Source organism: Methylobacterium oryzae, assembly GCF_036441375.1.
Classification (GTDB): Bacteria; Pseudomonadota; Alphaproteobacteria; order Rhizobiales; family Beijerinckiaceae; genus Methylobacterium; species Methylobacterium oryzae_A.
Window position 1 is genome coordinate 57008 of the sequence record NZ_MLCA01000008.1, and the last position, 112731, is coordinate 169738.

A 112731-nucleotide genomic window follows, 5' to 3' on the forward strand; every position below is an offset into this window, starting at 1 on the left:
GGCCGACCGCGACCACGCCGACGAAGACGTTGGCGCGGGTGACCGAGCCGACCGTGTCGGCGCCCGGCACGTGGATCGCGAGCGCGCCGACATTCACGACGAGCAGCCCGAGGCCGAGCGCCGCGAGCCGGTACGCGGGGCTGGCGAGAAGCCGGGTCATGCCGGCACGGCCTCCGACGTCTCCGCGAGCCGCGCCAGGACCGCGCGCGTCGCCGGGGCGGCGTAGCCGGTCCCGTCGGCGGAGAGCCGGGCGAGCGAGGCCGCGTCGTCGACGTCGTACCAGGGCTCCAGCGCGACGAGATCGAGGCCGATCTCGCGCGCCCGGGCGCGGGTGGCGGCCGCGACGGTGTCGGTACTCCAGGCGATGTCGGCGAACAGGCGGGCATGGGCCCGCTTGAGGCCGAGGATGTAGTAGCCGCCGTCGTCGCAGGCGCCGAGCACGGCCCGGTCCCCCGGCGCGAGCAGGATCCGGGCGGCCTGGACGAGGCGGCGCGTCGGCAGCGTCGGGATGTCGGCGCTGAGCACGCAGGCCGCCGCATGGCCCCGCCCGAGCATGCCCCCGACGGCCTGCAGCAGGCAGCGGCCGAAACCCTCGACCGCCGCCGGGGCCGGAATGTCGCCGTCCGCCATGTCGCCGTCCGCCATGTCGCCGTCCGCCGGGACGAGCTGCGTTCCGCATGCGAGGTGTGGGACCACCAACGGCTCGGCGCCGCGCGGCGCGTAGGCCGCGTAGGCGGCGATCGGCGCGGCGCGCGCCGCCTCCAGGATGTTGGCGGTCGTGTCGCGCAGGAAGGCGGCGCTCAGGAGCGCGGCCTGGTCATGACTCAGCGGCGGGCACAGCCGCGTCTTGGAGCGGCCGCTGCGCGGCGCCTTGGCCATCACGCCGATCGCGCAGGTGTCGGACGATCCGGGCGTCGATCTCGGTGCCATCTCCCAGAATCCTCCGTGATCAATGGAAGGGCCGGACGATCCCGATGCGGAGCGTCTCGCCCGGCGGGATCGCGGTGGCCGAGCCGGGCGCGAAGGTCGGCAGCGCGCGCAGGCGCTCCGGGGTCATGCCCATGAGGGCGACGTACTCGCCGAGCAGCGCCACCGCCTCGACCGGCACGGCCACGAGCCGGGCCCCGACCCCGCTCCAGGCGAGCGGTTGGAGTCCGAGCCGGGTCAGCCCGAGGACGCCGTCGAGGCGCACGATCGCGTCGGCGCCGCCGTCGTCGCGGCGGACGAGCCCGGTGACGCGGCCGAGCACGGGCTGGGATTCCTCCGGCTGGAGCAGGAAGCGGCCGGGAAGATCGCCGACGCGCACGGGCTGGGGAAACCGGCCGGCGGCGCGATCCGCCATCTCGGGAGCGCTCATGCCGGGCTTCGGCATGTGGTCGGGGGTCGGCGAGGGACCGGCCGTCTGCGCCCGCCCCGGCCCGGCAAGGGCCAGGGTCAGCAGCACGGCGCCCAGGGCGCACGGAAATGCGCGGGCGGTCATAGGCCGGCGAACCAGTTGAAGCCGCGGCTCTCCCAGTAGCCGCCGGGATAGGCGTTGGTGACCTCGATGGCCGTGATCCATTTCGGGTTCTTGAAGCCGAGCTTGACCGCGGTGCGCAGGCGCAGCGGATACCCGTAGGGGTCCGGCAGGTCCTGGCCGGCGTAGCGGGTGGCGAGCAGCGTCTGCGGGTGCAGCGCGCTGGCCATGTCGATGCTGCTCGGGTAGTCGTCCGCCGTCTTGAAGGCGACGTACTTGGCGGTGAGGTCGGCGCCGACGCGCTCCAGAAAGGCGCGGAGCGGCACGCCCGACCACTGCCCGATATAGTCCCAGCCCTCCACGCAGACGTGGCGGATGATGATCTCGCGCTCGGGCAGTTCCGCGATCCGCCGACGCGTCCAGGGCCGCTTGTCGGAGATCAGGCCGGCGAGCTCGAGCCGCCAAGCCTCTCCGTCGACCGGCTTGACGTCCTCGACATCGTAGTAGGCGTTGAAGCGCGGCGGCTTCAGGACCTGGGACGCGGGATACTCGGGCGCGAGCTTCCTTGGATCGAACAGGGCGGCCTGCACGCCGTCGTTGAAGTCGGAGACGGCGCGCAGCGCCCGGCCGACCGCGGTCGTGTCGGTCACGTCGCAGCCGGTGAGCATCGTGAGCGCGCCGAGCGACAGGCCGCCGCGCAGCAGACCGCGCCGCTCGATCTGTCGGACCAGGGGCCGATGGTCGTCGAGGATGCTGGGGTCCGGCACCTTGAGGGGGCGGAAGGGCGACCTCATCGCGCCGCCTCCCGCGCCACGGCCGGGAGGGCCGGGCGGCGGACGGGGCCGCCGGTCAGCATCGCCCACAGCGTGCGCGGCACGAGCAGGGAGAGCACGACGTGAATGGCGAGGAAGCCCGTCAGCACCGCCATACCGGCGAAGTGGACGAGGCGCGCGCCCTGGAAGCCGCCGAGCAGCGCGACGAGGCTCGAGAACTGGACCGGCTTCCAGATGGCGAGGCCGCTGACCACCTGGCCGATGCCGGCCAGGATGGCGACGATGTAGAGGATCTTCTGGACGGCGTTGTAGGTCGTCAGGTCCTCGTGGGTGAGCTTGAGCCGCAGCGTGTCGCGGACCGTCTGCACGATGTCGCGCGGCCGGATCGGCAGGAGGCGCTCGCGCAGGCGTCCGGTCGCGACGCCGTAGACGAGATAGGCGCCGCCATTCGCAACCAGCAGCCACATGGCGGCGAAATGCCAGAGCAGGCTCTCGGCCGCCCAGGACCCGAGCCGGATCGCCTTGGGGAAGTACACGCCGTGGATGATGACGGAATCGTCGTAGATGCCCCAGCCGGAGCCGATCAGCACCACCATCGCCACGGCGTTCGTCCAGTGCATGACCCGCACCGCCCATGGGTGCAGGCGAGGGGCGGGGGCGATGCCGTTTATCCTCATGGTCTGGGACGTCCTCTGCGGTTTCCGTTCCGGTGCGCGCCATGTCTTCGAACGACTGCGCGCTTGGCCGCCGCCCTGGAGTCATGTTTCCCGGCGGGCCTCGGTCAACGTGACGAATATCTGTGATCGCGGACGCTAATCTTTGTGTGACGGGAAGGCCAAACGGGGGATTTATGTCCTGCGATACACTCTCAAATCTGTTCTCGACCTTGTCCGTGCAGGTTCACGCTTTCGCATTCTGCGAGATCCAGGCGGGCTGGCAGCTGGCGAAGAACGGCATGCCGGACGCGATCCTCGTTCATTACGTTCTGGCAGGATCCGGGACGATCGTCGTGGAAGGTCAAGAACCTCTGCGTTTCGGTCCGAATTGCATAATCATCCCCCCGCGCGGCATGCGGCACTCAATTGGTTTCGCCGGAGCCGCGCTGGCGGTTACAGCTGAGGACGCGCGCAGAGTACTTCCAGATGGCCTCATCGCACTGACGGCCGGCGATGGAAGCCGCGACATTCTCTTGGCCTGCGGGTCCATCTCGGCGCGCTATGCCGGCGCGCTCGGTCTCTTCGACCGCCTGCACGACGCGCTGGTCGAGGATCTGTCGGGCAGCGATCGATTGCGCCACGCCTTCGCTTTCATGGTCGAGGAACTGGTTCAACCAAGTTTCGGCACGCAGGAGGTGACGAGCGCTCTGATGAAGCAGTGTCTTGCGATCCTGCTTCGCATTCACCTGAAGGAGAAGGGCGCGCAATCGCCGATCTTCGAAGCGCTGCGCGATCCGAGGCTGGTCCCGGCGATCGCGGCGATCCTCGATGCGCCCGGCGCGTCGCACACAGTCGATAGCTTGGCTGCGCTCTGCGGGATGAGCCGCTCCGGCTTCGCCGAGCGCTTCTCCGCCACGTTCGACGAAGGGCCGATCGAATATCTGCAGCGGGCGCGCCTTCAGCGGGCGGCCAAGCTGCTGACGGCCTCGCCGATGCCCGTGAAGGTCATCGCCGAGAGTGTCGGCTACGCCAGCCGCAGCTACTTCTCGCACGCTTTCAAAGCTGCCTACGGCTGCGATCCGAGCGCCTACCGCACGCGGGCGACGCGCATGGTCCAAGCGCTGGAACCCCTGCCTTACCGCGAAGCCGGCGCCGCGGGTCAGGATACCGGAGAGCCTTGAGGGGGCGTGCAGGTAGATCGGTCTTGGGTCGGATGCGCGCATCGAAGACACTGTCACCATCAACGCGGACAGTCTCGCCAAGGCGACAGGTTAGTGGAAGCCGCTTGACGTGCTGTATCGTGCAAATCTGGTGCTTCGGTGCGATGAGGATCATCTCGGAGGCGGCGCGACCCAGAGGGGAGAGCGGGTGCGCCGCCTCGGCCCGCGCCCGGCGGTGATCCGTCCGGGAAAGGCAGGGCGGCGGAGTGAAGCCACGCCTCCATCGGGATGAGGGTTCGGTTACCCGGGGGGCGCTTGTTGAACCGGTCGACGTCTCGCGCGCTGACCGGGCTCGCCTCGATCGCGCGCGATGCCCGCATTGACGAACGGGACATCGACGCATCGCCCGCTCGAACGCTCCCGGAGGGCGCGAAGCGTGCCGACATCGCGGGCCGGTGTTGGATGCACCTGAACGTTGCGACGGCGTGGGCGTGCCGTCACGCCTCGCGGACGCCGGGCTTCTTGCCTGCCTCGAAGATGAACTCGACGCCTGCCTCCTCCAGGGCACGGCGCACGGCGAGCAGAGTGTCCGAGCGCGACCGAACCGCCGAGGTGGGGTCCTCCAGCCGATTGAGGGTCGAGACCGAGACGTTGGCCAACGCGGCCAGTTCCTCCTTCGACAGGCCGGTGATCGCGCGGGCCGAGCGGATCTGGCTCGGGATCAGGGACTCGTCGCCGGGCATCGCCTGTGCGGCACCCCGCGGCGCAGCAACTTCGGGCGGCGGCGCCCCGTAGCGGGTCCGTCCCGGCACGTTGAGGCAGACCCCGACCCACTCGCGGACGGAGCCGTCCTTGCTCAGCACCGGCGCGCCGCGCGCATTGAACCAGCGGTAGATCCCGTCCGCGCACAGGACGCGATAATCCGTGTTGTAGGGGGCCGTGTGCTCCACGGCCGTGGTCCAAGCCGCGAGCGTGCGGGATCGATCGTCCGGGTGGACGGCGTTCAGCCAGCCCAGACCCTGCATCTGTGCGTAGGACTGACCGGTCAGGGCCATCCATTGCGGCATCTCACTGGGCTCGCCGTTGGCTTTGTTGACCCAGAAGACCGCTGCCGTCGCGGCGATCAGCGCGTTCAGACGGTCGTGCCGCTGCATGAGGGCGTTCATGGTCTCGTGCTGCGCCGTGACGTCGAACACGACGCCCATGCCCTGGCTCGGGCGCCCGTCCGCGCCGAGCATGACCTCGGCGTGGTGCAGAAGCCAGCGCTGGGTCCGATCAGGGCGGATGATGCGGAATTCGCGGCTAATCGGCTGGCCGGAGCGCAGCACCGCGATCTGATCACCGTGCGCGGCTTGATCCTCCGGATGGATCATGTCGAGCCCGAAGCCGAAGGTCATCTCGGTGGTCGGGTCGAGGCCCAGGATCCGGTAGAGGCCCGGCGACGCGTCCAGCCGCTCCGAGCGCAGGTCCGCCGACCAGAAGCCGATTTTGCCCGTATCCTCGATCAACTTCAGGTAGTGGCGCGAGGAGAAGCCGCGCGGGGCGGCGCCGACCTCGGCCTTCGTCTGCGGACGCATCAGTGCACGTGTCGGCATCGCCTCAGCCCGGTCGCCAACGCTTCATGTGGTGACAGGCTGATTGCCATAACCGTATCCCTGGGGGCGTTAAGAAGACAGCATTCGCTCCATATACACTGACATTCGATAGCTTCTGTCAGTGTCGTCGGGACAAGCGACTGTTTGGGAAAGGATTCCTGTGTCGGCACTTTCCTGATTCATTGGCGGATACCAGGTTTTGACGATGAGAATTCCGGTATCTTGACGTGAATATGCTGGTTAATGGAACAAAAAATGTCACTCGGCCCGGATTTTCGGGATAGGGCGAAAGAATGACAGGAAATTCGATCCCATCATCCTCGATTGGACCCGAATTCCGCCGATCGGCTTGAGACTCTGGCAGCCCGGGAAGGTTCATCCTCGCATCGGAGACGCGGGGCGCCGTCTCCTGCCTGGGTGCGGAAATGTTGCTGCCGAATGCCGGACGCGAGGCGAAGTCGAGCGCGCGCGACAACTCGCGGGTGCCGGTCGAGTTCGACCTCGACGGCAGGGTGACCACCGCCGACGCTTCGACGTCCTTGGACGGGCGAGGCCATGAGTGAAATCATCCTGCCGGTGGGCGACGACGACGCGGGGCACCTGCCCGACGAGGATGCGCGCTTGCGCGTGGCGACGCGCGCGACGATGCTCGCAGAGACGCTGCAGCTCAGCCGATACTCGGCGGTGACGCAGGCCGCCGTCGTGCTCGTGCTGGCCGCCATCTTCTGGGGCATCGTCTCGCACGCTTACCTGTCGGGTCTCGCGGTGGCGGTGACCGCGCTCTGCGCCGCGGCCATGATCGCGATGCGGCGCTATCGCGGCCGCCTCGGCGATCGATCCGTCGCCCGAGAGGCCTTCGCCGTCCTTCACGGCCTCGCGTTCGGCCGAGGGCTCGCCTGGGCGAGCATGCCGGCGATCCTGCTGCCCTCCGTCGACAATGCCTACCGGATCGTGATCGGGGCCGTCTGCGCCGCCCTGATCTCGCACGCTTACGTCGCGGGCCCGATCTTCTCCTTGGCGCTCCTGGCCGTGGCGCCGGTGGTGGCCGGCATCTTCGTCGGGCTCGCCGGCTGCGAGAGTCCGATCGGCGAATACGTCGCCGTCCTGCTGTCGTTGTACGCGGCCTTCGTGTTCGTGAGCGCGCGCCGGATGTGCCGGCACTCGTACCAGCGCCTCCGCGACCGCGTCATGGTGCAGGCCCAGAGCGAGACCATCGGGTTCCTTCTCAAGGACTTCGCCGAGGGCACGAGCGACTGGCTCTGGGAAACCGACACGGTCGGGCGGCTCCGGCAGGCCCGCGCCGCTGTCGCCGCCCTGCTCGGCGTCGAGGCTGCCGCGCTGCGCCACCGGACCCTGTCCGAGCTTCTGCGTGCGTTCGCCGACCCAGACGGCGACGGCGCGGACGCCGAGGCGGTCGCCGCGGCGATCGCGGCGCGCGCCCCCTTCCGCGACCGAACCGTCCGGCTCCGTACCGCGGAAGGCACGCGCTGGATCACGCTCAACGGCAAGCCCGTCCTCGACGCGCAAGGGGCGTTCGCGGGCTATCGCGGCGTGGGGTCGGACGCCACCGAGAGCCGAGAGGCGCAGGCCCGCATCGCGTTCCTGGCGGGTCACGACAGCCTGACGGGGCTGCCGAACCGCAGCAGCTTCCAGGACGCGCTGGGGACGCTCTGCCGCGAGGCCCGCACGGCCGAGAGCCCGAATGCGCTGTTCTATCTCGACCTCGACGGATTCAAGGCCGTCAACGACAGCCGCGGCCACCTCGTCGGCGACCGATTGCTGCGCGCGGTCACGGCGCGCCTGCTCGCCATCGGCGACCCGCACAGCCTGTTCCGCCTCGGCGGCGACGAGTTCGCGATGGTCATCCGGAACCTCGATCGGGCCGCGGCCGAGGCCCTCGCCGCGCGCGTGGTGGCCGAGCTGCGCCACCCGTTCCAGATCGACGAGGCCCGGCTGGAAGTCGGCGTCAGCGTCGGCATCGCCTACATGCCGGACGACGCCATCGAGCCGGCGGGCCTGCTGATGCGCGCCGACCTCGCCCTCTACGCCGCCAAGGCAGACGGCAAGGGCTGCTGGCGGACCTTCGATCCGTCACTGGAGGAGCGGGTCGTCCGCCAGCGGCAGTTCGACCTGGACATGCGCGCCGCCCTCGCGGCGGACGAGATGGAACTGCACTACCAGCCCCTGGTGGACATGCGGAGCGGCCGGGTCGCCGGTTTCGAGGCGCTGCTGCGGTGGAACAAGCCCGGGCACGGCTGGGTCTCGCCGGGGGAAATCATCCCCGTCGCAGAGGCGACCGGCTTCATCGTCGAGATCGGCCGCTGGGCGCTGCGCCGCGCCTGCACCGACGCCCGCACTTGGTCCGACCTGAAGATCGCGGTGAACATCTCCTCCATCCACGTGCGCATGCCGGGCTTCCACGCGGAGGTCGCGGCCGTTCTCCGCGAGACCGGCCTCGCGCCGGACCGGCTGGAGATCGAGATCACCGAGTCGGTGCTGCTCGACCACGGCCCGGAGGTCCTGGAGAACCTGAAGCGCCTGCGCGCGACGGGCGTGCGCATCGCGCTGGACGATTTCGGCACGGGCTATTCGAGCCTGAGCTACCTGACCGAATTCCCATTCGACAAGGTGAAGGTGGACCGCTCCTTCGTGCGCGACCTGCAGGGCCGGCCCGAGAAGGTCGCCGTGGTCGAGGCCATCGCCCGGATGGCGCGGGCTCTGTCGATGAGCGTCACGGTGGAGGGCGTTGAGACCCGCCAGCAACTGGACGTCCTCCGGGACAAGCGCTGCGACATCGCGCAGGGCTTCCTCTACAGCCCCGCGCGCCCGGTCTCCGAGGTCGCGGCCCTCATCGCCCGGATCGAGGGTGCGGCGCCGCCGAGCGCGAGCGACGGCGAGCCGGATGGGAGCCCGGCCGCCGGTGCGCGCCCGGTCCTGTCGCTGGCCCGCGCCTCGTAGCCGGCGGGAGGCGCATCGCGTCACCGCCCGAAAGGCAGAAAACCTCTCTCGTCGCACTGAAAATGCCCCTGGAGCGCGCTCGCTGGGCAACGTGTCTTTAAATGCGGCCGCTCCAAAGTTCGAAAACAGTGGAGCAGCAGTACATGTCGCGTCTTTCCGACCTCAAGATTGTTACCAAGGTCACGATCCCGCTGCTGCTCGTGGCCGCCGTCGCCGGCGGGCTCGTGTACCACGCGCACGGCGTCTTCGTTGAGCTGAACGCGAAGACCCAACACATCGTCGATGTCCAGGCTGCGCGACTTGAAAATATCCTGAATGTCCGCACGAACGTACTCGAAGCGACGGTTCAGAATCGCAATATCCTCATCGAGGACCGACCGTCGGAGGTGGCCAAGTACAGATCGCGCTACGACGAGGCCGTGAGAAATGCCTACGTCTCGGTCGACAAGCTCATCGCGCTGTCGAACTCGCCCGAGCGGCGGTCGATCAACGAGAGGCTGCGCGAGACCGTCGAAGCGTATTTCCACGTCGCAGGGCGCGCGAACGCGGCGGCCCTCGCTGAGGACGCGGGCACCGCGAGGACGATCGTGCTCTCCGAAGGCCTCGCCGCTCGCAACAAGGTCCGCGACTTCGTCCAGCCGCGCATCGACAACCTGACCGCCGAGCTCGCCAAGGCGAAGAATGAGGCCCAGGCGAGCGCGCAGCGAGCGACGACCGTCCTCGTCACGGCCGCGGTTGCCGGGCTGCTCGCGGCCTTGGCCGTCGCGTTCGCCATCGTCCATTTCGGGCTGACGCGGCCCCTGACGCGGCTCGTCGCCGTCCTGCAGCGCATGGCCAAGGGCGATATCGAGGCCGACATCGCGGAGGCTGCCCGTCGCGACGAGATCGGCCAAGTCGGCAAGGCGGTCGAGGGCATCAAGGCCATGGTCGCGCGGAAGGCCGCCGAGGAAGCCGAGGCTAAGCGCGTCGCCGACGCGACGGCCGCCGCCGAGCGCCGCCGCGCCATGGTGGACCTCGCGAACGGCTTCGAGCGGACCGTCGGCGGCATCGTCGGGATGGTCTCGGCCTCCGCGACGGAGTTGCAGGCCACCGCCGCGACGATGACGGCGACGGCGACCGAGACGGCCACGCAGTCCACGACCGTGGCGGCGGCGGCCGAGGAGGCGGCGTCGAACGTCGGCACCGTGGCAGCGGCCTCCGAAGAACTGGGGAGTTCGGTCCAGGAGATCGGCCGCCAAGTGCAGGGCTCGGCCTCCCTCGCGCAGGCCGCGGTCGGGGAGGCTGACCAGACGGCGCGGCTCGTCGAGGAACTCACGACGGCGGTCGCGAAGATCGGTGACGTCGTCGCGATGATCTCGGCCATCGCCGGCCAGACCAACCTGCTGGCGCTGAACGCGACGATCGAGGCGGCCCGGGCCGGCGAGGCCGGCAAGGGCTTCGCGGTGGTCGCCGCCGAGGTCAAGGAACTCGCGTCCCAGACGGCCCGGGCGACGGACGAGATCAGCGGCCATATCGGCCGCATCCAGGGCGTGACGGGCCAGGCGGTCTCGGCCATCGGCTCGATCACGGGGCGCATCCGCGAGATCAACACCGTGGCCACCAGCATCGCCGCCGCCGTCGAGCAGCAGGGCGCGGCGACCCAGGAGATCGTGCGCAACATCGCCCAGGCGGCGACGGGCACCTCGGAAGTGACCAGCAACATCTCCGGCGTCGCGCAGGCCTCGGAGGACACCGGCGCCGCGGCGACCCAGGTGCTGGCGTCCTCCGGTGAATTGTCGCGACATGCCGAGCAGCTCTCAGCGGAGATGACGCACTTCCTCGCCACCGTGCGCGCGGCCTGAGGCGGTCCCGATGGAGCGCAGCACCGACAGCGCCCGGGGGCTCGGGACCGATCCCACGCATCGGGCGGACTGCCGGGGAAATGCCCAGGCGGGGCACCGGCGAGGCGGGTCGCACCGGGTCGGGCGGGCGTGATCGCCATGGCCGACATCGTCCCCCTCAGCATCATCCCGGGCGCCGAGAGCGCCCGCTCGATGCTGCTCGACCTGCGACGGCGCCTCAAGTCCGGCGAGGACATCGGTCCCCGGATCGCGGAGATCCGCCAAGCCGCGGCTTCGATGCGGGCACTGGCCGGCGGCCTCAGGCGGGTCCTTCAAACCCCGGACGAGAGGCTGTCCGCCGAGCCCGAGATCCTGGTCGCGGCCTGGAAGGTTCTCGACCTTGCGGAGCGCAACGTCGCGAAGGCCGAGGAATTGCTTCGGCTCGCGGACGAGCGCGATCCAGGGCAGGCTTCGCGGTAGCCTCTGCCCCGCGCTCGAACATGGACGGGCATCCCGGATCACGGTCCTGTCCGAGGTCGGGCGAGTTCCGCCTGCCGAAGGAATGCCCCCGCACGTCGGAGGCGCGCGCGGTACTCGATTGCACAGACCGCGCTCAACCACACGCACGGATCGGGACGTTTCCAGCGGCCGCGACGCCCGCTCCCGGGCGGCCTTCGCGCGGCGGCAGCCGCAGAGACGGTGCGGGCAGGAGCCGATCGAGGCGTGGTCGGTCCGGTCGCGACGTTGTGGAAAGGGGCGGCCAATCTGACACGATATAGGTCATGTTCAGACCGGGATCTGTTCCAGCCTCCGAATATTTGTATGAAATGAAACTTTGCCGGGCAAAAAACGGGCCCGATTCCGTGGTGTGGCTAAGGCTAGCTTATAGTCTCGATGCGACGATAGGGCGTCTACCGAGAGTTGCGCCATGTTCCGCAAACCCGCCTATAATGAGACCCAGGCCATCATGGACGCTCTCACGCGCTCAATGGCTATCATCGAGTTCGGCATGGATGGCACGATCCTGCGCGCCAACCCGAATTTCCTGGCCGTCGTGGGCTACGACCTGCCTTCGCTGCAGGGAAAGCACCACCGGATCCTGGTCAGCGAAGAGGTGGCCAACAGTTCGGAGTATGACGAATTCTGGTCGAAGCTGCGGGCCGGCGAATTCGCGTCCGGCGAATTCCCGCGCCGCGCGCGGTCCGGCGCGAAGGTCTGGCTCGAGGCCACCTACAACCCGATCCTGGGCGCCGACGGCAAGCCGTTCAAGGTCGTCAAGTTCGCCAGCGACATCACGGCCAAGAAGAGCGAGACCGGCCGCCTGCTGCGGATGATCGACGAGATGCCGGTCGCCGTCATGACCGCAGACCCGAAGAATGACTTCAAGATCAACTACATCAACAACACCTCGCGCAAGACCCTGGAAGCCATCGAGCGGCATCTGCCCATCAAGGTCTCGGAGATGATGGGCAAATCCTTCGACGTGTTCCACAAGAACCCGCATCACCAGCGGAACATGCTCGCCGACGCGAGCCGACTGCCGCACCGGACCAAGATCAAGGTCGGACCCGAGACCCTCGACCTGCAGGTCTCCGCCATCACGGACGCGGACGGAGCCTATGTCGGACCGATGTTGACTTGGTCGGTCATCACCGCACAGCTCGCCATGGCCGAGGACGTCGCCGGCGTCGTCGAGGCGCTCGGGACCGCGATCGGCGAGATGAAGGAGTCGGCGCAGGGTTTGAACCGCTCGGCGGACGCGGCAAGCGAGCGCGCAAACTCCGTGGCGGCCGGATCCGAGGAGATGACCAGCTCGATCCATGAGATTTCGGGCCAGGTCGGGCGGGTCTCCGAGCGCACCCAGCAGATCGCCGACCAGGCGACGGCGACGGATACCACGGTGCGCAACCTCGCTACCAATGCCGGCGAGGTCGACGCGGTGGTCGGAATGATCAAATCCATCGCCGACCAGACCAACCTTCTCGCGCTCAACGCGACCATCGAGGCGGCGCGCGCGGGTGCGGCCGGGCGCGGTTTCGCGGTGGTGGCCACGGAGGTCAAGGAGCTCGCCGGCCAGACGGCGAGAGCGACCGGCGAGATCACACACAAGGTCCACGCCATTCAGAAGGCGACCGGCGAAGCCGTGACGGCGATCCGCCTGATCACCGACGAAGTGGCCGAACTTTCGAAACTCACGCTGGCCATGGCGAGCGCTGTCGAGGAGCAGGCCGCCTCGACCCAGGAGATGTCGTCCAATATTACCGGTGTCTCGGCCGCGGCCGGAGAGACGGGGCAGCTCGCCGAGATGGTCCGGCGGATCTCCGACAGGCTCGAAACGCATTCCGCCGGACTGGGGGCTAGCATGGAGAAATACCTCAAGGCGGGATGATGAAAGGCATCAGGTCGCCCGACGCGCGGCCGGCTTCTGGCCACCCGAGGGCGGCCTGAACGGGACGTCGCCCGATCGGTCCGTCGTGGAAACGCCGGCCTGGGGCTGCCTCGCGGTGCACGAGCGACACGTCTGCATGGGATCACGCGCAGCGGAGTGCCGCATCCATCCTTGCCAAGGCCGCGAGAGCAAGCTCCCCGCATGTCGATGACATCGCGGCTCGCGGCTTTCCTTTAAAGAGAGGGTTCGAGGCGCTGTGACGGGCACTTTCACGACCTCCGCAATCATCGCCGTTGACGGCGACGCGGTGATCGGGCGCTCCGATGCGCGGAGCGTGGAGCGGTCATCGCAGGGGCCGGCATCGCGGGAGGTGCGACGATCACGTGTCGGCCTCGATCATTCCGATCCGGGCTGCCAGCGCAGGCGCACGGGTCAAGCGGTGAGCGACCTCTTGAAGAAGACGCAGGGCGAACGCCTCGCTTTGATCGGTACACGCAACCGCGAGATGGCAGCCGACGATACGAGAAATCTTCTTCTGGAACGTCTGGGCCTTATCCGGCGGATCGGCGATCCGCACCTGCATCGTCTGCGCGGTCATCCCCTGATCGAGTGGACCATCACCGAGGCAGGCAGGACTGCGCTATCGGACACCACCATCGCGAAACTTTCATTCTGAGGCATAAGGATCCGAGAGGCTCGCCCCGCACATGTGCGGCAGCAAGATCCGTGTGCAGCCGGGTGGATTGGTAGGATTCGTTCGGTCGGACCGGGAGGACGCGGCTCTCGACTGACCTGACCGTTATTTTGGACCGAGCCGAGTGGGAGGCTACTGCATGGCCGCTGCCATGGGTAGCCGGAAGGCCAGATCCGGGTAGCTGACAGGCGCAGGTGGCCGATAGCCCAAGGACGAGTGCGGCCGGACGCGGTTGTAGGTAGTTTGCCAAAGACCGATCACGATCTGTGCCTCCTTCAGCGAGTAGAAGATCTCCTGTCTCAGGCACTCATCCTGAATCTTGCCATTGAAGCTCTCGCAGTACCCGTTCTCCCACGGCGAGCCCGGCGCGATGTACTGGATCTGTGCTCCGGCTTTGGCGATCCATTTGCGCAGCGCCTTCGAGATCATCTCAGGGCCATTATCGCAGCGGATGTACTTCGGGATGCCGTGCAGGCACATGGCGTCGGCCAGCGTCTCGATCACGCCGACGCTGTTGATGCGTCGCGCCACCTTCAGCGCCAGACAAGCCCGGCTATGCTCGTCGATCAGCGTCAGGACCCGGAGCGAGCGTCCGTCGTGGGTCCGCGCTTGCACGAAGTCGAAGCTCCAGACGTGGTTGCAGTGGAGCGGCCGCAGTCGCACGCACGAGCCGTCATTCAGCCAAAGCCGGCTGCGCGGCCGGTGTTCTGCGGGACCTTCAGCCCCTCGCGACGCCAGATGCCCTCATCCTGAGGTTCTCGAAGGATGAACCCGATCCCTGCCCACCTGCCACCCTGCTGCCTGCAGCAGCGCGGTGACGCGGCGATAGCCATAGCGTCCGTACTCCGATGCCAGGGCGATGATGGCGCGGGTCAGCTCATCCTCGTCGGCCAGCACGGTCGGCACGTAGCGTTGCGTGCCGCGGTGCTGACCGATGATCCGGCAGGCGTGACGTCCCGAGAGGCCGTACTTCTCCCGGATCCCGTCGACCGCCTGCCGGCGTCGCTCGGGGGCTACAAGTTTCCCGAGGCGACGTCCGCCAGCACCTGACCCACCAAGGATAGATCGGCTACCAACCGCCGCAGCCGCGCGTTCTCGCGCTCCAGGTCCTTCATCTTCCTGGCCTGGTCGACTTGGAGGCCGCCGTACTCCTTGCGCCAGCGATAATAACTCTGCTCGGAGATCTCCGCCTCCTTGCACGCCAGTGACAATCTCTTGCCCTGGGCTGTCTGCACCTCGATCTGGCGCAGCTTCAGTATTACCTGCTCCGCGCTCGTCTTCTAACCTCGCCGCATGTCCGACTCCTTCGGTCCTGGCTGATCCTCTCAATCCGTCCGGTCCAAAGCCAGCCGGTCAGGTCAAATGGGCGAGAAGTAGCGCGCTCGGCAGCGCAGGCCGGCTTTGCGCTCGACTTGATCAAGGGCAGGGACGGAGGGGACCTTAGGCTCGGCGAGGCATCCCAAAACGCCAAGAGCCGCTCGCGTTTGAGTGCTCCAGAACACGTCAGACCTGAAAGCTTGGGCATACATCAGGGTCACACCGCGAGCTAGTCGCGAACCTGATGGAGACGACAATGACCTGGACGAACCGCATCACCATAGCCGCTACGCTGATCGGTGGCGCGATCGCACTGGCGACCTACGCGCAGGCTCTCAGCCTGCCGGCGCACTTCGCGTGAATTGGACCGGCTGAGAGGGCACCTCGCGCAACTCTCCCGGCTTCTAACCACCGGTGCAACGATCGAAGCAATCCTTGCGGCATCCGGCTTAACCATAAGTCCACCTCAAAACAGCCGAGCTGACGAGGGATGCTGCGATGACCAAGCCAATCACCCTGACGAACCGCCTCGTCGACGCCGTCGTGACGGCCGCCATGGCGTTCAGCCTCGTCGTGCACGCGCAGTTCATGATCCTGCCGCCGCACTTCGTGTGATCAGGCAGAGAAGGTGCTGAGGCGCTCAGATTGCCAAGACTGCCCACTCGCGCGTGCGCGCGAGGCGGTCACCGCAGACCCTCCAACTCGCGCTCGAAAGCCTCCATCTCCTCGTCGGTCGCGGCGACCGCCGAGCACCAAGCTATGTGAACCGGGATCGGCATGGCGTAGGCAGGCACCCGGTAGGAGCCCAGCGCGTTGCGGCGGGTCTCGGTGCCGACATCCACGATCAGCCCGGCATCGAGTAGGTTGCGGAGCATCTTCTGTACGCAGGCCGGCGGCTCGCCGCAGCCGATGCGGTCGAGGGCACGGCGCTCGGCTGACGTGCGGCCGGGATGGGGCATGCGGTCGGGGTCAGGCATGGCGGCTCCTTCCGGGTTGTGCAGCCGTAGTTAGTACTACAGTTGCGTATCAAGGCGTGATGTGGTCCGCTGGCCGTCTGCGAGAGCGGAGGCTTGGCGATGTCGGTGGCGTCTTGGTCTGGTTCGCTGTTGGCCTGGGAGCGGGAGCTCGCATCGTTGAAGGATCGCGTTGGGCTGTGCGTGCGGCGGCGCGAGTTGCGAACGTCGATCGGGCACTATCTCGACGGGCTCCTATCCGGCGTCGAACGCAAGACAGGCTGGCTACTGGCCGAGCGCGCGGGTGACGCGCGGCCGCATCGGTTACAGGCCGTCCTGGGACGGGGGCGATGCGGGGGCGGCGTGTCGGGGCTCGCCGCCACGCCGGGCGGCGGCGCCAGAGGGGCCGCCGTCACGGTGCCGGACGGCATGGCCGGCACGGTGTCGAGGGAAGCCTGGGGCGACGGGCCCCGGGTGCGCGGCCCGTCGAGGCGGCTCGAGGCGCAGGCGCCGAGGCTGGCGCTCAGACAGAGAACGGCGAACGTCGACAGGCTCGGGCGCAGCATCGGTCCACTTCGGGTCAGGTTTCAAGGCGCGGACGCGCTTGGTCCCTGACTCCGTGCCAATTGCGCTGACCGCAAGGCAGCGCTTTCAGCGCGGCCCGACTCCGCTGCGGAGAGCCGGCCTTTTCGGCCGAGTGTGACCCTCAGGCCTCAACACCCGTCACGACTTTGCAATCAGAGCGTGCGCTCGACCATCATCTTCTTGATCTCGGCGATCGCCTTCGCCGGGTTCAAGCTCTTCGGGCAGGTATTGGCGCAGTTCATGATCGTGTGGCAGCGGTACAGCCGGAACGGGTCGTGCAGCCCGTCGAGGCGGTGGCCGGTATTCTCGTCGCGCGAGTCAATCAGCCAGCGATAGGCCTGGAGCAGCGCTGCCGGGCCGAGGAACTTGTCACCGTTCCACCAGTAGCTCGGGCACGACGTGGTGCAGCACGCGCAGAGGATGCACTCGTAGAGTCCGTCGAGGCGGGACCGGTCCTCCGGCGTCTGGCGCCACTCCTTCTCGGGGGCGGGCGTCTCGGTCTGGAGCCAGGGCTCGATGGCGGCGTGCTGGGCGTAGAAGTTCGTCAGGTCCGGCACGAGGTCCTTCAGGACCGGCATGTGCGGCAGCGGGTAGATCCGGATCGCCCCGTCCTTGTCCTTGCGGGTCATCACCGGGAGGGCGTTGTCCGGACTCTTGCACTCGTCGATACCCATCGTGCAGGCGAGCGCGTTCTGGCCCTCGATGTTCATGGCGCAGGAGCCGCAGATGCCCTCGCGGCAGGAGCGGCGGAAGACCAGCGTCGAGTCGACCTTGTTCTTGATCCACAGGAGCGCGTCGAGGACCATCGGGCCGCAATCCTCGCGGTCGACCTGATAGGTGTCGATCCGCGGGTTGGCCCCGTCATCCGGGTTCCAGCGATAGATCTTGAAGGTCTGCAGGTTCCTGGCGCCGGGCGGGGCCGGCCAGGACTTGCCCTGCGTGATCTGGGAGTTCTTCGGAAGGTTGAACTGAGCCATGGTTCTCGACGGCTTCCGCTAGAGCAGGACGCGGCGGCCGGAGGAGCGAGGCCCCGCCGCCGCAGTCGTTGCGCAGAGTTGCAGTTCAGTACACGCGGGCCTTCGGCTCGATGTACTGGATCTCGTTCGACATCGTGTAGGTGTGCACCGGGCGATAATCGATGTTCACCCGGTGCTGACTCTCGTCGAGCCAGGACAGGGTGTGCTTCATCCAGTCCTTGTCGTCGCGGTCCGGGAAGTCCTCGCGCGCGTGGGCGCCGCGGGATTCGGTGCGGTTAGCCGCCGATTCCATGGTCACCACCGCCTGGCCGATCAGGTTGTCGAACTCCAGGGTCTCCAAGAGATCGGTGTTCCAGACCAGCGACCGGTCGGTGACCTTCACGTCGGCGGCGGCGCTCCAGACCTTGTGGATCAGGCCCTTGCCCTCCTCCAGCACCTCGCCGGTGCGGAACACGGCGCAGTTGTTCTGCATCGTCTTCTGCATCTCGGCGCGGAGCTCCGCGGTCGGCGTGGAGCCGTCGGCGTAGCGGAACCGGTCGAGGCGCTCCAGCGCCTTGTCGGTGGCGCCCTTCGGCAGCTCCATGGCCCGGCCGTTCGGCTCGACGATCTCGGCGCAGCGCTTGCCGGCGGCGCGGCCGAAGACCACGAGGTCGATCAGCGAGTTCGAGCCCAGGCGGTTGGCGCCGTGGACGGAGACGCAGGCCGCCTCGCCGATCGCCATCAGGCCCGGAACCACCGTGTCGGGGTTACCGTCGCGCAGCGTCAGCACCTCGCCGTGATAGTTCGTCGGGATGCCACCCATGTTGTAGTGGACGGTCGGGATGACCGGGATCGGCTCCTTGGTCACGTCGACGCCCGCGAAGATCCGCGCGGATTCCGAGATGCCCGGCAGGCGCTCGTGCAGGATCTTGGGGTCGAGGTGGTCGAGGTGCAGGTAGATGTGGTCCTTGTTCTTGCCGACGCCGCGGCCGTCGCGGATCTCCATGGTCATGGAACGCGAGACGACGTCGCGCGAGGCGAGGTCCTTGGCCGACGGCGCGTAGCGCTCCATGAAGCGCTCGCCCTCGGAATTCGTCAGGTAGCCGCCCTCCCCGCGGGAGCCCTCGGTGATCAGGCAGCCGGCGCCGTAGATGCCGGTCGGGTGGAACTGCACGAACTCCATGTCCTGCAGCGGCAGGCCGGCGCGCAGCACCATGGCGTTGCCGTCGCCCGTGCAGGTATGGGCCGAGGTCGCCGAGAAATAGGCCCGGCCGTAGCCGCCGGTGGCCAGGATGGTCATCTGGGCGCGGAAGCGGTGGATCTCGCCGGTGGCCTGATCGAGGGCGATGACGCCGCGGCAGCGGCCCTCGTCGTCCATGATCAGGTCGAGGGCGAAGTACTCGATGAAGAAGTCGGTCTGGTTCTTCACCGCCTGCCCGTACAGGGTGTGCAGCATGGCGTGGCCGGTGCGGTCGGCCGCCGCGCAGGTGCGCTGGGCGGTGCCCTTGCCGTAATCCGTGGTCATGCCGCCGAACGGGCGCTGGTAGATCTTGCCCTCCTCCGTCCGGGAGAACGGCACGCCCCAGTGCTCCAGCTCGTAGACGGCGGCCGGCGCGTTGCGCACGAGGTACTCGATGGCATCCTGGTCGCCGAGCCAGTCCGACCCCTTCACGGTGTCGTACATGTGCCACCGCCAGTCGTCCGGCCCCATGTTGCCGAGGGAGGCCGAGATGCCGCCCTGCGCCGCGACCGTGTGCGAGCGGGTCGGGAACACCTTGGTGATGCAGGCGGTGCGCAGGCCCGCCTCGGAGCAGCCGACCGTGGCGCGCAGGCCCGCGCCGCCCGCGCCGACGATCACCACGTCGAAGGCGTGATCGTGGATGGTGTAGGCAGGCCCGCTGCCGTTGGTGCCGTTGGCGGCCATGTTCGGCTCCTCGAGATCGATGTTGGCGGGGTCAGGCCGGCTGTCCGAAGCCGATGCGCAGGACCGCGTAGAGGCAGGCGACGGCCACGACGACCGCGTAAGCGTTGTTGGCGAGCACCGCCGCGATCTTCGTCGCCGGCGCGTGCACGTAGTCCTCGATGATCACCTGCATGCCGAGGCGCATGTGGACCGTGACCGACAGCAGCGCCAGGATCAGGAGGATCGAGACCAGGGGGGTCGCGACGAGGAGCCGCGCCTCCGCGTAGCCGCGGCCCGCCATCTTGGCGATGATCACCACGAAGCTCAGCATCAGCACGACGTTGGCGACGGCGGTCAGCCGCTGCAGCCACCAGTGGCCGGCGCCGTGATGGGAGACGCCGAGACCGCGCACGCGGGCGCGCGGGGTGCGGATCGAGACGCGCGTGTCCTGCCGGACCTCTTCCTTAGCCATATCGGCCTCCTCAGCGGACCAGAAGGGCGACCGCCCAGATGACGAGGGTGAGGGCCACCGAGCCGATCAGCGTCAGCCGGGCCATCGAGAGACGCTTCTCCCGGTCGAACCCGACGCCGGTGTCCCAGATCAGGTGCCGGATGCCGCCGAGCATGTGGTGCATCAGGATCCAGGTGTAGACGAACAGGATCAGGCGCCCGAAGATCGAGCCGAAGAACCCCGCCACGTAAGAGTAGCCGACCGGCCCGGAAGCCAGAGCCACGAGCCAGATCGCGACGAGCGCAGTCCCGCCGTAAAGCGCGGTGCCGGTGATGCGGTGGAACACCGACATCGCCATCGTCCAGGTCCAGCGATAGATCTGGAGATGCGGCGACATCGGCTGTGCCACTGTCGGGCGGGCGGTGGGTGCCATCGGGTTGAAGCCTCGCAGCTGCGAACTGGACCGTCTCTAATCTGGTAGCGCTAGTGGCTGAGCGGGCAACCCGCAATCCGCCATGGTGCGGCGCAATGTGCCGTCTGAGGCGACACTCTGCCGATTCTGTCACTTCAGCTGCCCCAGGAGGCGCCACCAGGCGTAGTCGAGGGGCGCCGCCACCAGGAGCGACAGGAATCCGAAGTGCAGGGCGAGCCGGGTCGCGTCCCGCAGGCGGACCCGTCCGAGTTCGCTGGCGAACACGATCGGCGGCGCCTGATAGGGGAAGAACAGGGTTGAGTAGCCGATCACCTGCAGCGAGACGACCGCGAAGGGTGACAGGCCGCTCGCCTCCGTCATCTCGCCCGCCAGGGCCGTGTAGAGGGCCGGGGCACCGTTGGCGGTGACGAGGAGGGTCAGCACCGTGGCGATGCCGGTGAGCACCGCGAAGTTCTGGGTAGGCGCGTCGTGCGCCAGCGGCGCGACGGTCAGGAGGCAATGGCCGAGGCGCTCGCCGAGCCCGGTCTCGTTGACCAGCGCCACGAGGCCGAGCAGCGCCGCGATGTAGAAGCAGGTCCGAAGGTTCACCTGCTGGAACGCCTCCGGCGGCAGCACCCCGATCCGCGGCAGCAGGCACACCACCGCGGCGGCGAGGCCGACCCAGGCCGGGGCGAGCCCGTGCAGGCTGTCGGTTATCCAGAGGACCAGCGTGCAAGTGAGGATCACCGCGAGGCGCCGCTCGGGTGCCGAGACCGGCGGCAGGACCGACAGCGTCGGGGCGGTGGCGCCGAGGTCGTCCGGGAATAGCCGGACGATGAGGGCGACCAGCAGGACGCCCTTCACCAGGGCCAGGACCGGCGCGTGCAGGAGGAAGTAGGAGAGGTACGAGAGGTGCAGGCCGAGCAGGTGTTCCGCCGAGCCGGCCATGACGAGGTTCGGAACGTTGGCGGGCAGGATCGCGGCCGACAGGATCGGCGTGGCGAGGCCGACGGCGAGGACCGCCCCCGTCCGGCCCGCGCGCCCGGCCGTGAGCCCGAACGCGTCGCAGAGCGCCAGGGTCACGGGGATCATCAGGGCGATGCGGCCGAGATTCGACGGCATGACGAAGGCGATCAGGAAGCTGAGCGTCACCAGCCCGGCGATGAAGCGCCCGTAGGACCCGGACAGGCGCAGCGCGAGAGTCCGCGCCATCCGGGCACCGAGGCCCGTCCGGGTCATGCCCTGCCCCACAACCATGCCCGATAGGACCAGCCAGAAGGCCGAGGACGAGAAGCCGGAGAACACCGTGGCGGCGGAGCCGAGCCGCAGCAGCATCGCCAGCCCGAAGAAGGCGAGTGCCGTGACGATCTCGGGCAGCAGCGCGGTCGCCCAGAGGCCCATGCACAGCACGAGCAGCGCCGCCGTCGCCGCAATCAATCCCTCGCCGCTCACCGCGATCGCCCCCGCACCACGCCACACCGGAGGCGGCATCCTCATCGGATTGGAACGGTTCGCAATTCGGGAGTCGTTGAGCGAGCCTTCGTGGGTAGCGAAGGCCGTGGACCGAGCGCGCCGGTACGGCGCACTGGGTAGAACGGCAGCGCCCGGCCGAGGCCGGACGCTGTGTCGTCGGCGCGACGGGGCGCGGGCCGGTCGCCGCGCCGCGGGGTTCAGTAGCCGTAACCGTAGTAGCCGTTGCAAGAGGTCGGGTCGTAGGCGCCGTAGCCGTAACTGTAGGCGCAGTTGTCGTAGCCGTAGTCGAGGCCACCCAGGCCGTAACCGACGCCCAGGCCGAGCCCGAGCCCGGCGAGGCCGTAGCTGAGACCGCGACCGTAGCCGCGGCCGTAAGAGCCGCGGTTGACGAAGCCGCGGCCGGTGATCCCGCGGTTCCCGATGCCGCCGAACCGACCGCCGTTGTTGATGCCCCCGGTGCGGAGTCCGCCGGCACCGGTCACGCTGGCCGCGCCCAGCCCCGCGCCGCGGAAGCCGCCGTTCTGGAAGGCGCCGCCGCCGAAGCCGCCGTTGCGGAAACCGCCACCGCCGACGCTGCCGCCGCGGAAGCCGCCGCCGCCGAAGCCGCCGCCGTGAAAGCCGCCACCGCCGAAGCCGCCGCCGTGGAAGCCGCCGCCACCGAAGCCGCGGGCGTCGGCGCCGTTCGGCGCGAACGCGACGGCCGCCAGAAGTGCGGTAGAAACAAGTGCCATACGGGTCATGGAAAAGCTCAGCTCGATGTGTGGTATGTTAACCACTCAACACCGCTCCAAGCGGGTGTATCCAAGCTTGAGTATTGCCATCGGCGTGGCAGTCGGTCGCTGACCGTGATCCTGCTCGAAGCCGGCATGGGCTTCCGCGAAACCTCACCGGAAGGGCGGCTCATCGAAGCTGCGCAGCTTGCGCGAGTGTAGACCTTGCCGGTCGGCCCGGAGCACGTCGAGCGCCGCGAGCCCCACCTGGAGATGTTCCGAGACGGCCCGGTCATAGAAGGCGTTGGCGGCGCCCGGCAGCTTGATCTCGCCGTGGAGCGGCTTGTCGGAGACGCAGAGCAGCGCCCCGTAGGGCACCCGCAGGCGGAAACCCTGGGCGGCGACGGTGCCGCTCTCCATGTCCACCGCCACCGCGCGGGACTGGTTGATCCGCCGACGCTCCTGGCTGAAGCGCAGTTCCCAGTTGCGGTCGTCGTAGGTCACCACCGTGCCGGTGCGCAGGCGCCGCTTGAGGGCGTCGGCCTGCTCGCCCGTCACCGAGGCGGCAGCATCCTGGAGGGCGACCTGCACCTCGGCGAGGGCCGGCACCGGCACGTCCGGCGGCACGAGCTCGTCGAGAATGCGGTCGCGGCGGAGATAGGCGTGCGCCAGCACGTAGTCGCCGATGGTCTGCGACTGCCGAAGGCCGCCGCAATGGCCGACCATCAGCCAGCAATCCGGGCGCAGCACGGCGAGGTGATCGGTGATCGTCTTCGCGTTGGACGGCCCGACGCCGATATTGACCAGCGTCGTCCCCTGCTGGGTGCCGTCGGCGTCGCGCGCCACCAGATGGTAGGCGGGCATCTGGTGGCGGTGCCAGGGCGAGGCGGCGATCACCGCGGCCGGGTCGGCATCGGCCGCCTCGGCACGGCTCACGGACACGCCGCCCGGCAGGACCAGCCGCTCGAACCCCTCCGCCCCCGAGGCCAGCCGCTCCAGCCCGTGGCGGACGAACTGGTCGACGTAGCGGTGGTAGTTGGTGAGCAAGATCCAGGGCTGGACGTCGCGCCAGTCGCAGCCGGTGTAGTGCACGAGCCGCCGGAGCGAGTAATCGACCCGCACGGCGTCGAACAGCGCCAGGGGCAGCGGCTCGCCCGCGATCTGGTCGAAGGTCCCATCGGCGATCTCGTCGCCGACGAGCGACAGGAGCGGGACCGGGAAGTAGGTGGCGAGGTCCGCGCCGTCGACCGACCTGCCGCCCGCGTCCAGCCCGGCCTCCAGCACGTAGGGATAGGGGATCTCCTGCGCGCTCAGGCCGACCTCGATGGCGATGCCGTAATCGGCGATCAGCGGCTCCAGCTGCCGGGTCAGGTAGGTCCGGAAGAACGCCGGATGCGTCACCGTCGTGGCGTAGGTGCCGGCGGCCTGGAGCTTGGCGGTGGCGCGCCGGACCCGCGGCAGCGGCCCGTCCGGGCGGTAGCTGATCCGCAGCTCCGGGTAGCGGAAGGCGAGCCGCTCGGTGGCGTCCGGCGGCGGCCCACCGGCGAGGTAGCGCTCCAGGGCGGTCCGGAGGGCGCCGGCCGCGTCCTCGTAGAGCTCGACCAGCCGGTCAATGGCGGTCCCCGCATCGGCCACCGCCTGCATCGGCCGCAATTCCCGCTCGATCATGTCGCCTCCGTTCCTGCGTCCGGGTCTACACCCCGCGCCATCCGGGTGCGAGATGCGGGCTTGCGGGCCGCGGACACATGGCCGACAAGCCGGCCGGCGCGGAGCGAGGCGGCATGGACGCGGACGAGTTCGGGACCCGTCCCGGTGAAGTGAGGGCCGCACTGCCCGCCACCTTCGACGCGGGCCTCCACTTCATCGGTCGGTTGCGCACGCCCTGGCAGGCGCGGTCCGACTGCCCGAAGAACGGCCTGCAGACCGACGCGGTCTGCACCGTAGAGGTCGATCCGGCCTACGTGCCCGGCCTGCGCAACGTCGTGGGCTGCACGCACCTGATCCTGCTCTACTGGATGGACCGGGCCACCCGCGGCCTCGTGATCCAACAGCCGCGCCACGCCGACGGTCCCCGCGGCACCTTCTCCTTGCGCTCGCCTGCCCGTCCCAACCCGATCGCCCTGTCGGTCGTGGAACTGCTCGGTCGCGACGGCGACACACTCCGCGTGCGCGGGCTCGACTGCCTCGACGGCACGCCGCTCCTCGACATCAAGCCCTACTACGCCTCGACGGATGCGCGGCCGGACGCGCGGGTCGACCGGACCGGGGCCGAGGCGTGAAGCGCGTCGTCCTTCTGATTATCGGCGGGCTCGCCCTTCTGGCGATCGGCGGGTTCGCCGGATGGCGCCTGCATCGACCGGGCGCCGACGCGCGGGCCTACGCGGAGATGCGGCTGATCGCCGTGCAGGTCAGCCTCGACGAGGCGCCGCCGGACTACGTGTTCTGGGCAGGCGATTCCCAGGTGGAACTGCAGCCCGGCAGCCAGCGGCCCTGCGGCCTCGACTTCCTCAACGGCGGCATCAGCGGCGCGACCGCTGCCAGCTACGCGGACTACCTCGCGCGCCTGACCTTCAAGGTTCATCCCCGGCTCGCGATCCTGACCATCGGGACCAACGACATCCTGGTGAAGAACAACCCGAAGCTGCACAAGCCGACGGAGCAGTTCGAGGCCGCCGCGGAAGCGATCATCAAGCGGCTCCAGACCCTGAGCCCGCGCGTGGTGGTGACCGCCCTGCCCCCGGTCGGGCGCGAGATCGGCAAGCTCGTCGACGCGGGCGCGGTTGCGGATTACTCGCAGCGCCTGCGGAACATGTGCGGGCGTCTCGGCTGCGTCTTCACGGACCCCTTCGCGGCCCTGCGCGACGGCGACACCGGCTACGCCAAGCCCGGGGCCCTGCGCGACGGTTTGCATCTCGCGGCGTTCCGGCCGGCGATGAAGGCGGTCGAGCCGGCGCTCTGCACCCCGTGACGGCGTGCGCCGCGTCGTTGCGAACGGGGCGAAGCGATCCAGGATCGCGCCACGGATCGAGGCGTTACGCGGCCCGGGGTCGCTTCGCTCCGCTCGCGAAGACGGCGCGGGATTGGACCGGATGCCGGCTCACTCCCACTCGATCGTGCCGGGCGGCTTCGAGGTGATGTCGTAGGTCACCCGGTTGATGCCCTTCACCTCGTTGATGATCCGGGTCGCGACCCGGCCCAGGAAGGCCATGTCGAACGGGTAGAAATCGGCCGTCATGCCGTCGACCGAGGTCACGGCGCGGAGCGCGCAGACGTGGTCGTAGGTGCGGCCGTCGCCCATCACGCCGACGGTCTTCACCGGCAGGATCACCGCGAAGGCCTGCCAGATCGTGTCGTAGAGGCCGGCCTGCCGGATCTCGTCGAGGTAGATCGCGTCGGCCTTGCGCAGGGCCTCCAGCTTCTCGCCGGTGATCGTGCCGGGGCAGCGGATCGCGAGGCCCGGACCGGGGAACGGATGGCGGCCGACGAAGCCCTCGGGCAGGCCGAGCTCCTTGCCGAGCACCCGGACCTCGTCCTTGAACAGCTCGCGGAGCGGCTCCACGAGCTTCATGTTCATGCGCTCGGGCAGGCCGCCGACATTGTGGTGACTCTTGATGGTCACCGACGGGCCGCCGGTGAACGACACGCTCTCGATCACGTCCGGGTAGAGCGTGCCCTGAGCGAGGAACTTCGCCCCGCCGATCTTCTTCGATTCGGCCTCGAACACGTCGATGAACAGGCGGCCGATGGTCTTGCGCTTGACCTCCGGGTCGCTGACGCCCTCCAGCGCCGCGAGGAACATCCCCGACGCCTCCACGTGGACGAGCGGGATGTTGTAGTGGTCGCGGAACAGGGCCACGACCTGCTCGGCCTCGCCGAGGCGCAGGAGCCCGTGATCGACGAACACGCAGGTCAGCTGGTCGCCGATCGCCTCGTGGATCAGCACCGCCGCCACGGCGGAATCGACGCCGCCGGAGAGGCCGCAGATCACCTTCTCGGAGCCGACCTGCTCGCGGATCTTGGCGATCGCCTCCTCGCGGTAGGCGCCCATGGTCCAGTCGCCCGAGCAGCCGGCGACGTCGCGCACGAAGTTGCGGATCAGCAGGGCGCCGTGGGGCGTGTGCGCCACCTCCGGGTGGAACTGCACCGCGTAGTACCGGCGCGCCTCGTCGGCCACCGCCGCGAAGGGGGCGTTCCGGGAGATCGCCACGGTGGTGAAGCCGTCCGGCAGCTTGGTGACGCGGTCACCGTGGCTCATCCAGACCGGATACTTCTCGCCCTTGTGCCAGACGCCCTTGAACAGAGGGCAGTCGGCCAGGATCTCGACCTCGGCCCGGCCGAACTCCGCGTGGTGGCCGCCCTCGACGGCGCCGCCGAGCTGGGCCGCCATGGTCTGCTGGCCGTAGCAGATGCCGAAGACCGGGACACCCGAGTCGAACACGAGCTGGGGCGCCCGGGGCGAGGCTTCGACAGTCACCGATTCGGGACCGCCGGAGAGGATCACACCCTTCGGTTTCTGCTCGCGGAACGCGGCCTCGGCCTTGGTGAAGGGCACGATCTCGCAGTAGACGCCCTCCTCGCGCACCCGGCGTGCGATGAGCTGCGTAACCTGAGAGCCGAAATCGACGATCAGGATCTTGTCGTGGTCGGTGTTCATCGCGGGCGATTATCCGAAGGCCGCGGCGCGTGCAACGCACAAGTCCGGATTGTCAGACCTTCCGATGCGCGCGCGCCGACGCGAACGGGGTTTCCGGTCCGCGGCCGAACCCGATTCCGCGACCCCTGTGCAGCCGTCTGAGCCCGGGAACCAGTCCCGCCGACGCGGCCGGCACCCGCACCCGCTGGCGCGCGGTGCCGGCCGGGCCGATGCGTCCCCGCTCAGTCGAAGTTGCGGACCTTGGCCGAGCCGCCGAGGCTGATCGCCGGCTTCGCGGCGGCGCCGGCGAGGCTCACCTTCTTCTGACCGGGCGGGGTCTTGGCGCGCAGCTGCGGGGCCGCCTCCGGCGCCGGCCGCGCCGGTTTCAGGTGCGCCTGCCCGTGGATCACCGAGCCGATCTCGCCCGCCACGCGGATGAGGTCCTCGCGCTCGCAGGAGCGGGCGACCTTCAGCCCGAGCTTGTGCATGTGGCTCTTGCCGTAGAGGTAGGCGGCCAGCTGCGCCCGCTTCAGCGGCGGGATCTGCTCCAAGATCAGCGGCAGGTCGAAGTCGTCGGCACGGTAGACCGAGCCCAGAACCTCGAGGCTCACCGGGCAGTCGACTTCGGGCTCGGCGCCGCTGGTCGGATGCGCTTGCGTCATGGATGCCTCTCGGAGGTCGAAGGATCGGGATGGGGCTCGGATGCCCCGGAGCCGGGGTCGAGTTCAACCCCTATCGGAACGGTGAGGTTCGCAATCCGGTCCTCCGCCGGCGCGGGGGCCGGGACCGGAGCCGGGACGGGCTCGGGATTCCAGGCGCCGAGGCAGCCGGTGCAGACCGATTCGATCACCGCGCGGGCATGGGCCTGTCGGCGTGCCCAGAGCGCCTCCCGGGCGGAGCGTGCCGCCTCGGCATCCGAAAGGGGGCGGATGCGGATGTAGAGCGGCTCCTGCGCGGCCGCCGGCGCCGGCGTCAGGGCGAGCAGGCCGAGCACGGCCAGTGCGAAATCGACGGCCCGGCGCCACCGCCGCGGCGCCGACGATGCGGGTCCCGCCATGTCTCTCTCCCGCCCGGAACGAGCGCGATAGGTCGCTCGTCAGGGTAAATCGCCTCTTAACGGGCCACGCGAGGTGCTACCCGACGGCTGACCGGAACTTCGCTCGATGACACGGGTAGAGTCAGGGGATTCCGAGCGAGAGACGGCCCCATGCCCCAGATGTTCGACTGGATCTTCTTCGCGATCATGCTGCCGTTCCCGGCCTACCTGGTCTGGGATTTCATGCGGCACCGCTAGTCGGGCGCGGGTCCCCGCGGCCGTCACCCGCCCGGCGAAGCCGCAGCGGGGCCGACCGGTGCGGCCCGCTCGGCCCCGCCTGCGGCGTCGTTCACCTGCTCGACCCGGCGCCTGTCCTGCGCGCGCCCGAGCCAGACGCTGTTCACGAGCCACGCCATCGACAGCGGGATCGCGGCGCCGGCCACACTGGCGCTGCCGAGCCCCATCCCCTGGATGCCGGTGAACGACCACGCGCCGACCTGGTCGCCCAGCCGGTAGACCACCGTGTCGATGAAGCTCTTGGCCTTGTAGCGGTCCTCCCGCGGGACCACGGTGAACAGCACCTCCCGCACCGGCCGGGCGATGGCGAAGTTGCCCGCCCGGCGCAGAACCTGGAACGCGACGATCACGCCGATCGTCGGCCAGATGGCGAGCGCCGCGAAGCCGAGGATGCTGAAGGCCGGGAGGATCGCCAGCGTCAGGGCGACGCCGATGCGGTTCACGATCCGGCCGGTGAGGAAGAGCTGGATCCCCAGCGTGAGGACATTCACCGCGAGATCGACGCTGGCGAAGAAGGCGGTCTGCGCGCCGCGGTCCGGGAAGCTGCGCTTCGCGATGCCCGCCTGCTCGAAGTACAGGAAGGTCGAGGTCACCGAGAACAGCAGCAGGAACAGCGAGATGTTGAGCAGGTAGGGCGACGCGAGGGTCCGGGTGACGCCGGCTAGCACGCTGCCGCCGATCGTCCGGTCCTGTCCGTCCTGGACGCCCCCGTCGCGGCCCGGGACCTCGTGGAGCTGCGCCGAGAGCGCCGCGAGCCCGCGCATGCAGAACACGGCGACCTCGAGGAGCACCACCGCGCAGAGCATCAGGCCCCAGGTCGGGACGTTCTTGGCCAGGATCGCGGTGGTCGCCGAGCCCGCGATGGCGCCGAGCGTCGCGCCGGCCGCGATGAAGCCGAACAGCCGCTTGCCCTGGGCGTTCGAGAACACATCGACGATCGTCGCCCAGAAGATCGAGACCACGAACAGGTTGAAGATCGACAGCCAGACGAAGAAGACGCGGCCGATCCACACGCCCCACTCGGCGGGGGCGAGATAGAGCGTCAGCGCGAAGGCCAGGATGTTGGCCGCGAAGAACCGGTAGGTGATCGGCACGAATCGCGCCCGCGGCATCCGCTTCACCAGGTAGGCGAAGGGCAGGTTGAGAGCGAGCATGCCGATCAGGGTGGCGGTGAACAGCCAGGGCAGGTTCTCGATGCCGCCGGCGACGCCCATCTGGTCCCGGATCGGGCGCAGGACGTAGTAGGCCGCTAGGATCGAGAAGATGTAGGCCCAGGACCAGGCCAGAGCGAGGCCCTCGCCGGGCTGAACGTCGATCAGGCGCGCGAGCGTGCCGCGGGCGGGGACGGGTTCAGGCATGGGCCGATCTCACCGGAATGGGCTGTCCCTCGGGCGGCCTCCCTCGGGGAGACTCGGTCGAGCCCGCCGCCGCGGAGCGCGGCGACGGGTCGGGCGTCCCGCCTATTTCGCCAGTCCGAGTTTCTCGCGCATCTCCGGCGCGGTGACGTCGTGGCCGAAGCCCGGGCTTCCCATGGCGAACTTGTCGGCATCCTTGAGCGGGCCGACGACCACAGGATCGAAACCGGCATCGCGGACGAGGCCTTCGGCGACCTTCAGCGCCTCCGGGTCGTCCCCGGCGATCGGGATCGCCATCCGCCCGCCCGCGCGACCCTTGCCGCCGTCGGCGCCCTCCTTGGCGAAGACCTTGTAGTTGGCCGCGTTGAAGGCGCGCACGAGCCTGGCGCCGGGGAAGTACTTGGCCGAGGTGGCGCCGATCCCGCTGGCCTGGACATCGTCGTAGAGCGCGCCGTCGCGCTTCTGCGTGGCGTTGCCGGCGTCGAGCACGACCTTGCCCTTGAGGGAGGGGCCGATCTCCTTCGCGAGCTCCGGATAGGCCTTGTAGGGGACGGCGATGAACACCGCGTCGCCGAACGTGACCGCCTCCTCGGGCGTGCCGGCCTTCGCCTTCGGTCCGAGCTCCGAGACCATCGCGGCCAGTTGCTCCGGGTGGCGGGAGGCGAACATCACCTCGTGGCCGTCCTTGACCCAGAGCGTCCCGATCGTGCCGCCGATATTCCCGGCCCCGATGACGCCGATCCGGATCTTCTTCGGGCCGTCCTGGGCCAGAGCGGGAGCGGCCGCGGGGAGAGCCGCGGCCGCGGCGAGTCCGACCGCGAGGGCGAGCGCCGCGCGGCGCGAGGTGAGATCAGACCGCATCGATGAACGTCTCCATCTGCTTGCGCTGTGCCGCATCCGGGAGCTTGCCCCGCGCGGCGCCGAGGTTGTCCTCGACGTAGGCGGCCTTCGCCATGCCGGGGATCGGGCAGGTCACGGCCGGGTTGCCGAGCACGTATTTCAGGAAGAACTGCGGCCAGCTCGCGCAGCCGAGGTCCTTGGCGACCGCCGGCAGCTCCTTGCCCTTGACCGCCTTGAACAGGCGGTCGCGGCCGAACGGGACGTTGGTCATCACCGCCGTGCCGCGATCCGCGGCCAGCGGGAGCACGCGCTCGGCGGCGGCGCGGTTGTCGATGGCGTAGTTCACCTGAATGAAGTCGAGGCTCTCGCGCTTCATGACGGCTTCGAGCGCGTCGAGCTGGTTGTCGCGCCAGACCGTGACGCCGACATACCGGACGCGCCTGCGCGCTTTCAGGTCGCGCAGGATCGCCAGGTTCTCGGTCACGTCGATCAGGTTGTGGACCGCCACGAGATCGAGGGTGTCGACCTTCATCCGCTTGAGCGATCGGTCGAACTCCGCCAGCGTCGCGTCGCGACCGGTCGTGTCGACCTTGCTGGCGAGGAAGATCTTCTGGCGCAGGTCGGGCTCCGCCAGGATCAGGCCGAGGACGTCCTCGGCGGTGCCGTAGCTCGGGGCCGTGTCGATCACCGAACCGCCGAGGGCAACGAAGGTCTTCACCGCCTCCTTCAGGGGCGCGACCGCCTCCGGCGACGGCTCGACCTCGTAGCGCCGCGAGGTGCCGATCCCGATCGCCGGGAGCATCTCGCCGGTGGACGGGATCGGGCGACGGATCAGCGGCTCCGCCGCCGCGGCGAGGCGGCCGGCAAGCGGAGCGAGCGCCGCTGCGGCGATGACGGCGCGACGGGAGACGGGCATGGGCGGCCTCTGCCTGATTGAGGACCCGGCGGGAGATAGGGCGCGTCGGCCCGGTGTGTATTCTTAATTCTCACGCTTCGGTGAGCGCGGCGGAGCGATCCGACCGCGGGCGAGGCTAATCGTCCTCGGGCGGGTCCTCGAACTCCGCGCCCTCGGTATCCGGGGCGATGCGGAACCGGTACTCGTCGATCGCCAGGAACGCCCTGTGGGCCGCCTGCGGATCGATCCCGTCGCGGACGACCAGGGTCTGGAAGTCGATGAACAGGCGGGCGATGCGCGCCTCCTCCGACAGGGCCGCGAGGGCGGACGAGCTTGCCCCGGCGCGCATCATGTAGCGCTTCGCCTCTCCGGACGCGTCGGGCGCGGGCAGGACGACGACCTGCCCGGCGGTTTCCGGCTTCAACTCCGCCCAGCGTACGGGCGTCCAGGCGATGATGGCGTCGGTCTGCTTCATCGAAAGCTCCGGCAGGTGGACAGGATCCGCCTACCGGGCGCGACCGGGATCGTCGAGGCTCCCGCGGTCCCGGATCAGGGTGCGCGCTCCAGCTGGCCGCGGATCTCGCCCTTCGGGTTCGCGGCGGTGTGGATGTTGAAGTAGAGCCGGCCCGCCGCGAGATCGGCGGCCTTGGCGTCGTCCAGCGTCGCCTCGCCGGTGAAAGGGCTGCTGGCGGCCGTGACCGGAACCAGGACGCCGGCATTCTCGCCGGTCTTGGCCGGGCCGTGGAAATGCGCCGCCGTGACCGGACCGGTGAGGCCGCTGTACCGGCCCGACCAGCTCAGGTGCTTGGTGGCGGGATCGAAGGTCGCGGTGATCTCACCTTGGCCTGGTGAGGTTGTCGCCGGGACCTCGCTGCTGCCGTTGAGGGCCGCGCGGTAGGTGACGTCCTTGCCTGCCGCGACGGCCGGGCCCGCGGCGAGCGGGACCGCGAGGACGAGAAGGGTGGCGAGGCTTGTGCTCCAGCGATGGCTCATGCGCGCTGTCATCGAACGCTCCGCGATGTCACGAGCCTTCGGGCGGCCCGTGCCGCAACCTAGCGGGATCGAGCGAACCGGACATGGCCGCAGCCTCGGCACGGCCGATTTCCGGTGACAGCCGGGCGTTTCCCTTGCGCCACTGGCGGAACGTGGACCGTACCGGCTCCGGGGACGCGATTTGCGCGCGGAACCGTTGACACCGAGCGCCCGCTCTCCCTATACCGCGGCCACTGCACGCATCGTCCTCACGGACGGTGGCGGCTTGTGGCGGGGTAGCTCAGCTGGTTAGAGCAGAGGAATCATAATCCTTGTGTCGGGGGTTCAAATCCCTCCCTCGCTACCACTTAATTCCTTGTTTTCGCTCGCTTGACCGAACCCGCCTCTCGGCGGGTTTGACGTTTCTGGCGCATGGATTGCCGCCCGCTGGCGCTTCGAGCGATTCCCGGGAGGCACGGTCACGGTGGAGCGTGACTCCGGGATCGGGCTCGATTCGACGAGGAGCACGGCGCGGCCGCATGGCCGCACCCGAGTCAGCTGCCGAAACTTTCGCTGATGCCCGAGATTCGCCAAGCAGGAGGATCTCCATGTCTGAAGAAGCCAAGGGCGCCGAGCCCGAAGATCTCACGCCTGATCGCCCTCGCCTCACACCGCAGGGGCTCGGCAGCGGCTCTGTCGGTGGTGAGGACAGCACGGACCCGAACGGGGGTGCGAAGCAGGGTCAGGGTGACAAGGCGGAAGGTTGAGGACCGCTCGGAGCGGGCCGACGACGCGTCGAATTGGACCTGTCGGAGCAAGCGTTCCATCACGGACTGCGTGCTCTGATCTCCGGTGAGGAGGTCGGAGCCATGACAATAACCACCTCAATCAATGCCGTCGGACCTGTGAAGGCGACGGAGATGATCCAGTCGGCGAGAGCCGAAACCGCGATCGAGCATAGAGCGGGGCTGCATACCGTCTCGATGACTGTGCCCGCGCCCGACGACGCGACTTCCCGGCCGCACGCGGACGGTCGCGAGTTTCCCGTATCTCAGGCGCGCGTGGTGGACATCAGCGTCTGAGCCTTGCTTATTCAGGCTGCTGTTCTGCGGCTGCGGGGACGGGGTGGGGGCGGCCTGTGCGTCTTCTCGAGCTCAGGACCTGAAGGCCCGCCCGGTCCGCCGGCGCGGCTTTCGTGGCCGATCACCGAAACGAGCCGTTCACCATCCGGGCCGAAGGGATGGGCCAAACGGGCACGGCGCTCGTTCTCGGCTCCATGAGCGCACCCGGCCATTCGCGGAACGGCCTCGTAACGTCCGGTGCGGATGCGCTGGTCGATCTGCCGGACGCCGCCTTCGTCGAGCGCTGGCGCCTGATCACGGGCGAGCCGCCCGCCATCCTGCTGAGTTCCCGCGCCGAGATGCTGGCGCTGCTCGTCGAAAGCACGCCCGCGGCGCCGCTCGAGCCGCCGGCCCTCGCCTGGGACAGCTCCGCGGTCGGCACCCCCGAGGTCCGGTAACCGTCCTCGGCCATCCCGTCGCCGCGCCAAACTGCGGAACAGCTCGTCTCTTGCGCTGGTGAGATCAGGCGCCCCGGAAGCTCGACTCGTGCTGCCGGAACCAAGTGGCGAAGAGGTCGGTCTCGATCGGCCGGGCGAACAGGTATCCCTGCGCCTCGTCGCAGCCCATGGCCCTGAGGCAGTCGGCCGCCGCGGCCGTCTCGACCCCCTCGGCAACGACGCGATAGCCGAGATCGTGTGAAAGGCCGATCATGGAGCGGACGAGGGAGCGCTCCCGCTCGCCGTCTTCGAGCTTGCGCACGAAGCTTTGGTCGATCTTCACGACGTGGGCCGGGATGCTCTGGAGATAAGCAAGGCTGCTGTAGCCGGTGCCGAAGTCGTCGATGGCAAGGCGGATGCCGGCAGTCGCGAGCGCGTCCAGCTGATGCCGCGCCTGCCGGGCATCCTGCATGACAGCGCTCTCGGTGACCTCCAGCTCCAGCCGCTCCGGCGTAAGCCCATGACGCTGGACGGAGGCCTTGACCGAGTTCCCGAAGGCCGCCTCGTTGAGATTCGCGGCCGACACGTTGACGGATATCGCCAGCTCGTGCCCGGCGTCGTGCCAGCGGCGTGCTTGAGCGAGCGCCGTATCGAGAACGAACGCCGTCATCGCCTGCGCGTGCGACGAGTGCTCGATGACGGGGACGAACTCGCCCGGGGATACGGGCCCCAAGACCGGATGGTTCCAGCGCAGCAGCGCCTCGGCGCCGACACAGCGGCCGGTGGATAGGTCGATGCGCGGCTGGAAGACGAGCCGCAACTGTTCATCGGTGCGGAGGGCCGGTCCGAAATCCTGGAGCAGCCGATACCGGCGCTGGTAGGCTTCATCGGTGGCGGACGAGTAGACGCTGACGAGTTCAGGCGACGACCGTGCGTCCTGGACCGCGCTGTAGAGGGCGCGCAGCACGTGCTGGGGCCTCATCGCCCGGGGCGTGAACGCGCACAGGCCGATCGCGCTGGTGAGAAGCATGCCCGTCAGCGAGCGCTGCCGCGCCGCCCTATGCTCGTCGGTGAGGCGCCGGACGTAAGCGTCCGTCTGGGTGCCGGTTGCGGCCAGGAAAGCGAATTGCATGGCCGCCGTGTGGTAGAGCTTGCGCTCCCGGCCGACCAGTCGCCGCAATTCCTGCGCGGCCTCCTGCACCAGATCGTCGACGCGATCCGGCCCCATCACGCGGGCATAGGCGCTGATCTGCTCGGGACGGGCAAGATCGACGAGCACCGCGAGTCTCTCCTCATCCGGACGCTCATCCGCGAGATCGTCGAGATCTTCCAGGAGCTGGGTCCGGCTCGGGAGGCTGGTGAGCGGATCGATCCTGCCGAAGGCGTGCTGCAACTCGATCTGCGTCATCACCATCGCGGCTAGGTCTCTGAGGGCGGCAATCTCGGACGCGGTGGTGGTGCGGGGTTGGGTCCCCAGAACGCAGAGAGCCCCGAGGCTGTGGCCCTCGCGCGTGATCAGCGGTGCGCCGGCATAGAAGCGAATGCCGCTGCGGCAGAGCTGACTGTCGGCGTAAAGGGCGTCCTTCTCGAAGTCGGGGATCACGAGGATGTCGGACGTTTCGGCCACTTGCGCGCAGGGCGCCCCCTCGCGCGGGATCGAGCAGTGATCGACGCCGAGGCGCGATTTGAACCATTGCCGGTCCCGATCTGTCAGCGAGATGGCGGCAATCGGAAGCCCGAAGATCTGGCTGGCCGTCCGCGTTATGCGATCGAAGCTCTCGCTCGGCGGCGTATCCAGGAGATTGAGCTGCACGAGCGCCTTCAGGCGCTCATCCTCGAGATGGTCGAGGCTCTGGTGGAGGAACATCGCGCGATAGCAAGCCTTCTCGCGGTGAAGCAGCGGCGGGCGTGCGCGGCCGCTCCCGGCCTCGGCTCGCTCGAGCCCACCTAAGCCGGCCAGACCTTGCCAATCTATGTTGAGATCGAGAGAGGCCGCGCCGGAGGGTTAAGGTCGGGTGTCCGAGGACTGAGTGAGGCGAGCTCGGGGCTCTGCGATCGAGCGACCTCGACGGTCGCGCGATCCGCTTGCTCGGATCGTTCGCAGCGGCGGGACGCCACACCGCGCCGTGACCTTGGCGACCGCGTCCCGTTCCGGAAGGTCTCGCTGACTGCCGAGCCGTCAGCCTTCAGGCGCGGCGGTCTCCGGGCGGCGTGTACGGCTCGTTCTCGGCCGGAGAACCCGGAATAGTTCGCGATCCCGGTGGCGGTCGGGCACTCGGACCAAACGCCGCCCGCACGTGCGGGCTTCTGTCGAGGCCCGGCCGGTCGCTCCGGGCGGTAGAGCCCTCGGCACGGCGCGACCCCGGCGCGGTCGACGATCCGGAGAGCGCCCGTGCGATGCGTTCCGATCTCCCGCGCGACGGCCGTCAACCGCGCTGTCGGGCATTCAGCGACCGCCGTGCGTCTCGCACGCGTGAACGTCCGGCACCGCGCATCAGCCGACAGGGCCCGCATCGAGCGACACCCGGAAGCGCATGCGAACCACGCCCGCGTCATCGCGGACAGCCGCGACGTAGTCCTGTCGCCCGGGCCTGTCCGAGAGACCCTGCGCGATCCGCGTCATGATCTTCACGGCCTGCGACCGGGCGGCGTCGAGACTGGGCAGGTCGTAGCCGTCCCTGTCGCGGACGAGTTCGGTTCCGTCGTGCAGGTCGATGAAGAAGCGGGGCATGGGCGGCTCGGCGGTGCTGATCCGTCCGCCACGCTAAGCAGTTTCCGCACCGCGCCACCTACCCCTTTTCGGCATGTCGCCGCCGCGACGCGGCGACGAAGACCGGACCCTCGGCCTTCTCAGGGAGGCCCGACCCGGCGGCCCTAGCGGTAGTCGCCGGGCGTCAGTCCGTGCCGGGCCATCTTGTCGTAGAGGGTCTTGCGCGGCAGGCCGAGCGCCTCCGCGGCGGCGCGGACATCCCCGCCGGCCATGATCAGCTCGTCGCGGATCAGCTGCCGCTCGAAGCGATCGACCTGATCGGTGAGGCTGCCGGCCGCGATCTCGGCGGCGGGCTGCGCCGCCGCGAGACCCAGAGCGCAGCGCTCGGCGAAATGACCGAGTTCGCGAACGTTGCCCGGCCAGGCGTGGCGACGCAGGTGATCGCGGATCGCCGGCGTGACCGGCGGCACCGGACGCGCGAACCTCTCCGCGGCGCGGCGCAGGAAATGCTGGAAGAGCAGCAGCACGTCGTCCCCACGGTCGCGCAGGGGCGGGATCGTGACCGTGATGACGTTGAGCCGGTGGTAGAGGTCGTCGCGGAAGGTGCCCTGCGCCGCCGCCTGCCCCAGATCGACCTTGGTGGCGGCCACGACCCGCATGTCGACCGGCCGCACCTCGTTGGTGCCGAGCGGCTCGACTTTGCGCTCCTGGAGTACCCGGAGGAGCTTGACCTGCAGCGGCAGGGGCATGCTCTCGATCTCGTCGAGGAAGAGCGTGCCGCCCTGCGCGTGCTCGATGCGGCCGACCCGGCGCTTGAGCGCCCCCGTGAAGGCGCCGGCCTCGTGCCCGAACAACTCGCTCTCGACGACGCTGTCGGGCAGCGCCCCGCAATTCATCGCCACGAGATTCCGCTCCGCGCGGCGGCTCCACCGGTGAAGGGCCCCCGCCACCACCTCCTTGCCGGATCCGGTCTCGCCGAAGACCAGCACGTCGACATCGGCCTGTGCCACCTCGCGCACGAGGGCGCGCAGGCTCACGATCTCCTGGGACGTCCCGAGGAAGGCGGGGTCCTCCTCGATCGCCGCGTCGAGCCTGGCCCGCAGTGCCCGATTCTCCATCACGAGCCGCCGCCGCTCCAGCGCCCGGCGCACGGAGCCGACGAGCGCCTCCGCGGGATAGGGTTTAGCCAGGAAATCGTAAGCGCCCTCCTGCATGGCGGCCACCGCCATGCGGATGTCGCCGTGGCCGGTGATCAGGATGACCGGCAGGTCGGGATCGATCCGGCGCAGCCGCGCCAGGAGCGCGACGCCGTCGAGGCCCGGCAACCGCACGTCGGTGACCACCACGCCGGGCGGCGCGGCCAGGATCGCGGCGAGCGCCGGCTCGGCGGCCGCGAAGGTCTCGACGGCGAAACCTTCCAGCTCCAGGCTCTGGCCGTTGGCCCGGCGCACCTCGGCCTCGTCGTCGATGAAGACGACGCGCTCGGTCTCCGCCTGCGCGTCCGCCGGTCCGATCACGGTGTCGCTCCTACGGGCTTGTCCAGGCTCGGGACCGCCTCGGTCGCCCGGATCATCTCCATCCGGAAGACGGTCGGGGCGCCGTCGCCGCCGGCGAGGGTCAGGTTCCCGCCGCAATCCTCCACGATCCCGCGGGCGATGGCGAGGCCCAGGCCGAGGCCGTCCGCCTTGGTCGTGAAGAACGCGTCGAAGATCTGGCCGCGCACGGCCTCGGGAATCCCCGGTCCGGTATCGGCCACCTCGACCGCGACACGTTCGCCGCCTTCGACGAGGCGCAGGCCGACGTGGGCATCCGCGCGCCCCGCTACGGCGTCGACGGCGTTCTGGAGCAGATTGACCAGAACCTGTTCCAGCCGGGGGCCGTCTCCGAGGACCCGGAGTTCCGGATCGGGGCTGTCCGCCTCGAGCGGGACCTGCAGGGCGGCGGCGCGCGCTGCCACCAGTTCCAGCGCGTTCGCCACCACCTCGCGCAGCGGGACCGGCTCCCGCCGCGGCGAGGCGCGTCGCGCGAAGCCTTTTAACTGCCGGGTGAGGCCGGCGATGCGGTCGGTGAGCCGCCCGATGGCGGCGGCGTTCTCGGCCGCGTCCTCGCCGCGCCCGCGCCGGATCAGGACCGCGGCGTTGTCCGCGTAGGAGCGGATCGCCGCCAGCGGCTGGTTGATCTCGTGCGCCATGCTGGCCGCGAACTGGCCCAGCGCCGCGAGCCGGCCGGCCTGCGCCAGTTCGCGACCGAGGCGCTCGCGCTCGGCCTCGGCGCGCTGCCGCTCCGCGATCTCGGCGCGCAGCTGCGCGTTGGTCTCGCGCAGCGCCCTCGTCCGCGCCTCGACGCTGGATTCCAGTTCCGCCCGACGCGTCGCGGCCTCGGCGAGCCGCGCCCGGGTCCGGCGGCCCCGATCGGCCAGGGTGAAGATCCCGTACCCGGTAAGCGCGGTCACCAGGGCCGCGATGATCCATGCCTGCAGGCGTTCCCGCTCCACGGCGGTGCCGACCGGTGTCAGGGTCCGCAACTGCCAGTCCGTCCCGGGCACGGCCGCCTGCGACAGGATCGCGGTCCAGGCCGGCACCGACCCGCGCCCGACGCGCACCATGTCGGGTTCGCCCGCCACCGGATGGAGCGGCAGGCGGTCGAGGCGGGCGGCGCCGAATTCCTGTCCCGCCTCGATCCGGGCGCGCTCGGCCGCGTCGACGGGGCTGAGCGTGTCGAAGCGCCAGCCCGGTTCGCTGGTAACGAGGACGATGCCCCGGGCATCGGTCACGAAGGTCACCTCGCGGGCGGCGCGCCACGCCGCCTCGACGGCGTCGAACTCGACCTTCACGACGACGACACCGGTGCCGGCCCCGATCCGGCGCGCGAGGTACAGGCCGGGCCGGCCGCTGACCGTCCCGAGGGCGAACTGGGAGCCGGCCCCGCCGGCCAGGGCCTGCTTGAAATAGGGGCGGAAGCCGTAGTCCCGGCCCACGAAGCTGCGGTCCTCGCCCGCGTTGCTCGCCGCGACCGTTAGCCCGTCGGCGCCGATGACGTAGATGACCGCCGAACCGGTGGCGGCCGCGACCTGGGCAAGCCGCCGGTCGACCCGGTCCAGGAGCTCGCGTCCCGGATCGGGGCCGACAGCCGCGGCGACTTCGGGATCGGTCGCGAGCGCCAGCGGCAGGGACGCCTGCTTCTGCATCTCCGCCAGCAGCACGCCGACCTGGAGCCCGATCGCCGAGCGGGCGCCCCGCCGCAGATCCGACAGGGTCCAGCGCTCCGCGGCGCGGCCGGCCAGCCACGCCGCCACGAGGATTGCGCAGAGCGCGACGACGACCGCGAGGCCCCGGCGGGAGGGCATCCTGTTACCGCAGGTCCGGCGCCCGTTCACCGGCGGTCGACCTGTGCGGAGATCCGGACCGATCCGGACGGCCACGTGCGGAAATCCGCCATCAGACCCTCGAGGCGGTCGACGACCTGGCGGAGAAAAATCAACCGCGTGAGTAGGTTAAACAAATGTAATCGCCGGGGCCGGACTGGCACGCCGGTTGCCATTCCCGTCGCGTAACGCGGCCATGTCGTCAGAGAACGGCTGCGTGCCGAAAGGCCAACAGCAAGCGCGGCCGTCGTCGGGCCACTCCGACCCGAGCCGCCCCATCCGAAGTCCGCGACAGGGAGAACGCCCCATGGCTGCCGTGCCGTCACCGCTCACCGCCCCGCATCCGCCCGCCAAACCGAAGCCGCTGTACCGGACGCTGTATTTCCAGGTCCTGGTCGCCGTCGCGATCGGCATCCTCCTCGGTCATTTCTACCCGCAGCTCGGCGCCGAGTTGAAGCCGCTGGGCGACGCGTTCATCAAGCTCGTCAAGATGATCATCGCCCCGGTGATCTTCCTCACTGTCGTCTCCGGCATCGCCGGGATGACCAATCTCGAGAAGGTCGGCCGGGTCGGCGGCAAGGCGCTGATCTACTTCTTGACCTTCTCGACGCTGGCGCTGATCGTCGGCCTCATCGTCGCCAACGTGCTCCAGCCGGGCAACGGCCTGCACATCGATCCGAAGTCGCTCGATCCGAAGGCGGTCGCCACCTACGCCGGCAAGGCGAAGGAGCAGAGCATCGTCGACTTCCTGATGAACATCATCCCCACGACGGCGGTCGGCGCCTTCGCGGGCGGCGAGATCCTGCAAGTGCTGTTCTTCTCGGTGCTGTTCGGCTTCGGCCTCGCCTTCCTGGGCGATCGCGGCAAGCCGGTCCTCGACATCATCAAGGTCCTGTCCGAGGCGATCTTCGGCGTCGTCAACATCATCATGAAGGTCGCGCCGATCGGTGCCTTCGGCGCGATGGCGTTCACGATCGGCAAGTACGGGATCAGCTCGCTCGCCAACCTCGCCTACCTCGTCGGCGCCTTCTACCTGACCTCGGCGATCTTCGTGCTGGTCGTGCTCGGCGCGGTCGCCCGCTACAACGGCTTCTCGATCATCAAGCTCATCCGCTACATCAAGGAGGAGCTGCTGCTCGTGCTCGGCACGTCGTCCTCCGAGTCGGCGCTGCCCTCGCTGCTGGAGAAGATGGAGCGGGCCGGCTGCTCGAAGCCGGTCGTCGGCCTCGTGGTGCCCACGGGCTACTCGTTCAACCTCGACGGCACCAACATCTACATGACGATGGCGGCGCTGTTCATCGCCCAGGCGACTGACACGCCGCTGAGCCTCGGCGAGCAGGCGCTGCTGCTCCTCGTCGCCATGCTGTCGTCCAAGGGCGCCGCGGGCGTGACCGGCTCGGGCTTCATCACCCTGGCGGCGACGCTCGCCGTGGTGCCCTCCGTGCCGGTGGTCGGCATGGCGCTGATCCTCGGCGTCGACCGCTTCATGTCCGAATGCCGCGCGCTGACCAACTTCATCGGCAACGCGGTGGCGTGCATCGTAGTCGCGCGCTGGGAGAACGAGGTCGACGAGGCCAAGCTCGCCGCGGCCCTGTCCGGCCAGACCACCGACCCGCTCGCGCCCGCCCCGGTTCTCCAGCCGGCCGAGTGAGCCGGCGGCGTCGCGGGCCGCGCCTCGGCGAAGCGCGCGACGGCCGCGCGGACCCCGATCCCGCCGCGCCGTGGACTCCTCCGCGGCGCGGCGTTCGCGTACGGAGGCTCCTTCAGGAGGCGTCAGGCAGCGTCGAGGGCATGGGGCGCGAAGGCGGTCACGACCGGCCGGAAGGCGCCCACGATCGCCGGGTCGAGCCGCCCCGCCATCCCTTCCAGGATCGCGTAGGCCGCCTCGCTCGCCATGGGCGGCTTGTAGGGCCTCTGCTCGATCAGGGCCGCGTGGATATCGCAGACGGTGACCAGCCGGACGAGGTCGGGAATCTCGTCGCCCTTGAGGCGGTCCGGATAGCCCGACCCGTCGAGCATCTCGTGGTGTGACCGGACGACGCTCAGCATCTGCTGCTCGAAGCCCTGGTCCACGAGCATGCTGTATCCTTTCTCCGGATGCAGCCGCATGACCGCCAGTTCGGCATCGTCGAGCCGGCCCGGCTTGTTGAGGATCGCGGCCGGAATGTGGATCTTGCCGACATCGTGCAGCAGGGCCGCCTTGGTCACCCGGTGGCGCTCCTGCTCGCCGAGGCCGAGGCTCGCCGCGAAGGCCGCCGCCAGCCCGGCGACGAGCAGGCAGTGCTGGTGCGTGGCATCGTCGAACTGGCGCACCGCTCGGATCCAGTCGCGGATCCCGGTGTCCCGGATCGCGAGGTCGATGGCCTGGGTGCCGTTGTCGACGACGCCTGGCGTGATCGGCTGGTCCGGGACGAAGACCGAGGCGTAGAAGCCGCGCACAGCCGCGGCGGTCCGCACGGCGCCGGCGGGCACGGGCTCGTCGTCGAAGGCCGCGGCGAGCGCCGGTGCGCGCGGCGCCCCGAGCGTCTCCCGCAGGCGGTCGGTGTCGAACGGAGCGCAGAGCGTGTGCGTCGCGCCGAGGGCGACCCCGATCAACCGGGTCCGCGGGCTGTCGGTCTGGAGCAGGACGATCAGGGGAACGCCGTGCCGGACCTGCGCCAGGAGGTGGCGCAGACGCTCGACCGAGGCCGATCCGAGATCGAGGACGTCGGTGACGATCGCGGTCGCGACGGCGACGGGCGGCTCGGCGGCGCGCAGGTCGTGGATCACACAGGACAGGCCGTGGGATAGATCCTGCGCCAGGCCGTGACTGCGTGCGGGATCGTCCGTGATGAGAAGTATCCGGCCCATCGGCACGCCTTCCGGAACGTGCCTTACGGGAACATCGCGTCGACCGTGTCCTGCGAGACCGAGGCGTCGCCGGGCAGCACGGGACCGTTGAGGAGGGCCGCCTCCCCGCCGCGCCTGTCGGGCGCCGGGTCCGGCCGCGCCGGCGCCTCGCCGGAGCCGGACCAGACGCGCAGCATCTCGCCGATCCGCTCCTCCACGAGGACGATGGTGCGCACGACCTTCGAGATCCGCTGACCGGTCAGGTCCTGGAAATTGCAGGCCTCGAAGATGGTCTGCATCTCGATCTGAATCGCCGTGGCATCGGCCCGGTTGGCATCGTCGCCCGACCGCCTCACGATCCCGCGCGCGAGCGTGTCCACCTTCTCCGATGCCGTGAGGATCGCGTTGGTGGCGTCTTCCGTGCCCTGAACGACGGCGTGGAGCTCGTCGCGGGCCCGGCTGGTCTCCTGTTCCTGCCGCAGGTCGGCGATCTCCTGACGCGTCCGCGCGATCGCGTCGGAGATCGACAGGAGCTGGGACCGCAGGAGCCCGACACCCTCTTCGATGGAGACAACGTCCGGCAGAGCACGGGCCATGATCGGGGATCGCGATGCGGTTTATATTGGACAGCGAAAATATCGGCGATCCCTTAAGCCGCGCTTAATGCGACTTATCTCGACGTGGTTGTATGCCACTGCGGCTGATCACGATTGTAGTACGCGCTGTTCCAGCGCTATCCGGCGGTGAAAGCGCGCCGCTCGCGGTCGTCGTCTTGCGGGCTGCGCCTCCTGATGCGCGCGCGACGGTCTCTCCCGGGACGAATGGCAGGGTCCCGGCTCAGCGCCGCCCCCTGCCTACAACGCCACGCCTCAACTGTTGGTTGATGCCCGTAAACTATGCCGCTGACTTTTGGATAGGTCTGGCGGTCGGACGAGTCGACTTTAAGCAGTGATGCGCGGAGAAAAGTAAGCTTTTGATGCTCTTTTAGGCTCGGTGGTTCCAATTTCGAGCTGGGATGTGAGTACGGCACTCCGAGCGGCGTCGCGCCGGCTCGACCTCCGGGAGCAGGCCGCGCGGTTCGCACGGGCGCGCGGCGGCGCGACGGCTGTCGAATTCGCCCTGGTGGCCGTGCCCTTCTTCGCCCTGGTCGGGGCCTGCCTCGAGAACGGCATCGTCTTCTGGGAGCAGGAGATCCTCCAGCAGGCGGTCGCGGATGCCAGCCGCCAGATCTACACGGGCGCCTTCCAGACGACGAATGCGGGCACCACCGACCCGGCCACGCTCATGGGCCGCTTTCGGAGGGCGATCTGCACGCAACCGAACGGCACACCGCGGATCACGATCTTCAACTGTGCCAACGTCAGGGTCAGCATCACGCAGGCCAGCAGCTACACCGCGGCGAGCCCCGTCTCGCCGGTCGCGACCAACGCCAGCGGCGTGAGCGACTGGAACGCCAACTTCGCCGGCTATTCCTGCGCGGGCGCCTCCGCCATCGTGATCGTGCAGGCGGCCGTCGACATCCCGGTCTTCTTCCCGCTGCTCGGGGCCGCCGTGGCCAACCTTCCGAACAACCGGCGGGTCCTCCAGGCCGCGACGGTGTTCAAGGTCGAGCCGTACCCAGCCCCGTCGGGATGCTCCTGATGAGCGACCTGCTGGCGCAGCTCAGCCGCTATCGACGCGACGAGCGCGGGATCGCCGCCGTGGAGTTCGCGCTCGTCCTGCCCCTGCTCATCATCCTGTATTTCGGGACCGCCGAGCTGACGCGCATCGTCGATTCGAGCCGCAAGCTGACTCTGTTCGCCCGCACGCTGGGCGACCTGTCTGGCCGCATGGACAACATGCAGACCTCGCAGAGCGGCATGACCACGATCACCAGCGCGGCGACGGCGATCCTCCGTCCCCTGGATGCGTCCAGCCTGCAGATCGTCGTCAACGCGATGGGCGTGGAATCGGTCAGCGGCGCGCTCCGGGGCTTCGTCTGTTCCAGCTGGCCGCAGAACGCGACGAAGCGCCCGGCCAACCAGCTCAGCGGAACCAACGGCCTGCCCGCGACGCCGGCCGCCTATCAGTTCGACGGTGCCCGCTACATCCTGGCGGAAGTCACGATGCCCTACACCCCGATGATCGGAAGCACCCTGTACCGATGGATCTTCGGTGCGCAGGGATTGACGTTCACGCGGCAGGTCCCGTGGTCGGAGCGAACTCCCAGCGAGATCGTCATGCCGGGCGGCGCCGCCTGCACGGTCTACAACTAGTATCCGAGGGAAGGCCCGTGTCGGTGTTCCACATCCGATTGATCCGCGCTCTCAGATCGGCCGCGACGGCGTTTCCGCGCGCGCGCTCCGGTCAAGTCGCCGTCACCTTCGCTCTGGTGACGCTGCCGGTCATGTTCGCGACGGCGGCCGCGGTCGATTACGGTCGCCGCAACGCCGCGAAGACGCAGCTCGACACCGCCCTCGACGGCGCCGTGCTGGCGGTGATGTCGCAGAAGACCAACACGATCCCGACGACCGCGCTGCAGAACATGGAGACGCAGTTCCGCACAGAGGCGGCCAAGGTTCCGGGTGTCACGGTGACTGCGTTCACGCCCGGAACGCCCGTGAACAGCACGTCCACCCTCAGCCTGACCGCCAGCTACACGGCGACAGTCAAGACGAGTCTGGCGTCGATGATGCAGATCCCGGCCATGCCGATCAACGGCACGTCGTCAGCGACCCGGAATATTTCCCAGTATATTAACTACTATCTCTTGCTCGACAACTCGCCGTCGATGGGACTCGCGGCAACCGACGCCGATGTCCGCAACATGAAGATCGCCACGAACGGGTGCGCCTTCGCGTGCCACCAGCACACCTTCGACAAGAACGGCAACATCACCGGCGACGATCGGAACGATTTCTACCATGTTGCGTTAAAAAACAATATCAAGCTCCGCATCCAAGTCCTGAGAGACGCGGTGTCGGCGCTCGTCGATCGGGCAAATGCCAGCATGCTGCTGCCGCAGCAGTTCCAGATGGAGATGTGGACCTTCAACGATACGTACACGCAGACGAAGCTGCAGGCGATGACGCCGACCTTGAACGACATCAAGAACGCGACACCCAACATCGATATCGCCTACGCGTACTACAATCAGTCGGACAACCAGACCGATTTCGAGCGCGCGATCGCGAGGATGAACGCCACCATCCCGGATAGCGGTAACGGCCTCACCTCGGACAAGCCCATCCGCTTTCTGTTCCTCGTCACCGACGGCGTCGAGGATACCGGCGGCACTGTGACCAACCAGAGCGCGGGATTCCAGTATCAGAGCAACCGCTTCATCGGTCCCCTGAGCCCCTCGACCTGCACGGCGCTGAAGAACAGGAACATAAAGATCGGCATTATCTACACGCAGTATCTGCCTCTCTACGACAACAGCTTCTACAACAGTTACGTCAAGCCCTACGAGGCGCAGATCGGGCCGTCGCTGAAGGCCTGCGCATCCGACGGCCTGTATTTCCCGGTCGCGTCGGGCGGCGACATCACCGATGCCATGCTGAAACTGTTCGCCACGACGCTCGCTTCGGTCCGGCTGAGCAACTGACGCACCCCGACAGGAGGCCGGCTCCCGGGAACGGGGCGCTCCGCCGGCCATCCGCCTCGCGATGCCGGGCGCGGACGCGCGGCGCTCAGGCTTCCGGCAGGGACCCGAGGACGTTGACCCACAGCACGACGGTCTCACCGCGCGGGTCGGGATTGCTGAACCGGTGGGGCCGCCGGCTCTCGAAGCGGAAGCTGTCGCCCTCCGCGAGCTGAAGGGTGCGCGTCTCGACGACCAAGGTCAGGCGCCCCGCGAGGACGAGACCGGCCTCCTCTCCGTCGTGGCTGAACAGCTCGTCGCCGGTGCTCGCCCCAGCCTTCAGCACCATGTGGAACAGGCTCATCCCCTGCGCGCCACCGGGCGGGGTCAGGAGCTGCTTGGTGATGCCAGCGCGCCAGAGCTGGAGTTCCGGCCGGTCCTTCCGGAACACCACGATCGGGTCCGGATCGGGCGCGTCCGGGCCGGATTCGAAGAGGCCGCCGATCCCGATCTGCAGCGTGTCGGCGAGGAGCGCCAGCACCCGGAGGGAGGGCGACGACAGGCCCCGCTCGACCTGGCTGATGAAGCCGATCGACAGGCCCGTGCTGGCGGCCACCGCTTCGAGCGAGAGGCCCCGCGCCCGCCGCAGGCCGCGCAGGCGCTGACCCACGGCCCGGTCGACCGGTTCCGGACCCGTTGCTTCGCCTCGGGGGATGCTCACCGTCACGCCAGCCTGCCTCTCGTGCGGTTCTTCATGCACGTGAAAGTCGCTTGCGTCGATACTGAAAACGTGCGGTATTCTTCACGAGAATGAAATCGGGCTCCGGCTTCTGCGCGGTGACCCGGTACTGCACGGGAGCGGCACCATGAGAAGACGGTTGGCCAAGCTGTGTCTGTCGTCGGCGCTGCTCCTCGGCGTTCTCGGGAGCGCCGCGGGCGCGCAACCCCTGAAGGTGGGTTCGACGCCCACCGGCCTGCCCTTCACCTTCCTCGACACCAAGACGAACACCATTCAGGGCGTGATGGTGGACCTCGTCAACGCGGTCAGCAAGGAGGCGGGCTTCACGGTCGCGGTGGAGCCGCTGCAATTCTCGACGCTGATCCCGGCGCTCACCGCCTCGAAGATCGACATCATCGCGGCGGCGATGTTCATCACGCCGCAGCGCAAGGAGGTCGTGGCCTTCTCGGCGCCGGTCTACAGCTACGGCGAGGGGCTGATCGTCCCGAAGACCGACACGAAGGATTACACCTCCTTCGCCGACCTCAAGGGAGAGACGGTGGGCGCCCAGGTCGGCACCGCCTTCGTCGAGCCGCTGAAGAAGTCGGGGCTCTTCAACGAGGTGAAGATCTACGACGCGATCCCCGACATCATCCGGGACGTGAATGCCGGGCGGCTGAAGGCCGGCTTCGCCGACGCGCCGATCCTCGCCTACTACGTGAAGCAGGGGCTGTTTCCGGGCGTCCGGCTGGTCGAGACCTTCAAGCCGACGGTGGTCGCCTCGGTGGGTCTCAGCGTCCGCAAGACCGACCCCGAGCTCCTGGCCAAGATCGACAAGGCACTCGCCAAGCTGAAGGCCGACGGGACGCTCCAGGCGATCCTCACGAAGTGGGGTCTGCCGCCCTCGGCCGACCGGTCCTGAACTTCATGCGCGAGTTCCTCGCCGACGCCCAGGACTACCTGCCGATCCTGCTTCAGGGCGTGCAGCTCACCATCCTGATCACCCTCGCCTCCCTGGTGGTCTCGACGCTGCTCGGCCTGGTCTGGGCGGTGATGCGGGTCTCCGGTATCGCCGTCCTGGCGGGCTTCAGCGCGGTGATGATCAACATCCTGCGCGGCATCCCGATCATCGTGCAGCTGTTCTACATCTACTTCGTGATGCCCGATTTCGGCCTGTCGCTCACGGCCGTCCAGGCGGCGATCATCGGGCTCGGCATCGCCTACTCGGCCTACCAGGCGGAGAACTTCCGCGCCGGTATCGAGGCGGTTGACCGCGGGCAGGTCGAGGCGGCGCTGTCGATCGGCATGGGCTGGGGCATGACCATGCGGCGGGTGATCCTGCCGCAGGCGATCCGGATCGCTCTGCCGCCCTACGGCAACATCATGATCATGATGCTCAAGGATTCCTCGCAGGCCTCGACCATCACGGTCGCGGAGCTGGCGCTCCAGGGGAAGCTGATCGCGTCCTCGACCTTCAAGAACACAAGCGTCTACACGCTGGTGGCGCTGATGTACCTCGCGCTCAGCCTGCCGCTGATCCTGCTAGTCCGCCATTTCGAGGCGAAGGGGCGGCATCGATGATCGTCCTGGAAAACGTCCGCAAGCATTACGGCGCGCTGGAGGTGATCAAGGGCGTCTCGGCCGAGGTCACCAAGGGCGAGGTGGTCTGCATCATCGGGCCCTCGGGATCCGGCAAGTCGACCCTCCTGCGCTGCATCAACGGTCTGGAGGCCTACGACGGCGGCGAGATCCGGGTCGACGGTCAGCGGGTCGACCGGGACAAGCGCGGCATCAAGGCGATCCGCACCCGGGTCTCCATGGTCTTCCAGCGCTTCAACCTGTTCGCCAACCGGACCGCCCTTGAGAACGTCGTCGAGGGCCCGATCCACGTGAAGGGCGAGTCCCGCTCGGAGGCCGAGGAGCGGGCGCGCGCCCTGCTCGCCCGGGTCGGCCTCTCGGGCAAGGAGCACGCCCGGCCGAACGAGCTCTCCGGCGGGCAGCAGCAGCGCGTCGCGATCGCCCGGGCGCTCGCCATGCGGCCGGAGGCGATCCTGTTCGACGAGCCGACCTCGGCCCTCGATCCCGAGCTGGTCGGCGACGTGCTGAAGGTCATGCGCGCCCTCGCCGACGAGGGTATGACGATGATCGTGGTCACCCACGAGATCGGGTTCGCCCGCGAGGTCGCCGACCGGGTCCTGTTCCTCGACGGCGGCCGCCTCGTGGAGCAGGGCCCGGCCGCCGAGATCCTCAACCGGCCGCAGAACCCGCGCACCCGGGACTTCCTGCAGCGCGTGCTGCACCCGCTCTAGGACACGCCGTGGCCGAACCGTTCCCGCTCGCACCCTCGCTCTGGGCCACCACGGCGGCGCCCGCGCCGGACACGCCGCCCCTCGCCCGATCCGGCCTGGCCGAGGTGGTGATCGTCGGCGGCGGCTTCTGCGGCCTGTCCACCGCCCTGCACCTCGCCGAGCGCGGCATCCGGCCCGTCGTGCTCGAGGCGCAGGAGGTCGGCTACGGCGGGTCCGGCCGCAACGGCGGCCAGGTCATCCCGGGCCTGAAATACGATCCCGCCGACCTCGTCGCCCGGTTCGGCCGGGAGCGCGGCGAGCGCCTCGCGCGCTTCGCCGGCGGGACCGCCGACGTCGTGTTCGACCTCATCGCCCGGCACGGGATGGACGTGCCGCATTCCCGCGCCGGCTGGATCCAGGGCGCCCACACCGAGGCCGGGCTCGCCGAGGTCGCCGAGCGGGCGGCCCAGTGGGCGGATCTCGGTGCCCCGACCCGCGTCCTCGACCGGGCCGAGACCGGGCAACTCCTCGGGACCGACCGCTATCTCGGCGGCTGGCTCGACGGCCGCGGCGGGGCGATTCAGCCCCTCAGCTACGCCCGCGGCCTCGCGCGGGCCGCCCAGAAGGCCGGCGCCACGATCCACGGCGCGTCGCCGGTCACCGCCCTCGAACGGACCGGGTCGGGCTGGACCGTCACGACCGCCCAGGGCGAACGGGTGACAACCGGCCGGGTCGTGCTGTGCACCAACGGCTACACGGGCGGGCTCTGGCCGGACCTGGCGCGGACCGTGATCGCGGCGAATTCCTTCCAAGTCGCGACGGTGCCGCTCACCGACAACCTGCGGCGCTCGATCCTGCCCGAAGGTCACGTCTCCTCGGACACGCGCAAGCTGCTGCTCTACTTCCGCCTCGACCATACCGGCCGCCTGCTGATGGGCGGCCGGGGCCCGTTCCGCGAGCCGCGCAGCCCCGCCGACTGGGCCCATCTCGAGCGGATCGTCGCCAAGCTCTTCCCCCAGCTCGACGGGATCGCCTTCGACCATCGCTGGTGCGGCCGCGTCGCGATCACCCGGGACTACCTGCCCCATCTCCACGAGCCGGCGCCGGGTCTCCTCATCGATATCGGCTGCCAGGGCCGAGGCGTCGGTCTCCAGTCGGCCATGGGCCGGGCAATGGCCGCCTACATCGCCACTGGCGACACCGACAGCCTGCCCCTCCCGCTCACGCCGATCGAGCCGCTGCCGCTCCATGCCCTCCATCGGCTGTACGTCTCGGCCATCATCGCGTGGTACCGCCTGAGCGACGGCGGCATCCGCTGATCCGGGCGGGGGGCGTCGGACGCGCGGTCACCGCACGCGCCACAGCGCCCCGATGAGGCCCAAGGCGGCGAGCGCCAGCGCGAGCAGCAACCACCACAGGGCGCCCGGCCCGGCATGGGTCAGCACTACGGCCCCCGCCGGCGGGGCCAGGGCCTGGGCGACGAGGGCCGGCCGGGCGAGGCGGCCAACCGCCAGCGGGTAGCGATCGGGTCCGAACAGGGCGAGCGGCACCGTCCCGCGGGCGATCGAGTAGATCCCGTTGCCGCCCGCGTAGAGCACCAGCCAGAGCGCCACACCCGGCAGTCCGGCCGCCAGCAGCCACAATCCGAGGGCGATCAGGCCGAAGGCGGCCGTGAGCGTCCAGAGCGGGTGGTGCCGGCCCTTCAGGGAGATCTCGACGACGCGGGCGCCCACCTGCGCGGGACCGATCAGCGCCCCGTACGAGACGGCGGCGGCAAGCGACACGCCCCTCGCCTGGAGCAGGGCGAGCAGGTGAACCGACACCTGGGACATGATCGCGCCGCCGAGGACCAGCACACCCGCGAACAGCAGGAAAGCGCGGCGCTCCCGGGTCGACAGGGGCGCGCTGCCCGATTCCTGCGGCCCGTCGGGGACCGGAAGCGCCGGCGCGTGCGGGATCATCGCGAGGATCAGCGGCAGCGTCACCGCGAGGTGCAGGCCGGCATAGGTGAGGCAGGCGCCCCGCCAGCCGATATGAGCCACCAGGAAGGCGGAGAGCGGCCAGCACACGGTGCTGGCGAACCCGCCCCACAGGGTCAGGGTGGTGATGGCTGGACGCGCGCCCGCGCCGTACAACCGTCCCAGGGTCGCGAAGGCCGGGTCGTACAGGCCGCATCCCATGCCGGCGCCGAGGATCAGCCAGCCGGCGAGGTAGACCGGCAGGATCGGCGCCACCGCCACCACGGTCAGCCCGGCGGCGAGGAGCAGCGCCGCGAGGGCGAGGACCGGGCGCCCGCCGCGCCGGTGAATCGCCGCCCCGACATGCGGCGAGACGAGGGCCGCGACGAGGAGGCCGACGGCCAAGCCGCCGACCACCCAGGCGAGCGGCCAGCCGGTGCTCTCGGCGATGGGACCCGCCATCACCGCCGGCAGGTAGAACGACGAGCCCCAGGCCAGGATCTCGACGACGCCGAGGGCGGCGATCACCGGCCAGCGGCGGGCCTCGCTCATGTCCGGGCTGCCGCCGCGACCGCTCGCCGCCGCTCAGGCCGTGGCGACACGGCGGCCCTGCTCGTCGATCACCGGCTCGCCGTCCTCCTTCACGAAGGTGCCCCGCTGCGGCGGCAGGAGGTCCAGCACGGCCTCGGAAGGGCGGCACAGGCGGACGCCCTTCGGCGTCACCACCAGCGGCCGGTTCAACAGGATCGGATGCGCCGCGATGGCGTCGAGCAACTGCCCGTCCGTCACGCCCGGGGCGCCGAGCTTCAGCTCGGCGTAGGGCGTGCCCTTTTCCCGGATCACGTCCCGCACCGACAGGCCCGCGCGGGCGAGGAGCTGCTCCAGCAGGGCCCGGGCCGGCGGGGTCTTGAGATACTCGACGACGTGCGGCTCGATGCCGGCGTTGCGGATCATCGCGAGGGTGTTCCGCGACGTGCCGCAGGCCGGGTTGTGGTAGATCACAACGTCGAACGGTTCAGGCATGGGTTGTTTCTCCCGACGGGCAGAGGCAGGCAGCCAGGGTCTCCGCCGCCGGCGTGCAGATCTCCGCGCGGCCCTGGCAGCAATCGCGCATCAGGAACGCGATCAGGTCGGCGAGCGCCGGATAGGCGGCCCTGTAGATGATGGACCGGCCGTCGCGACGCGATCCGACCAGGCCAGCGCGGCTCAACTCCTTGAGGTGGTGCGAGACCGTCGCGGCCGACACGCCGACCGCCTCGGCCAGCGTGCCGGAAGCGAGCCCGTCCGGGCCGGCTCTCACCAGCGCGCGCACCAGCCGCAGTCGGTGCTCCTGCGCCAGGGCCGCGAAGGCCGCCAGGGCTTGCGCGTCGTCCATTTCCACGACAATCTTCAAATGACCGTTTGAACGTATGAGAAAGCGCGTCCGTGAGCAAGAGCCCGTCCCCTGCCCCGTCGGTCCGTGACGGACTGCCGAACCTCAGCGCGGCGCATTTTGCGGCGCCGACCGACGGGGCCGGTCAGGCGGTCCCGGTCCGCCACCCGCCGCGATTTCTGATCCTGTACGGGTCGCTCCGCGAACGCTCCTTCAGCCGGTTTCTGGCTTTCGAGGCGGCGCGGCTCCTGGAAGCCCTGGGCGGCGACGTCCGCATCTACCACGCCGACGGCCTGCCGCTGCCCGACGACGCGACCGCCGACCACCCGAAGGTGCAGGAATTGCGCACCCTCTCGGCTTGGTCCGAGGGGCAGGTCTGGGTCTCGCCCGAGCGGCACGGCACCCTGACCGGCGTGATGAAGAGCCAGATCGACTGGCTGCCCCTGTCGGAGGGAAGTCTGCGGCCGACCCAGGGCAGGACCCTCGCGGTGATGCAGGTCTCGGGCGGTTCCCAGAGCTTCAACGCGGTGAACGCTCTGCCCGTGCTCGGCCGCTGGATGCGGATGATCACGATCCCCAACCAGTCCTCGGTCCCGATGGCCTACAAGGAGTTCGACGAGGCCGGCCGGATGAAGCCCGGACCGCTCTACGACCGGGTCGTCGACGTGTGCGAGGAACTGATGAAGTTCACGCTGCTGACCCGCGGGTGCGCCGATTACCTCGTGGATCGCTACAGCGAGCGCAAGGAGCGCGATCCCGATCGGCTCGCGGGGGTCGCGGTCGATATTGGCTTCGTGACGCCGCCGCGGCCGGGCGCCTGAGCTTTCCCGGGCGGGCGGGACGCGCTGCGGCTCGGCCCGCTCCGGGACGGTGCCTACTGGAACCGCCGCATCTCCGGCGCCAGCGAGCGCCCCGCTTCGAGGAGGGCGCGGACCTTGCGGGTCGCGTGCTGGAGGATGTCCGGCCGCGCGTCCTCGTAGGACGTCTCCTCGACGAAGCTCCGCAGGGCCTCCGTGATCCGGTCCTCGATCTCGTCCATCAGGGCGAGCCCCTCCGGACCTTCCCGCCGCAGATGCGCGTCTGCGAGCGTCAGGTAGGCGGCGCTCGCCAGCAGGAAGGCGATCCCGTTCGCCTCCTGCGCCGCCGCGGAGCTCGCGTCGCCGTCCATGCCGTCTGCGACGTCGTCGTCCATCGGCTCACCTGCTCCCCGTTCGTTGCCCAGGCTGTGACGCGCCCGCCGTGTCGCGCCAAGTAGAGAAAAAGGGTCGGTCCCCGTGACCATTCGGGCGACGCCGGAGGTCGATCCGGCCTCCCGGTGTGAGTCGTCGCCGGTCGCCGGACCGAGCCGCTCGGCTCTCCAGGGGGTTCAGCGGCCCGGATCGGCGCGCTCGTCGGCGGCGTGTCGCTCCCGCATCCGGCGGAGCGCCCGGCGCCAGGCATCCACCACCGCCTCGCGTGCGCGGGAGTCGGTATCGCGGTCGGACTCCGCCGGCCGGGCCTTGCCGTCGGACTGCCTCCTGCGGGCTCTCGGATCTCGGTTCATGATCGCCTCCTGTCGTGTCGAGACCGAGAGACACCGGATCGGGCGCTGCCGCGGTGAGCCGGCGCACGCCGGCCGTGAAAATCGCGTGCGGCGGAGCACAGGCGGCCGAAAGCCGCCCCGCGAGCGCAATTTTTCTGATCGCGGACCGAAGAGTTTTTCAGCAGCGCCGGATTGCATGTTCGGAGTATTGTCCGGGGCCGGCACGTGCCCTCGTGCAGTGCCGCAAATATTGATGCGGTGCAATAACGATCGTATTCAAAACTCAGCTGATCCTCGGGGCCGAGACGTCCCGGCAACACTGGGGGCGGCGCATGGCGCAGCCGGAGGCGACGGGCATCACGGCCGGCCGCTCCTCCGGGTGCCGGGGAGGATCACGGGCTCCATGAGGAAGAACAAGGTCATCTCGGCGGAAGAGGCGATCGCGCTGATCCGCGAGAACGACGTCGTGACCACCACGGGGTTCGTCCAGAGCTGCATCCCGGAGGCCCTGCACGCCGCCCTCGAGAAGCGGTTCGTCGAGACCGGATCGCCGCGCGGCCTCACCCTGATCATGACGGCGGGCGCCGGCGACAGCAAAGGGCTCGGCACCGGCCGCCTCCACCATGACGGCCTCCTCTCGCGGGTCATCGCGGCCAATTTCGGCCGCATGCCGAAGGTCGCCAAGGCCGCGCAGGACAATCTGATCCGCGGCTACAATCTGCCCCAGGGCGTGATTTCCCAGCTCTACCGGGCCTGCGCGGCGGGCCAGCCGGGCCTGTTCTCGAAGGTCGGCCTGAAGACCTATGTCGATCCGCGCCACGGCGGTGCCAAGGTCAACGAGCTGACCACCGAGGACATCGTCAAGCTCGTCGAGGTCGATGGCGAGGAGTGGCTGTTCTACACGGCGACCAAGATCGACGTGGCCTTCATCCGGGCCACCTCGGCCGACCCGTCGGGCAACCTCTCCTACGAGAAGGAGGCGCTGACCCTCGACTGCCTCGCGCAGGCCATGGCGGCCCGCAACAACGGCGGCATCGTCATCGCCCAGGTTGAGCGCATCGTCGACGACGGCTACCTCCTGCCGAAGGACGTGCGCGTCCCCGGCATCCTGGTCGACTGCGTGGTGGTCGCCGAGCCCGAGATGCACCGGATGAATTACGGCGTGATGCACGACGCCGCCCTCGCTGGCGAAATTCGGGTCCCGGTCACCGGCATCAGGCGGATGGCGCTCAACGAGCGCAAGATCATCGCGCGCCGCGCCGCCTTCGAACTGCCGCCGAACGGCGTGGTCAATCTCGGCGTCGGCGCGCCGGAGGGCATCTCGTCGGTCGCCAACGAGGAGAAGATCACCCCCTACATCACCCTCACCACCGAGGCGGGGGCGGTCGGCGGGGTGCTGGCCTCCGGTTCGAGCTTCGGCGCCGCCACCAACGCCGATTGCATCATCGACCAGAACCAGATGTTCGACTTCTACGACGGCGGCGGCCTCGACATGACCTGCCTGGGCATGGCCGAGTGCGACGCGGCCGGCAACGTCAACACCTCGCGGTTCGGCGGCAAGCTGAACGGCTGCGGCGGCTTCATCAACATCTCGCAGAACGCCCGCACCGTCGTGTTCGCCGGGACGTTCACGGCCGGCGGTCTCGAGATCGCCGTGAACGACGGGCAGGTGCGCGTCGTGAACGAGGGCAAGGCGCGCAAGTTCGTCACCCAGGTCCAGCAGAACACCTTCTCGGGGCCCTACGCGGTGGAACGGTCGCAGCCGGTCCTCTACGTGACCGAGCGCTGCGTCTTCCAGCTGACGCCTGAGGGGCTCGAGCTGATCGAGGTCGCGCCCGGGATCGATATCGAGCGCGACATCCTCGCCCACATGGATTTCGCGCCCGTGGTGCGCAATCCGGTGCCGATGGATCCGCGCATCTTCCGCGACGAGCCGATGGAGCTCATCTCGGACCTGCTCAACCTCGATCTCAAGTCGCGCGTCAGCTACGACGGTGAGCGCAACATCCTCTTCGTCAACCTGGAAGGCTGGTACTGCCGGGTGAAGGGCGACATGGACGAGCTGCGCATGACCATCGTCGAGGCCTGCCGGAAGGCGGGCCAGCGGGTCAACGCCGTGATCAACCACGACGGCTTCCGGCTGAACGAGAGCCTCGTCGACGATTACGCCGGCATGGTCCAGTACCTGCAGGCGAACTACTACGCCACCACGACCCGCTACGCGACGAGCGCCTTCCTGCGCCTCAAGATGGAGGAGGCCCTGAACAAGCGCGGGGTCGCGCCGCACGTCTTCGAGCGCAAGGAGGAGGCGCAGGCCTTCGTGAGCAGCACCGAGGACAAGAAGGCCCGCAAGCGGATCTCCCCGGCGGTCGCGTCGGCGGCCTGAGCGCCGGCCGCGTGCTCCGCGGCGCGTCCCGGTTCAGCCGACCGGCAGGCCGAGGACCCGCCGCGATTCCTCGGACAGCACCGCGTGGCGGGCGGCTTCGGGTCCGTCATTCGGCGTCTGCGCGGCCGCCCGCGTGACGAGGTCCCGGAACCGCTTCTTGTCGAGGGCGCGGCCGCGCAGGCTTCCGAGCACAGCGTCGAGCACCATGCGGACGGCCCGGGCGCGCTGGCGCTCCCGCTCGAGTTCGGCGGCGAGCAGCGGATCCCCGAACTGGGCCGCGCCGAGCGGCGCGACCAGCACGGCGCCGTCGATGACGGCGGGATCGCGATCGTCCAGCTCGGCAGCGGTGTCCGGGATGCCGTCGAGGATCTTGGTCGCCTCCCCCAGCAGGATCTTGTGCTGGACCGCCGCCGAGAGGTTTCCCGGCACCTTCTGGCTTGCCGCGCCGATCAGCCGCTTGAACTTGGCCCGATCCAGCCCGAACCGGCCGATGCTGGCGCGCAGCGCCGCCAGCACCGTGCGGAGCGCGTCGGTCCGGTAAGTCGCTCTGAGGAGCTGGTCCCGCAGGGCACCCGCCGAGGCCATCTGGGCGAAGGACGTCTCGGGCAGTTGCTGCACCTGTTCGGCCAGTTCGACGATGACGTGCTGCATCAGCGCGGTGCGCTGCTCACGGATCTTCTCCGGAGAGAGACGCCGGCATCCCTTGCGGAGCCACACGAAGAACTCAGTGGCGTCCATCTCGAGGGAATCCTCGACGCGCAGGTCGATATAGCCGAGCTGCGACAGCTCCAGGATCATCAGGTTGAAGCTCGACGGCACGAACACCCAGGCATGCGCGTCTGTGTAGTCGGGCGCCCGCGCGGCGCCGAGCCACTGCGCCTCATCGGTCAGCGGGTTGGCCGGGAGGGCCGGCCTCGTGTCCCGGCCCGACCAGGCGCCGACCGTGCCGTCCTCCTTGAGCGCCATGTTCATTGCGTAGTCGATGTGGGTCCGGACCGTGTGGCGGTTCCGCTTCTCGAGGAACGCCGCGATCGCGTCGGCCGTCCCGGTGAGAGATCGGTAGAAGTCGAAGCATTTGCGCTTGTCCGGCACGGCCAGGATCACCACGCCGTCCGGCCGGAGCAGCGTCTCGGCGGCGCGCAGGAAGGTCACGACATCGGTGGTGTGCTCGATGACGTGGCTGGCGATGAAGGCGTCGAACGTTCCGTGCTGATCGACCGGGACCGCGTCCGCGATCGAGCCCCCCGTCCAGACGAAATCGACCTCCTCGATCCGGTCGACGGTCTGGTCATGATACTTCGCGATGAGTTCCGCGCGCGGCGCGTGATCGATGACGAAGGTGTTCCAACCGTCGCGCTTCGGCGCGAGCGGGCTGAAGCTCGGGCCAACCTCGACGATACGGGCGTCCTTAGCGAGCGACCTGAGGAGTTGCTGCGCACGATCCATTGCATCTAAGCTCCGAACAAACGCTTCGCGGACGCGCTGTGGACGCGCGGTGTATGCTGCATTGGCGGGAAGGAATACCGTTGCAGAAGAGGCCGCTCGCCGCTGTGACAATGGCCTATAACGAAGCGACCATGCTTCCGATCTGGCTGAAGCATTACGAGCGGCAGGTTGGGGCAGAGAACTGTTATATCCTTGACCACGGTTCCGACGACGGTTCGACAACAGGATTGCGCGTTAACGTCATCCGGTTGCCGCGGTTGCCCCTGAACGAATGGGAGCGCGCTCACACCGTCAGGGATTTCTGCGCCTCGCTGTTCATCGGCTTCAAATATGTTCTCTATGCGGATAGCGACGAGCTCATCCTGCCAGACCCGGACGTATCGCCGAACCTGTCGGACTACATCGCATCGCGGTCGCTGCCACCGATCCTCGATCTGTTCGGTGCCGATGTCATGCACGTCCCGGAAGAGCCCTCCATCGACGTCGCGGCGCCGATATCCGGCCAGCGGCGATTCATCCGTCCGATATCGACCCTGTGCAAGGCCACTATCGTGTCAGAGCGCGTCGACTGGCACGTCGGATTCCATTGTCTGATTCAGGATCACCGACCCGAATTCCGGGACCTGTTCCTGTTCCACTTGGCCTACCTGGATCACGATATACTCTTCCGGCGGCAGCAGAAGCGGAACGCCGCTGCGCCGATCGGCATTCCGAACTCCCATCACGCGATCGATCCGACGGAGTTCCTGGCCTTCGTGAAGGCGGATATCGGTCGGGTCCCGCGGCGTGCCGTTCGGATGCGTCAGGGTGAGGCCCTCTTCGAGACCACCAAGCGGATCTTCGCCGACGCCATCGAACGCAAGAGCGCGATCCAGGCCCCCGACCTGTGGCAATTGCCCGATCGCTTCGTCGGAACCTTCTAGGAACGCTGCCGCCGTTCGCGCGTCGCACCGGGCGCGGCGATCCCGGCCAGGTCCGCCAGGACGATCTTGTGGTCCCCTGGCCATGCCGAGCATCGGCCGCAATGTCCGGGGGCCGGGATCATGAAGCGAGGACGGCGGTCAGAAGCGCCGATGAACCTCCCCGCCGCGGCCCCTTCCCGTCTCGATGTCTGCGCCTTCCGCGCCCCCGCGATCCTCATCACCCCGGCGGCGGCGCGATGTCCTGCCTCGACGGGTCGATCGGATGCGGGGCAGCCGAGCCGTGCTCGCCACGCGGATCCTGGCCCGCCCCGCGAGCCGGCCCGGGAGCGCCCTAGGACAATCCATCCTTCCCCGGAGAACGACGCGGCTGCGCGGGCGGCGCCATCCGGTATAGGTCGGGCCGCCCGACGGCCTTCGCGCCGCGCTGGCGAATCCGTGAGGAGGCACGACCCTGCGCGATGATCAGAGCCTCACCGCCCCGGCTGCCGAGCCGAGGGGCGCCGGCCTGTTGTGGGCCGAACGGGTCGCGGAGCTGGCGCACGCGGCGCTCGTCGCGGAACTGGAGACCTGGCCCAAGCCCGGCCTCGTAAGCCCGGTCGATTCCGGCAGCCACGACGATATGGATGCGGGAACGCTCCGCCGCAGCGCGGCGGCGATTCGGCCGTTCTTCGCCGAGCTGGTCGCGGCGGGGGCCCGCGATGCGGCGATGGTGGAGCTCCGGGCGATCGGTCTGACCGCCGAGGCCGCGATGATGCGGGCAACCGGTGGCGTCAACGCGCATCGGGGCGCCATCTTCTCGCTGGGCCTGATCTGCGCGGCGGCGGGCGCGCGGAACGCGGATCCGGCGAGCGCCGAAGCGTTGGCCGCGACCGTCGGGCATCTCTGGGGGCCGGCGATCACCGGGGCACCGGTCTCGGCCGTGAGCCACGGCGGCCGTGCGGCGCGCCGTTTCGGAGTCGGCGGCGCCAGCGCCGAGGCGGCGGCGGGCTTCCCGACGATCCGCACCGTCGGCCTCCCGGCGCTTCGCTTCGGCCGATCCTGCGCCCCCGACGATGCCGAGGCGGCGCGCGTGCACTGCTTCTTCGCCCTGCTCGCGGTCGTCGACGACACGAATCTCCTGCACCGCGGCGGCACCGACGGCCTCGTGGGCGCGCGGGCGGCCGCCGCGACCTTTCTCGAGGCCGGCGGCATCGCGGCCCCCGCGTGGCGGGAGCGCGCGGCGGCAACCCACCGCGCCTTCGTGGCCGCGCGCCTCAGTCCCGGCGGGTGCGCCGATCTCCTGGCCGCAACGCTTCTGCTGGACGCCCTGACCTCCCCGTCCTGACGCGCGAGCAGCCCCCGGTCGCGTCGGCCGCAGTTTCGCGGGTGCCGGCGATACCTACATTCGGCTTCTACCCCCGCCCTCCCCCACCGGACCGCCCGTGACCCTGTTCAGGATCGCCCTTCTCGCGCTCGCCGCGCTCTTCCTCGTGCCTGTAGCAATCTCCGCCTTGCTCTACGCCACGCGGGCGAGCGGCGACTGGCGACTTGCGGATCGGTCCAGCGCCGGCCTGCTTCCGCGCCCGGACGCGCATCCCGGCGCCGTGCTGCGCATCTTCTCCGCGCGGACCGTGAGCTGGCGCGGCATCGTGGCGACCCATAGCTGGATCGTCATCAAGGACCGCGGCGCCCGCGCCTACAGCCGGTTCGACTATACGGCCTGGGGCCAGCCGATCTGGGTCGACCGGTTCGTGCCGGACGGGCGCTGGTTCGGAAATCCGCCGACGGTCGTGTTCGAGGCCGACGGGCCCGAGGCGGAGGCGATGCTCCCGCGGATCCGGAAGGCCGTGGCCGAGTACCGCTACAGCCGGCCGGGCGACTACGTCGTCTGGCCCGGCCCGAACTCGAACACCTTCGTGGCCGCCGTCATGGCGGCGGTTCCGGAGATTCGCGCGAGCCTTCCGACCACCGCGATCGGCAAGGACTTCCCCTACGACGGACGCTGGATCGGTCTGACTCCCTCCCGCACGGGCATCCGCCTCAACCTCGGAGGCTATGCCGGCCTCACGCTCGGCTGGGTCGAGGGCCTGGAGGTGAACCTGCTCGGCGGCGTCGCCGGGTTCGATCTGCGCCGGCCCGGGATCAAGTTGCCGGCTCTGGGTCGAGTCGGCCTCTGAGCGACGCGCAGAGGACCGGCCGCGCCGGTCAGACGCGAGCGGGGACCGGCTCCGGGCGAGGCCGGCCGCGGTGACGGGGCGCGTCGCTCACGGCGCGAGGTCGTGGGCCGGCTCCTTCACCGGGCCGGCGCCGACCAAGGCCGCCCCGACATTGTCCGGTGCGGACGCGGCCTGGGCCCGGTCGATGGCCAGAAGACGGGGAAGCGCCAGGACGGCGCGGATTGCCGGGGCGGCCGATCATCGGGCGGGCATGGTCTGGACCCAGGACTCGCTTGCTGCGGCGCCGGGACGCGCCGCCGCCGCGATCTGCCGGCCGGCGCTGCGGCGTCCAAGCTGGGCACGAGCAGTGCTGGTCGACCCGCAGTGCTCCGGTCGTCGCCGCGGGCCAACCGTCCTCAGCCGCCGTTGCGGGCCATCCGGGTCGTGACCGTGCCGGCAGCGAGGCTCGGCAGCCGATCCTGCGTGCCGCTGACCACCACCAGGCGCTGAACCTCGCCGCGCAGGAAGGCCTGGAGGAACCGGTCGTAGTCGCGGAACGACACGCAGCCGTTCGAATCGCCGCGCGGGCCCAGCATGTAGGTGTGCGCCAGCAGGCCGACGCGGCCATAGACCGCCTCGTTGCCGCCGACCGGCGTGAGGCGGATCGCCCGCACACCGTGGAACGGCCGCTCTCGCTCGGTGAGGTCGTAGGTGGCGGGCGGCGTCGGCCCGCGCATCCGCACATTGACGAGTCGAGGATCGTCCAGACCCTCGCCGAGACCGGAATGGGCCTCCAGGCGCTCGCCGTTCGGCAGGGTCACGGTCTTGGCGGCGATGTTGTAGACCGCGATTCCGGCCGTGGCGCTCGGCTCCCGAGAAAGGGCCAGCGGCGGCGAGACGCGCTGCGGCGGTGGCGCGACGTCGGCCGGCTTGCTCTCCAGCGCCGTGTAGGCCAGCGCCGGTCCGCGCTCGATGCCGAAGAGTTTCTCGAGGAATGAGCGCTCCTCGGGCTGGGGCGCGGGCTGCACCGCGGGCGGCAGAACGCGGCGCGCCATGCGCCGCTCGGACCGCCGGGCGAATCCCTGGCCCGCGGGCGCGCGGAATTCGGGCGGGCGCGGGATCGGCAGCGGAACCACCATCGCGCTGGGCGGCGTCTCGGCGGACTGCGTACCGGGCTGGGAGCCGGCTTCGGCGCCACCTTGGGGAGCGGGTTCGGGCGTCAGCGCAGGCGGAGCGATCTGGTTCCAGGCCCAGCGTGAGGGGAGATCGCCGACGGTCTCGCGGCCGGTCTCGGGCGATTCGGTGGACCCCGGTTCGGCGGCGGCGGTCTCCGCCCTGTCCTCCGCACCCGGCGCGGCCGTCGGCGCGTCCGTCCGGGCGCTCTCGATACCGATCGCCGGGGCCGGTGCGCGATGCAGGACGCTGCCCCCGAGGACGGCCATCGTCACGGCGCCGGTCAGCACCGTCAGGGGCGCGATCCAGGTGTTGCGCGCGTTCCGGATCTTGGGGCCGTCCAGCGGCACGGATTCGACAGCCATCGCGGTTGCCCATGCTCCTCGTCGCGAGGCGGGGCGTGCCGGCTGCCGCCCTCCGGACAGGCGGAGGAATCGCGGCGGGCGGACCGACCCCGCTCAGAGCGAGACAGCGGGGTCGGGCCGGCTTTTCTGGGGCGACGCGATGATCGATCCTGGCCCGATCGAGACCATTTTCGGGCGCGCCGCCGCAATCTTCGTGGTTCTTATCGGCCTATTAGCGGCCGAGATACTGCTAATCGTTGTCGATCTGACGTCCGAGCAGCGCGATGGCCTTCTCGTAGACCGGGGCCGCGTTCCAGCCCTGGATCGCCGCGAAGTTCGGCTCGCCGGGCTGGTAGCCCGCGCCGGCCCGCCAGCCATGAGCCTTGAGGAAGTTAGCCGTGGACGACAGGGCCGCTCCCACGTTGTTGAGGTCGCCGGTACCGTAGGCCAGCACGTTCTTCGGCAGGAACTGGGTGTGCCCAACCTCGCCGTGCGCCGCGCCGCGGGTGCTCGGCGTCAGGAGCCCGCGATCGACCAGGGTCAGCGCGGCGTAGAGCTGGTCCGTGAAGTATTCGGAGCGGCGGCAATCGTAGGCGAGCGTCGCCACCGCGGAGAGCGTGTTGACGTTGCCGCGCACGGCGCCGAAGCCCGTCTCCATGCCCCAGATCGCCAGGAGCGGGCCGGGCGGGACGCCGTAGCGCTGCTCGATCGAGTCGAACAGGGCCGCGTTCTGATGCTTCAGGGCGCGGCCGCGCTTCACGATGGTCGGGCCGCCGCGCTTGGCGAGGAACTGGTCGAGCGACAGCTTGAAGCTGTGCTGTCCCCGGTCCGCCGAGATGGTGGCGGTCGAGTAGGTGGTGTTCTGCAGCGCCGCGAGGCTGGCCGCGCTGGCCCGGCCGCGCGCCTCCTCCGCGAATTGCCGCTTCCACGCATCGAAACCGGCCGCGGTGTTGCCGCACTGCGCGGCCTGCGCCTGCCCGGCGCTGAGGGCGATCCCGGCGATGGCCGCGACCACGATGGTCTGACGCCGCAAATTCTCGATCACGCGAAACACTCCTTCGGCGCGTCGTCGCGCCCTGTCCTGCTGGGGATACCGGGTCACATCTCGTCGATATCAGGGCGAGAAGATGTCGAAGACGCGACCGTGCGGCTCGCCGCCGTCAAATCATCGCGCATCTCGGGATCTGCGACGAGGCCGCCACGGCGAAGCGTTCGGAGCATCGTGAACACCGCGTGAGCGGCGAGCCGCTCCGCGGCCGCGCGGCCCCGGACCGGCCAAGATCAGGCAGCTCGTCGGACCGACTAAACTCAGGTTCTGATAGATCGATCGCGTCTAAGATGTGTATTTTGCCGGCCAACTGAGTGCATGTCGGCGGATTTGGGCGATCTGTCACAAGATTGTCAAGCGATGGACATAGCTTTGCCGGCGGAAAGACTTCGGCGAAGAGACGGCGTGGGGTCGTTGATGGTCCGGGCGGCGTGGCATGCATCGAGATTCCGCCTCCCGCGCCTCCGCCCCTCCTGAACGGTTCGCGGCGCAAGTCGCCGCCCGGCGTTCTCCGGGCGCCGGGGCCGGAGCGTGCGCGAGCCCTTCGGCGGGCCGAGGTCCGGCCGGCGCGAACGCGCGGGGCCGTGGACCGGACCCGGGATGCCCTCCCCGAACCTGCAACCGACGGTCGGAGCGGGCCGCCGCTGCGCCGACCTAGCCGACAGCGAGACAGGACGCCCATGGCCCTCGGAATGCATGACACCGGTTCCTCGCGCGCGGGCACGCTCGAGCCCGATCTCGACCGCGATGGCGTCGCCAAGGCCTACGGCCGCTGGGCCCCGGTCTACGATCTGGTCTTCGGGCCGGTCTTCGCCCAGGGCCGCACCCTGGCGGCGGCGGCCGCCGAACGGGTCGGCGGCCGGATCCTCGAAGTCGGTGTCGGCACGGGCCTGTCGCTACCCGCCTACCGGCACGCCCGCAGCATCGTCGGCATCGATATCTCGGCACCCATGCTGGAGAAGGCGCGCCAGCGCGTGGCGCGGCTGCGCCTGCGCAACGTCGAGCGCCTCGCCGTGATGGACGCCGAGCACCTGGACTTCCCGGACGACTCCTTCGACGTGGTGGTGGCCCAGTACGTCGTCACGGCGGTCCCCGATCCCGAGGCGGCGCTGGACGAGTTCGCCCGGGTGCTGCGGCCCGGCGGCGAGATCGTGATCACCACGCGGATCGGCGCCGAGGCCGGCCTGCGGCGCGCGGTGGAGCGCGCTCTCATGCCGGTGACGAGCCGCCTCGGCTGGCGGACAGAGTTCGCCTGGCACCGCTACGCAACCTGGGCGACCGGCGCGCCGGTGGAACTCGTCGAGCGCCGGGCGCTCCCGCCGCTCGGCCACTTCTCGCTGCTCCGCCTGCGCAAGCGCGCCGCGTGAGCGCGATTCAGCTTCGACCAGCTCACAACCTTCGATCGGGGACGCACATCATGGCGAGCTTTCTGGAGGCGCTGCGCATCCAGCGCTGGGACGACCACCGCTATTACCACCACAACCGCGTCAACCAGAGCTTGCACGTGGTGAGCGCGATCAGCTTCCTGGTGGCGTACGCGCTGGCATTCAAGGACCCGGCCACGGCGGCTCTGATCGGCTGGCTGGTGGCGATGACGTCCCGGCAGGCCGGCCACCTGTTCTTCGAGCCCAAGGGCTACGACCACGTCAACGACGCGACCCACGAGCACAAGGAGGAGATCAAGGTCGGCTACAACTTGCAGCGCAAGGTCGTCCTCCTGGCGATCTGGGCCGTGTCGCCCCTGCCGCTCTACTTCGATCCGAGCCTCTTCGGCCTGATCTCGCCGCATCAGAGCACCGCGGACCTGATCCGCAACGTCGGCTGGATCTGGCTGTGGCTGGCGCTGGCCGGCCTGCTGTTCCGGATGGTGCAGCTCTTCGTCCAGCGCGACGTCCAGACGGGCCTCGTCTGGGTCACCAAGATCCTCACGGACCCGTTCCACGACATCAAACTCTATCACAAGGCGCCGCTGGCGCTTCTGCACGGCGAGCTGGTCGAGGAGCAGGAGCCGCACGAGCGCGGCGCCTGAGCCGGACCGGCGCGCCGGACCCGTTGCCCGGCGCGCCGCATCAGCCTTGATCGGGGGCTCGCAGACCCAGGCGGGTGCCGAGCCCGCCCAGGCGGACCGCCGCGACCTCCCGCAGGATCGACCGGCGGATCGCCCTGTCGCTCGGCGCTCCGCCCTCCCACCAGCCATCCGCCCGCATGGCCTGTGCCGCCGCCACGAAGCGCGTCGCGACGGACTCGAAGGTCGCGTCGTCGTAGGCGAAGCTGAAGATCATCCGGCCGGTCCCGACCCACGACAGGGCCAGCCCCTCGGCGCGAAGGTAGAATTGCAGCATCCAATTGTAGCGCGACGGCTTGGTGTACAGGACCGTCCACACCGTCGACATGTTGGCGACCCGTACCGGCAGGTCGGCCTGCGCCAGCCGGGCGTTGAGGTGCTGCGCGCGCGCATCCCAGGTCGCGTCGAGGTCGGCGTAGCGTGCGGCGACTTCCGGGCTGTCCAGCCGGTCGAGGAACGCCGCCATCGCGCCCATCACGTAGGGATGGGCGTTGAAGGTGCCGCGGGCGAAGCAGATGTCGACCGGTCGGTCGTCGCGGTACCGGCGCATCAGGTCGGCGCGCCCGCACAGGACGCCGACGGGCAGGCCGCCACCGAGGGTCTTGCCGTAGGTGACCATGTCGGCGCGCAGGCCGAAATAGTCCTGCGCGCCGCCGCGGGCGAGGCGGAAGCCGAGGAAGATCTCGTCGAGGATCAGGACGATGCCCCGGGCGCTGCACACGGCCCGGAGATCGCGGAGCCACCGGGTGTAGGCGGCGCGGTCGAAGGACGCCCTGCGGCCGCTGTCGACCAGCGCCGAGTCGGCCGGGGCTCCGGCATTCGGGTGCAGGGCCTGCAGCGGGTTGACGAGGACGCAGGCGACGTCCCGCCGGGAGGCGAGCACCCGCAGCGTCCGTTCGGACATGTCGGCCAGGGTGATCGTGTCGCGGGTCGGGACCGGGTTGCCGATGCCGGGCTGCACCTCGCCCCACCAGCCGTGATAGGCGCCGCAGAACCGCACAATCCGGCGGCGGCCGGTATGGTACCGGGCGAGCCGGACCGCCTGCATCACCGCCTCGGTGCCCGACATGTGGAACGAGACCTCGTCGAGGCCCGAGATCGCCTTCAGCCGCGCGACGTTGCCGGTGACCACCGGGTGCAGCGGCCCGAGCACGGGCCCGAGAGGCGAGACCCGCGCGGCGCCCTCCTCCAGGCAGGCGCGGTAGAAGTCGACGCCGAGGAGATTGACGCCGTAGGAGCCGGCGAGATCGTAGAAGACGTTGCCGTCGAGATCCGTGACGGTCACGCCTGCGGCGGCGGCCGCGAAGGCGCCGGTGCCGAGATGCGCGCGCACGTGCCGGGCGTACTGGAACGGCACCCGGTAGAGCCCGGTGAACTGGAGGTCCGAGAGCCCGTCGCGAACCGCCTCGGTCTCGGCCCGTGTCCTGGCGAAGCGCGCACGGAACAGGTCCGAGAGCCGCCCGAAGCCGGCCTCGCGCCGGCGCGCTACCGCCTCGTCCGGATCGTCCGAGCGGAAGAAGGACCGCTCCGAATAGGAATAGTGCGGGATCAGGCCGGCGACGCGCCGGGCCATGCGGGCGTGGCCGGTCAGCGAGCGATGCTTCGCCCGCGAGAGTTGCAGGCGCTCGGCCACGCGCGGCAGGGCGAGGACCGCGGCGGCGGCGGTGGCGGACAGGGTGGCGAGGAGCGCGGACATCGCCCCGCGCCCTACCGGAGACGGTTCACGGCATGATGACGGTTTCCGGATCCCGGCTGCGGACAATCCTGGCGCGGGTCGGCGCGCAGGAGGATCTCAACTTCCTGCTGACGAACCGCCTGCCGCGACGGCTCGCGACCCGGTTCATGGGCTGGTTCAGCCGGATCGAGCAGCCGCTGATCCGCGACCTCTCGATCGCGACTTGGCGGCTGTTCTGCGACGTCGACCTCCGGGACGCGCAGGAGACGCGCTTCCCCAGTCTCCACGCCGCCTTCGTGCGGGCCCTGCGCCCCGGTGCCCGACCGATCGCGGCCGATCCCGCGTTGCTCACGAGCCCCAGCGACGCGATCCTGGGGGCCCATGGCCGCATCGAGGCCGGCCGCCTGTTCCAGATCAAGGGCCTGCCCTACCCGCTGGCCGAGCTGCTGGGCGGGGACCTCGCGCTGGCGCGCGCCCACGAGGGGGGCTGCTACGCCACCCTGCGCCTGACGGCCGGCATGTACCATCGCTTCCACGCCCCGCACGACCTGCGCGTCGAGTCGGTTCGGCACATCTGGGGCGACACCTGGAACGTGAACCCGATCGCCCTGAAGCGGGTCGAGGCGCTGTTCTGCCGGAACGAGCGCGCGATCGTGCGGTTGCGCCTCGCGGAAGGCGGGCACGCCGTGACGCTGGTTCCGGTGGCGGCCATCCTGGTTGCCGGGCTGCGCCTCGGCTTCCTGCCCGAGGGGCTCGCCCTGCGCGAGACTGGCGGCCGGACCATCCCCACCGCGGCGCCTCTGGCGAAGGGCGCGGAGATGGGCTGGTTCGAGCACGGCTCCACCATCGTGGTGCTGGCGCCGCCGGGCTTCGCGCTCTGCCCGGGGCTCAACGTCGGGTCAATCCTGCGGGTCGGCGCGCCACTGATGCGCCTGCCGCCGCTTCCCGGGTCGCCCGGCCGCTGAGCCTGCCTCCTCAGGCATCCTGCACCGCCGCCAGGAACTCCGCGACGGCCGCGTTCAGGGACTCGGATTGCCGCGAGAGGGCGGAGGCCGCCCCGAGAACTGCGGCCGCGGTCCGGCCGGTCTCCCCCGCGGCCTGCGTGATGGTCCCGATCGTGACCGTGACCGCCTGCGTGCCGTCGGCGGCCTGGCCGACATTCCGCACGATCTCCTGGGTGACCGCCTCCTGCTCTTCCATCGAGGCCGCGACGCTCGTCGCGATGGCCCGAAGGTCCAGGACCGCGGCGGTGATCGCCTGGATGACGTCGACGGCGCGATGCGTCTCCTTCTGGATGGCCGCGACCTGAGCGGAGATCGTCTCCGTCGCCCGGACGGTCTGCGCCGCAAGCTCCTTCACCTCGGTGGCGACGACCGCGAAGCCGCGGCCGGCCGCGCCCGCCCGGGCCGCCTCGATCGTGGCGTTGAGCGCGAGCAGGTTCGTCTGCGCGGCGATGCCGGCGATCAGGCTGATCACAGTCCCGATCCGCTCGGCTCCGTCGGCGAGGCTCATCACGAGGGTGTTCGTCTCCGTCGCCTCGGACGCCGCGCGCCGGGCCATGTCCGAGGACCGCGCGATCTGGCCGTTGATGACCCCGATCGACGTCGCCATCTGCTCGCTGGCCGCCGCAACGGTCTGCACGTTGACCGAGGTCTGCTCGGCCGCCGAGGAGACTTGGAGCAGCTGCGTCGCGGTCTGCCCGGCATTGCGATCCAGGGTCGCGGCGGCGGCTTCCATGGCCGCAGCGCTGCTGGTCAGCGCGTTCGTCAGGCGCTCCACCTGGGCGCGGAACGTCTGCGTGGCGCGGTCCAGGGTCTCGGCGCGGCGTGCCTTCACCGCCGCCTCGGCGGCGGCGGCCGCATCCGCCGCGCGCGTCGCGACGAGTGCTTCCCTGAAGACCTGAACGGCCCTGAGCATCGCTCCGATCTCGTCGCGGCGGTGCGCGCCGTCGATCTCCGCGTCGAGGTCGCCCGAAGCCAGGCGGGTCATCGTCTCGGTCGTCCTGCCGATCGGGCGGGTGACCTGGAGGAGGATCACGCGGATGCCGTACCCGACCGCGAGGGCTGCGCCGACGACCGTGGCGACGAGCAGGAAACGCAGGTGCTGCGCCATCGCGTCCGCGCGTTCGTACGCGGCGCGGGCCTCACGAACCTGCAGGTCGGACAGCTGGCCGATGCCCTCCGCCGTCGGAGCCATCGCGCGGATCAGCTCGTTCCGAACCGCGTTCACGGCGGCGAGGTCCCCGGTCGCCAGGGCGCGTTCTAGGCCACCGACGAGCTCCGTGTTCCGATCGATCTGCGGCTTGAGGCCCGCGACGAGCCGCTGCTCTTCGGGTGTCAGATACGTGGTGAGGTAGGCGGCCCATGCCTTCTTCGCCCGTGCCATCTCGCGGTCGAGGATCGTTGCGGCTTCGGCAGCCTTGATGTCGTGGCCCTCGTAGCGGCGCGCGGCCCTCAGAATGGCGTCGAAGGCATCGCGCATCGCGCCGAACTGGCTGAGCGGCATGATCCTGTCGGCGTAGATCGATTCGAGAGCTCTGGAGTTCTCGTAGACCGCATAGTTGCCCAGACCGGCTGATATCACGAGAAGTGAGGTGAGCGCGGTGAGAAGGCCTATAATCCTTCCTTTTATCGTGATATTCATCGATAGTGACCGTATCATTGTCAGACTCGGGCAACGATGGCGGTTTAACAGCTCGCAGAAGGGTTTCCAAATTTTTCTTCGAGGCTTTGGGTGGTCTGATCTTTTTGCCATAAGCTGCTAACTATGGGATAAATCTCGAACAATGTTTCGAGAATAGCCTCTAATAGGCGAAACGAGCCGGGAAAACATCTCGATCTATAATCCGATGTCTTGGGTGCGGCGTCGCAGACGATGGGTGCGAGATCGAGCCGGTTCGGATTACCCGATGCTGTCGGACTGGCGCCCCACCAACAGGCACGCAACAGAAGAAGGTGATCTGAGCGGCGGCCCCATCCGCAGGACGCAATGGCGGTGGCCGAAAAGGCCGGGCGGCGCCGAAGGATGAGACAGGCGGCTCCGCGAGACAGTGCTCATCGCGCAGACGGTGGTGTCGCTGCCCTGGACCGTGCTCGCGACCCCGATCGAGCGATGGCCGCCTGAGTCCGTCGTTTGACCCGGTGATGGCGAGGCTGCAGCGCCGAGCGGACGCGTACCCTCAGCGCTGCACCGCCTCGATGTCATCCTCGTAGATCGAGTCCGGCTGGCACGCGTGCCACTCCTTCTTCTCCTCCGCCTGCCCCTTGCGGCCCCAGCAATAGCCCGCCTGCGCCAAGCGCCCGCTCAGCCGATCGCGAAGCCGACACTGCTCGCGGGTGATGGCCGGATCTCCGGCGCCTTCACAGGCTCGCGCGGCCTTCGCCTCGGCCGTCAGCAGTTCAGGAACGGTCGGAAGCTGCTGCTGAGCGTGCGCTCCCGTGCCGGCGACGACCAGAGCGAGCACGGCGAGTTCTGTGCGCATCGGCGCAGGATAGCCGCACTTCGGCATTCGGCAACTGCCCGCCGCACCGCGCTGCGGAGCGACGAGACGAGTTTGGGCGCGAGGCTGCGGTCGGGGATTCGTGCGGCCTTATCCGCACGGTTCTGGCCGCCACCCCGGATGAGGACATAGCTATCCAGGCGCAGTACTGTTTCAGCCGCGCGATCTCCTGATCGGCGGACCGCCGTGAGCGGAATTCATCCGGCGGCGGCCGCGCGGACATGGGCGAACAAGCCCCTCCCGCCGCGTTCGATATCCTCGCGCACCGCGTCCCGGGCCGCCTCCGGGTCGCCGCGGCGCAAGGCGTCGATGATGCGCCGATGGGGGTGCGGCTCCCAGTCCGGGACGCCGTCGTCGTAGAGGTGCGAGAGTATCGGGCCGCAACGCACCCACAGCAACTCGACGATCTCGTACAGGATCGGCATCTGCCCGAGTCTGCACAGCGTCAGATGAAACTCGGTGTTGAGGTTCACCGCGCGCGCGAAGTCGCGGCTCGCGTGGCAGAGCGAGATCCGCGCGTGGATCGCGTCCAGCGCGTCGATCTCGGCCGCGCGCCCGGCCGCACCCGCCGCGGCGGCACGACCCTCGAGATCGGTGCGGATCGCCCGGATCTCGAGGAGCTGATCGAGGGTCAGCCGGGGCACGACGACGCTGCCGCGTGCATCGAGTGCCAGCGCCTTCTCGGCCACGAGCCTGAGCAGGGCCTCGCGCATGGGTGTCGCGCTGATGCCGAACCGGGCCGACATCGGTCGGAGACGCAGGCGCGTGTCCGGTCGGAGCTGCCCGCGCATCAGGGCGACGCGCAGCTCGCGATAGGCGCGCTCGCTCAGGCTCTCCTTGACGAGCGGACGGACCCAGTCCGGCAGTACGTCGCCGCCGTCCGGTTCAGACGCCGAAGCGCTTGACATATTCCTCCCCGCCGTTGGATGTTTGTTATAACAAATAACGAACTGCGTCGACGGCTCGCGCCGGCGACGGGCAGGGGACGGAAATGCTCGCGTTGCGCAAGGCGACGGTCGCGTTCGGGGCGGACCTCGGTCACGTCGACGCGGCGGCCATTCCGGTCGCTGGCCGCGTGCCCATCACGGTTGCCGCCCCCGGCATCTGCGGCCCCGACGTGCACGCCTCGTGCAGGCGCCGCGCTCCCGGTTCGTCAATCCCTTCATGCCGGTCACCCTCCCCCACGGGTTCGCCGGGACGGTCCCGCCGGTGGAAGGCGACGTGACCGCGCTGGCCGTGGAGGATCGCGTCACCTGCCGGCCGACGGTGCCGTGCGCCGCCCGCGCCGCCGGCCGGCCGCGGAATTGCCAGGGCAGGCCGGTCGGCGGCCGGTACGCCGGCGCCCTCGCCGATCACGTCCTGCCACTGCGCGCGGAAGGCCGGGCGCGGCCGGCGATCGAGTCCGCGTTCCCGTTCGACGGGGGCGCCGAGGCCCATGCCCCCGTGAAGGTCGGCCAGCGGGTCGGGCAGTGCGTCCTGTCGATGGGCGGCGCCGTGCGAGGGAGCCGTTGATGTCCAAGCTGTCCGAGCGCGCCAACATGACCGGCGCCCATGTCCTCGCTGCCGCGCTCCACCGGCACGGGGTCCGCGACGTGTTCGGCCAGAGCATCCCCTCGGCCCTGTTCCTGGCCGCGCCGCATCACGGCATCCGCCAGATCGGCTACCGTACCGAGAATGCCGGTGCCGCGATGGCCGACGCCTACGCGCGGATCTCGGGCCGGGTCGCGGTGGTCGCGGCCCAGAACGGCCCCGCCGCCACCCTGCTGGTGCCGGGCCTTGCGGAAGCGTTGAAGGCGTCCGTACCGGCCGTGGCGATCGTCCAGGATGTCCACCGCCGCTTCACAGACCGGAACGCCTTCCAGGAGCTCGACCATTTCGCCCTGTTCTCGGGCGTCGCCAAATGGGTCCGCCGTGTCGCGGTCGCCGAGCGCATCGACGACTACGTCGACATGGCCTTCGCCGCGGCGGCCTCCGGTCGCCCCGGCCCGGCGGTGCTGCTGGTCCCGCTCGACCTGCTCGACGAGCGACCCGGTTCCGAGACCTGGGCGCCGCGCCGTTCGGCCAGCCTCGGCACCTACCCCCTCGACCGCGCGGTCGCTGATCCGGCCAGGATCGCGCAGGCCGCGGACCTGATCGCCGGGGCGCAGCGCCCGCTCGTGATCGCGGGCGGCGGCGTCCACTCTTCCGGTGCCTACCCGGAGCTCGCTGCCCTCCAGACGCTCGGACTGCCGGTCGCCACCACGGTGATGGGCAAAGGCGCCGTCGCCGAGACCGATCCGCTCTCCGTCGGCGTCGTCGGCTACTTCATGGCGCCTCGGGGGCGGTCGGCCCATCTGCGCGCGCTCGTCACGGAGGCCAATGTCGTCCTGCTCGTGGGCAACCGCACCAACCAGAACGGTACCGACAGCTGGTCGCTCTACCCGGCGGGCGCCCGGTTCATCCATCTCGACATCGACGGGGGCGAAGTTGGGCGCAACTACGAGGCGCTGCGCCTCGTCGGCGACGCCAAGCTGACCCTCGCCGCCCTCGCCGAGGCGCTGCGGCAGCGTGATCTCTCGGGACCGGAGGGCCGCCGCGCGGCGCTCGCGGACACCATCGCCCGCGCCCGCGAGGCCCATGCCGCCGACGTGGCCCGCTTGGTCGACATGGAGGCCGTGCCGATCCGCCCCGAACGGATCATGGCCGAGATCGACGCGGTGACGCACGGCGAGACCGTCGTCGTCGCCGACGCGAGCTACGCGTCGATCTGGGTCGCGAACTTCCTCACGGCGCGGGAATCCGGGCAGCGCTTCCTGACGCCGCGCGGCATCGCCGGCCTCGGCTGGGGTCTGCCCTTCGCACTGGGCGCCAAGGCGGCGCGCCCGGAGGCGCCCGTGATCTGCGTGACCGGGGACGGCGGCTTCGGCCATGTCTGGTCGGAGCTGGAAACGGCGCGGCGCATGCGGCTTCCGGTCGTCGTCGTCGTCCTCAACAATCAGATCCTCGGCTATCAGAAGCACGCGGAGCTGAGCCTGTTCGACGCTTTCACCGACGCCTGCGATTTCGAGGCGGTGGACCATGCCGCGATCGCGCGGGCCTGCGGCTGCGTCGGGACGCGCGTGGAGCGCCCCGCGGACCTCGCCCCGGCGCTGCGCGACGCGCTCGCCAGCGGCTCCGTGACGGTGATCGACGTGATCACCGACCAGCGCGCCTACCCGCCGATCACCAGCTTCGAGGGCAAGGACGCGCTTGCCTACTGATGCCGCCGACCGGCCCGGCGGGAAGGCGCGCGAAGCGCCGGGTCGACGACCGTCACGGCAGGAGACGATGTCAGTTCCGGTGCGCGCGCGCCGCCCTCGTACCGAATTTCGCGGCCCTGCCTGACGACGACTCCGTGCGGCGCCCGATCTGGAGATCTGAGATGACCGAGCGACAGTCGAACCCGGACGCGATCGCGCGGCGCCCGAGCCACGCCGGGCGGCGCGTCCTCGTCACCGGCGCCGGCCGCGGAATCGGCCGGGCGATCGCCGAGGGCTTCGGTGCGCGCGCGGCCCTTGTGGGCGTCGCCGACGTGAACCCGGACGACGTCGCGGCGACGGTCGCGGCCATCGCTGATGCGGGCGGCCGCGCCCTGCCGATGCACCTCGACGTCGCCGATTATCCGGCGGTCGCGGCGGCCCTGTCGGAGGCCGCCGCCGCGATGGGCGGCGCGTTCGACACGGTCGTCAACAATGCCGGCATCTCGCCCAAGCACGGCGGGGAAGCCCGCAGGGTCTGGGAGATGGATCCGGCCGAGTGGAACCGCGTCGTCGCGGTCAACCTGACGGGAGCGTTCAACACCGTCCGCGCGCTGGCGCCGGCGATGCGCGCGGCCGGCCGCGGCTGGATCGTTAACCTGTCCTCGGTCGCGGGCAAGACCCACTCGCCGATCGTTGCCTGCCACTACGCGGCCTCGAAGGCGGGCCTCATCGGCCTCACCAAGCACCTCGCGGCCGAGCTCGGGCCGTTCGGCATCCGCGTCAACGCCATCGCGCCGGGCCGCATCGAGACGCCGATGGTCCGGGCGGTCGGCCGCGCCGTCAACGACGAACAGGTTCGCCTGACCCCGATGGGCCGCCTCGGCGCCCCTGAGGAGGTCGCGGATCTGGCCCTCTACCTGACCTCCGCCGAAGCGAGCTTCGTCACCGGCCAGACCGTCGACGTCGCCGGCGGCCTGTACATGACGTGAGCCGGAGCCGGTCGGGACAGTCGATGGACAGGAAAACGGCCATGAACAGCGCGGTCACCGCGGCCGGGATCACCGGACGAACCCGGGTCTACGGGATCCTGGCGGACCCGATCCACCACGTGAAGGCGCCCGAGGTGATGGGGGCGCTCTTCGCCCGTCACGGCGTGGATGGCGTCCTCGTCCCGCTGCACGTGACGGCGGACGGCCTCGCTGCCGTGATGGACGGGCTGAAGCACCTGCGCAACTTCGGCGGCTTCATCGCCACCGTGCCGCACAAGACGGCGATGGCCGGCCTGTGCGACGCGCTCACCCGCGAGGCCGAGCAGATCGGGGCCGTCAACTGCGTCCGGCGGGAGGCGGACGGGCGCATGGTCGGCACGATGCTGGACGGGATCGGCTTCGTCGAGGCTTTGCGCGGCTCGGGCCTGGATCCGAGCGGCCGGAGCGCGGCTCTCGCGGGCGCCGGCGGTGCCGCGAGCGCCGTCGCCTTCGCGCTGGCGGAAGCGGGCGTCGCGCGCCTGACGATCTTGAACCGCACCGCCGACCGCGCCGCGGCGCTGGTCGCGCGATTGCGCGCCGCCTATCCCGCCCTCGCGGTCGCCGCGGAGGGCGTCCAGGCGGAGCACGACCTCCTCGTCAACGGCACGTCGCTCGGGATGCGCCCGCAGGACGCCGCTCCCTTCGATCTGGCCGCGCTCCACGCCGGCCAGTTCGTCGCCGAGGCGATCATGGATCCGGAGACGACGCCGCTGCTCGCGGCCGCGCTGGCAGCGGGCTGCCGCATCCAGAAGGGCCGGCCGATGCTGGAGTGCCAGATCGACCTGATGGCCCGCCATATGGGCGCGCTTTGAAGGCCGGATCTGGGGGGAACCGTGTCGCAGACCTCGGGACCGGCCGACACCGACGCCGCCGCGGCGGGCGAGTTCGACTACGTGATCGTGGGCGGCGGCACGGCGGGCTGCGTCCTGGCCAGCCGCCTGACCGAATCCGGGACGCACCGGGTGCTGCTGCTCGAGGCCGGGGGACGGGCGCGCAGCCCCTGGGTCTCGATCCCCGCCGGGTTCAGCCGCCTGCTCCAGCATCCGTCCTACAATTGGCGGTTCCGGACCGAGCCGGAGGAAGCGACCGGCGGCCGGGTGATCGCGGTCCCGCGGGGCAAGGGGCTCGGCGGCTCGACCCTGATCAACGGCATGATCTACGTGCGCGGGCAGCCGCAGGATTACGATGCCTGGGCGCAGGCCGGGTGCCGCGGCTGGGGCTTCACGGACGTGCTGCCCTACTTCCGCAGGCTCGAGGATTACGACGGCGCGCCCGGCCCTCTGCGCGCCCGCGGCGGCCCGCTGCCGCTCACGGAGGTCGCCGAGCGACCCGCGATCGCGGAGGCCTTCATCGCTGCCGCGCTGGCGGCGGGCCACGCGCGCAATCCCGATTACAACGCGGCGAGCCAGGACGGCTTCGGCTACTACCAGGTGAACCAGCGGCGCGGCCGGCGGGTCAGCGCCGCGGATGCCTATCTGCGGCCGGCCCTTGCCCGTCCGAACCTCGCCGTCGTGACGGACGCGCACGTCCTGCGGGTGGCCTTCGATCGGGATCGGGCGTGCGGCGTTGCCGCGCTGGTCAGCGGGCGCGAGCGGCTGTTCCGCTGCCGCGGTGAGGTGATCCTCGCCGCGGGGGCGGCGCAGACCCCGCAGATCCTGGAACTGTCCGGCCTCGGCGACCCGGCGATCCTCGCCGGGCTCGGCGTGGCGGTGCGGCGCGCGCTCCCCGGCGTCGGCGCCAACTACATGGACCACTACTGCACGCGCATGAACTGGCGCGTGCGCCTGCCGGTAACGCTGAACGAGCAGACCCGCGGCCTGCGCCTTGGCGTGGCGGCGGCGCGCTACCTCGCGACGCGGCAAGGTATCTTGGCGCTGGGGACCGGCCTCGTCCACGGCTTCGTGCGCACGCGACCGGGGCTCGACGGGCCCGACGTGCAGTACTTCTTCATGCACGCGAGCTACGCCAACGCCGCCGAGCGCAAGCTCGACCGCCTGCCCGGCATGACGATCGGCGTCACGCAGTTGCGGCCGGAATCGCGTGGCACGATCCACGCCGCATCGCCCGACCCGCTCATGCCGCCCGCCATCCGCCCGAATTTCCTCGCCACCGAGGAGGATCGCCGGGCCATGGTCGAGGGCATGAAGATCGCGCGCGCCATCGTCGCGCAGGCGCCGATGGACCGTTTCCGCGGGGCCGAGCTCAATCCGGGCCCGGACTGCCGGACCGACTCGGACTGGCTCGATTTCGCCCGCCGCGACGGCCAGACGATCTACCACATCTGCGGCACGTGCCGGATGGGCGTCGATCCGGGCTCGGTGACGGATCCCGACCTGCGGGTGCACGGCGTCGCCGGTCTCCGTGTGGCGGACGCCTCGATCATGCCGCGCATCGTCTCCGGGAACACGCAAGCCGCGGTGTTCATGATCGCCGAGAAGGCCGCCGACCTGATCCGGGCCGATGCCTGATCCGGTCTGGCCATCGGGCGCCGGGGCGCGTACGGCAGGCCCGCGCCAACCTCGGCCGTTCTGTGCCAGTCCCGGCCGGGTCTCGGCGCCGGCCGGGATTGTGCGAGGGAGCAGATATCAACTCGGGCGCGCTCGGCAAGACCGGCGGTATAGGATCGACGTCATGCTCTACATGGTCCACATGCAGGTCAATATTCCGGCGACCCTGCCGAGGTCGGAGGCGGATCGGCTCAAGGCTGAGGAGAAGGCCTACGCCCAGAAGCTCCAGCAGGACGGCACGTGGCGGCACCTGTGGCGCATCGCCGGGCAGTACGCGAACTACAGTGTCTTCGATGTGGCCGGCAACGACGCGCTTCACGAGGTCCTGAGTTCGCTGCCACTTTACCCGTACATGGCGATCAGCGTGACGCCGCTGGCGCAGCATCCCTCGGCCATCGCGGCCAACTGACGGGTCGAACACCATGCCCTACATGATCGAGACTTTCGACAAGGCCGGGAGCCTGGACCTCCGCAAGGCCAACCGCCCGGAGCATCTCGTCTACCTCGACCGGATCAAGGACCGGCTCCTGGCCTGCGGCGCGAAGCTGAACGACGACGGGAGCGATGCCGGCGGCGGCCTGTACGTCGTCGACGTCGAGACCCGCGCGGAGGCCGAGGCTCTGATCCAGGCGGACCCGTTCTTCAAGGTCGGCCTCTTCGAACGCGTCGAGATCAGGCGCTGGCGCAAGGCCTACCTCGACGGCCGCAGCTATCTCTGAGGCCGGGAGAACGCAGGTCGAGAGGAGCGGCGGTGCTCCGACGTCGAGCGGTGTGTCAGAACGAGAGACAGGGGAGGATACAATGATCGGTCGTAGCTGGGTGGCGGCCGCCGTGTTCGGCGCCGCTGCCCTCACCGCCCTGCCCGCATCCGCGCAGTACGCGGATGGCGGCATCAAGATCGGGATCCTGACCGACATGTCGGGCGGCTATTCGGATCTTGCCGGGCGAGGCTCCGTGACCGCGGCGCAGCTCGCGGTGGAGGATTTCGGCCGTTCGATTAACGGTCGGAAGGTCGAGCTGGTCTTCGCGGACCACCAGAACAAGGCGGACATCGCTTCGTCGATCGCCCGTCGGTGGTTCGACACCGAGGGGGTCGACGCGATCTTCGACACCAATTCCTCGGTCGCGGGGCTGGCGGTGCGCGAAGTTGCGCGCAGCAAGGGCAAGATCGACGTCAATTCCGGCGCCGGTTCCATGGCGCTGACCAACGCCGCGTGCTCGCCGACCGGCGCCCACTGGTCCTGGGACACCCACTCGCTCGCGGCCGGTACCGCTTCGGCGCTGGCGGATGATCCGAAGAACACGTGGTTCTTCATCACGGCCGACTACACTTTCGGGCACGATCTGGAGGCGCAGGTCACCCGCGTCGTGAAGGCCAAGGGCGGCACGGTGCTCGGGTCGGTCAAGCACCCGTTCCCCACCCCGGACTTCTCGTCCTACCTGCTGCAGGCGCAGGCCTCGGGCGCGAAGATCATCGGCATGGCCAACGCGGGCGCCGACACGATCAACACCATCAAGCAGGCGAGCGAGTTCGGGATCCTTCAGAACGGGCAGAGGCTGGGCGGCCTCAACATCTTCCTGACTGATATCTACTCCGTCGGCTTGCCGGCGGCGCAGGGCATGATCCTGACGACGGGCTTCTACTGGGACATGGACGATCAGACGCGCGCCTTCGCCCGGCGCTTCGGCGAGCGGATGGGCGGCCGGATGCCGACCATGGTCCAGGCCGGCGACTATTCGGCGGTGCTCCACTTCCTGAAGGCGGCCGAAGCCGCCGGCACGGATGACGGCCTGAAGGTGATGGCCAAGATGCGCGAGCTGCCGATCCAGGACTTCTTCGCCCGAAACGCCACGCTGCGGCCGGACGGCCGCCTGGTGCACGACATGTACCTCGCCCAAGTGAAGTCGCCGGCGGAGTCGACGGGGCCGTGGGATTCTTACAAGATCCTGAAGACGATCCCGGGCGACCAGGCGTTCCAGCCGCTCTCCGAGAGCACGTGCAAGCTCGTGAAGGGCTGACGCGCGCCTGCTGACTCGTCCCGGCCCGCGAGGGCGGTCGAAACCGGTGATCGCCGCGTTGGCGGTGGTGGTCCCCTCGGTCGCACGGGCGAGCCGGCCATGCACGGCTGGTTCGACCGATGTCGCCGTTCCTTCAGTGCGGCGCGGCGCGATCGGGGCGGCGCTAGTGCGACGTGCTCTCGACCGCGGCGGCGAAGACGTAGCCAACCCCGCGCTCGGTCAGGATGAGTTCCGGATCGCTGGGCCTGCGCTCGATCTTCCGGCGCAGCCGCAGGATCTGCACGTCGATGCAGCGATCGAAGACGTCGTCGTGGACGCGTGTGACCTGCAGCAGGTACTCGCGGCTGAGCGGCCGCTGGGGCGCGTCGAGGAACGCCGCCAGAAGCGCGTATTCCCGCTTGCCCAGGACGACTTCGATGCCGTCCGGATTGATCAGGCGCCGGCGCCGGCGGTTGAGCACCCAGCCGTCGAAGCGCCGGCACGGTGCCTCCGCCGGACGGGACGATGCCTGCGCCGCGACGCGGCGGAGGACGACGCGGACGCGCGCCAGGAATTCACGCAGGCCGTAGGGTTTGACGATGTAGTCATCCGCGCCGAGTTCGAGCCCGAGCACACGGTCGAGCTCCTCGCAGCGGTGCGCCGTGGTCAGGATGACGGGAAGATCGCTTGCCGCACGCAGATCCCGCAGAAGGTCGAGCCCGTTCTCCGCGCCCGGGCGAAGGTTGAGCACGACCAGGTCGAACTGCGAAGGATCCGCGAGCTGCGCGCGCGCCTCGGCCCGGGTCGTGACCGGAACCACGCCGACCCCGTTCTCGCCGAGGTAGCCGCAGACGACGCGCTCGACGTCCGCGTCGTCGTCGACGAGCAGAATGCGTAGGCCATGGTGCTGCACGGGCGATGCTCCTCCCGGGTTTGGCCGTCGGGATCTGCGGAGAGGCGGCTCGAGGCCGCCCGAGGCTGTCCGGCCGCCCAGGGGCCGCCGGACGCGCGGTCTCCCTTCGCCGGCCGATCGGCCGGTCCGGTCCTCCGGCGACGGGTTGGCTCAGCGGCAGATCCGCTCGTAGCGGCCCCGGAACGGGCTGAAGATCAGGCGGCAGTCGCCGAAGCCGCTGTTCGCAGCGTAGCCGCCCGCCGGGCTCCACCATCCATGGCCGCCGAAGCGGTGAGGGAACCCGTGGTGAAACCCACTGGGCTGGAAGCCGTGACGGAAGCCGCCTCGGTGACCGAAGCTTCCGTGGCTGAACCCGCGCGCTTCGGCACGTCCTTGGACTGTCGCGGCGGCGGCGAGGGCGAGACCGGCCAGGATCGCGATCTTCGTCGAGGTGGTCGTCATGATGAACCTCCCGTTGCGTGACGGAGACGATGCACCGGCCGGCAGGGGGCGACTGTGATCCCGGTCACAGTGTCGGCGGGCGCCTGCGCGCAGGCGCCGGTCGCTCGGGACAGCCGCTAGGGCTCGGCCGCGCGCGGGTGGCTCAGCCAGACCTCGAGGGGCCGGCTGCGGCCGCGGATCGCCGCCGTCCGGCCCTCGAACGCGCTCTCCGACAGGGCGAGCCCGGCCGCGTGCGCCAGATCGGCGCTGAGCGCCAAGCGGGCGTTGGCGTCCGCGGCGACCGTGAGCAGCCGGCTCGCGACGTTGACCGTGTCGCCCGTGGCCGTGATGTGCTGGTTGGTGTCGCTGCCGAGGCGCGAGAGGATCACCGGTCCGTAATGCGCCCCGATGCGCAGATCGAGGGCCGGGCCGGCCCCGGACAGGACCGGGCTGCGCGCGATCCAGGCGCGCGTGCGGGCGATGAGCTCTTCCGCGGCCTGGACGGCGCGCGCGGCTTGCTCGGGGTCCGGATCGAGAGCACCGAACAGGATCATGGCGCCGTCGCCCATGAAGTTGACGACGAGGCCCCCGCGCAGCGTCACCGTCTCGTCCACGAGATCGTGGAACGCCTTGAGCATCGCCCGGGTCCGGACGGGGCCCAGCTGCTCGCTCCGGCGCGTGGAGCCGGTGAGATCGACGAACAGTACTGGGATGTCCCGCGCGACGGGCTCGGCGAGGTAGCCTGGATCCCGCGCGAGCCGGTCGGCCAGCGCGGCGGGTTGCAGTCGCCGCAGGACCTGCTCGGATCGCGCCACCCGGGCACTCTGGCGGCGCTCGAGCGTCTGGCGCCCCACCGCGCAGACGACTGCCGGAAGTCCCACCGCCGCGAGCGGCAGCGCGGCGCTCGACCAGATGCCGTGCGCGAAGGCGACAGCGCCCGCGGTGAGCCATCCGGTCACCACAAGCAGCACCAGGATCAGCCCCGGGCCCGGCGGCAGGAGCGCGATCGCGAGCGCCGCTCCGACGGACAGGACCAGGGCTGCCGCCGCGTCGCGCCGCCGCACGCCGGCGTCCCGGACGAGGCCGTCGCCGGTGGTCAAGTGGGCGATGCCCGTCGCGAGGAGCTCGACGCCGGGCATGACCGGGTCGAACGCGGTGGCGAAGGTGTCGCCGCCGCCGAGCGCGGTGACGCCGATCACGACGATGCCGTCCGAGAGCGCCGCGACCGGGGCCGTGCCGTCGAGGAGGGAGGCCGCGCTCACCGTCGCGATCGTGCGTCGCGGACCGTAGGGCCGCAGCGGGAGGTGGTAGCCCAGGTCCAGGGGAAGCGCGCCGCCGCCCATCCTGACCCGGCCCTTGCTCAGCACGGGATCGCTCCGGGCCGCCAGAGCCGCGGCACGCAGGACGAAGGATGGGGCGACGCCCTCGTCCGTCCGAACGACCAATGGAAGATGACGGGGAACGCCGGACACGTCCTCGGCGACATTGACGACGCCGGACGCGACGTGTGCGCCGAGCGTCGGCGTCGGTCGATGGAGCGCGGTGGCGACCGGGATGCCGTCCTCGCTGGCGGTGCCTCCGAAGACGGCCGCCGAGGCCAGGACCGTGCTGGTCTTGCCGAGGGCGGCGGCGAGCGCGCCGTCCGCCTCCGGCTGCCGTCCCGCGTCGAGGAAGAGCACGTCGACGGCGATCACGCGCGGGCGAGCCTCCGCCACCCGCTCGACGAGCCGCGCCATCGTGATCCGCGAGATTGGGAAGCCGCCCTCGCGCCGCACCGTCTCGTCATCGATCGCCACAACCGTGAGGTTGGCCGGCGGCGTGCGCGGGCCGGCCAGGCGCAGGCGCAGATCCGTGAGGGCTGATTCCAGACGGTCGAGGGGTGTCGCACGACCGGCGAGATGAAGGTGGCCGAGCCAGGCGCCCCAGGCGAGCGCGCCGAGCGACGCGGCGAGGACGAAGACGTGCTGGGTCCGGCGGGAGGCCGGATCGGGTTCCGGAGCCGCCGCTCGACCGGTCTCGCTCAACGCCCGAACCGCTCGAGCAGGCTCCTGACGCGCTCCTGAGGCCAGCGCCGGACCTCCAGAGCGTCGCGGCTCTCGTCGACGTCGACGCCCTCGCCCGGTCCGAGCGTGACGGCGATCAGGGGGGCGTCGCGCCGGGCAACGTCGACCCGCCCCTGCTCCACGAAGACGGAGGTGCGCGCCCGGGTCACGTCGACCGCGTAGACCGTCCCGCGCACCGACGCCACGGCGTGGGGCGTGAGGATCTGGAACCCGTCCCGTCGGACGCGGCGGCTCGCCGGGATGGTGACGAAGACCGCGTTGCCGCCGATCTCCGCGCCCTTGAGATGCCCGTCGCCGTCCGGGCCTACGGGGCGCAGGCTTCCCGCGCGTTCGACTTCGAGCGTGAGGCCGTCGGCGCAGTGTAGGATTCGCAAGGGAGGATCGAAGCGCGTCGTCTCCGTGCAGCGCGTCTGGGCGCCGGCACTCGACGCGGCGACGGTGAGGGCGACCACTGCCGCCAGGCGCGCTGCGGTTCTCATGCGATGGGGCTCCGTCGCCATAATCGTGTCCGAACCATGCCGGGTCATGTCTGCGCGCGCGCGCCGAGCGCGACGAGGCGGTGTGAGGCCCGCACGGTCACGCGCGAGCGGCTGAGATCGACGAGGCCCGACTTACGCCAGTCCTGAAGGACGCGGTTGACGCTCTCCCGGGCCGCGCCGACGAAGGCCGCGAGTTCCTGCTGCGTCACCTGGATCTCGGCGCCGTAATCCTCCGACAGCATGATCAGGCGCCTGGCCAGGCGGATGTCGAGCGGCAGCAGCGTCGCCTCCTCCATCCGCGCGCTCATCCAGCGCAGGCGCTGGCACAAGAGACCGATGATCTGGACCGCCAGAGCGGCGTCCCGGGCGAGGAGCTCGAGCAAGGCCCGCCCCTCCACGACGAAGAGCTCGACCGGCTCGAGCGCCACGGCCTCGGCGGTCCGTGGATGACCGTCGAGGAAGGCGATCTCGCCGAAGACGTCGCCCGGCCCGAGCAGGTTGAGGGTGACCGCACGACCGTCGTCGGAGCCGGCCCCGATCCGGATCTGCCCGCGCCGCACGGCGTAGAGGGCGTCGCCCGGATCGCCCTTCTGGAACAGGATCTCGTTGCGCGCGAGGCTGCGCGTCGTGCAGAGACCGGCGATGGTGTCGATCGCTTCCGGACCAAGCTCAGCGAAGAACGCGTTGGCCTTCAGGAACCGAATGAGCGTGTGCGACGGGCTCACGACTGCATCTCTCCGGCCGTCGAGCTGGAGCTTATGCGCGTGTCGGGGCGCGATTAGCAAGGCTGACACCGCGCCGACGAGGGATGATCATGGGCGCGGCCCGCGGGCGGGCTCGGTGCGGTGACGATTGCTACAGGCCGTGCGCCCGCCTCAGCAACTCCGCGGCCCGTTCGCCGATCACCGCGCAGGGCGCCTGCGTGTTGCCGGTGGTCACGCGGGGCATGATCGAGCCGTCGGCGATCCGGAGGCCGTCGATGCCGTAGACCCTGAGCGCGGCATCCACGACCGACATCGCGTCGCGGCCCATCTTGGCGGTGCAGCTCTGGTGCCAGTACGTGACGGCGGCATCGCGGATGTAGTCGGCCATCGCCGCGCCGGACAACGGGCCCGGCATGGCCTCGGCGCGCGCATAGGGGCGGAATGACCGCGCGTTGCCGAGGGCGCGGCAGAGTTCGACGCAGGCCGCGGTCGTCGTCACGTCGGCCGGGTCGGACAGGAAATTCGCCTCGATGGCCAGCGGAGTCGCGATGTCGGCGGTCCGGAGCCGCAGGCGGCCGCGGCTGGCGGGCTGCGCGAGACCGGCGAACATCGTCCAGCCATGGGCCGGCACGCCGCGCGCCGCCGTCCGCTCGCTGGGAACCGGAAACTCGACTTGGCAGAACAGCAGGTCCGGTGCGGAGAGGCCGGGCCGGCTCGTCCAGTACAGGGTCGCCTCACTGCCGGTGTTCCGCGGCGCGATCGGATCGGCGTATTCCCAGGTACATCCGAAGGACACGTGGTCCTGAAGATTCTGCCCGACGCCGGGCAGATGCTGCACCGACGGGATCCCGAGCGCTCCGAGCTCGTCCCGGTCGCCGATCCCCGAGAGCATCAGCACCTTGGGCGTGTGGATCGCCCCCATCGAGAGCACGACCTCCGCACGCGCGCCGATCGTCCTGACCGCGCCCGCGTGGACGAACTCGACCCCCTCGGCGCGGCAGCCGTCGAAGGTCACGCGGCGCACGAGCGCGTCCGTGAGGACAGTCAGGTTCGGGCGGTCGAGCCAGGGATGGACGTAGGCGCGGAACAGCGAGACGCGCCGGCCGTCGCGGACCAGCATGTCGCTGAGGGCCGCGCCGCCGGGCCCCTCCATCATGCGCCCGTTGGGATTGTCGAAGGTCGGGATCCCCAGTTCCCGCGCGGCGTCGAGCATGGCGAGTGCTACGGGGCTGGGATCGTGGGCGGGCTGCACCCAGACGGGGCCTCCGCTTCCGCGATAGGCCGGATCGGGAGCACCGCGCCAGTTCTCGATGCGCCGGTAGATGTCGAGCACGCTCTCGTAGCCCCAGCCCGCGTCGCCGGCCTCGGCCGCGAAGGCATCCCAGTCGCACCGGTGGCCGCGCGCCCACACCATGACGTTGACGCTGGAGCCGCCGCCGAGCCCCTTGCCCATCGCCATGGAGAGCGCGCGCCCGTTCAGGTGGGCATTCGGCTCGGCGACAAATCCCCAATCCCGCTCGCCGCCCAGGTTGGTGGGCCAGAGAGCCGGATCGAGCACGGATTCGGCGTCGTCCGAGCCGCCGGCCTCGAGTAGCAGCACCTGGACCTCGGGGTTCTCCGCCAGGCGCCGCGCGACGACCGATCCGGAGGCGCCGGCGCCGCACACGACGAAGTCGTAGTCCGGCTTCAAGTCGGCGGTCAGCCGGGCCTGATTCTCCTCCGCGCGGCGCGCGAAATCATTCCCGTCGGGGGCGCCTGGAGAGCTCATGATCTGGGAGATCCCTGTCGGAAGCGGGCGGGGCGTGGCCCCGAAGCAGTCGGCGGAAGGGCGGCGCCCGGATGTGAACCCGTTCGCTGACGCCGAGCTGGTGTCCGCCCCGGCGACGCTCGCGTCAGGTCGCGTCCTGTTAGTTCGCGTGCGGCGGACCCGCTACGGCAGAACGCCCGCGCCGACCTGGGCAAATCGCACGACCTTGCCGCGGGCCCTTCCAAGACGGCCGCGGGCTCGCATACCCTCGGCCTCTCGGGAGGACACGGGTGTCGATCTTCAGCGTCAAGCAGGTCCTGGCCGCCTGGGACGCGCGCGAGCTGAACCTCAAATGGGCTCTGGTCGGCCGCATCGCGCTGATCGCGATCCTCTGTGCGGCCGGCGCCGGCGCGTACGCGCTGCACGACGTCGCGGGGAAGACCAGGCAGAGAAACGTCGAGACGGCGGGAGAAGTGCACACGCAGCTCCGCCTGCAACTCCTGCGGATCGACCGGGCCGCCGATATCCCGCAACACTTCCCGGACTGGGACATCGTCACCCGCTACGCGCTGCAGCCCGGTCAGCGCGTGCGTCTGATCCCGGCGGAGACCGGTCCGACTCTGTCGAGCTGCTTCGGCGTCGAGCCGCATGCCCGTGCGGCACCCGATCGGTTCGCGACGCTCTACCGGGCCCTCTTCTTCGCCGGATCCACCGTCAGTCTGCCGCTGGAGCACCAGGGCTCGCGGACGGGGATCGTCGAGGCGGACACCAATCCGGCCGCCGTCGTCGGTTCGGCGTGGATCGTGTTCTCGGCATGCGCGACCGCGTCCACGCGCTCGGCGGGCAGATCGTGACCGACACGTCTTCGGGCGGCGGGTTCCGCCTGCGCGTCCGCTTCCACACCTCGCTCGCACCCGGAGAGATGCCATAACGGGCAAACGCATACGGGTGATGCTCGTCGACGATCACGCCGTCGTGCGGGAGGGGTACCGCCGTCTTCTGGAACGACGGCCCGACATGGACGTCATCGCCGAAGCCCACGACGGCGCAGGGGCCTACCTCGCCTACGGGACGGCGGTGCCGGATGTGGTCATCATGGACATCAGCATGCCCGGCCGCGGCGGGATCGACGCCATCCGTCAGATCCGGCAGGTGGATCCGAGCGCCCGCATTCTCGTGTTCAGCGTGCATTCCGCCGTCAGCTACGCGCTCCAGGCGATACGCGCCGGCGCCCGTGGCTACATCACGAAGAGCAGCGCTTCGGAGCTTCTGATCGACGCGGTGCGCAGCGTGTTCAACAACAAGCTGACCCTGTGCGGGGAGATCGCCCACCTGCTGGCCGCGAGCCGTCTGGAAGACCAGCACCCCCCGATCGACCAGTTGTCGCCCCGGGAGTTCGAGATTCTGCGGATGATCCTGGATTCGCGGCATACGGAGGAGATTGCGTCCGATCTCAGCCTCTCGCCGAAGACTGTCGCGAACTATCACTACGCCATCAAATCCAAGCTCGGTGTCAGCTCGGATGTGGAACTCGTCTATCACTGTATCCGGTGCGGCCTGATCGATCCGTTCTCCGCCATTGGACCGGACTAGGTTTCGCGGCAATATCCTGAACCCGGCGGGTTTCGGGTCATTCTCCGGCTTCGTGGAAGGTCCGCGACCGAGAGCCCGCCGCCTGCCACGCCGTCGGCCTGCCGGCTCCCATGTTCCAGGTCTCCAGTTTTCCGAGCACGCCCCAGGCGGCCAGCCCGATGAAGATCGGCATCGTGTACGGACTGAGTCCGAAGGCCGGCGTGATCTGCGCGAGAAGCTGGCCCAGACCTGTATTGAGTGGCACCTGCGAAAGTATCTGTGTCACGACAGCGCCGATGATGCCGATCGCGGACTTCTTGCCGGAGAGCAGCTGTCCGATCGTCTGCCCGAGCGCACCGTTGACCGGCCCGAGGATCGCGCCGTCAGGACCCGCGCGTGCTGCGCCAGGAGCGGCCCGCTCGGTCGGAAGGCGCGCGTTGTCGATCTGTCGACGCAGGGCCTGAAGGAGCTCATCGAGCCGGGCCGCTACGTCCACGGGCGGCGCGGCCGGCGCGACCACCGCCGGATGCACCGTGGCGGGGTGCATCGTGGCAGCCGCCCGCGCAGCGACCTGTCGCTCCAGGTCCTCGATGCGCGTCAGCACCGCCCTGTCCGGACCCGCCGGCTGCAGCGCCTCCTGGATGGCCGCGATGGTGCGGGCATCTGCGAGGCCGGTATCGTTCAAACCGCACCGCGCCTGGAACTTCGATACGGCCGCCATGGTCCGCGGTCCGTTGCGGCCGTCCTCGGCGAGGACCGGCGTTGCGCCGAGGCGGTTGAGAGATCGCTGCACCCACAGCGTGCTGTCAGCGCGTTCGTCGTCGTCGTCACGGGTCAGCTCGGCCTCGCCGGAGCGCGGCGCCACGAGCTCGATCGTCGGATCGATGTCGAGGAGACTGCGCAGGATCACCGCGGTGCCGATCTGCGTGTCCACCACATCCGGGTCGAACACGTGATCGCGCACGAACTTGCCGCCGCGGGCGCCCGGTGGCCCGTAGGCCGTCGATCCGCCCCAGAGATACGGCGAGTTCACGCCCCGGCCATGGTAGCCGTAGCCGTTGAAGCCCTCCAGCCGATAGAGCGCACGCGCGAGGCTCCAGTCGCTGACCCCGATCAAGCTCTGGAGACGCAGCGCGTCGACCGCACCCTCGACGAAGGCCCGCGGCCCCGTGAAGGGGCCGCGCCCCTTCGGGACGATCGTGGTCCGTCGGCCGAGCGGCTGCCCGTTGCCGAGATACGTGTCGAAATCGAAGGCCGATTCCCGATAGTGGCAGAGACCGACGAACCACCAGGGCACGCCCGTGCGCGACTCGATCTCCTGGTAGCGCGATTTGCCGGCGGCGAGGTGCTGCGCCAGCTTGCGCACGGTCGCCTGCTTCTCGGGCCGGATCTGGAGCGACGCCCAGGTCTGCTCGTACCCGTCCCGAAGATCCTTGAAGGATGCCATGGCGATGCTCCGAGATTTTCGGCGACGAAGCCTTGATGGGACGGCGATTCCTGCACTTGGGCCGTTGCCGAAGCCGGAATGCGGCCGCGCGCCGACCGGCCGCTTTTCCGAGCGATCCTCGGATCCGGGCGCAAGAGCCCGCGGGCGCCCCGGGCCGCCGATGGACGGGACGTGCCCGCGGTGTCGGCGACGTTCTCGTCCTGCGACGGGCTAACCGGACCTGGCGGCGCCCGCCGACGGTCCGGCGTAGGAAATCCTGAACGCGGCCGGGAATGGCGTGCCCGCATCCTCGACCACGCCGTCCGCCCGCACGTCGTCGCGGAAGAGGATGCGGCGAACGATCTCCGGGATCATCGCGCTCGCCACGTAGCGGCCGAGGCATTCGTGATGGCCCCGGCCGAAATGCAGGTAGGTGTGATCCGGGCGGGTCGGATCGAAGCGGTCCGGTTCGGGCACGCCCTGCGCGTCGAACATCGCGGACAGACTGAGCGGTAGCACGATCCTGCCCTTCGCGATCCTGCTCTCGGCCGGGCTGCCGCGGCCGAGCACATGGTCGGTTTCCGCTTGTCGGAACATGAAGGCGACGATCGGCGCGAAGCGCAGCGCCTCCCACACGTAGCCGTCGAAGGCGGCAGGTCCGGTCCGGGCGGCCGCGCGCGCGGCCTCGAGAATCTGCGGCCTTCCGAGGAGCTCTGCGAGGGCGTTCACGACGGCCTCCGAGGTTGTCTCGATGGCGCCGATCAGCAGGCCACCGACATTGATGACGACGCGGTCCATGCCGAAGCCGGTCGCCGCGGGCAGGTGCAGCCGGAGGAGTCGTGTGAGGACATCGTCTGGCAGATCGGCGCCGGCCTCGATCGCTGCGACGCGCGCCGGGATAATCATGGCGAATGCCGCCCGCATCTCCTGGCGCGCCCGATCCGCCGCCGCGTGGACGGCCTCGGCATCCGCGCGCTCGTCGAAGGGGAGGTTGTTGAATTGGTCGAACTGGTTCGCGTAGGACCAGCGCAGCAGGTCGGCATCGGGGGCCGTGAACCCGAAGAAGCGCTGCACGATCCGCAACGGCACCAGGCGAGAGATCGACGCGACGACGTCGATGGCTCCGCCGCCCTCGTCGAGGGCCCCGTCGGTGATGGCGCCCGCCAGATCCCGGATGGCCGGAAGATCGCGCCAGGACAAAACGGCGCGCATGACCGCCTTGTCGCGGTAGTTCACCTCGGTGCCGTCGAGCGCCAGCATGAACTCGCCCATCTTGGGCTTGTAGAGCGCGACGGAGAAGACCTGCGGCAGGGACAGGATCTCCTCGACCTCGGCGCGGCCCGCCACCAGGACAGCCGCGCCGCAATCCAGAGCGGTCCGCCGCGCGCGCAGCTGCGCGAAGAAGGGCCGCGGCGCGCGGGCGATCCAGTCCCGGGCGAACCGCCAGCGCTGCGACACCGGCAGGGCCTCAAGGAATGCGAGGCAGGGTGCCTCGGGAGCGACGGCGCGCATGCACGACCTCCGGTGTCCTTCGCGGTGAGACTCGAAGCGCCCGGCCCGGCGCCGGGTGCGTCAGTTGAGGGAGATGTCCAGTCCTTCGCGCAGACGGGCCACGAGCTCGCCCTGCCGATGCGTCTCCGTCTTGGCGAACAGGGCGCGCAGCTGGGTGCGGGCGGTCGAGATCGCGATGCCGCGGTCCTGGGCATGGGCTTCGAGGGACCGTCCCGATGCCACCGCGTTGGCGAGGATCGACTCGGCCGCGGTCAACCCGAACAGCTTCTGCAGCCGCGCGGCGTTGCTCTCCTGGACCTTCTGGGTTCCGGTCCGAATCACGATCGCCAGTTCGGCCCGCACCTTCGAGCCGGTGCTCGGCGGCCGCTTCGACAGCGGGTGCAGCGACACGCGATAGGGCACGCCGCTCTCGCCGCAGGTCACGGTGATGTGGTCGGCCTGCGTGATCGCGACGTCACCGCTCGCGGCCGCGAGCGCCTCGCCGGCGGCACGCGCGATCCGCCGCCCGGTCTGGCTGTCCTTGAGGACGAGGCTGCCCTTCACGAAGGACAGGCCGGTGCGGGACCGCGCGAGCGCCTCGGCGGCGCGGTTGGCGTGCGCGACGCGCAGGTCGCAATCCGTGAGGATCACGGCGGCATCGAGCAGGTCCAGGGCGGAGGCGAGATCCGACGTGCGCTCGGATGCCTGCCGCATCAGAGCGTACAGCTCGAAGGCCCGGCGCAGGTGCGGGACGAGCATCGCCAGGCGCCGGACCTCGTCGGACCGGAAGGGGCCGCCCTCCTCACCCCGCATCGCCGCCAGCGTCGCCATGACGTCGGCTTCCTTGGCGAAGTAGGTGACGAGGCTGTGCTCGATCTCGAAGGGCTGCACGACCTCCTTGAACAGGGCCGACTCGCGGAATCGCACCGCGTCCACCCCCTCCTCGGCGCGGATGACCTTACCCTGGTTCGACAGGATGTACGGGAGGCGCGGATCCTCGGTCGCGTGCCGGTAGAGGAACTCGCGGTACCGCGACCGTTCGAAGCCGGACACTGCCCAGATCGGCTTGCGGTTCCCGTCGAGGCTGAACACGGCGAGCTGTCCGACCCGGCCGCCGACGAAATGCGTCAAATCCTCCAGGAGCGCGGACCACTCCTCAGGCTGGCCGACGCGGTCGTAGATCGACCCGACCAGGGCCGAATATGCCTCGAGATCCTGCATGACCTAGCTCCACCCTGCGTGCGAGTTCTGAATGTCGTCAGGTCTCCAATCTTTGACTCGAACCGAAATGGTCCGACGCCGACCGATCTATCACGGATGCAAATTATGAGAAAATCAATACTGTCAATAATGAAATCTCGCCGCTGAAGGCCCGGCTAAAGGGTCCGCAGATACTCCAAGAGCTGCCGGCGCTGCACGTCGTCGAGTTGCTCCGTCCCGTAGGCAGGCCCCTCGTGGCCGGCATTGGCATTGCCCGGCAACGCGGTGTCGAACAGGAATGGGCCGATATCGGACCGGAAGCCGATGCGGTCCTCGTCCAATTCGCGGCTGCCGACACGGAACGTCCTGGATCGCCGGGCTGAAGGCAGCAGGAGCTCGTACAGATTCGGCACCGACCCGTTATGCAGATACGGGCCCGTCGCCCAGATTCCGTTGAGCGGCCGTGCCTTGTAGACCAGCAGGTCGCGGTCTCTCCGCGCGTCGATGAAGTCGGCCACGAGGCCCTTGCCGCCGGCGGTCGAGACATCGTTCAGCATCTCGTTGCGGGATTCGAGGGCGGCGGTACCGCGCTTGAGCAGCCGGTCGAGGATGATGGCCTGGTCCGCGCCGATGCCTGAGGGATCCGGTCCGCGGTCGATCGGCGCCAGGATCGCGCCGGCGACGAGCGTCGAGACGAGTTCGAGGCTGCTCGTCTCGGCGGCCAGGGGCGGCGTCGTCGCCAGGAACGGCATCCGCACCCCCGCCAGGATCCCGGTTCGCGCCCGCCTGGATACGGCATTCGTCGCCATCCTCGCGTCGGTCCCGATCTCCGCCAGCGGGGTCAGGGTCACCGTCTGGGTGCGGTTCGCGCCGGTCGGGGCGATCGCGTGGCAGGACACGCAGTAGCGGTCGTAGTGGGCCTTCCCGGCCGCGGCGTCCCGTTTCTGCGCCTCCGTGCGCGGCGCGATCCGGTCGGGCCAGGCCGGCGCCGTGAGGGCGCCCAGCTGGTTCTCGATCCGCAGGAGGTTCACACGGTCCGCCGAAGTCTCGAACCAGAGCGGCGGCAGGGTCGGCTCCCGGATGTCGGTACGGGCGAAGACTCCGAGGACCTCGCCGACATTCCGGCCGAGCCGCTCGACGGCGAGCCCGTTCGGGGCCGAGCCGTTCCACTGCACCCGGTCATGCCACGACGTATCCCAGAGGAAGGGGTAGCTGACGGGCGCATCGGGCGGGGCGATGTTGTGCGGGTCGCGGAGATCGATGCCCGTCGCCCGGTTGAAGATCATCCCGAAGGCGTCCAACCGTGCCGGCCCCCAGGGCACCGTGGTCCGGCTCGACGCGACGTAGCGGGAGAAATCCTCGGCGAACCGGGTCAGGCTCGCCCGCAATCGGCGACGATCCGCCTCGGACGGGTCTTTACTCGGCGCCGACAGTTCCGGTGGAATGACGCGGCGGGCGAAGCGTTCGAAACGCGCCGTATCGTCGGCCGTCTGTGCGACGGCGCGGCCGAGTTCTTCGATGAAGGCGAACATGTCCGCGTCCGACGGCCCGCCATCGATCAAGATCGATCGGCCGCGCAGGTCGACACGGTTCACGTGGCAGGCGGCACAGGTCATGCCGATCCATTCACCGCGATCGTCCACATCCTTCACGAAGCCGATGGGTAGCCCGGTGCGGATCGACCCGAGCTCGCCGTCATACGGGTTCGGCAGGTAGCCGAAGCGCGCGAGTCCGTCCGCGACGAAGAGCGCGTCGTCGTCGGGCCTCTCCAGGGACATGAACCATGCGTAGGGCATGATCTGCGAACCCTGGCTCGCGCCGTAGAACCACGCACGCTCCCGTGGATTCCAGGATTGCTGAAGAAATTGCGGGTTCCCTTCCGGCTCCTGGTCGGCGGCACGCAGTCCGGCCTGCGCCGGGACCAGGATCAGTGCCGTCAGCGCGACGCAGCGGGCGGTCTGGGAGCGGGTCACGATCGCACCTGGGACATGGTGGGAACCCTGCCTTCGCGAAGCGTCTCGTCAGGATCAATAGACCCGGACCTTCTCCGGCGCGTCCTTCAAATGGATGATGCCCCAATACAGTTTTTCTGGGAGAGTCGAGTGGTCAGCAATTTCCCACGTCAGCATGTCGAGTATCGGCCTTTGCCGCGATGCCGTCTCGGTTCGTTTCTTGCCGGCGGCGTCTCCGTTGAAATCGGTTGCTGAGCTGTTGCTTCGAAGCTGAAAATTAGACGTGAATTGTTGCAATGTCCGCGAAGGATTTCGTCAGCGATGGCCGGTGGGGCGGCTCGCCCGGACACGCCCTCTGGCTGTCGGCTGAATCGCGCGGTCCGCCACCGAGCGGGCGATAGGAGGAGCGATGAGCACCGGTATCGCAGACGCCGAGGCGGAGCTCCTCACCCATCATCTGCCCGCGGTGATGACGGGTCGCGACGCGTGGTTCCTGGACACCAGGCAGGCGCTCGGGGAGGAGATGGATCACTTCTGCGGGCCGCTGCAACCCGGCGATCACACGCCCTGGCAGGCGCGGGCCGACCAGGCGCGGCTCGCCGCTCTGTGCCTGTCCGGGGGCGGGATCCGCAGCGCCACCTTCTGCCTCGGCGCCTTGCAGGCCCTGGCCAGCCGCCGGATGCTCGGCGAATTCCACTACCTGTCGACCGTATCTGGAGGCGGCTTCGCGGGCGGCTGGTTGCAGACGTTCATACGTCAGTGCGGCAGCGTCGCAGAGGCCGAGCGCCAACTCGGGGGCTCGGGCAACGAGATCTTCGCCAAGCTGCGGCGGTACACGAACTACCTGACTCCTGAGGTCGGGATCCTGTCGCGGGACACCTGGGCCGGCATCATTCTCTACATCCGGAACACCATCCTCAACTGGCTGATCATCTTCCCGCTGCTGCTGTTCGTTCCCCTCGCCTTGCTGGCCTACAGGACGGCCCTCGAGGCTGCGAGCCGCAGCACGCTGTGGCTTCCTCTGTTGCTCGGCAGCGGAGCACTGTTCGTCGCGACGTTCAGCGCCTGCATCCTGCTGCCGAGTCACCGGCCGCGGAACGGCGCGGTCACGGCGTACGCGTCCCCGACACGGATCGCGGCCTGCATCATCGCGCCGACCTGCCTCTGGGCCCTTGCCCTGCCGTTCACGCTCCGTGCGCTGTTCGAGCAGCCGCTGCCGGTCTCGGGCCTGTCCCTGTGCCGCCTGGGGCTCGCGTATTTCGCCGTGCAGGTCGCAGCCTATCTCGGCGGCTTGCTCTGGCAGACGTCCAAGGGCCATCCGGGCCTATGGCTGTACGAGCGGAATGTCGGTCCCTGGCTCGCCAGCAGTCTCGTCTCGGCCGTTCTGATCAGTCTCGGCGCCGAGTCGATCATCGGTTGGCTGGCGGGCGATGCCGCCGGCTTCGATGCCGGACGGGCTCAGGTCTCACAGTTCCTGACGGTCGCGGCGCCACCCGCGCTGATCGTCATCCATCTCCTCCAGAGCGTCATCTTCATCGGATTTCGGAAAAGCGCCGAATGCGCCGATCTCGACCGCGAATGGGTCGCGCGGGTCGACGGGCAACTCCTGCTGGCCGCGATGGGCTGGACGGGCCTGTGCCTGTGCTGCCTGATCGTGTCCGCCGTCGCGCTCGGTCGCGACGACGCGCAACTCCCTGCTGTGTTCAGCGCGCTCGGCGCCCTCGCCACCGGACCGGCCGCCGCCTTCCTGGGCAAGCAGGTCTTCTCCCGCGCGCAGTCCCTGTCCGCCAAGGGGCGGATGGACGACCTCGTGATGTTGGGCCTCAGCGCCATGGCGGCGGTCTTCGGGATCAGCCTGTTCGCCCTGATGGGTTGGTGCCTCGGCCGATTCCTCGGCAACGCGCATGATTGGTGGGGCGATTGCCTGATGCCGCGCTGGGCGCGGGGCGGCGCGGACCCCGGTGCCGCGTGCGGCATCAACCCCTACGGCATGATCCTGATTCTGGATCTGGCGCTGGCCGCGATCCTGGCCGGGGCCGTCTGGTTGTTCGGCCGCGTCAACGTCAACCGCTTCTCCATGCACGGCGTCTACCGCAACCGCCTGACGCGGGGCTTCCTCGGTTCCGCGCGCACGCGGCGCGACGCCGATCCCTTCACCGACTTCGACGAGGGCGACAGTCCGCGCATCGCCGATCTCGGGTCGGAGAAGCGTCTGCTGCCCGTCGTGAACATGACGCTCAACCTGACCGATCTCCTGCACACCGAGTGGGCGGAGCGGAAGGCCGCATCCTTCACCGCGACGCCCTTCGTCTGCGGCTCGGCGGTCCTCGACCGCGCGGACATGGCGCGCGACCTTCCGCACACCGGCGGCCCGCGCGGCGCCTACATCCGCACCTCGCAGTATGCCGGGATGGAGACGCGGGGCGATCGTGTCAGCGCGGGCAGAGGGCCGCTGCTGGGGGGGCTGCTGACGATCTCCGGCGCCGCGGTCAGCCCGAACTGGGGATATCATTCGTCGCGCCTGATCGCGTTCCTGATGACCCTGTTCAACGTCCGGCTCGGCGCCTGGCTGCCCAATCCCGCCGTGGCGCGTCGGGACGACCTGAAACTCGCCAAGCCTGCGAACTCCGTGCTCGCGCTCCTGAGCGAACTCGGCGGCCGCAGCACCGATGTGCGACAGGCCATCTATCTCTCGGATGGCGGCCATTTCGACAATCTCGGCGTGTACGAGATGCTGCGCCGGCGCTGCGCGCGGATCGTGGTGATCGATGCGGGCCAGGACGAACGATGCACCTTCTTCGACCTGGGCAACGCGATCCGCAAGGCCGAGGTGGATGGGCTGGCGAAGGTCCAGATGGGCGAGATGCGGATACTCTCCCGCTCCGCGATCGAGCGCGAGGGCAAGCGCGCCGGGGCGCTTGGCTACGCGCGCGGCACCATCTCCTATCCGGGTGCCCGTGACGCGGGATCGCTGATCTACATCAAGCCGAGCTTCCTGGACGACATTCCCGCCGAGGTCCGCGCCTACGGCGCCACCAGCCCAACATTCCCGCACGAGAGCACGGCCAACCAGTGGTTCTCGGAGAGCCAGTTCGAGAGTTATCGCGCTCTGGGCTTCTACCAGGTCAGCAAGATGTTCGGTTCGCAGCTCACGAGCCTGTCGGAATGGTCGGTCTATCTCGACAGTGAGATCGGTCGCCGGAGCTCGGAAACGTAGCCTCACTTCAGAGCGGCACGGTGTCGATCGCGCCGTCGGGACTTCGTCACCGAAGCCTCGGAAGAGCTCCGAAACAAGGATACCGAGCCGGCCGCGCTCGGGACCTTGGCAAGGCACAGAAGCATGATGGCTCGATGGACCCGACCCGGTCAGACGAGGCGACCGCCACCGAGCGCGTGGCCCTGGGACGGCGTTCAAGGTCGATCGCCGTGGTCGCGACCGAGCCGGCAAGCGTCCGCCATGAGACCGAACGTCAGAAGCTCAGTGAGGTCGGGATTATTTCGCTCAGCAACCAATCCGGTGACGGAACGGGACTGAAAACTCTATTGCTTCACCCATCCAAGGGCTCAATTGGCCGATCTACGTAAACTTTCTCGCTGCGCGTGCGGCGAATCGATCAAATGATGGATGCGATGATTGAAATGAGCTGTTAGAGCACGTCATCATGTCGAGCGGAGGAGCGGATGCGCTACTGGGCCGTAAGTGTCTCGGACGTGTCGGCCGTGTCTCCGGATGTGACGCCGACGGACGAGACCATCCTGCTCCGCGAGCACATTCGCCGGATCCTGCGCAAGCTTTCCCGCGCGACAGCCGAGCTCCAGTACAGCTGACTCCGACTGAGCACGTCGTGGTCGTCGGCGAGGATCCCCGGGACAGGGTCCTTCAGGATCGGGCCAGTCGCTCCGCGTTCCAATCTCGGCGCCGGGCCGCGTAGCGACCCGTTCCGAGGCTCTGTGATCCTACGGGGTGACATCCCTGTCGTGACGGCTCGGTGCCGGTTCGACGTCGCGACCCGACGGGGTGTAGGCGCACCAGCCGCATTGCCCGAGGTCGGCGGCCCGCGGCGCGTTCCACTGCGAACACAGCGGACAGATCTTCAGCACGAGCTTGGCACCGTGCGCGAAGGCCAGACCACGGCCGCGGAACGTGACTCGACCCTGGGGAAGATTTGTCGACATCAACCCTCTGATTGTGACACAGCTTAGTGACGGGAAGCTGTCTAATCCGCGCAACACCGTCAACCCCTGGATGACGCCGCCCGGTCCGTTCAGGATGGCACGATCTGCCGTTGCGGAGAAGCCAATCGAGATACTGGCCCACGACTGCCGAAAACTTTGAACGGCGGCGGGACTCCGGCATTCGCCGGATCTTTCGTGCCGAAAGGTCGAGAGCATCTGCCTCCTGTCAGGTCCGACACCCCGATCGGCGGCCCGGCGTCCGGTCGAGCGTCGCGCGCGAAGGCGAGTTGTGGCGCGCGCTCGAGACCCGGCGCGCGCACGGCAACCGACGGCAGCTTGACCGACTCGCGCCTCCGCGCGCACCTCGACGCGGTCGAGGACATCCTGATTCTCGATCGCCGACAGCGGCGGCTCGCGGCGCCTGCGCCCGACGCTCGGGTACCGTCACTCGACCCGATCGCGACGTCCGGGCAGATCGGAGAAGAGCCGCGACTGCTTTCCTGGCTCCGCTCGGTGGGAGCGCCCTGATCGGCGCCGCGTTGGCGCTGCTGCTTCTCGCCAACGGACGCATCGCCGGGATCAGCGGCATCCTCGGCGGCTTGCTCGACGGCCTGCCCGGGCCGGCGGCGCGGGACCGGGCCTGGCGAGCGGCCTTCCTCGTCGGGCCGCTCGCCGGTCCCACCCTGTTCCGGCTGTCGACGGGTCATTGGCCGGTCGTTCATGCCGGCGCGTCGTGGCCGATGCTGATCGCCGCCGGTCTCCTCGTCGGCTTCGGGACGCGCCTGGGCTCCGGCTGCACCAGCGGTCACGGCGTCTGCGGCCTCGCGCGCCTCGCGCCGCGCTCCCTGGCGGGGGCGCGACCTTCATGGCGACGGCGATCGTCACCGTCTTCGTGGTTCGGCATGGCGTGACGCGATGAACGCGCCCGCCTTCTCGCCGCTCGGGGAAGCGGCGTGCTGTTCGGTGTCGGCCTCGCCCTCTCGGGCATGATCGATCCCGAGCGGGTTCTGGGCTTCCTCGATGTCGCGGGCGCCTGGGATCCGAGCCTCGCCCTCGTGCTGGCCGGGGCCGTCGGAGTCTCGGCTCTGGGTCACACGATCCAGCCGCCCGTGTCGGCGAGCGGAGCTAAGCGTGCGGAGTTCAGGATCGCCATCCGGTGCTCCGGCACACTGGAGTCGTCAGATCGCCCTCATCGGTCCCTGAATGCCCCGGCTGGTCTGTCGGACTAAAATTGCGAGATGAAATGGAACGAAATCATAGGGTTATAAAAACTTGTCTGAAAAAAATTGCAAGGCAGTCGCGCCATAGTTGAGAAATTCTCGTCCCCATCGACTCAGAAATGCGAGGGCGCCTCTCAATCTCAAATGCCGGCGAATTTTCGCCGAAGTTCCCTTGGGAAGGACCTTGTAGATGATATCGGGCGCAATGATCTGCTTTTGCGATCAATGTCCTGTTCTGATCCAGCAGCAATAGGTCGTCCGGTCGGCGGATCTTAGCGGGTTCGTCCTCGAACGGGGACGATCTCGCTGCCGTTTTCAATCTTTTTTATAGCCTTCAGAGCACGCGTCGTGGCGCTCGCAGTGGCCCATGGCTCGACGGACCCTCCCGCCATGGCTTAGATGCCGACCTGCGGGCAACCGTCGTCGCCTCCGTTCGTTGTAGCCATTTTGCAAAACGGAGGCGGCTAATGAAATTTCGGCCCCTCGCACCGCTCGCCCTGGCCGTGGCCCTGGGCTTCGCCGGCCAAGCCTTCGCCAAGAGCGACAAGCCCAGCGCGGACTGGATGCCCGCCGAGCAGGTCAAGCAGAAGCTGATGGATGCGGGCTACTCCAGCATCACCGAACTGGAGGCCGACGACGGCCACTGGGAGGGCGAGGGCATGAAGAACGACGTGAAGATGGAGGTCCACGTCGATCCCAAGACGGGTGCCATCACCAAGGAAAATCCCGACAAGGACTGATGGGCAAACCCAAGGCAATCCACTTCCGCGGAGGTCGGCGGCGGCAAGAAAGAAAAAGCGCACAGCGTACCTGGTCTTCGTGCGCCGGGAGCGCGAGGCGCTCCGCGACTACGCCGTGGTCGCGACTTCGGCCGAGGCCGCGCTTGCGCAGGTGGACGGACTTACCGTGGATGGCATGGAGACCGAGCTCGTCAGCGCCCTCTCACGGGACCTCACCCGGAGCCTCAGCCTCAAGCCGGGCAAGATGCGGCTCGTCTGAGCGAGGCCGCACCCCGGCCCGGACCCCCGGTCCTCAGTACCGGTTCCCGGCTCCCGCCTAGTTCTTTGCCTTCTTCAGCCGCCGCAAGCCGCGAATCGCGCGGACCAGGTGCTTGGCCTGCCGCTTCTCGCAGGTCTCGGTGACGGGGCGACCTGCGACCTTGACCATGAAATGCCCATCGGCCGCATTCTCCTTGGTGCCGTAGTGCATGGTCGGGTCTCCTGTCGGTGGGGCTCGGATGTCGAGCGGCCTGTCTCCGGGGTTGTTGCGAGGCGATACGCTGCGAGGGTCGCAATGGGTCACCTGTCGCAGGAGATGAGGGCGTGCCCATCTCCAGCAATGCCCTTCCCGCCATCGTGATTCGGCCGGGGCCGATCCTCCTGCCCTCATGTGAGATAGTCCGCGGATGACGTGCACGCAGAACGTCGAGCAAGCGTCTCCCATCGTCCGTGACGTGTCGTCGTCCGACGTAGCCGAGGTGCTGCGGATCTACACGCCGTATGTCCTCTACGGACTGGCAACGTTCGAAGAGGAACCGCCGACCATCGAGCAGATGGGCAGGCGGCGCGAGGCCATCGTCGCCGCCGGGTTGCCGTATTTGGTCGCGATCCGGAACGAGCAGGTCGTGGGATATGCTTATGCCAGTGCCTACCGACCCCGTCCGGCATACCGCCACTCGGTCGAGAATTCGGTCTACGTGACCCGTGCCGCGCATCGAAGCGGCGTCGGAACGGCGTTGCTCGGCGCGCTGATCACCCGATGCGAAGCCGGCCCATGGCGCCAGATGGTGGCGGTGATCGGCGACAGCGCGAACGAGGGCTCAATCGCCCTGCACCGGAAGGCTGAGTTCACCGAGGTTGGCATCCTGCGAGCGGTGGGCTTCAAGCATGGCCGCTGGGTCGATACCGTTCTGATGCAGCGGGCGCTGGGCACGGGCTCTACGCCGGCAGCATGACGACCCACGCTGCCGTTGGATGACCGGTGAACTTCGACCAGGCGAAGCGCCTCCGCATCCGTGATCGAGCCCCGCTGAGGCTTCATATCAACAGCGGGAGGCGCTTCCCTGAACCGCGATTTCCGCGGCCGCCCGAGCGAGATCCCGTTCGAAGCGAGGGTCGTGGAACAGCTATTTCCTGCGCCTGGCCCATCTCGGGGAGGGCTGAGCCGGAGCGGAAACCGCCGGACGGCCCAGAGCCGACGCCGGGGTTCGGGCGTATCGGCTTCCCGGGCCCGGCACGCCCCGGGTCCGTCACGGAGGCGGGTTCTCGACCCTGCCCTCGACCTGACCCCGCCGCTGCAGCCACAGGGCGACCGTCCAGCACAGCAGGGCCCAGGCACTGCCGATACACCAGCCGGCGATCACGTCGCTGGGATAGTGCACCCCGAGGTACATCCGGCTCAACCCGACCATCACCGTCAGGAACACCGCCACACCCACGAGGAACGTCTTGATCCGGGGGTCGGGCTCCGCGCGGGCGAGCAATGCCCCAAGGGTCAGGAACACGATGGTCGACAAGGTCGCGTGACCGCTTGGGAAACCGGGGGTGAACACGCGTGCCGTATGGGGGAAATCCGGACGCGGCCGGTCGATGCCGTACTTCAGCAGCGTGCTGAGCGCCATGCCGCCCAGGACGCAGGCCGCCATCAGCCACGCCAAGCCACGCTTGCGGATCAACACCAGATAGATCACGGCCGCGACGAGCACGAAACCGAGGAACGAGTAGCTGCCCAGGGCGGTGACGTCGCGACCCATCTCCTCGACCCAGGGCGGCCCGAGCGGGTCCGCAAGGTCGCCCGGCGTTCGCATCGCGGTTATGGTCGCGAGATCGAAGCGGGCCGTGTCTCCTTCCATGACCTCCTCGGCCAGCAGCCCGAACCCGGCCGCCAGGACGAACACCAAGAACAACGCGCCGATCAGACCGAAATCCAGGCGGCCGAGCCTCGCCCAGCGCGAGGTATCCTCCGCCGCCGAGGTTCCACGCGAAGCGATGGCCCGTCGTGAGGAAGACGTCATCGAACCTCTCCTGACCGCCGGAGCACGCTTTCCGCCAGGATCAGGCAGAGGCCACCGAAGAGCAGGGCGGCGAGCCACGGCGTCGGCAGGGGCATGAAGGTGGCGAGCACCCACACCAGCCCGATCCAGCCGACGGTCGCGCCCGCGAAGCCGACATCGTCGACGACCAGCCCGAACAGTTCACGGAAGACGGTTTTCAGAAAATCCATCATGGCACCTTTCGGAGAACCGGCGACGCCAGGACCTCGGCCCGGCGGCGGCTAAGCGGGACGAAGAGCCCGGCAAGTGCCAGGAAGCCGAGCGCAAGGCCGAGGATCGACCAGTCGCTCCCCGGCCAAGTCAGGCCGATGCCCTCGCCGACCCAGAAGGTCCCAAATGCGGCGAGCAGGACGCCGACCACGAACTTTAGGTGGTTCTCGGGTACCATCGCGAGGGGCCGGTGCAGGACGATGCCGAGGGCGCAGACCAGGAGGAGCGCCGCGACGGCGCCTGCGGCGGCAGACACGAGGAGACCGGTCCCCCCCGCGCCGACGGCGATGACGATGAACACCACCTCAAGGCCTTCGAGCATGGTGATCTTGAAGGCGGCGGCGACGGCGACCGTGTCCCAATGGCCATTCCGGGGGCCGGCACCCCGCAGGTTGCTGGTCTCCTTGTCGTAGGCGGCCACCTCGTCGTGGAGGGGTATGACGCCGGCGGCCCTCAGGATCGCCTTTCGGAGCCAACGGAGGCCGAACAGCAGGAGGAGCCCGCCGACGACGAGTTGGACGTCCTCCAACGGGATACGCGTCAGCAGCGGTCCGAACATGACGACAATCGCTAGCAAGACCGCGAGCGCCGCTGCGGTGCCGGTGAGCGCCCCACGCCAGCCCCGCACCGCGCCGACGGCGAGGATCACAGTCAGCGCCTCGACGAACTCCACGAGCGAGGCCAGGAATCCCGCCAGCGCCGTCGGCCAAGCCTGCGTCCACTGGATCACCATACCCCGACCTCGCAGTTCGGTCCCAACCGCCGGAACGGTTGCAGTCCCCGTCAATTGTGGCATATGCTACATTAGTCAAGCGCAAAGATGGATATGCTACATCGCAAGGGCGTGGACGGGCATGGAGGCTGACGGGGTGGCGGACAAATTCGGCGACCGGGTGAGGCGCTTGACTGCGACGCTGTCGCCGGCGGCGGCCCGGGTCGCGAGCTATCTCGACCAGAACCGGCCCCAGGCCTTGGCGAGCTCGGCCGCCCAGATCGCCACGCAGCTCGGGATGTCGGACGCCACGGTCATCCGGGCGGTCCAGGCGCTGGGGTTCGACGGGCTACCAGACCTCAAGCAGGCGCTCGCGGCCGGGCTCGGCGAGCGTATGTCCCCGGCGACCAACATGCGCCGTACGCTCTCCGAGGTAGGGGAGAACGCGAACGAGGCCGTCCAAGCCGTGCTCGATGCTCATGCGGAGGGCATGGAAGCCCTACGGACGGAGGCCGGCCAAGCGGCGATCCTCGCGGCCATCAGCGCCCTGCACCAAGCGTCGCGGATCGGTGTGTTCGGAATCGGCCCATCGGCTCACCTCGCCTGTTACCTAGCTTTCCAACTCAACCGTTCGGGCCGTCGGAGCTTCCTCCTCGACTCGACCGGATGGGGCCTTGCCGACCAGTTGCTCGGATTGCGTGCGGACGACGCGGTCCTGCTGCTCGCCTATGGCCAGCCCTATCGGGAGGTGCAGGCCGTCATGGCCGAGGCGCGCCGCCTCAGTCTTCCGGTCGTGCTCGTGACCGACACCGAGGACAGCGACCTGGCCCGGCAGGCCACGGTCGTGCTGCTCGCCAGACGCGGACGCGCCAACCAAGTCGCCCTCCACGCCACGACGCTGATCGCGCTGGAGGCGGTCATCCTCGGCCTCGCCGCGTCCGACGGCGACAACGCCCTGCAGCAACTGGCCGATCTCGACCGGCTGCGGAAGCTCATCGGACCCTGAAAGGCAGGTTCGACCGCCGGCGAGTGCCATCATCAACCCGAACGAGAGGAGGCCGCCCCATGGCCGAGGACCGGATGGACGACGAAACCAGCAAGGTGCCCGAAGTCACGCTGGCGTTCTGGGCGATCAAGATCGTCGCCACGACTTTGGGAGAGGTCGGCGGCAACGCCGTGGCGTTGACCTTGGGGCTGGGCTACCTCGTCGAACCTTGATCTTCGCCGCCTTCCTCGTCGCGGCGGTGGCGGCGCAGATCCGGGCAAAGCGTTTCCACCCGTCCCTGTATTGGGCGGTCATTACGGCGACGACGCTGGCCGGCACGACGATGGCCGACTTGTTCGACCGGTCGCTGGGCATCGGTTACCTCGGCGGTTCGCTGACGCTGTTCGCGCTCGTGCTGGCCTCGCTCGGCCTCTGGTACCGGTCCGAGGGGACGGTGGCCATCGAGAACGTGACGACGCCGCGGGTGGAAGGCTTCTACTGGCTGACCATCATGTTCTCGCAGACGCTCGGCACCGCCCTCGGCGACTGGATGGCCGACGACACGCCCCTCGGCTACAACGGCAGCGCTCTGTTGTTCGGAACCGCTCTGGCCGTCACGGCGGGTCTCTACTTCTTCACGAAGGTTTCCCGGACTGCGCTGTTCTGGGCTGCCTTCATCCTGACGCGCCCGCTCGGCGCGACGATCGCGAACTCGCTCGACAAGCCGGCCGCCCAGGGCGGGCTGGGGATCAACGACATCACCATCTCGGCCGTTCTCGCCGCGCTGATGGTCGTCAGCGTCCTGCTGCTCCCGCAGCGCGCCGGACACCATCCCGTGAGCCGGGCGGGCTAACCACGGGCGATGCCTTCCGAACGGTTCGGCATCCGACCGCAAGGCTTCGCGCCTACAGCCGTCGGCGAAGGGAAGGCATTGCAGACCCACGCGTCACGCCGCTCCAAGGGGCGACCTCGCCCACGCAAGGCATGAAGCCGAGGTATCGGGCCGAGTCGACTTTTCGACGATCCGGCTCAAGGCACCGTGTCAGGAGGAACGATCGATACCGCCCTGGGCACGCAATGGGTCGCTCATGGCCGCGTGGTTGACCCGAGGCGTCAGCCACTGACGCCTGCCGACAAGCCGGGCGGGGAATTGACGGGGCCGATGGATTAAGCCACCTTCCCTGACGTGGGATGGGGATGGAGCTCCCCGACAACTGCCGGGCCCTACGCTCGGACGATAGCTCCTACCGTGCGCTTCCGGGCGCGGGTAGGGCTGTGCCTGTTCCCACCTCCGGCCGTGCACCTCCCGTAACCTGATCCCTTCACCGGGATCCTGCGTGAGCTGTGTGCCGATGCGATCCCCCCCACTGCCGCTCTAAGCCCGCTCAGGCGTGCGCAACATCGCGCGCGCTTCTTTGCGTGCTCGCACAAGAAAAAACGGCGAGGTCCTTAGACCCCGCCGTCTCCAGCGAACTTCCCGAGCGGTAACTTAAGACGTTCGCCAGAACTAAGTCTGTCGCAAACAAGATTAGAGTAACCTTGCAGGGTCAATGTAACCCTGAGCGACCCGGAGTCAAGGCTAAAACCGAGATTTTGAGTCAACAAGAAGGGACTTTGATCTTTTAAGAAGCGGCATTATTGGTATCCTGAAACCTACGCGGTTTTTCGGGAGGTTTAGTCATGTCAAATCATAAGTTGATAGAGTTTAACCTCTGAAAAACTGTCGCACTTAGAAGAATCTTATTGTAATCCGGCGCGCATTCGATAGACTTACGGAGCTCGCTTGAAGTTGTTGCCATCGAACAACGATCTCTTGCGAGACAAGCACGCGTGAAATGACGCATGGCCACGCCAAGATCGGGTCAGGGGCGTCAGTACGGAGGAACGCGCATGAAAAAGATCGCCCTCGTGGCATCGGTCGCCTACGCCGCAACCCTGTTGCCGGCCTCGGCCAACGAAAACCTCATGAAGATGATGGAGAACCCCAACGACTGGGCGTTCCCTGGGCTGAACTATTCCAACACCCGCTTCTCGAAGCTCGACCAGATCAACACGAAGAACGTCAAGGACCTGCAGGTCGCCTGGACGTTCTCGACCGGCGTGCTGCGCGGCCACGAGGGCGCGCCGCTCGTGATCGGCAACGTCATGTACGTGCACACGCCGTTCCCGAACATCGTGTACGCGCTGGATCTTGAGCACGAGCAGAAGATCCTCTGGAAGTACGAGCCGAAGCAGGATCCGTCCGTGATCCCGGTCATGTGCTGCGACACGGTCAACCGCGGCCTCGCCTACGCCGACGGCGCCATCCTCCTGCACCAGGCCGACACCACCCTCGTGTCGCTCGACGCCAAGACCGGCAAGGTCAACTGGTCGGTGAAGAACGGCGATCCGTCTAAGGGCGCGACCAACACTGCCACGGTCATGCCGGTGAAGGACAAGGTCCTCGTCGGCATCTCGGGCGGCGAGTTCGGCGTGCAGTGCTCGATCACCGCCTACAGCCTGAAGGACGGCAAGCGGATCTGGCGCGGCTACTCGGAAGGTCCGGACGACGAGTTGCTGGTCGACCCGGAGAAGACCACCTCGCTCGGCAAGCCCATCGGCAAGGACTCCTCGCTGAAGACCTGGGAAGGCGATCAGTGGAAGACCGGCGGCGGCTGTACCTGGGGCTGGTACTCCTACGACCCCAAGCTGAACTTGGTCTACTACGGCTCAGGCAACCCCTCGACCTGGAACCCCAAGCAGCGTCCGGGCGACAACAAGTGGTCGATGACCATCTGGGCGCGTAACCCGGATACCGGCATGGCCAAGTGGGTCTACCAGATGACCCCCCACGACGAGTGGGATTATGACGGCATCAACGAGATGATCCTCACGGATCAGAAGATCGACGGCAAGGAGCAGCCGCTCCTGACCCACTTCGACCGCAACGGCTTCGGCTACACGCTGAACCGCGAGACGGGCGAGCTGCTGGTCGCCGAGAAGTTCGATCCGGCCGTGAACTGGGCGTCCAAGGTCGACATGGACAAGTCGTCCAAGACCTACGGCCGCCCGCTCGTTCAGTCGAAGTACTCGACCGAGCAGAACGGTGAGGACACCAACTCCAAGGGCATCTGCCCGGCGGCCCTCGGGTCGAAGGACGAGCAGCCTGCGGCCTTCTCGCCGAAGACCAACCTGTTCTACGTGCCCACCAACCACGTCTGCATGGACTACGAGCCGTTCCGGGTGACCTACACCCCGGGCCAGCCCTACGTCGGTGCGACCCTCTCGATGTACCCGGCCCCGAACTCGCACGGCGGCATGGGCAACTTCATCGCGTGGGACGGCGTGAAGGGTAAGATCGTCTGGTCCGACCCGGAGCAGTTCTCGGTATGGTCGGGTGCGCTCGCCACCGCCGGCGACCTGGTCTTTTACGGAACGCTGGAAGGCTACATCAAGGCGGTCGACGACAAGACCGGTAAGGAGCTTTGGAAGTTCAAGACCCCGTCGGGCATCATTGGCAACGTGATGACTTACGCGATCAAGGGCAAGCAGCACATCGCCGTGCTTTCGGGCGTCGGCGGCTGGGCCGGCATCGGCCTCGCGGCCGGCCTGACCGACCCGAACGCCGGCCTCGGCGCGGTGGGTGGCTACGCGGCTCTGTCGCAGTACACCAACCTCGGTGGCACGCTGACCGACTTCGCCCTGCCGAACTAAGCAGCGGCACGTCGCTGACGACACGAGGGTGCCGGCGCGGGGTCCGCGCCGGCACCCTTCTCCTTGCTCGGCCACCGCCGAGGATACTCATCAACCGAGGGAATCCCCGATGCGTCCGGACACGAAGATCCGCGCCCTCGAAGCCCTGGAAATCCTCGACTCCCGTGGCCGCCCGACCCTGGAGGTCCGCATCACGCTGGAAGGCGGCGTTAGCGCCACCGCCGGCGTCCCCTCTGGCGCCTCGACGGGCGTCAACGAGGCGGTCGAGAGGCGCGACAATGACCCGGCTCGTTACGGGGGCAAGGGTGTGCTGATGGCCGCAGAGGCCGTGCGTGGCGAGATCGCCGGGGCGCTCCGGGGGTGGGACGCAGCCGATCAGCAGGGCCTCGACCGGGCGCTCGTCGAGCTCGACGGATCGCCGAACAAGTCCAGGCTCGGTGCGAATGCGCTGCTCGGCGTCTCCATGGCGGCGACGCGTGCGGCCGCGCGCGCGACGGGCCGTCCCCTCTACGCGCATCTCGGAGGCGAGGCCGCCACCCTCCTACCGATGCCGTGCCTCAACGTCCTCAACGGCGGCCAGCATGCCGACAGCTCGCTCGATGTCCAAGAGTTCATGCTCGTGCCCGTCGGCGCTTCGAGCCTGGCCGAGGCAATGCGCGTTGCGGCCGAGACCTACGCGGCCATCCGGGAGATCCTTCACGAACGGGGGCTGGCCACGGCCGTAGGGGACGAAGGTGGCTTCGCACCCAACCTGCCGGATAACGAGGCGGCCCTGGCGCTGATCGTGGAGGCCACGGAGAGGGTCGGCTACAGGCCGGGGTTCGACGTCGCCATCGCCCTGGACCCCGCGGCCTCTTCTTTCGCGGCGGCGGACGGTTACGACCTCTCCCGTTCGCGGACCGGCGTCTTGAACCGCGCGCAGCTTTTGGAGCTCTACGGCCGTTGGGTCGAGCGCTGGCCCATCGTCTCTATCGAGGACGGGTTCGGGGAGGAGGACTGGGCCGGCTTCGTCGCCCAGACGGCCGCGCAGGGCGAGCGGATACAGGTCGTCGGCGACGATCTGCTGGTCACCAATCCCCGCTTCATCACGAAGGCCATCGGCGAACGGGCTTGCACCGCTGCCCTGATCAAGCTGAACCAGATCGGCACCGTGTCCGAAACGGTCGAGGCCATCACCCTGTGCCGGCAGGCCGGGTGGGCGACGATGGTCTCCCATCGCTCCGGGGAGACCACGGACACGTTCATCGCCGACTTCGCGGTCGCCATGGGCAGCGGGCAGATCAAGGCGGGGGCGCCCTGCCGGGGCGAGCGGCTGGCCAAGTACAATCGCCTGCTGGCCATCGAAGCCGAACTCGGTGCCCGTGCCCGGTTCGAAAACCCCTTCGCACGCTACCGCCGCACCTGATGCCCCGAGGCGGGAGCGATGGCGTCGCCCGCCCCACGGCCACCAGACGGTCTCCGACGCGAACGCCGGCGATACGACAATGGCCAAGGTGCATGACAGCACCGAGCCAAACCCGCTTGTTCGTCGAGGCCTATCCGGCAGAACGCGCAAGATACTGACGAGACGCTCATGCCCGCCTATCGCTCACGCACGACCACCCATGGCCGCAACATGGCCGGCGCCCGCGGCCTCTGGCGCGCCACCGGCATGAAGGATGCCGACTTCGGCAAGCCGATCATCGCGGTGGTGAACTCGTTCACGCAGTTCGTGCCGGGCCATGTCCATCTCAAGGATCTCGGCCAGCTGGTCGCCCGGGAAATCGAGGCCGCCGGCGGCGTCGCCAAGGAGTTCAACACCATCGCGGTCGATGACGGCATCGCGATGGGCCATGACGGGATGCTGTACTCGCTGCCGTCCCGGGAGCTGATCGCCGATTCCGTCGAGTACATGGTCAACGCGCACTGCGCCGACGCGATGGTGTGCATCTCGAATTGCGACAAGATCACCCCTGGGATGCTGATGGCCACTTTGCGCCTCAACATCCCGACCGTGTTCGTCTCCGGCGGCCCGATGGAGGCCGGCAAGGTCCAGCTGCCGGGCATCGCCAGGAAGGTCGACCTCGTCGACGCGATGATCGCGGCGGCCGACGACCGTATCTCCGACGAGGACGTCGCCGTCATCGAGCGCTCGGCCTGCCCGACCTGCGGCTCGTGCTCGGGCATGTTCACGGCGAACTCGATGAACTGCCTCACCGAGGCGCTGGGGCTGGCGCTTCCGGGCAACGGCTCGGTGCTCGCCACCCACGCCGACCGCAAGCGCCTGTTCGTGGAGGCCGGCCACCTGATCGTCGATCTGGCGCGCCGCCACTACGAGCAGGACGACGCGAGCGTTCTGCCGCGCGCGGTGGCGAGCTTCACGGCCTTCGAGAACGCCATGACCCTCGACATCGCCATGGGCGGCTCGACCAACACGGTGCTGCACCTGCTGGCCGCCGCGCACGAGGGTGAGGTGCCCTTCACCATGACCGACATCGACCGCCTCTCCCGGCGGGTGCCGGTGCTGTGCAAGGTCGCCCCGGCGGTCGCCAACGTCCACATGGAGGATGTCCATCGAGCCGGCGGCATCATGGGCATCCTGGCCGAGCTCGACCGGGCCGGGCTGATCGACACCACGGTCGGCAACGTTTCTGCCGGTACGCTCGGCGGCGCGCTCGCCCGCTGGGACGTGCGCGGCGAACCGGCCGCCTCGGTCCAGACCTTCTACCGCGCCGCCCCCGGCGGCGTGCCGACCCAGGTGGCGTTCAGCCAGGAATCCCGCTTCGACGAGCTCGACGTCGACCGGGAGGGCGGCGTCATTCGCGATGCCGCGCATGCCTACTCCCGGGACGGCGGCTTGGCGGTCCTGTTCGGCAACTTGGCCGAGGACGGCTGCATCGTGAAGACCGCAGGCGTCGACGCTTCGAACCTGGTCTTCGACGGCACAGCCCGGGTCTTCGAGAGCCAGGACGCGGCGGTGGACGGCATTCTCAACGGCAAAGTGACGGCCGGCGAGGTGGTGCTGATCCGCTACGAGGGACCCCGCGGCGGTCCCGGCATGCAGGAGATGCTGTACCCGACGAGCTACCTGAAATCGAAGGGGCTGGGTAAGGCCTGCGCCCTGGTCACCGACGGGCGGTTCTCCGGCGGATCCGCCGGTCTCTCGATCGGCCACGTCTCCCCGGAAGCGGCCGAGGGCGGGCTGATCGGTCTCGTGCGCGACGGGGACCGGATCGCCATCGACATCCCGAACCGACGCATCCACCTCGACGTGGACGCGGCGGAGCTCGACCGGCGGCGTGTTGCCCAGGAGACCGCGGGTTGGCAACCGGCGGCTCCGCGCAAGCGCAAGGTCAGCGGGGCGCTCCGCGCCTACGCAATGCTCACGACCAGCGCGGCCAAGGGCGCGGTCCGGCGGGTCTGAACTCGACCCGCCGGATTGGTGGCCTGACGCTCAGCGGGACAGCAGCCAGATGGTTGCGACCGCGATGACAACGATGGCGATGCCGGTCACGACGGCACGCGGAAATGGCGCTCCCTCCGCACGGCGCCGTTCCAGGCGTCCCATCTCGTCTATGTCCCTCATCTCGGGATCGGGATCGTCCTGGGGCGACTTGGCCATCAGCTTCCTCCTTCGACGGCGTGCAGGTTTGGTTCCAGGGACGTCTGCGACAGGACGGCAGTGTCAGGAGCCAGCGTGTAGAGGCGCATCGCGCAGGTGGGCAGCTCAAGGTCCTCGACCTCGTCCGGGGAGAGGCCGTCCAAGGCCATGACCAGGGCCCGCAACGAGTTCCGGTGGGCGACGACCAGGGTCGTGCCGCGCATGGCCGCCGGCAGGATCTCCCGCACGTAGCCGAGCATGACGCGCGCCGCCGTGTCGCGCAGGCTTTCGCCCCCAGGCGGCGCTTCCGCGTAGGAGCGCCGCCATCGCTCGACTTGGCCCGGCGGCCAGCGTTCGCATGCCCCGTCCCTGTCCATGCCGCTCAACTCCCCGTAGTCGCGTTCGACCAGGGCCTCGCAGAGACGCGGGCGCACCTCCGCTTGACCCAGTGCCTCCAGTACGAGGGCGCAACTAGCCACTGCCCGCAGCAAGGGCGACGCGAAGGCGGTTCGGACGGACAGTCCCTGTGCGGCGAGCGTGGCGCCTGCCGCACGGGCCTCCGCGATACCCCGTGCCGTCAGCGGCGGGTCGAGCCACCCGGTGAACCGATTGTCTCGGTTCGCCTCGCTCTCGCCGTGCCGCACGCGGACCAGGTTCGGCGTGCCCGCAGGCCAGCCGGGGTTCACAGGAAGGTTACCTTCTCCCGATGCCGCTGTTCGGCGGCGGCGACCAGCTCGCGGGCCCGGTCCGCATCCGCCCAGCCGGTGATGCGCACCCACTTGCCGGGTTCCAGGTCCTTGTAGTGCTCGAAGAAGTGCTGGATCTGCTGGCGGGTGATCTCGGGTAGGTCGGTGTGCGCCCGGACGCCGTCGTAACGCCGCGTCAGCCGCGCGGCCGGCACGCCGATAATCTTCTCGTCGGGGCCGTGCTCGTCCTCCATCAGGAGAACCCCGACCGGCCGCACGGCGATCATGGCGCCGGGCTGGATCGCCCGGGTGTTGGCCACCAGCACGTCGCAAGGGTCCCCGTCCTCCGACAGGGTGTTGGGGATGAACCCGTAATTCCCGGGGTAGTGCATGGGGGTGTAGAGGAAGCGGTCGACGACCAGGGCGCCGGACGCCTTGTCCATCTCGTACTTGATCGGCGGGCCGCCGATGGGCACCTCGATGACGACGTTAATCTCGTCGAACGGTGCCGTACCCGGGCTGATGGCGGCGAGGTTCATGACCGTGCGCTCCCGGCGGAGGCGGGACGGCAGAACTCAATAAATGATCCGGGGGGACGGGCTGGGGACAAGGCACACTCCTATCGCGCGTTGGCAACGATAGGAGTCATCAGCCCTGAGGGCGGTTGTACGGGAGACCCCATTCCCGAGACTGTACGTAACAGCCAGTCCGTCCAAATCAAGTGCGCAACCCAGTGCGATCGTGGCAGGAACTAGCCAGTGTGCTGCCTCCGAGCGACAAGCCGAATGGAGCCTGGTGCGTCCGTTTTTTGAATTTGGGCGTGGTCGGAAGAATGATTGGATCGGGTAGAGGCTGTGTCAAAACGCGGATGTGCTGCGAAGTCAGAGAACAAACG

104 protein-coding genes, 1 tRNA gene, 5 pseudogenes and 2 riboswitches (1 of these 112 running past the window's edge) are annotated in these 112731 nt (G+C 69.2%); of the genes and pseudogenes, 51 read left to right on the forward strand and 59 right to left on the reverse strand.

Annotated features, from left to right (window positions below; all coding sequences use genetic code 11):
* The 5 genes in view from MOTC310_RS16290 to MOTC310_RS16310 are tightly spaced (at most 19 nt apart) and all read right to left on the reverse strand, a layout consistent with a single transcriptional unit that may run on beyond the window.
* Window positions 1-160 carry the start of an MptA/MptB family glycosyltransferase gene (locus MOTC310_RS16290; protein ID WP_331302518.1) on the reverse strand. 1199 nt of this gene lie to the left of the window's left edge, so only the first 160 of its 1359 coding nucleotides appear in the window; its start codon is at window positions 158-160; the stop codon falls past the left edge of the window.
* Window positions 157-930, reverse strand: coding sequence for a TIGR04282 family arsenosugar biosynthesis glycosyltransferase (locus MOTC310_RS16295; protein ID WP_331302519.1), 774 nt, complete (start codon window positions 928-930; stop codon window positions 157-159). Before MOTC310_RS16295 ends, MOTC310_RS16290 begins: the two co-directional genes overlap by 4 nt.
* Before the next feature lie 19 nt (window positions 931-949).
* Window positions 950-1480, reverse strand: coding sequence for a hypothetical protein (locus tag MOTC310_RS16300; protein ID WP_331302520.1), 531 nt, complete (start codon window positions 1478-1480; stop codon window positions 950-952).
* Complete coding sequence (locus MOTC310_RS16305) at window positions 1477-2250, reverse strand: molybdopterin-dependent oxidoreductase (RefSeq protein WP_331291953.1); 774 nt, start codon at window positions 2248-2250, stop codon at window positions 1477-1479. The genes MOTC310_RS16300 and MOTC310_RS16305 overlap by 4 nt, the downstream gene beginning before the upstream one ends.
* Window positions 2247-2906, reverse strand: a complete 660-nt coding sequence (locus tag MOTC310_RS16310) for a cytochrome b/b6 domain-containing protein (protein WP_331302521.1) — start codon at window positions 2904-2906, stop codon at window positions 2247-2249. Before MOTC310_RS16310 ends, MOTC310_RS16305 begins: the two co-directional genes overlap by 4 nt.
* Window positions 2907-3121: 215 nt before the next feature.
* Here MOTC310_RS16310 and MOTC310_RS16315 point away from each other — a divergent pair, with 215 nt between their 5' ends.
* Complete coding sequence (locus tag MOTC310_RS16315) at window positions 3122-4066, forward strand: AraC family transcriptional regulator (RefSeq protein WP_419539921.1); 945 nt, start codon at window positions 3122-3124, stop codon at window positions 4064-4066.
* 476 nt (window positions 4067-4542) lie between these two features.
* On the opposite strand, the gene MOTC310_RS16320 is transcribed toward MOTC310_RS16315, so the two are convergent.
* The gene (locus tag MOTC310_RS16320; protein ID WP_331291956.1) at window positions 4543-5622 is read right to left on the reverse strand and encodes a PAS domain-containing protein; all 1080 of its coding nucleotides are present in this window, start codon (window positions 5620-5622) and stop codon (window positions 4543-4545) included.
* 443 nt (window positions 5623-6065) lie between these two features.
* Between MOTC310_RS16320 and MOTC310_RS16325 the strand changes: the two genes are divergently transcribed.
* The 6 genes from MOTC310_RS16325 (at window position 6066) to MOTC310_RS16350 (ending at window position 13483) form a co-directional block, all read left to right on the forward strand.
* Entirely contained in the window at window positions 6066-6203 is a 138-nt protein-coding gene (locus MOTC310_RS16325) for a hypothetical protein (RefSeq protein WP_331302523.1), read from the forward strand.
* Window positions 6196-8598 (forward strand): putative bifunctional diguanylate cyclase/phosphodiesterase, encoded by a 2403-nt coding sequence (locus MOTC310_RS16330; RefSeq protein WP_331302524.1) that lies wholly within the window; start codon window positions 6196-6198, stop codon window positions 8596-8598. Before MOTC310_RS16325 ends, MOTC310_RS16330 begins: the two co-directional genes overlap by 8 nt.
* A 143-nt stretch (window positions 8599-8741) precedes the next feature.
* Window positions 8742-10439 (forward strand): methyl-accepting chemotaxis protein, encoded by a 1698-nt coding sequence (locus tag MOTC310_RS16335; protein WP_331291958.1) that lies wholly within the window; start codon window positions 8742-8744, stop codon window positions 10437-10439.
* A 138-nt stretch (window positions 10440-10577) separates the two neighbouring features.
* Window positions 10578-10898: a hypothetical protein gene (locus MOTC310_RS16340; protein ID WP_331291959.1), complete on the forward strand. Its 321-nt coding sequence runs from the start codon at window positions 10578-10580 to the stop codon at window positions 10896-10898.
* 448 nt (window positions 10899-11346) lie between these two features.
* The gene (locus tag MOTC310_RS16345) at window positions 11347-12807 is read left to right on the forward strand and encodes a methyl-accepting chemotaxis protein (protein WP_331302525.1); all 1461 of its coding nucleotides are present in this window, start codon (window positions 11347-11349) and stop codon (window positions 12805-12807) included.
* Window positions 12808-13063: 256 nt separating this feature from the next.
* Complete coding sequence (locus MOTC310_RS16350) at window positions 13064-13483, forward strand: hypothetical protein (RefSeq protein WP_331291961.1); 420 nt, start codon at window positions 13064-13066, stop codon at window positions 13481-13483.
* 150 nt (window positions 13484-13633) lie between these two features.
* Here MOTC310_RS16350 and MOTC310_RS16355 read toward each other — a convergent pair.
* The 10 genes and pseudogenes from MOTC310_RS16355 to MOTC310_RS16400 form a co-directional block, all read right to left on the reverse strand.
* Window positions 13634-14760 (reverse strand): annotated as a pseudogene (locus MOTC310_RS16355) (IS3 family transposase).
* A 741-nt stretch (window positions 14761-15501) separates the two neighbouring features.
* Window positions 15502-15795, reverse strand: coding sequence for a hypothetical protein (locus tag MOTC310_RS16360; RefSeq protein ID WP_331291962.1), 294 nt, complete (start codon window positions 15793-15795; stop codon window positions 15502-15504).
* A 329-nt stretch (window positions 15796-16124) separates the two neighbouring features.
* A pseudogene (locus tag MOTC310_RS16365) lies at window positions 16125-16337 on the reverse strand (AprI/Inh family metalloprotease inhibitor); the annotation flags it as partial.
* Window positions 16338-16508: 171 nt separating this feature from the next.
* Window positions 16509-17333 carry a succinate dehydrogenase iron-sulfur subunit gene (locus tag MOTC310_RS16370; protein ID WP_024831121.1) on the reverse strand — a complete coding sequence of 275 codons (825 nt, stop codon included), beginning with the start codon at window positions 17331-17333 and terminating at the stop codon, window positions 16509-16511.
* 85 nt (window positions 17334-17418) lie between these two features.
* Complete coding sequence (gene sdhA, locus MOTC310_RS16375) at window positions 17419-19236, reverse strand: succinate dehydrogenase flavoprotein subunit (RefSeq protein ID WP_331302526.1); 1818 nt, start codon at window positions 19234-19236, stop codon at window positions 17419-17421.
* Between the two features lie 31 nt (window positions 19237-19267).
* Window positions 19268-19687, reverse strand: coding sequence for a succinate dehydrogenase, hydrophobic membrane anchor protein (gene sdhD, locus MOTC310_RS16380; RefSeq protein ID WP_331302527.1), 420 nt, complete (start codon window positions 19685-19687; stop codon window positions 19268-19270).
* A gap of 10 nt (window positions 19688-19697) precedes the next feature.
* Window positions 19698-20099, reverse strand: a complete 402-nt coding sequence (sdhC, locus tag MOTC310_RS16385; RefSeq protein WP_331291974.1) for a succinate dehydrogenase, cytochrome b556 subunit — start codon at window positions 20097-20099, stop codon at window positions 19698-19700.
* Between the two features lie 129 nt (window positions 20100-20228).
* Entirely contained in the window at window positions 20229-21530 is a 1302-nt protein-coding gene (locus MOTC310_RS16390; protein WP_331302732.1) for an SLC13 family permease, read from the reverse strand.
* A 218-nt stretch (window positions 21531-21748) separates the two neighbouring features.
* The gene (locus tag MOTC310_RS16395) at window positions 21749-22291 is read right to left on the reverse strand and encodes a hypothetical protein (RefSeq protein ID WP_331302528.1); all 543 of its coding nucleotides are present in this window, start codon (window positions 22289-22291) and stop codon (window positions 21749-21751) included.
* Between the two features lie 144 nt (window positions 22292-22435).
* Window positions 22436-23929 carry an AMP nucleosidase gene (locus MOTC310_RS16400; protein WP_331302529.1) on the reverse strand — a complete coding sequence of 498 codons (1494 nt, stop codon included), beginning with the start codon at window positions 23927-23929 and terminating at the stop codon, window positions 22436-22438.
* A gap of 113 nt (window positions 23930-24042) precedes the next feature.
* On the opposite strand from MOTC310_RS16400, the gene tsaA reads away from it, so the two are divergent.
* Both tsaA and MOTC310_RS16410 read left to right on the forward strand, forming a co-directional pair.
* Window positions 24043-24540: a tRNA (N6-threonylcarbamoyladenosine(37)-N6)-methyltransferase TrmO gene (tsaA, locus tag MOTC310_RS16405; RefSeq protein ID WP_331291977.1), complete on the forward strand. Its 498-nt coding sequence runs from the start codon at window positions 24043-24045 to the stop codon at window positions 24538-24540.
* Window positions 24537-25229: an SGNH/GDSL hydrolase family protein gene (locus MOTC310_RS16410; protein ID WP_331291978.1), complete on the forward strand. Its 693-nt coding sequence runs from the start codon at window positions 24537-24539 to the stop codon at window positions 25227-25229. The genes tsaA and MOTC310_RS16410 overlap by 4 nt, the downstream gene beginning before the upstream one ends.
* Window positions 25230-25358: 129 nt before the next feature.
* Here MOTC310_RS16410 and guaA read toward each other — a convergent pair whose 3' ends face one another.
* The 8 genes from guaA to MOTC310_RS16450 all read right to left on the reverse strand — a co-directional run bounded on the left by guaA (window position 25359) and on the right by MOTC310_RS16450 (window position 32322).
* A complete protein-coding gene (gene guaA / locus MOTC310_RS16415; protein WP_331291979.1) occupies window positions 25359-26915 on the reverse strand; it encodes a glutamine-hydrolyzing GMP synthase in 1557 nt (518 codons plus the stop codon).
* A 221-nt stretch (window positions 26916-27136) separates the two neighbouring features.
* Window positions 27137-27556 carry a hypothetical protein gene (locus MOTC310_RS16420; protein ID WP_331291980.1) on the reverse strand — a complete coding sequence of 140 codons (420 nt, stop codon included), beginning with the start codon at window positions 27554-27556 and terminating at the stop codon, window positions 27137-27139.
* The gene (locus MOTC310_RS16425) at window positions 27553-27951 is read right to left on the reverse strand and encodes a hypothetical protein (protein WP_331302530.1); all 399 of its coding nucleotides are present in this window, start codon (window positions 27949-27951) and stop codon (window positions 27553-27555) included. The genes MOTC310_RS16420 and MOTC310_RS16425 overlap by 4 nt, the downstream gene beginning before the upstream one ends.
* Window positions 27952-28211: 260 nt before the next feature.
* Entirely contained in the window at window positions 28212-29585 is a 1374-nt protein-coding gene (locus MOTC310_RS16430; protein WP_331302531.1) for an NTP/NDP exchange transporter, read from the reverse strand.
* A gap of 102 nt (window positions 29586-29687) precedes the next feature.
* A complete protein-coding gene (locus MOTC310_RS16435; protein ID WP_331302532.1) occupies window positions 29688-30443 on the reverse strand; it encodes an NADPH-dependent F420 reductase in 756 nt (251 codons plus the stop codon).
* Complete coding sequence (locus tag MOTC310_RS16440; protein WP_331302533.1) at window positions 30433-31338, reverse strand: aldo/keto reductase; 906 nt, start codon at window positions 31336-31338, stop codon at window positions 30433-30435. Before MOTC310_RS16440 ends, MOTC310_RS16435 begins: the two co-directional genes overlap by 11 nt.
* Window positions 31339-31453: 115 nt before the next feature.
* Entirely contained in the window at window positions 31454-31792 is a 339-nt protein-coding gene (locus MOTC310_RS16445) for a hypothetical protein (RefSeq protein ID WP_331291988.1), read from the reverse strand.
* A 74-nt stretch (window positions 31793-31866) separates the two neighbouring features.
* The gene (locus MOTC310_RS16450; RefSeq protein WP_331302534.1) at window positions 31867-32322 is read right to left on the reverse strand and encodes a CHRD domain-containing protein; all 456 of its coding nucleotides are present in this window, start codon (window positions 32320-32322) and stop codon (window positions 31867-31869) included.
* Between the two features lie 257 nt (window positions 32323-32579).
* Here MOTC310_RS16450 and MOTC310_RS16455 point away from each other — a divergent pair.
* The 4 genes from MOTC310_RS16455 to MOTC310_RS16470 all read left to right on the forward strand — a co-directional run bounded on the left by MOTC310_RS16455 (window position 32580) and on the right by MOTC310_RS16470 (window position 33808).
* Window positions 32580-32656 (forward strand) — tRNA-Met (locus MOTC310_RS16455).
* Window positions 32657-32897: 241 nt separating this feature from the next.
* Complete coding sequence (locus MOTC310_RS16460) at window positions 32898-33056, forward strand: hypothetical protein (protein WP_331302535.1); 159 nt, start codon at window positions 32898-32900, stop codon at window positions 33054-33056.
* Between the two features lie 33 nt (window positions 33057-33089).
* Window positions 33090-33371, forward strand: coding sequence for a hypothetical protein (locus MOTC310_RS16465; protein WP_331302536.1), 282 nt, complete (start codon window positions 33090-33092; stop codon window positions 33369-33371).
* 113 nt (window positions 33372-33484) lie between these two features.
* Window positions 33485-33808, forward strand: a complete 324-nt coding sequence (locus MOTC310_RS16470) for a hypothetical protein (protein WP_331291992.1) — start codon at window positions 33485-33487, stop codon at window positions 33806-33808.
* A 64-nt stretch (window positions 33809-33872) separates the two neighbouring features.
* On the opposite strand, the gene MOTC310_RS16475 is transcribed toward MOTC310_RS16470, so the two are convergent.
* The 4 genes from MOTC310_RS16475 to MOTC310_RS16490 form a co-directional block, all read right to left on the reverse strand.
* Complete coding sequence (locus tag MOTC310_RS16475; protein ID WP_331302537.1) at window positions 33873-35654, reverse strand: putative bifunctional diguanylate cyclase/phosphodiesterase; 1782 nt, start codon at window positions 35652-35654, stop codon at window positions 33873-33875.
* Window positions 35655-36281: 627 nt separating this feature from the next.
* Window positions 36282-36518: a DUF6894 family protein gene (locus MOTC310_RS16480; protein ID WP_331291994.1), complete on the reverse strand. Its 237-nt coding sequence runs from the start codon at window positions 36516-36518 to the stop codon at window positions 36282-36284.
* Window positions 36519-36661: 143 nt separating this feature from the next.
* Complete coding sequence (locus MOTC310_RS16485) at window positions 36662-38014, reverse strand: sigma-54-dependent transcriptional regulator (RefSeq protein WP_331302538.1); 1353 nt, start codon at window positions 38012-38014, stop codon at window positions 36662-36664.
* Window positions 38011-39843 (reverse strand): ATP-binding protein, encoded by a 1833-nt coding sequence (locus tag MOTC310_RS16490; protein ID WP_331302539.1) that lies wholly within the window; start codon window positions 39841-39843, stop codon window positions 38011-38013. Before MOTC310_RS16490 ends, MOTC310_RS16485 begins: the two co-directional genes overlap by 4 nt.
* Window positions 39844-40168: 325 nt before the next feature.
* Here MOTC310_RS16490 and MOTC310_RS16495 point away from each other — a divergent pair, with 325 nt between their 5' ends.
* On the forward strand, window positions 40169-41512 hold the full coding sequence (locus tag MOTC310_RS16495) for a dicarboxylate/amino acid:cation symporter (RefSeq protein ID WP_331302540.1): 1344 nt from the start codon (window positions 40169-40171) through the stop codon (window positions 41510-41512).
* Window positions 41513-41634: 122 nt separating this feature from the next.
* Here MOTC310_RS16495 and MOTC310_RS16500 read toward each other — a convergent pair whose 3' ends face one another.
* The gene (locus tag MOTC310_RS16500) at window positions 41635-42711 is read right to left on the reverse strand and encodes an HD-GYP domain-containing protein (RefSeq protein ID WP_331302541.1); all 1077 of its coding nucleotides are present in this window, start codon (window positions 42709-42711) and stop codon (window positions 41635-41637) included.
* Between the two features lie 23 nt (window positions 42712-42734).
* Window positions 42735-43286 carry a protein phosphatase CheZ gene (locus tag MOTC310_RS16505; protein WP_331291999.1) on the reverse strand — a complete coding sequence of 184 codons (552 nt, stop codon included), beginning with the start codon at window positions 43284-43286 and terminating at the stop codon, window positions 42735-42737.
* 421 nt (window positions 43287-43707) lie between these two features.
* Here MOTC310_RS16505 and MOTC310_RS16510 point away from each other — a divergent pair, with 421 nt between their 5' ends.
* Genes MOTC310_RS16510 through MOTC310_RS16520 form a run of 3 tightly spaced genes read left to right on the forward strand, consistent with a single transcriptional unit; the run spans window position 43708 to window position 46276 of the window.
* Entirely contained in the window at window positions 43708-44331 is a 624-nt protein-coding gene (locus MOTC310_RS16510; protein WP_331302542.1) for a TadE/TadG family type IV pilus assembly protein, read from the forward strand.
* Entirely contained in the window at window positions 44331-44945 is a 615-nt protein-coding gene (locus MOTC310_RS16515) for a TadE/TadG family type IV pilus assembly protein (protein WP_331302543.1), read from the forward strand. The genes MOTC310_RS16510 and MOTC310_RS16515 overlap by 1 nt, the downstream gene beginning before the upstream one ends.
* 17 nt (window positions 44946-44962) lie before the next feature.
* Window positions 44963-46276: a TadE/TadG family type IV pilus assembly protein gene (locus MOTC310_RS16520; RefSeq protein WP_331302544.1), complete on the forward strand. Its 1314-nt coding sequence runs from the start codon at window positions 44963-44965 to the stop codon at window positions 46274-46276.
* An 85-nt stretch (window positions 46277-46361) separates the two neighbouring features.
* Here the strand turns inward: MOTC310_RS16520 and MOTC310_RS16525 are convergent, their stop codons facing one another.
* Window positions 46362-46922, reverse strand: coding sequence for a helix-turn-helix domain-containing protein (locus MOTC310_RS16525; RefSeq protein ID WP_331302545.1), 561 nt, complete (start codon window positions 46920-46922; stop codon window positions 46362-46364).
* Between the two features lie 196 nt (window positions 46923-47118).
* On the opposite strand from MOTC310_RS16525, the gene MOTC310_RS16530 reads away from it, so the two are divergent.
* From MOTC310_RS16530 to MOTC310_RS16545, 4 genes are read left to right on the forward strand one after another with little or no spacing between them, the layout of a single operon-like run.
* Window positions 47119-47892: an ABC transporter substrate-binding protein gene (locus MOTC310_RS16530; RefSeq protein ID WP_331302546.1), complete on the forward strand. Its 774-nt coding sequence runs from the start codon at window positions 47119-47121 to the stop codon at window positions 47890-47892.
* A gap of 5 nt (window positions 47893-47897) precedes the next feature.
* Window positions 47898-48551 (forward strand): amino acid ABC transporter permease, encoded by a 654-nt coding sequence (locus tag MOTC310_RS16535; protein WP_331292005.1) that lies wholly within the window; start codon window positions 47898-47900, stop codon window positions 48549-48551.
* Complete coding sequence (locus MOTC310_RS16540) at window positions 48548-49279, forward strand: amino acid ABC transporter ATP-binding protein (protein ID WP_331302547.1); 732 nt, start codon at window positions 48548-48550, stop codon at window positions 49277-49279. The genes MOTC310_RS16535 and MOTC310_RS16540 overlap by 4 nt, the downstream gene beginning before the upstream one ends.
* An 8-nt stretch (window positions 49280-49287) precedes the next feature.
* A complete protein-coding gene (locus MOTC310_RS16545; protein WP_331302548.1) occupies window positions 49288-50577 on the forward strand; it encodes an NAD(P)/FAD-dependent oxidoreductase in 1290 nt (429 codons plus the stop codon).
* Between the two features lie 27 nt (window positions 50578-50604).
* Here MOTC310_RS16545 and MOTC310_RS16550 read toward each other — a convergent pair whose 3' ends face one another.
* Genes MOTC310_RS16550 through MOTC310_RS16560 form a run of 3 tightly spaced genes read right to left on the reverse strand, consistent with a single transcriptional unit; the run spans window position 50605 to window position 52591 of the window.
* Window positions 50605-51768, reverse strand: a complete 1164-nt coding sequence (locus MOTC310_RS16550; protein WP_331302549.1) for an MFS transporter — start codon at window positions 51766-51768, stop codon at window positions 50605-50607.
* Window positions 51769-51801: 33 nt separating this feature from the next.
* A complete protein-coding gene (gene arsC / locus MOTC310_RS16555) occupies window positions 51802-52239 on the reverse strand; it encodes an arsenate reductase (glutaredoxin) (protein WP_331302550.1) in 438 nt (145 codons plus the stop codon).
* Window positions 52232-52591 (reverse strand): ArsR/SmtB family transcription factor, encoded by a 360-nt coding sequence (locus tag MOTC310_RS16560; RefSeq protein WP_331292010.1) that lies wholly within the window; start codon window positions 52589-52591, stop codon window positions 52232-52234. Before MOTC310_RS16560 ends, arsC begins: the two co-directional genes overlap by 8 nt.
* A gap of 50 nt (window positions 52592-52641) precedes the next feature.
* Between MOTC310_RS16560 and arsH the strand changes: the two genes are divergently transcribed.
* The gene (arsH, locus tag MOTC310_RS16565) at window positions 52642-53409 is read left to right on the forward strand and encodes an arsenical resistance protein ArsH (protein WP_331302551.1); all 768 of its coding nucleotides are present in this window, start codon (window positions 52642-52644) and stop codon (window positions 53407-53409) included.
* A gap of 53 nt (window positions 53410-53462) precedes the next feature.
* Here the strand turns inward: arsH and MOTC310_RS16570 are convergent, their stop codons facing one another.
* Window positions 53463-53780 (reverse strand): hypothetical protein, encoded by a 318-nt coding sequence (locus MOTC310_RS16570; RefSeq protein ID WP_331302552.1) that lies wholly within the window; start codon window positions 53778-53780, stop codon window positions 53463-53465.
* 733 nt (window positions 53781-54513) lie between these two features.
* Here MOTC310_RS16570 and MOTC310_RS16575 point away from each other — a divergent pair.
* Entirely contained in the window at window positions 54514-56496 is a 1983-nt protein-coding gene (locus MOTC310_RS16575; protein WP_331302553.1) for an acyl CoA:acetate/3-ketoacid CoA transferase, read from the forward strand.
* A gap of 33 nt (window positions 56497-56529) precedes the next feature.
* Here the strand turns inward: MOTC310_RS16575 and MOTC310_RS16580 are convergent, their stop codons facing one another.
* Window positions 56530-57942, reverse strand: coding sequence for a class I SAM-dependent methyltransferase (locus tag MOTC310_RS16580; RefSeq protein ID WP_331302554.1), 1413 nt, complete (start codon window positions 57940-57942; stop codon window positions 56530-56532).
* A gap of 131 nt (window positions 57943-58073) precedes the next feature.
* Here MOTC310_RS16580 and MOTC310_RS16585 point away from each other — a divergent pair, with 131 nt between their 5' ends.
* The 3 genes from MOTC310_RS16585 to MOTC310_RS16595 all read left to right on the forward strand — a co-directional run bounded on the left by MOTC310_RS16585 (window position 58074) and on the right by MOTC310_RS16595 (window position 61021).
* Window positions 58074-58865 (forward strand): glycosyltransferase family 2 protein, encoded by a 792-nt coding sequence (locus MOTC310_RS16585; RefSeq protein WP_419539922.1) that lies wholly within the window; start codon window positions 58074-58076, stop codon window positions 58863-58865.
* 508 nt (window positions 58866-59373) lie between these two features.
* On the forward strand, window positions 59374-60189 hold the full coding sequence (mdcB, locus tag MOTC310_RS16590) for a triphosphoribosyl-dephospho-CoA synthase MdcB (RefSeq protein ID WP_331302555.1): 816 nt from the start codon (window positions 59374-59376) through the stop codon (window positions 60187-60189).
* A 97-nt stretch (window positions 60190-60286) separates the two neighbouring features.
* The gene (locus MOTC310_RS16595; RefSeq protein WP_331302556.1) at window positions 60287-61021 is read left to right on the forward strand and encodes a DUF3750 domain-containing protein; all 735 of its coding nucleotides are present in this window, start codon (window positions 60287-60289) and stop codon (window positions 61019-61021) included.
* Between the two features lie 395 nt (window positions 61022-61416).
* Here MOTC310_RS16595 and MOTC310_RS16600 read toward each other — a convergent pair whose 3' ends face one another.
* Both MOTC310_RS16600 and MOTC310_RS16605 read right to left on the reverse strand, forming a co-directional pair.
* Window positions 61417-62538 carry a tlde1 domain-containing protein gene (locus MOTC310_RS16600; protein ID WP_331302557.1) on the reverse strand — a complete coding sequence of 374 codons (1122 nt, stop codon included), beginning with the start codon at window positions 62536-62538 and terminating at the stop codon, window positions 61417-61419.
* 229 nt (window positions 62539-62767) lie between these two features.
* The gene (locus MOTC310_RS16605) at window positions 62768-63562 is read right to left on the reverse strand and encodes a lytic murein transglycosylase (RefSeq protein WP_331292020.1); all 795 of its coding nucleotides are present in this window, start codon (window positions 63560-63562) and stop codon (window positions 62768-62770) included.
* A gap of 683 nt (window positions 63563-64245) precedes the next feature.
* Between MOTC310_RS16605 and MOTC310_RS16610 the strand changes: the two genes are divergently transcribed.
* Both MOTC310_RS16610 and MOTC310_RS16615 read left to right on the forward strand, forming a co-directional pair.
* Window positions 64246-64932, forward strand: a complete 687-nt coding sequence (locus MOTC310_RS16610) for a class I SAM-dependent methyltransferase (protein WP_331302558.1) — start codon at window positions 64246-64248, stop codon at window positions 64930-64932.
* A gap of 50 nt (window positions 64933-64982) precedes the next feature.
* A complete protein-coding gene (locus MOTC310_RS16615) occupies window positions 64983-65594 on the forward strand; it encodes a hypothetical protein (protein WP_331302559.1) in 612 nt (203 codons plus the stop codon).
* A 40-nt stretch (window positions 65595-65634) separates the two neighbouring features.
* Here MOTC310_RS16615 and MOTC310_RS16620 read toward each other — a convergent pair whose 3' ends face one another.
* Window positions 65635-67326 carry an aminotransferase class III-fold pyridoxal phosphate-dependent enzyme gene (locus MOTC310_RS16620; RefSeq protein ID WP_331302560.1) on the reverse strand — a complete coding sequence of 564 codons (1692 nt, stop codon included), beginning with the start codon at window positions 67324-67326 and terminating at the stop codon, window positions 65635-65637.
* Window positions 67327-67358: 32 nt separating this feature from the next.
* On the opposite strand from MOTC310_RS16620, the gene asd reads away from it, so the two are divergent.
* Entirely contained in the window at window positions 67359-68270 is a 912-nt protein-coding gene (gene asd / locus MOTC310_RS16625; RefSeq protein WP_331302561.1) for an archaetidylserine decarboxylase, read from the forward strand.
* Window positions 68271-68280: 10 nt separating this feature from the next.
* Here asd and MOTC310_RS16630 read toward each other — a convergent pair whose 3' ends face one another.
* The 3 genes from MOTC310_RS16630 to MOTC310_RS16640 form a co-directional block, all read right to left on the reverse strand.
* Window positions 68281-69966, reverse strand: a complete 1686-nt coding sequence (locus MOTC310_RS16630) for a methyl-accepting chemotaxis protein (protein ID WP_331302562.1) — start codon at window positions 69964-69966, stop codon at window positions 68281-68283.
* A 517-nt stretch (window positions 69967-70483) separates the two neighbouring features.
* Window positions 70484-70786, reverse strand: a complete 303-nt coding sequence (locus tag MOTC310_RS16635) for a hypothetical protein (RefSeq protein ID WP_331302563.1) — start codon at window positions 70784-70786, stop codon at window positions 70484-70486.
* Between the two features lie 215 nt (window positions 70787-71001).
* Window positions 71002-71712 (reverse strand): GntR family transcriptional regulator, encoded by a 711-nt coding sequence (locus MOTC310_RS16640; RefSeq protein WP_331302564.1) that lies wholly within the window; start codon window positions 71710-71712, stop codon window positions 71002-71004.
* A gap of 256 nt (window positions 71713-71968) precedes the next feature.
* Here MOTC310_RS16640 and MOTC310_RS16645 point away from each other — a divergent pair, with 256 nt between their 5' ends.
* The 8 genes from MOTC310_RS16645 to MOTC310_RS16680 all read left to right on the forward strand — a co-directional run bounded on the left by MOTC310_RS16645 (window position 71969) and on the right by MOTC310_RS16680 (window position 79576).
* Window positions 71969-72316 (forward strand): alcohol dehydrogenase catalytic domain-containing protein, encoded by a 348-nt coding sequence (locus MOTC310_RS16645; RefSeq protein ID WP_331302565.1) that lies wholly within the window; start codon window positions 71969-71971, stop codon window positions 72314-72316.
* Window positions 72316-74043, forward strand: a complete 1728-nt coding sequence (locus tag MOTC310_RS16650) for an acetolactate synthase catalytic subunit (RefSeq protein ID WP_331302566.1) — start codon at window positions 72316-72318, stop codon at window positions 74041-74043. The genes MOTC310_RS16645 and MOTC310_RS16650 overlap by 1 nt, the downstream gene beginning before the upstream one ends.
* Window positions 74044-74204: 161 nt before the next feature.
* Window positions 74205-75011, forward strand: coding sequence for a 3-oxoacyl-ACP reductase FabG (fabG, locus tag MOTC310_RS16655; RefSeq protein WP_331302567.1), 807 nt, complete (start codon window positions 74205-74207; stop codon window positions 75009-75011).
* Between the two features lie 41 nt (window positions 75012-75052).
* Window positions 75053-75862 (forward strand): shikimate dehydrogenase family protein, encoded by an 810-nt coding sequence (locus MOTC310_RS16660; RefSeq protein WP_331302568.1) that lies wholly within the window; start codon window positions 75053-75055, stop codon window positions 75860-75862.
* A 21-nt stretch (window positions 75863-75883) separates the two neighbouring features.
* Window positions 75884-77518: a GMC family oxidoreductase gene (locus tag MOTC310_RS16665; protein WP_331302569.1), complete on the forward strand. Its 1635-nt coding sequence runs from the start codon at window positions 75884-75886 to the stop codon at window positions 77516-77518.
* Window positions 77519-77681: 163 nt separating this feature from the next.
* Complete coding sequence (gene catC, locus MOTC310_RS16670) at window positions 77682-77966, forward strand: muconolactone Delta-isomerase (RefSeq protein ID WP_331302570.1); 285 nt, start codon at window positions 77682-77684, stop codon at window positions 77964-77966.
* Window positions 77967-77979: 13 nt separating this feature from the next.
* The gene (locus tag MOTC310_RS16675; protein ID WP_331302571.1) at window positions 77980-78276 is read left to right on the forward strand and encodes a YciI family protein; all 297 of its coding nucleotides are present in this window, start codon (window positions 77980-77982) and stop codon (window positions 78274-78276) included.
* An 82-nt stretch (window positions 78277-78358) separates the two neighbouring features.
* Entirely contained in the window at window positions 78359-79576 is a 1218-nt protein-coding gene (locus tag MOTC310_RS16680; protein WP_331302572.1) for an ABC transporter substrate-binding protein, read from the forward strand.
* Window positions 79577-79739: 163 nt separating this feature from the next.
* On the opposite strand, the gene MOTC310_RS16685 is transcribed toward MOTC310_RS16680, so the two are convergent.
* The 6 genes from MOTC310_RS16685 to MOTC310_RS16710 all read right to left on the reverse strand — a co-directional run bounded on the left by MOTC310_RS16685 (window position 79740) and on the right by MOTC310_RS16710 (window position 85902).
* Entirely contained in the window at window positions 79740-80468 is a 729-nt protein-coding gene (locus MOTC310_RS16685) for a winged helix-turn-helix domain-containing protein (protein WP_331302573.1), read from the reverse strand.
* A 150-nt stretch (window positions 80469-80618) separates the two neighbouring features.
* Window positions 80619-80909: a hypothetical protein gene (locus MOTC310_RS16690; RefSeq protein WP_331302574.1), complete on the reverse strand. Its 291-nt coding sequence runs from the start codon at window positions 80907-80909 to the stop codon at window positions 80619-80621.
* Window positions 80910-81025: 116 nt separating this feature from the next.
* Window positions 81026-82912 (reverse strand): CHASE2 domain-containing protein, encoded by a 1887-nt coding sequence (locus MOTC310_RS16695; RefSeq protein WP_331302575.1) that lies wholly within the window; start codon window positions 82910-82912, stop codon window positions 81026-81028.
* On the reverse strand, window positions 82909-83430 hold the full coding sequence (locus MOTC310_RS16700; RefSeq protein WP_331302576.1) for a FecR domain-containing protein: 522 nt from the start codon (window positions 83428-83430) through the stop codon (window positions 82909-82911). Before MOTC310_RS16700 ends, MOTC310_RS16695 begins: the two co-directional genes overlap by 4 nt.
* Before the next feature lie 44 nt (window positions 83431-83474).
* A complete protein-coding gene (locus tag MOTC310_RS16705; RefSeq protein WP_331302577.1) occupies window positions 83475-84155 on the reverse strand; it encodes a Crp/Fnr family transcriptional regulator in 681 nt (226 codons plus the stop codon).
* A gap of 130 nt (window positions 84156-84285) precedes the next feature.
* Complete coding sequence (locus tag MOTC310_RS16710; RefSeq protein ID WP_331302578.1) at window positions 84286-85902, reverse strand: GMC family oxidoreductase; 1617 nt, start codon at window positions 85900-85902, stop codon at window positions 84286-84288.
* Between the two features lie 269 nt (window positions 85903-86171).
* Here MOTC310_RS16710 and MOTC310_RS16715 point away from each other — a divergent pair, with 269 nt between their 5' ends.
* Window positions 86172-86735: a hypothetical protein gene (locus tag MOTC310_RS16715; protein ID WP_331302579.1), complete on the forward strand. Its 564-nt coding sequence runs from the start codon at window positions 86172-86174 to the stop codon at window positions 86733-86735.
* A gap of 97 nt (window positions 86736-86832) precedes the next feature.
* The gene (locus MOTC310_RS16720; RefSeq protein WP_331302580.1) at window positions 86833-87474 is read left to right on the forward strand and encodes a response regulator transcription factor; all 642 of its coding nucleotides are present in this window, start codon (window positions 86833-86835) and stop codon (window positions 87472-87474) included.
* 37 nt (window positions 87475-87511) lie between these two features.
* On the opposite strand, the gene MOTC310_RS16725 is transcribed toward MOTC310_RS16720, so the two are convergent.
* The 4 genes from MOTC310_RS16725 to MOTC310_RS16740 form a co-directional block, all read right to left on the reverse strand.
* Window positions 87512-88819, reverse strand: coding sequence for a peptidoglycan-binding protein (locus MOTC310_RS16725; protein WP_331302581.1), 1308 nt, complete (start codon window positions 88817-88819; stop codon window positions 87512-87514).
* Between the two features lie 291 nt (window positions 88820-89110).
* The gene (locus MOTC310_RS16730; protein WP_331302582.1) at window positions 89111-90139 is read right to left on the reverse strand and encodes a cytochrome P450; all 1029 of its coding nucleotides are present in this window, start codon (window positions 90137-90139) and stop codon (window positions 89111-89113) included.
* Window positions 90140-90451: 312 nt separating this feature from the next.
* Window positions 90452-91591 (reverse strand): helix-turn-helix transcriptional regulator, encoded by a 1140-nt coding sequence (locus MOTC310_RS16735; protein ID WP_331302583.1) that lies wholly within the window; start codon window positions 91589-91591, stop codon window positions 90452-90454.
* A gap of 155 nt (window positions 91592-91746) precedes the next feature.
* Window positions 91747-93543 carry a di-heme-cytochrome C peroxidase gene (locus tag MOTC310_RS16740; protein WP_331302584.1) on the reverse strand — a complete coding sequence of 599 codons (1797 nt, stop codon included), beginning with the start codon at window positions 93541-93543 and terminating at the stop codon, window positions 91747-91749.
* A 388-nt stretch (window positions 93544-93931) separates the two neighbouring features.
* Between MOTC310_RS16740 and MOTC310_RS16745 the strand changes: the two genes are divergently transcribed.
* The 6 genes and pseudogenes from MOTC310_RS16745 to MOTC310_RS16770 all read left to right on the forward strand — a co-directional run bounded on the left by MOTC310_RS16745 (window position 93932) and on the right by MOTC310_RS16770 (window position 99917).
* A complete protein-coding gene (locus MOTC310_RS16745; protein WP_331302585.1) occupies window positions 93932-96739 on the forward strand; it encodes a patatin-like phospholipase domain-containing protein in 2808 nt (935 codons plus the stop codon).
* Window positions 96740-97203: 464 nt separating this feature from the next.
* Window positions 97204-97350 (forward strand): hypothetical protein, encoded by a 147-nt coding sequence (locus tag MOTC310_RS16750; RefSeq protein WP_331292049.1) that lies wholly within the window; start codon window positions 97204-97206, stop codon window positions 97348-97350.
* An 848-nt stretch (window positions 97351-98198) separates the two neighbouring features.
* A pseudogene (locus MOTC310_RS16755) lies at window positions 98199-98617 on the forward strand (YeeE/YedE family protein).
* A 7-nt stretch (window positions 98618-98624) separates the two neighbouring features.
* Window positions 98625-98801, forward strand: a pseudogene (locus MOTC310_RS16760) (DUF6691 family protein); the annotation flags it as partial.
* Window positions 98802-99385: 584 nt separating this feature from the next.
* On the forward strand, window positions 99386-99658 hold the full coding sequence (locus tag MOTC310_RS16765; protein WP_331302586.1) for a PepSY domain-containing protein: 273 nt from the start codon (window positions 99386-99388) through the stop codon (window positions 99656-99658).
* A gap of 115 nt (window positions 99659-99773) precedes the next feature.
* A complete protein-coding gene (locus tag MOTC310_RS16770; protein ID WP_331302587.1) occupies window positions 99774-99917 on the forward strand; it encodes a hypothetical protein in 144 nt (47 codons plus the stop codon).
* A gap of 57 nt (window positions 99918-99974) precedes the next feature.
* On the opposite strand, the gene MOTC310_RS16775 is transcribed toward MOTC310_RS16770, so the two are convergent.
* Entirely contained in the window at window positions 99975-100127 is a 153-nt protein-coding gene (locus tag MOTC310_RS16775) for a hypothetical protein (protein WP_331302588.1), read from the reverse strand.
* 196 nt (window positions 100128-100323) lie between these two features.
* Between MOTC310_RS16775 and MOTC310_RS16780 the strand changes: the two genes are divergently transcribed.
* Window positions 100324-100872 carry a GNAT family N-acetyltransferase gene (locus tag MOTC310_RS16780; protein ID WP_331302589.1) on the forward strand — a complete coding sequence of 183 codons (549 nt, stop codon included), beginning with the start codon at window positions 100324-100326 and terminating at the stop codon, window positions 100870-100872.
* Window positions 100873-101166: 294 nt separating this feature from the next.
* On the opposite strand, the gene MOTC310_RS16785 is transcribed toward MOTC310_RS16780, so the two are convergent.
* From MOTC310_RS16785 to MOTC310_RS16795, 3 genes are read right to left on the reverse strand one after another with little or no spacing between them, the layout of a single operon-like run.
* Entirely contained in the window at window positions 101167-101931 is a 765-nt protein-coding gene (locus MOTC310_RS16785) for a phosphatase PAP2 family protein (RefSeq protein WP_331302590.1), read from the reverse strand.
* Window positions 101928-102143: a hypothetical protein gene (locus MOTC310_RS16790; protein WP_331302591.1), complete on the reverse strand. Its 216-nt coding sequence runs from the start codon at window positions 102141-102143 to the stop codon at window positions 101928-101930. The genes MOTC310_RS16785 and MOTC310_RS16790 overlap by 4 nt, the downstream gene beginning before the upstream one ends.
* Window positions 102140-102913: a COG4280 domain-containing protein gene (locus tag MOTC310_RS16795; protein WP_331302592.1), complete on the reverse strand. Its 774-nt coding sequence runs from the start codon at window positions 102911-102913 to the stop codon at window positions 102140-102142. Before MOTC310_RS16795 ends, MOTC310_RS16790 begins: the two co-directional genes overlap by 4 nt.
* Before the next feature lie 136 nt (window positions 102914-103049).
* Between MOTC310_RS16795 and MOTC310_RS16800 the strand changes: the two genes are divergently transcribed.
* The 5 genes and pseudogenes from MOTC310_RS16800 (at window position 103050) to ilvD (ending at window position 110973) form a co-directional block, all read left to right on the forward strand.
* Window positions 103050-103898 carry a MurR/RpiR family transcriptional regulator gene (locus MOTC310_RS16800; RefSeq protein ID WP_331302593.1) on the forward strand — a complete coding sequence of 283 codons (849 nt, stop codon included), beginning with the start codon at window positions 103050-103052 and terminating at the stop codon, window positions 103896-103898.
* A gap of 59 nt (window positions 103899-103957) precedes the next feature.
* A pseudogene (locus tag MOTC310_RS16805) lies at window positions 103958-104730 on the forward strand (COG4705 family protein).
* Between the two features lie 331 nt (window positions 104731-105061).
* Window positions 105062-105131: riboswitch (Fluoride riboswitch) on the forward strand.
* A 636-nt stretch (window positions 105132-105767) separates the two neighbouring features.
* Window positions 105768-107570, forward strand: coding sequence for a lanthanide-dependent methanol dehydrogenase XoxF5 (gene xoxF5 / locus MOTC310_RS16810; protein WP_331302594.1), 1803 nt, complete (start codon window positions 105768-105770; stop codon window positions 107568-107570).
* Window positions 107571-107679: 109 nt separating this feature from the next.
* Window positions 107680-108975 carry a phosphopyruvate hydratase gene (gene eno, locus MOTC310_RS16815; RefSeq protein WP_331302595.1) on the forward strand — a complete coding sequence of 432 codons (1296 nt, stop codon included), beginning with the start codon at window positions 107680-107682 and terminating at the stop codon, window positions 108973-108975.
* Between the two features lie 168 nt (window positions 108976-109143).
* Window positions 109144-110973 (forward strand): dihydroxy-acid dehydratase, encoded by a 1830-nt coding sequence (ilvD, locus tag MOTC310_RS16820; RefSeq protein WP_331302596.1) that lies wholly within the window; start codon window positions 109144-109146, stop codon window positions 110971-110973.
* A gap of 30 nt (window positions 110974-111003) precedes the next feature.
* Here ilvD and MOTC310_RS16825 read toward each other — a convergent pair whose 3' ends face one another.
* The 3 genes from MOTC310_RS16825 to ppa are packed head-to-tail and all read right to left on the reverse strand — an operon-like array spanning window position 111004 to window position 112375.
* Window positions 111004-111171 carry a hypothetical protein gene (locus MOTC310_RS16825; RefSeq protein ID WP_331302597.1) on the reverse strand — a complete coding sequence of 56 codons (168 nt, stop codon included), beginning with the start codon at window positions 111169-111171 and terminating at the stop codon, window positions 111004-111006.
* The gene (locus MOTC310_RS16830; RefSeq protein WP_331302598.1) at window positions 111171-111929 is read right to left on the reverse strand and encodes a 2,3-bisphosphoglycerate-dependent phosphoglycerate mutase; all 759 of its coding nucleotides are present in this window, start codon (window positions 111927-111929) and stop codon (window positions 111171-111173) included. The genes MOTC310_RS16825 and MOTC310_RS16830 overlap by 1 nt, the downstream gene beginning before the upstream one ends.
* A complete protein-coding gene (gene ppa / locus MOTC310_RS16835) occupies window positions 111833-112375 on the reverse strand; it encodes an inorganic diphosphatase (RefSeq protein WP_331302599.1) in 543 nt (180 codons plus the stop codon). Before ppa ends, MOTC310_RS16830 begins: the two co-directional genes overlap by 97 nt.
* A gap of 93 nt (window positions 112376-112468) precedes the next feature.
* A riboswitch (Fluoride riboswitch) is annotated at window positions 112469-112531 on the reverse strand.
* Window positions 112532-112731: the final 200 nt, after the last annotated feature.

Coding starts and splice junctions, on each gene's coding strand:
- MOTC310_RS16295 (WP_331302519.1), bottom strand. CDS start 930: ATGGCACCGAGATCGACGCCCGGATCGTCCGACACCTGCGCGATCGGC.
- MOTC310_RS16300 (WP_331302520.1), bottom strand. CDS start 1,480: ATGACCGCCCGCGCATTTCCGTGCGCCCTGGGCGCCGTGCTGCTGACC.
- MOTC310_RS16305 (WP_331291953.1), bottom strand. CDS start 2,250: ATGAGGTCGCCCTTCCGCCCCCTCAAGGTGCCGGACCCCAGCATCCTC.
- MOTC310_RS16310 (WP_331302521.1), bottom strand. CDS start 2,906: ATGAGGATAAACGGCATCGCCCCCGCCCCTCGCCTGCACCCATGGGCG.
- MOTC310_RS16320 (WP_331291956.1), bottom strand. CDS start 5,622: ATGCGTCCGCAGACGAAGGCCGAGGTCGGCGCCGCCCCGCGCGGCTTC.
- MOTC310_RS16325 (WP_331302523.1), top strand. CDS start 6,066: ATGTTGCTGCCGAATGCCGGACGCGAGGCGAAGTCGAGCGCGCGCGAC.
- MOTC310_RS16330 (WP_331302524.1), top strand. CDS start 6,196: ATGAGTGAAATCATCCTGCCGGTGGGCGACGACGACGCGGGGCACCTG.
- MOTC310_RS16335 (WP_331291958.1), top strand. CDS start 8,742: ATGTCGCGTCTTTCCGACCTCAAGATTGTTACCAAGGTCACGATCCCG.
- MOTC310_RS16340 (WP_331291959.1), top strand. CDS start 10,578: ATGGCCGACATCGTCCCCCTCAGCATCATCCCGGGCGCCGAGAGCGCC.
- MOTC310_RS16345 (WP_331302525.1), top strand. CDS start 11,347: ATGTTCCGCAAACCCGCCTATAATGAGACCCAGGCCATCATGGACGCT.
- MOTC310_RS16360 (WP_331291962.1), bottom strand. CDS start 15,795: ATGCCTGACCCCGACCGCATGCCCCATCCCGGCCGCACGTCAGCCGAG.
- MOTC310_RS16370 (WP_024831121.1), bottom strand. CDS start 17,333: ATGGCTCAGTTCAACCTTCCGAAGAACTCCCAGATCACGCAGGGCAAG.
- sdhA (WP_331302526.1), bottom strand. CDS start 19,236: ATGGCCGCCAACGGCACCAACGGCAGCGGGCCTGCCTACACCATCCAC.
- sdhD (WP_331302527.1), bottom strand. CDS start 19,687: ATGGCTAAGGAAGAGGTCCGGCAGGACACGCGCGTCTCGATCCGCACC.
- sdhC (WP_331291974.1), bottom strand. CDS start 20,099: ATGGCACCCACCGCCCGCCCGACAGTGGCACAGCCGATGTCGCCGCAT.
- MOTC310_RS16395 (WP_331302528.1), bottom strand. CDS start 22,291: ATGACCCGTATGGCACTTGTTTCTACCGCACTTCTGGCGGCCGTCGCG.
- MOTC310_RS16400 (WP_331302529.1), bottom strand. CDS start 23,929: ATGATCGAGCGGGAATTGCGGCCGATGCAGGCGGTGGCCGATGCGGGG.
- tsaA (WP_331291977.1), top strand. CDS start 24,043: ATGGACGCGGACGAGTTCGGGACCCGTCCCGGTGAAGTGAGGGCCGCA.
- guaA (WP_331291979.1), bottom strand. CDS start 26,915: ATGAACACCGACCACGACAAGATCCTGATCGTCGATTTCGGCTCTCAG.
- MOTC310_RS16420 (WP_331291980.1), bottom strand. CDS start 27,556: ATGACGCAAGCGCATCCGACCAGCGGCGCCGAGCCCGAAGTCGACTGC.
- MOTC310_RS16425 (WP_331302530.1), bottom strand. CDS start 27,951: ATGGCGGGACCCGCATCGTCGGCGCCGCGGCGGTGGCGCCGGGCCGTC.
- MOTC310_RS16430 (WP_331302531.1), bottom strand. CDS start 29,585: ATGCCTGAACCCGTCCCCGCCCGCGGCACGCTCGCGCGCCTGATCGAC.
- MOTC310_RS16435 (WP_331302532.1), bottom strand. CDS start 30,443: ATGCGGTCTGATCTCACCTCGCGCCGCGCGGCGCTCGCCCTCGCGGTC.
- MOTC310_RS16440 (WP_331302533.1), bottom strand. CDS start 31,338: ATGCCCGTCTCCCGTCGCGCCGTCATCGCCGCAGCGGCGCTCGCTCCG.
- MOTC310_RS16445 (WP_331291988.1), bottom strand. CDS start 31,792: ATGAAGCAGACCGACGCCATCATCGCCTGGACGCCCGTACGCTGGGCG.
- MOTC310_RS16450 (WP_331302534.1), bottom strand. CDS start 32,322: ATGACAGCGCGCATGAGCCATCGCTGGAGCACAAGCCTCGCCACCCTT.
- MOTC310_RS16460 (WP_331302535.1), top strand. CDS start 32,898: ATGTCTGAAGAAGCCAAGGGCGCCGAGCCCGAAGATCTCACGCCTGAT.
- MOTC310_RS16475 (WP_331302537.1), bottom strand. CDS start 35,654: ATGTTCCTCCACCAGAGCCTCGACCATCTCGAGGATGAGCGCCTGAAG.
- MOTC310_RS16480 (WP_331291994.1), bottom strand. CDS start 36,518: ATGCCCCGCTTCTTCATCGACCTGCACGACGGAACCGAACTCGTCCGC.
- MOTC310_RS16490 (WP_331302539.1), bottom strand. CDS start 39,843: ATGCCCTCCCGCCGGGGCCTCGCGGTCGTCGTCGCGCTCTGCGCAATC.
- MOTC310_RS16495 (WP_331302540.1), top strand. CDS start 40,169: ATGGCTGCCGTGCCGTCACCGCTCACCGCCCCGCATCCGCCCGCCAAA.
- MOTC310_RS16500 (WP_331302541.1), bottom strand. CDS start 42,711: ATGGGCCGGATACTTCTCATCACGGACGATCCCGCACGCAGTCACGGC.
- MOTC310_RS16505 (WP_331291999.1), bottom strand. CDS start 43,286: ATGGCCCGTGCTCTGCCGGACGTTGTCTCCATCGAAGAGGGTGTCGGG.
- MOTC310_RS16515 (WP_331302543.1), top strand. CDS start 44,331: ATGAGCGACCTGCTGGCGCAGCTCAGCCGCTATCGACGCGACGAGCGC.
- MOTC310_RS16530 (WP_331302546.1), top strand. CDS start 47,119: ATGAGAAGACGGTTGGCCAAGCTGTGTCTGTCGTCGGCGCTGCTCCTC.
- MOTC310_RS16535 (WP_331292005.1), top strand. CDS start 47,898: ATGCGCGAGTTCCTCGCCGACGCCCAGGACTACCTGCCGATCCTGCTT.
- MOTC310_RS16540 (WP_331302547.1), top strand. CDS start 48,548: ATGATCGTCCTGGAAAACGTCCGCAAGCATTACGGCGCGCTGGAGGTG.
- MOTC310_RS16550 (WP_331302549.1), bottom strand. CDS start 51,768: ATGAGCGAGGCCCGCCGCTGGCCGGTGATCGCCGCCCTCGGCGTCGTC.
- arsC (WP_331302550.1), bottom strand. CDS start 52,239: ATGCCTGAACCGTTCGACGTTGTGATCTACCACAACCCGGCCTGCGGC.
- MOTC310_RS16560 (WP_331292010.1), bottom strand. CDS start 52,591: ATGGACGACGCGCAAGCCCTGGCGGCCTTCGCGGCCCTGGCGCAGGAG.
- MOTC310_RS16570 (WP_331302552.1), bottom strand. CDS start 53,780: ATGGACGACGACGTCGCAGACGGCATGGACGGCGACGCGAGCTCCGCG.
- MOTC310_RS16575 (WP_331302553.1), top strand. CDS start 54,514: ATGAGGAAGAACAAGGTCATCTCGGCGGAAGAGGCGATCGCGCTGATC.
- MOTC310_RS16580 (WP_331302554.1), bottom strand. CDS start 57,942: ATGGATCGTGCGCAGCAACTCCTCAGGTCGCTCGCTAAGGACGCCCGT.
- MOTC310_RS16585 (WP_419539922.1), top strand. CDS start 58,074: ATGCTTCCGATCTGGCTGAAGCATTACGAGCGGCAGGTTGGGGCAGAG.
- MOTC310_RS16600 (WP_331302557.1), bottom strand. CDS start 62,538: ATGGCTGTCGAATCCGTGCCGCTGGACGGCCCCAAGATCCGGAACGCG.
- MOTC310_RS16610 (WP_331302558.1), top strand. CDS start 64,246: ATGGCCCTCGGAATGCATGACACCGGTTCCTCGCGCGCGGGCACGCTC.
- MOTC310_RS16615 (WP_331302559.1), top strand. CDS start 64,983: ATGGCGAGCTTTCTGGAGGCGCTGCGCATCCAGCGCTGGGACGACCAC.
- MOTC310_RS16620 (WP_331302560.1), bottom strand. CDS start 67,326: ATGTCCGCGCTCCTCGCCACCCTGTCCGCCACCGCCGCCGCCGCGGTC.
- asd (WP_331302561.1), top strand. CDS start 67,359: ATGATGACGGTTTCCGGATCCCGGCTGCGGACAATCCTGGCGCGGGTC.
- MOTC310_RS16630 (WP_331302562.1), bottom strand. CDS start 69,966: ATGATACGGTCACTATCGATGAATATCACGATAAAAGGAAGGATTATA.
- MOTC310_RS16635 (WP_331302563.1), bottom strand. CDS start 70,786: ATGCGCACAGAACTCGCCGTGCTCGCTCTGGTCGTCGCCGGCACGGGA.
- MOTC310_RS16640 (WP_331302564.1), bottom strand. CDS start 71,712: ATGTCAAGCGCTTCGGCGTCTGAACCGGACGGCGGCGACGTACTGCCG.
- MOTC310_RS16645 (WP_331302565.1), top strand. CDS start 71,969: ATGCCGGTCACCCTCCCCCACGGGTTCGCCGGGACGGTCCCGCCGGTG.
- MOTC310_RS16650 (WP_331302566.1), top strand. CDS start 72,316: ATGTCCAAGCTGTCCGAGCGCGCCAACATGACCGGCGCCCATGTCCTC.
- fabG (WP_331302567.1), top strand. CDS start 74,205: ATGACCGAGCGACAGTCGAACCCGGACGCGATCGCGCGGCGCCCGAGC.
- MOTC310_RS16660 (WP_331302568.1), top strand. CDS start 75,053: ATGAACAGCGCGGTCACCGCGGCCGGGATCACCGGACGAACCCGGGTC.
- catC (WP_331302570.1), top strand. CDS start 77,682: ATGCTCTACATGGTCCACATGCAGGTCAATATTCCGGCGACCCTGCCG.
- MOTC310_RS16675 (WP_331302571.1), top strand. CDS start 77,980: ATGCCCTACATGATCGAGACTTTCGACAAGGCCGGGAGCCTGGACCTC.
- MOTC310_RS16680 (WP_331302572.1), top strand. CDS start 78,359: ATGATCGGTCGTAGCTGGGTGGCGGCCGCCGTGTTCGGCGCCGCTGCC.
- MOTC310_RS16690 (WP_331302574.1), bottom strand. CDS start 80,909: ATGACGACCACCTCGACGAAGATCGCGATCCTGGCCGGTCTCGCCCTC.
- MOTC310_RS16700 (WP_331302576.1), bottom strand. CDS start 83,430: ATGAGAACCGCAGCGCGCCTGGCGGCAGTGGTCGCCCTCACCGTCGCC.
- MOTC310_RS16710 (WP_331302578.1), bottom strand. CDS start 85,902: ATGAGCTCTCCAGGCGCCCCCGACGGGAATGATTTCGCGCGCCGCGCG.
- MOTC310_RS16720 (WP_331302580.1), top strand. CDS start 86,833: ATGCTCGTCGACGATCACGCCGTCGTGCGGGAGGGGTACCGCCGTCTT.
- MOTC310_RS16730 (WP_331302582.1), bottom strand. CDS start 90,139: ATGCTGGCGCTCGACGGCACCGAGGTGAACTACCGCGACAAGGCGGTC.
- MOTC310_RS16735 (WP_331302583.1), bottom strand. CDS start 91,591: ATGCAGGATCTCGAGGCATATTCGGCCCTGGTCGGGTCGATCTACGAC.
- MOTC310_RS16745 (WP_331302585.1), top strand. CDS start 93,932: ATGAGCACCGGTATCGCAGACGCCGAGGCGGAGCTCCTCACCCATCAT.
- MOTC310_RS16750 (WP_331292049.1), top strand. CDS start 97,204: ATGCGCTACTGGGCCGTAAGTGTCTCGGACGTGTCGGCCGTGTCTCCG.
- MOTC310_RS16765 (WP_331302586.1), top strand. CDS start 99,386: ATGAAATTTCGGCCCCTCGCACCGCTCGCCCTGGCCGTGGCCCTGGGC.
- MOTC310_RS16775 (WP_331302588.1), bottom strand. CDS start 100,127: ATGCACTACGGCACCAAGGAGAATGCGGCCGATGGGCATTTCATGGTC.
- MOTC310_RS16780 (WP_331302589.1), top strand. CDS start 100,324: ATGACGTGCACGCAGAACGTCGAGCAAGCGTCTCCCATCGTCCGTGAC.
- MOTC310_RS16785 (WP_331302590.1), bottom strand. CDS start 101,931: ATGACGTCTTCCTCACGACGGGCCATCGCTTCGCGTGGAACCTCGGCG.
- MOTC310_RS16790 (WP_331302591.1), bottom strand. CDS start 102,143: ATGATGGATTTTCTGAAAACCGTCTTCCGTGAACTGTTCGGGCTGGTC.
- MOTC310_RS16795 (WP_331302592.1), bottom strand. CDS start 102,913: ATGGTGATCCAGTGGACGCAGGCTTGGCCGACGGCGCTGGCGGGATTC.
- xoxF5 (WP_331302594.1), top strand. CDS start 105,768: ATGAAAAAGATCGCCCTCGTGGCATCGGTCGCCTACGCCGCAACCCTG.
- eno (WP_331302595.1), top strand. CDS start 107,680: ATGCGTCCGGACACGAAGATCCGCGCCCTCGAAGCCCTGGAAATCCTC.
- ilvD (WP_331302596.1), top strand. CDS start 109,144: ATGCCCGCCTATCGCTCACGCACGACCACCCATGGCCGCAACATGGCC.
- MOTC310_RS16825 (WP_331302597.1), bottom strand. CDS start 111,171: ATGGCCAAGTCGCCCCAGGACGATCCCGATCCCGAGATGAGGGACATA.
- ppa (WP_331302599.1), bottom strand. CDS start 112,375: ATGAACCTCGCCGCCATCAGCCCGGGTACGGCACCGTTCGACGAGATT.